Source organism: Chryseobacillus diguaensis, from assembly GCF_049220665.1.
In the GTDB taxonomy this organism is placed as follows: domain Bacteria; phylum Bacillota; class Bacilli; order Bacillales; family Bacillaceae; genus Metabacillus_B.
Genome location: NZ_JBMKNV010000001.1, coordinates 461,195 through 558,312, shown reverse-complemented (window position 1 = coordinate 558,312; position 97,118 = coordinate 461,195). Strand labels below are relative to the sequence as shown.

Here is a 97,118-nt window from a genome sequence, read left to right as displayed (position 1 = left end):
GGCAAAACAAATCATTACTGGAATAGAGAGAATTAGCACCCTACAAACAATGGGTGGGAAGGGTATTAAATAGAATTAATTTCAATACGGGGTTGCTGCGGCAGCTCTTTTTTTCTTGTTCCACTAACGGGCAGTTTAACGCAGCCTCAGGATTAAACTTATGTTCGTTTTGGAATTTAGTCTAATTTCAGTATATGAACGCTAACCGAAATGATTAACGTTCTATATATGATGGAAGGGAACACGCAGGTGGCGGATATCTGGTGATCACAGTATTCGATTCAAAAAAACGATCTCTAATTATGCGAAATCCCAAACGCTTCTAAAGTAAGACTGAACGATACGATTACGGAGGTCAGACGCAGTGTTTTAATATAGAGTTGGAGTTGGAGGAGAACAATGGAAGTTAACAATATCTCTTAAAGCAACCGAATATTGATTCCATCTTCCGCCGAAAAACCTATTGCCATAAACTCTTTGATGCCCGACAGTCGTCAAAAAAAACCAGAAATTGTCTCCGTTTCTAAGCCACAAATACGTGAAACGAAAGATACAATTTTCAAGACCCCAAGGATTCTGGGCATAGGTTGGATTTTGTCGTATATATTCCATAATTCGAGGTTCACTCCTTATTGAAATTAGACATATAACCAGTTTATGCTCAGGGTCAAAGCTTGGATTGGATGTATGCCTAGTAGCCCACCTAAATTCAAATATGAATAAGCTTATATGAAATTGTTTAAGGATTGGGCAACTATTTTTATTGAGAACGGTATCTCTAATCCAAAGGAAATTATGAACAGACTAAATAATCCATAGAGTTGTTCAGCTAACGGGTGCGATTGTTCAATAAGAGCAGTCACTTTTTCACTAACTGGCAGTTTAATTAAAGATGGATTCTACGCTCGGAAGTAATATTAATGAATTGTATATAGTTTTGAGAGCCATATTCTTTGCTCAAATGAATATAAATATAGAGGAATGTCAAAAAGGGAGGATTAATATGGCAACGATCACATTTTGCTATAAAACGGATGTACCTTTTAATGAGGAATACTATCGAAACAAACACTTGACTTGGTGTAATGAAGTCCTAAAGCCTTTGGGTATGCAGCGATACCAAGTGACGAAATTCCTTCAAGCAATGGACGGTTCAAAACCTCCTTACCAGCTTACAACGACTCTTTATTTTGAATCTAGAGCAGCACTACAATCCGTTCTTCAAAGTGAAGTCAGTCAAGAAGGATTAAAGGATTTAGTTAATTTTTATGAAGGAGTTCCTGAAATATTCCTTGGAGAAGTCGTCTATCAATGAGCATTTGATCGCTACGGCGGTCTTTTTTTTATTGGGATAAAGGGAGATTTAGTTAAAAATAGGGTCGCTACGGCAGCTTTTTTATTGAACTCCCTCGATAACTAAGAAAAACCTCTTAAATACTCATGTATTCGCAGGATCTCACTTCTTTATTGAGATGAAGGGGCTAACTTAATTCTATGAAATGTAAGAGTATAAGGTAAAGTGGGCATAGGGAAATAGAGGAGATCTAGTAGACTCCATTATATTCCATATAATGCACATATGCTCCACGTCGCCCTTGGAGGCTTACCCTCCCATGTCTCTACGGGTCAAATGCCCTTTCATTCCTTCGTCATGCCTGTCCAAAGGGTGGAGGCTGGTTATGCTAACGGAACGGTCCTAGCCCTTTTGTTCAATACACCCAGTACTCCGTACATATTTGAGATCCTGCGAATACATCAATATTCAATACATAGCGTTTGGTTAATTCTCTTATAAGGAAGATAGTTAAGCAGCGTTTAAGAGTCGTACCCTTTCTGGATTATAAGTTTCTTGATTCTTGGTCATTCCAACAAGAATACGGGCGAACTTACCAATCAGCTTCATTAACGATTTCATTTTACGCATACCTCTTTCTTGCACATTGTAGGCATGTCTAGCTTTGAACTCCTGATTGTTATTGATCAAATTCATGGTAGCCATATAGAGAAACCTTCTTAATCGTGACCGTCCTCTTTTAGAGATAACGAGATGGAGTCCCGCATGTCGAAGTAGGGAGTTCCCATGAGAAAACTGGCTGAGATCACCTGCCTCACCTAAGATTCCCGCGATTGAAATGGTATTCAACCCGTTTATGGAACGCAAGTTATCAATGTAGGGAACGAGGTTTAAGACCTCACGTACTGTCTCTTCAACTCTTTCGAGCTGAGAAGTCGTTAAATCATATTCCTCTAATAATTGCTGGAGATGAAAACGATGGGCATCTAACGCCAATTCAGTACCCACAGATTGCTGTGCGACTCGAAAGAGTAAAATGGCTTTCTTAAGTCCAGGTTGTCTTTTCATGTGTTGTTTCCAGCTCGATGCAATGTCTTGTGGTGTTTGACCTCGGACTTCTTGCGGAGTCGGGAATAACCGCAAGGTTGTAATAGCTCCTTTTCCCGTCACATTTTTAAAGACTTCTCGAAGTTCTGGAAACACCAAGTCCACCCATCGATTGATCTGACAAGCCGTTTCATAATCGTATCGCGATTGGCCATAAGTACTCGGAGCTTTTCAAACTCCTCAGAGGAAGGTTGGATGGAAGCGTAGTAGCCATTCTTAACCATGTCAGCGATCACTAAAGCGTCTTTAAAATCACTTTTAGACTGCGTATTATCACGATTTTCTTTGTTCCGTTTTACATGATAGGGGTTTACTGTTACAACCTCTAACTCTTGTTCAAAAAGCCAAGTCGAGAGGTTAATCCAATAATGGCCAGTTGGTTCCATACCGATGATTACATCCGTTAATTGGTATTCTTTTTGAAGTTTCTCCATCCATTGAAGGAAAGTGGTGAAACCACCCTCATTGTTTTTGAAGGTTAGCGGGTTGCCAAGTATCTTCCCACGAAAATTGACTGCTCGAGCCACATGGAGCTGCTGGGCAATATCAATACCTACAATAAGATGTTGGGGAGAAATTCGTTCAATGAGTTGATTTTGTCTGTCCTGCATTTTAAACTTCATAGTAGGGCTTCCTCCTAGATGGTTATGTTGGGATACATTCATCTTAAAGAGGGGCTCCTTTTTTATCAAAGCCTAAAATTTACTCTCTACAGGAATGCTAAAGAGGCAGTTTAGTGGAATAAGCCTATAAAGCATTTATATAGTTAATAATAGGATATTTATGGAATTTGTTTATAGCTGAACATCAGAGGGGTGTATATTGATGGTTGAAAAATTCAATTTAGATTACCTGTTTTATCGTGAACGAGGTGATTTTACCCCTATAGTGGTAATGATTTGTGGTGTAGCAGGTTCGGGAAAAACTACATTCGCCCAACAATTAGAAAAAGAAGGTTTTGTACGCCTTTCTATTGATGAAGAAATTTGGGCTACAAATGGTCGGTATGGGATAGATTTCCCAGTTGAAAAGTATGAGAAATTCAAGGAAGACGCGGAAATAAAATTGAGGAATCAATTGATAAAGTTAATTCAGGAGAAACATAATGTGGTAGTTGACTTCAGTTTTTGGCAACGTTCTAGAAGGAACCAATATAAACAGCTAATTGAAGAGTCTGGAGGAAAATGGAAACTTATTTATCTGAAAGTTCATCCTAATGATTTGCGTGAACGACTTAAGATACGAAGCCAACGTTTTGATGCAAATGCTGCCTTCGCTATAACAGATGACATTTTAACTTCCTTCCTTAATGGTTTTGAAGAACCAACAGGCGAAGGAGAAATTGTAATTAAACATTAATAAAATTTCTTTTTAATAAAGTTAAAAGGTACTTACTTTAAAAAGGGGAAAAGCCTATTTTCTTATTGAAGTAACGGGTGCTTAGTAAAATAACTAAAGTGCCATTTTTGTAGCCTTTTTACATCTTCCCATATTCAGCAATCGGACGCATTTGTTGAACAAGTATTAAAAGGGTGAAACATATTAGCCATGTATAATATGTTTCACCCTTTATTTATTGTGGCTTTTTACGATTTAGGTATTGATAATTTTAACTCTGTATAATAGTCTTGATCGGAAAAAGGCTCCTTTATTTTATCAAGCAGCATTGGGCTTGCAAACATAGGTATTCACCTCTATTCTCAACCTATACCATGTGCTAAATAATGATCTTGATCGCTAGTTTCATTTCTTTTCTTAAAACGCTCTGAGACTATATTCAATGTTAGTGCTCCAAGTTTTATTTCAATCATGAGTTTTTCTCTATAATAGTTTTTGATGTTAGCTTTTTTATCGGTTAAAGGAGCTAAACCATGAATAAGAATGAACAAGATATGTTCCAAGGTAATCAAACGAAGACCATAAAAGAAACAAAAACAATAAAGGTAATAAAACTTATTTAAAACAAAATGCAAATGCTCATCTCTCAACAAAGATGATCCAAAGTATGTGAAAAAAGGTTATTTCAGTAAAAAAGGTTCTGACTCATAGAGCCAAGAAGATTGGGATAATCATAGAAAATAAGATTTTGGAGAAGATGATTTACCTTTTTGATGAAGTAAGGAGGATAAAAATGAGCGACTTTCAAAATCCCTTATCAACTATGCCTGATCCTTTACGGGTGTTGAAGTGATGCATAGAGACATCAGAATCAAACAAACATGTTCTGCCTATTGAAGCCAAATACCATTACTATGTCTGCAAATATTGCAATTGTCATAGAGTCTTGGCTTATCAGTATAAAGATGAGATAAACGGTGATTGGAAAGAGTTTAAGGATGTTGATTACTGTTTAGATTGTCTCAATGGGAGAGAATCCTTAGCTGCGGAAAAAGAAATAAAAGAAAGATGGCATGAAGAATTAATGAGTCAATATTGGATAGATGATCCAGATTCAAAAGAAGCGGGATTTAAAAATTTCATTTACTTAGGTTAGTCTATTCTAACGGACAAATTTTTGTTTTATTGAAAACTGAGCAAATTGCCAAGGTTGCTTTGCAATTTATTTAAAACCATGATATGAGCACAAGAAACGGGTTAGGTAAACGCATATGTTTATAACAAAAAGAAATGAGGACTGTTTTTATGAGTTCAGAAGTACAGGTTATGCCTCAACAGAACGATATAACAAATACAAATGAACGATTTATAAGGCCTTTTTTCATTAGACCTGTAAGACCATTTTTTTGGCGACCTCCTATTTTTTGGAGACCCCCATTTTTTTGGCGACCCTATTTCGTTAACCCTTTTCTAGCAGGAGTACTGGGCGGAGCATTGGGCGGCTTATTGGTTAGTACGTTAGTCGGTCCATATAGATATGTTTACTGGTATCCATATCCTCCATATCCATATTATCCACCATACCCAATTTATTAATTTTTTTATAAAGCATCCTTTGGGTGTTTTTTTTGTTTGTTCGCCCAGCATACTCTTCCATCTTTCTTTGGATCCAATATGATACTCGATGCATATACTTTTATTGTTCCTTTCAACAGGGCAATAACTAAACATATCACTTTATCCATCATTTCAATGCATTAGCTAAAGCACTAAATGCAAGGAGAGATTAACTTTGGAAACTGAACAGAAACCCATTATTAGTATACCATTTCCATCACAGTGGGGTATCGACGCTGCAATAGCTGGCAGACCAATTGTTCGGGGTACACTCAACATTAACTCTATTCCAGATAACAGGGTAGATGGTACGGTAAATTTTCGTGGTACACCTATTCAAATTCAAGGATCTTGGAATGAAAGCACCAAACAAATCACATTTGATTCCCCTTATGCCACATTCTCTGGCAACCTAACCATATTTGATGATCCCCAGATTAAAATTCGACATTTTATTTTAAGTGGACGTTTTATTATGAAACCTCCCTCTCTACAAGCAGGTGAGTATGGAACCTGGATTGCTACAACTGATAAAAGTCTAACTGGATCTCCCATTATTAGTACTACCGTGCCTCCTGTTGGAGTCTTTTTAACATCGAATATACTTAGTCAGATGCAGAAGCAGGGATATCGGGGTTGAATAGAGGGTTCCCAACCTATTTTGTAATTTTAAAAATAGGCTTCCCAAGGTGGGTTTTACAGTTTTTCTTTCGTAATTCAGCTGGGATTGTGAAAAAGTAAAATTCACCTTTCTATTTTGTCCCCACAATGAGTCGAATCCATGAAATATAAAACAAGAAAACAAAAAAACGGCTAAGTTATCATTAGTAAGATTTAGCCCAGGATACACCGAATATCCAAAGAATCCATTGGAATGGTAATTATAATTTGAACATTTCTTCATACGAACAAGTCAAATAATTACCATTTTTTCATTCCTTATCTATTGGTCTTGCCATCAATGAAGTAATCATTCCAATGATGCAAATAGTTAAGCAAGAAAAAAGGAATGCTTTTAACTCTAACATATTAAACGCTGCTGTTACAATGAGCCCATCTATCATGAAAATAACAACCCCTGTATTTACGGAGAAAGCTTTCGATATAAATTGGGCTAGCAAATCGGTTCCTCCAGTACTTGCCTTATATCGAAGCATCAACCCCACTCCTATTCCACTTAATGCTCCTCCAAATAAAACACTGATGAAGGCTGAAAACAAAAATTGGGTTCTTAAGGGCGCTAACCAGTCTATCATTATCGAAGAAAAACTCAAACCTATAAAGCTATTATAAAAAAAGGTTCGTTCATAAATCCACGCATAAATACATAGAGGGATGCTTAAAAGAAACATGGCTAAACCTGCAGGAAAACCAATGTAATAATTCAGGATGAGAGCAATCCCTGTTATCCCTCCGTCTAACAAATGATGAGGAATTAAAAAACCGTTTATTCCTATACTCAGTAATAGACTACCTATAAGTATAGCCATTGTTTTTTGAAAAATATAAATCACCTTTTATTTCAAATATATGTACAAGCATGTGATCTCAGAAGTAAACAGACCGAGTTAAAATGTCAACTTTTTGAAAAAATTGGGCATTAAAATTTTATGTTCAATACCATTAAAAATTTCTGCACCAATACTTTCAAACGTCCAGAAATATTCAAAAAAAGAAAGTTGGGAATTTGCTTTTTACCTAGCCATTTAGTAATGAAAAAAATTAAAAAATGAATACAGTACTTCCTATTAAAAATACAAAAATCCCATAGTTTTACTTAAAAAGATAATACTAAAAATAAAAAATATACTAAGCATACTCGCTATATTGTTAGTACATGCTAAAGAAAAAAAGGGAGGAATTTCAGTTGGTGTGGATTTTTTATCTATATCTTATAAATACGTTCTTTATGCTAGTCATAGCAATTAGGGAAGTTCGTCGGCCTTCCAAAGCATTAAACTGGATAACAATCGCCCTTATTTTACCTATCATTGGTTATTGGCTATATCTCAGTACATCAAATCCCAAGCGTGTTCATCGGAAAAGATTGACCTCATCTGGTAATGAGTCTGACAAATTACCTGATACATACAGTGATTCAGCAATGCGTATTGCTGATGCTTTACGGCATTTCACTGTGCATGGATTTCGAGTCGGCCAAGTCCAAGTCCTCAACAATGGAATACCAAAGTATGATCAACTCATAGAATCCCTACAAAATGCCCAAAAGAGCATTGATCTGGAATATTACATCTATCGGAATGACCAAATTGGTAATCGCATCACAGAACTTCTGATCGAAAAAGCAGCAAATGGAGTTCAGGTTCGTTTTATTAAAGATGGTTTTGGAAGCAAACAATTTCCGCGTTACAAAATTCTTCAAATGATAAATGCAGGGATTGAATGCCGGACAATATTTCCTTTACGCTTTCCCTGGATTATATCCAATTGGAATTACCGTGATCATTGTAAGATTGTTATGATCGACGGAAAGGAAGCCTTTACTGGTGGCATCAACGTGGGTTATGAATATACAGGATTAAAACCAGACGTTGGATTCTGGCGGGACACTCATTTGCGAATCATAGGGGAAGCAGCAGTCGATTTGCAGACTATCTTCGATGTCCATTGGGATATTGCTTTGCCTGAACAGGTAGAATCGAAAATAAAATCTAAGATACCGAAAAAACCCACTAAATCACAAGAAGTCGGTCGAACCAGTAGCGCAGGTCTTTCCAGATGGTCAACCGAATTGGCATCTGAGGTGTCCGCCATAGACAAATCCCCGGAGAAAGGGAGATTGCAAAAAGCTTACATCCATACGTTGGAAGGAAATCCTGGAGTACCCACTCCAGTTATTCGTCAAGCTTACTTTATATGTATAACCCAAGCGAGCAAGTCGATTGATATAACGACACCCTACTTTGTACCAGAAGAAGATATTATCATGGCATTAAAGACAGCTGTAGCTCGTGGTGTGCGTGTTAGATTGCTGGTTCCTCGCCACATTGATCAAAAAATCGTGGGCTATGCAAGCCGTACCTATTACGGGGAACTTTTAGAAGCTGGAGTCCATATTTACCAGTACGACAAAGGGATGTTGCATGCGAAGCTGATGGTCATCGATGAGGAGGTTGCAGAAGTAGGAGCAGCAAACTATGATATGAGAAGTTTTCGTCTGAATTATGAGGTTTGTGAAATCTTGTACAGCGCTGATGTAGCAAGAGAACTCACACAGCAATTCGAGCTAGATCTTACTGATTCTGTTCCCTTAAAGATCGAAGACTTGCTGCAACGACCTCTGACTCAGCGCATTATGGACCAAAGTGCTCGCCTGCTTTCTCCATTATTATAAAAGAAACATCCCTTTTTCTTATCCTTACTTAAATGTAAGGAGTCTGTATATCCTTTAATACGTTATCGGAATTAAAACCAAAAACCTACCTCCTTGGAGATGGGTTTATATATGATTGATTAATCCTCTTGGATATTCTACAATTCCAAACCCGATCGTTATATGTAAAAGGAATACCAGTGGTGTACTACACTTTTTTTATACCTGCACGCCCTGAACTCAGATAAAAGTAACGGAGTTAGGGGCGTATGAGCTTTTATTTAAGAACTGTGAGTTTTTGTGCCAGATTATATAATTATTATTTCAAGTTTATTTGCAAGTTGATATGCTTTCTTCAATCACTCATCTTTGAACCCTTAGGCTGGTGAGAGTGGACTGTAAAGCCTGCGCTCAGTCCATTTTCATTCTCAGGACCGTCAGAGTCGACATAAACCGTTGGTGAAAACGTCTGTGGCGAAACGAGCGGTTCCCGTCAGATTATATAGCCACACTTGTTCTGGGTCCGGGTCCTGAACACCAAAGTCATTATCGTTAGTGAGTGCCAGGGTATGATCATTTGGCATCGCGATCCCTTCAAGCTTGGAGTTATTGTATCCGCGCTCTTTGGCATCTACAAATAGCGTTTTTTGTATAGGTTTTACAGTTACCGGGTCACCAACAGTTGGCGTAACAGTATAGGTTTTATTTGGAGCGTAGGGAGTCATGACGGTGTTTTCAAGCGTCACATCTGTTTTGTCTAAGCTTTCGCCGTCCAGGAGACCAAAAATATTGGTAGGATTGGCCGCTGTTGAAAAATCAACTTTGAAAATACTTTTATAGCTGTAGTCGCTGTCTCTTTCATCAAAAAGAACATGATCATCATCTAAGGCAGCAATATCGGAGATCAAGTGTTTACCGTCCAATACATATAAAAATTCCTTTGGATCTTTGTCCATGTGTTTCAGATCATAGCGAATGACACGGATGGCCGTTGATCCTTTTGGCGGGGCAGAACCGTCACCGTAAGGATTAATGATGGGTCCTTGTAGTGCGGTATACAGATATCTACCGCTAGGTGTAACAGTCGTTCCTTCCAGTCCCTTGTTTGGATTCCGCATAGCAAAAACAGCAGGAAGAGTGTCATGGACCGGAACAGCTGGAGAAGAGGCAAATAAATCTTTTTCCCCTTTTAGAACAAGCCGCTGAATATTTTACCCAAGAGCAACAGGAAAAGATGTTCAAACAGATTGGACTAGAGAAAAGAAAGCAGTATGTAAGTGAATGGTCTGAAATAACTGCAAAGATACGTGTGGAATATGAGAAGGGGACATCACCTGAAAATCTAGACGTAACACAATTGGCAAAACAATGGAATGAATTCGTCAATAAGTTGACTTTTGAGGATCCTGAAATAGCCAAAGCAGCTCAACGTTATTATAAAGAGAATCCTGAAATAGGAGAGAAATTGAGGATAGATAAACAGCTTTCTGAATACATCAAGAGGCTACTATGTCACACAGTTAAATTCATTTTTATTCTTACAGAAAAAGTCGTGAGCATTTGCATAGCCACGACTTTTTCTTTTTAAGAAATCGGGCGCATTTCAGGAGTAAGAATGCGCGCTCTCTCTCTTTGTGTATAGGGCAGGATTGTTGAATAACGCATTTTCAAAAATTAACGATAATTTGGATTTACTCAAAATCTGCTGTGTTGTTAGAATTAGAACTCTGTGTTTAAGGGGAAGTGTTGAATGTTAATGAGTGCCGTTATTAAATATTGCTACCCTTATAATTTCGTTTACCTCGTCTATGTTTAGTTCATACTCATTTATAGAAGAAATTAAGTATTTTTTAAGCAAGCAATAACTCCTTATCACACGGTTTATTTTACTTTGTTGAGCACTCCAATTCTTTTTATATCCATAATATGTATAATTTAAACTAGGAAGAATACCGCTGACTATTCGAAGGTACGCATTATTTCATTACAAAATAAAAACAGCTGGGCGTAATGTGTTTAAAGTTAGATAATAAAAGTGAAGGTGGACAGGTTTTATTTAAATAGCTTTAAATTTACTCTCCTGTTGCACCTGGAGAGTTTTTTATGTGAAAAGTTAAGAATACAGTTACATTCTTTCATTTTATAATTTAATATGACAAAAAATAGTATTGGAGTGACTAAATTGATTTTTTTTAATGAAAGAGAAGCATTAAAAATGAGGCTGGAACAGTTAGAGGATTCAGAAAAAAAGAAAAGTTGACTCAAACTCCGAACTTATGCATAGGGGAAAATTAAAACGGTGAACTTTTTCACTGTTAAATTAATCACCTATTTATTTAGTGTTATCTCTTTGTTGTAAAGATAATCGACCTTGTGCTTTGTAGTCATTAGTTGGGAAGCTAAAATAGCTGTATAAATAGTAGTAAGGATAATTGCTCCTATACCAATACCTGTAATATTTAATTTGTTTGAAAGGCATTTGTAATTGCCGGCAACAGAAGGGAAGAGAAGGAATGATATTACACGGTAATAACAAATAAGTGTCATTTTCGCTTAAAATAAAAAAGAGCCAGGATCTCTCCCGGCCGGTTATCACGACCAGGAAATAGAAAAACTAATGTAATAAAAAACTCCACAAAATAATACGAAATTCGATAGACTACCTAAAAAAACAGTCTGCAGCTGTTCCCCTTAGAACTATAGGAGAAGCACTAGAACGGGAAGGACAAGGAATTTCATATTTAGGATCATTTGTTCAAGGTTTACTTAAATATGATGCCAGGGTTAAAAAAATAGCAAGAAACAGTTATGTGTATGAAGATGCACTAAATAACGTTCATTTAACCGTAAAACCTAATTAAAGGGATATGGAATCCTGCAAATAAGCGAGTATTCGGGAGATAATCGAATTAAACTGAGGGAGTTGAAGAAGGAAAGTTTACCTATAATAAATTATCGGAACATGAGGGAATAAACTTATGGGATGTTTGGATCTTTTTTAAGTTTACATAATATATATTCTAGGCAGTTGAATCTCAACAAAAAAACTGTCTCATTTCAACAAGTAATCTTGTCAATTGAGACATAAAGGAAATTTTCAAAACAATTATTTATTTATAATATTTTCCACCAGATCCACCAACTAACTCCCACTTTAATTTCTTTCCCTTAAATTAAGTAAAATGCCCTCTGAATATTTTTATTTTACAATTGATGGTAACAGACTTTTGGCTGCCTGCTTTATCTGAGCTTACCTCAGTAAATTTGGTTCCTCTCTTCTGTCTGCTGATCCCAATTCTATAGTTTCCTTTGCTGTCAGCAGATCCTCTTGCAGCGATCGCTGCCTCTCATTAATTTTATACTGGATCCAGCCTCTGTAAGTCCTTTGATTGCTGTACTTTTTGAATTAATAGGATTCACTGTCAGCCTTGGTGGAGTCTTATCAAGCACCATTACGGTTGTTGGTGCACTGATATTCTCGTTGCTGTCTTGCGCAACGATGTCCAGTACACTTCCTGCCTTAAACGGTCGATTCACTTTTAATGTAAAGCGTCCTGATCCGTCAGCGTAGGCGCCAGTCGCTACCTTGTTGTGATAAAATGCTCCAACAAAAGAATAGGGTTCTGCAATGCCGGTAATTACCTTGTCATTATTGTCCACTTTATTGACTCTTGGACGGTCCGGCGGCATAGTGTCAACTGCGCCTCCATCAGAGAAGATTACATCTGAGCCAATAACATAAGTAGAAGATCCAGAATCATTTCCATTCATATTTAAAACGTGAATGTAATATGTTCCGGCTCCTACATCATAAATTTGATAGGTTACTACTGAATCACCGGCATCACCATCAATAGGATTCAGCATTTTATCATGGCGAATTTGTTATTCATTGATCTACTGCTATTATTATTGCGATTGCACTCCAATCTTAAAATTTAATATCGCTGTCTAAAATGCATGGCTTCTTTAACTCCTCTGCCTATCTGTTCTCTTATTAGGAGGCTTTCTTTTCAACAAATTATTATATAAATATAGTCTGATATGTCGTCTGATTGTAATATTTGTTCAACACTAGTTATTATTAATTAATATTTCCTTAATAGTAAAATGGTTAAATAGGATTTGTACAAAAATTTAGGAGGAGGAAACTAAATAATGAAAAAAACAGTATCCATTGGTCTATCTGTGGCAATTATGGCTTCATCAATTACGGCTGTAGCTGCGCAGGATAAACAACAATCTGCAAATCATCAAAACAATCAAATTAAAAGTGTAGAATTTAATTCCATGAAAGCTCCAAGCAATATTAAAAACATGGTCAGAACCTATACTGATGCTAAACTAAAAATTACTTATAAAGACGGCAGCGTAAAAGAGACCCCTCTTAATTACAATCAGCTCTTTTTATCTAAAGACAAAATTGTTGATAATAAAGGCGAAATGATTCCAGCTGGTACTCCTATTGATGCTAAAGGAAATCCGATTGTCGATAAAAGTGTTCCAGAACATCCTTCCTATTATGTATCTGATGCACCTGATTCCAACAGCCTCATTACAGTGGCAGGAAAAACTTATATTATTTCTCATTATGAGTATGATTCAAAGGATAATGCAGGAAATGAAGTTTCTGGTCTTCCAGCATCCATGACTCTTACACAAGTAGATCGAAATAATAAAACTGGCGAGCTAACTGTTAACAACTCGAAAAAAATTGATTTTTCAAATGTAAATGGACTGTGGACTCCATGTAATGGATCTACTACAGATTGGGGAACTCATCTTGGTTCAGAAGAATATGAACCAGATGCACGCGCTTTTGAAGACCCTTCCTCTAAGGCTAATAAAGCTGTCACGAACTTTGCTAATTTGTATTTTGGAGATAAGTCAAAAGCTAACCCTTACTTTTATGGCTGGACTCCTGAAATCTCAGTCGATTCAAATGGTAAACCATCCGTTGTTAAACACTATAGTACCGGAAGATTTTCACATGAAATCATGCAGGTTTTACCTGACAACAAAACAGCATTGTTTGGTGATGATGGCTCAAATACGATGATGTTTATGTATGTAGCAGATAAGAAGAAAGATTTTTCTGCTGGAACGCTTTATGCAGCCAAATTTAATCAAACCGGTTCTGAGAATGGCGGAGCAGGAAAATTAAAATGGATTAAACTCGGTCATTCAACCGACAAAGAAGTAAAATCCATTATCGATAAGGGTACAAAGTTTAGCGATATTTTTGATACAGCAACTAAGCCAACCGATGGCTATAAGGCAGTCAAAACTGCAGCAAGTAAAAATGTCGAGTACCTTAAAGTAAAACCCGGAATGGAAAAAGCGGCTGCTTTCCTAGAGTCTCGCAGGTACGGTTCCTTGTTAGGTGCGACCTCCGAATTTAATAAAATGGAAGGCATCACCGTCAATAAAAAAGATAAAAAAGCGTATGTTGCTATTTCCAATCAAAGCGGCAGCATGGAAAAAGAACAAGGCAGCGTTCAAGACGATATTCAACTGCCTGCTATTAAATCTGGTGTAACCTACCAGCTAGATTTGGCCAGCCAGCAAAAAGACAATGGCGGCAGCAAGGTTGATAGTGAATTCGTACCTTCTGCTATGAAAGGATTAGTTGTTGGAGAGGATTTAGCAAAGCCAGATGCCTACGGTAATACGGCTGCACAAGATAAAGTAGCAAATCCTGATAATCTAACCTTTTCAGACGATTTAAACACATTATTTATTGGAGAAGACAGCTCCCTTCACACAAATAACTTTGTATGGGCTTATAATGTTAAAACAAAGAAATTATCTAGAATTCTTTCCGTTCCGGTTGGAGCTGAAGCAACAGGATTAAGAGCAGTTGACAATCTTAAAAACTCCCGATATGTATTAAGCAACTATCAGCATCCCGGTGAAGATATTGATGGTAAACAAATTACAGCAGTCGACAAAGCGAAACTATCAGAAGCGATGAAACAGAGCCTCGGCATTCAAGAGACTGGCGGAGTCGGCTACATCTCCGGATTACCTTCTGGCGACATAAATTCTAATAAATAACGAACTCTGAAATCGAGGCCCTTATGGTTTTTAGTTTGCATAACGCAAACTAGAACCATAAGGGGCTTTTTTTCATAGGAAAGCTAATCTATAACTAACAGCGATAGTTAGCCGCCGATCTCATATAATGTAAAGCTTTTAATCAATAAGCAATTACATTCGGTTTTTTGGGAACCCTAAAGGTCATAAAATGCCATATGGGAAAAATTCAACTCTAATGATTTAACATACAGAAAACACCCGGCATCATCTAAGTGCTAAAGATGCCGGGTGTTTTTTCTGGTAAACAAAGCGATCGCTGGATGGATTCTTAGGAAATCCATTCCCAATGTTCTTCAATTTAATAATCTCATACAAAGCTTACTGTTTAATATTGAGATTGTTAGTTTCATATACCAGCAAGGACCCCTGATCATCATCCGGAACAGCGTAAAGCTGCAGCTCTTTACCTGCATTCTCCAAGAATACTGGATTGCGGGTAATGACATGTCCTTGAGGAGAAAACTCAGTGATTGGAGCTTCGTGGATCGTATCCATCGTTTTCATATCAATTAAGGCTAATCCACCCAACTCATAGGGCTTGGAATTACCGTTTACAGGATTAGGAAGTTCAGAGATCCCGCTCATAATCATTTTCCCTTGGCCAATGTAATGCCCGTCTTGGTAATCTATAAAGTGGCTATGATTTTCTTTCACAAGCCGCTGCTGCCCTTTTTCGTTCCACTTATAGAATTTGCGTGAGCCCCAGCTGTTACCGGTAATTTGCCCATTTTGACCGTCACGGACCAATCCGCCGATATGATCATGAACTCGGAACGCTTCTTCTGCTTTCATGGTCTTAGGATCAATTTTGTAGACAATAGACTGGCTATTTGGGCGGTATTCGGCGACTGGCACCCAAATATTTTTACCATCAAAATCAATGCCTCCCGGATGATAGATGTTTCCTTCACCCAATCGGATATCCTTTAGAAGCTTACCTTGTTTGTCAAAAACAAAAAGGTGACCAATTCCTTTTCCCGGAGTGCGGTCATATCCACCTTGAGGTTGGTCATATTTTACTGGCTTTTCAGTAAGTTCAACTGAAGACATGTAAAAGAGGTCCCCGACTCGAACCATACCTTGTGAATGATAGTTGTTAAATTGAAGGTCAATTTTTTCTTTTTGCTGCCATGTGGTATTTCGCGAAAGTTTCTGGAACTGAGTGGTTAGTTTCTGCCCTTCCGTGTCTGCCTTTGCCAAAGCTGCTGAATTAGTACTATTAGACATCGCAAAAGCATTTAACCCGGTACTATTAGACGCTGAAAAAGCCGTTAACCCGGTACTAATTAATAGAATTGCAGTTGCTGTGATAGTGGTTTTTCGCATGATGTCCCTCCTATTATGTATATTCCTCCGAAAATGCTCACTTTTTCCACTTTGTGAATTTGGCAGTTCGAAAGAAAGTTATGATGTCTCCTTCAATAAAATCTTACTTGTTCCGAAGCGAAGAAAAAAGACTTTTGGAGCAGGTTTTACAAAAACCATACATAGAGTTAACAACATTAACAGAGCAACATTTAAAAATTCACACATAGGTAGATAAGCCAAGAGGACGGCTAGTATAACCGTCCTCCCAGCTAAAACTATTCAACTTTTAACTTTGCATCTGCCCAATCGGCATGGTCATTCGAATTACCATCCCCATTGTCGGTAACAATCAGTGTAAGTTCTTTTTTACCTTTAACATCTACATTCACCAGCTTAGCAGGGGAGGATTTCGTCATTTTGCCGCTGTCAAAGACATTGGTCCCATCGAGAAGCACCTGGAACTGAATGGATCCAGTTCCATTGGTTTCTTGATCTAGCCCGACATAAGTCTGGAACGTTGAAAATCCTTTTCCAGCAAGGTCATATACAATTTCAGAATTGGCATGTGTTCCTATTCCTTTATCAAATGTTTTTATGCCTGATTCGGCTGCCAAAGTTAAGGCATTTCCGTCTACAGATTTATCTTTTTGAATGGCGGCCCACCCTGTTGTTCCGCTTTTCCAGTCAATATCACTCAAATAAACCTGGTCAGAAACGGTAAAATTGATTTCATAGGTCTTAGATAATAACCCATTGTTGATGCTTTTACAATAGCTGTTCCAGGCAGTTCTTTTGCCTGAGTGATTTCAATGTTTACATTTGAATTTTTTCCTGACACTGCTACCTGAGGAACCTTAAGGTCATCCGCTTTTAAAAATGGATAATTATAGTCAGTGACCTCAGAATTAAATTCGAATGTTCTTCTCTGCCCCCTTCGCGCGAGACTGGCAGTTCTTTTCCTCTATTAAAAAAAGACTGGGAGGGAGGTTAACCCCTGTGAACTCAGCGTGAAGTGCCAGGAGACGTTCTCCCGAGGTACGCTGAGACGCAGGTTGGGCATGCGTCTCAACAGGGTGGAAAACGCAACGTCTCCTTCCACACGGGCAAGCGGCGATCCCAAACACATATGGATGCCATGTCCAAAAGCGAGATGACGTTTGATTGTGCGGGTGATATCCAGCTCCTCTGGATCCATAAACTGGATCTCATCTCGATTGGCTGATTTCAGTACGGGAATGACCATATCTCCCCTTTTAATCTGTTGCCCGGCAAGCTCGATATCTTCAGTGGCAAAACGCGGTCCCGCGATTGTGGCGGGCCCATTGAAACGCAACAGTTCTTCCACGGCTGCAGGAACCAGATTGAGGTCGGCTTTTAGCTTTTCAAGTTGCTCGGGATGATCCAATAACATCATAGTGCCCGTAGCGATCAAATTCGAGGTTGTTTCATGGCCGGCAAAGATCAATAGCGAGATCATTGAAATTAATTCTGCTTCGTCGAGTCGATCTCCCTCCTCTTCAATGGCAATCAACTGGCTGATTAGGTCATCAGCAGGATGCTGGCGTTTGTCGGCCACAAGCTGCACAATGTATTCCCCGAAGGCGCGTAGCTGTTCCGCAACCCCTGGATCTTGTTTTCCTAGGCCCAGGCCGTGCGCGATGGCCGCGGACCAACCATGGATTTGTTCCTGGTCTGCTTGAGGCACCCCAAGCATATGAGAAATGACATTGATCGGTAAGGGATAGGCATAGTCCTTAACAAGATCCATCTCGCCTTTATCTTGTACCCGATCGAGTAATTTGTCAGCAATCTCCTGAACACGAGGACGTAAGCTTTCCATATATTTAGGCGTAAAGGCTTTGGATACCAATATTCGCAACCGTCGATGATCAGGTTCATCTACAGAAAGCATGGATTTTCCGGAAAAGAAGGTAGGGGGAGCAGATGGATCAGCAATGTTTTGCCTGATGTCACTGTTGCCATCGATGGAGCTCCCGTCTACAGTAAAGCGGGCATGATCTTTGAGCACCTGCATCGCCTCTTCCATACGCGTAACCATCCAGGCTGGACGATCCGTACTACCCATCGGATTCGAAATAGGAATAACGCATCCCAGTTCCCGCATCTGTGCGAATAACGGAAATGGATTTTCACCGCTTTTACCACTAAACAGACTCAATATCGCTTTCTCTGGTACGATTTTATCTGAATTATTCATAGCCATCTTCCTTTCTCATTGTGCCCTATATGGGAGTTATATGGTTCTTTAAATTCCAGAAATTATCTGCTGAGCGTTTCAAAAAAACATCATGATGATAGTCTTTAGGGTTTATTTAACATCCAATTTCCTCCTTAGGATACAACTCGTATTTTTTGTATTTATTTTAAATTGTTGATTTGCCTTCTAAATTGTTACTGGCTTCTTTAAAGTTATGTTTGGTTATTTTATTGAACAAACTACCGGAATTTTAGCTGTTATCTCTTATAAAAGACTGAGTGACATGTGCGACTCTTTTCACGAGGGAAGATCGTCAAAATAACATGCGTAAGCAAGGGCATAATGATACCTTTCACCGGCCGCCTGAATCATACGTCCGGTTAACAAGACAGGAAATCCTGTTTGCTACGGCTGAAAAAATTGTTCCTGCTAGAAATAAAATCATGGAAGCTTGAAAGAGTTCACGTGTGGTAAACCGTTGCATTAAATAGGCGGTAATAGGAATCAGGACGCCGTTTTCCAGCATCGGATGGTAGACAAAAGAAATGAATCGTGAAATTCGTTTGAAACCTTAATGAGGCTCCTATCAGGCTGTCGAAAAAATCGACACCCTTTTTTTGTGAAATGCTTTAAATCCATATTTTGTGGCTTGGATCATTTTAACTTACTTGGTGGTGACTCCTGGTATCGAAGAATGGATGGCATAAAACTGTACTTGGTGTTCTTCAGTTCCACCTATCCGGATATAGTATGTGCCAGGATTGAGTGTAGCTTTTAACCAGATCATAAGTCATTTAAACGTATAAAGTTTTAAAGAATCACAAAAAAACTTTTATGATAACAGATGGCCTTTTGTCTCTTTACCGAGTCTTAGAATGAGAACTCCAGCTATAGCTAAAGTAATCATTGCGATTGACATTGTATTAACTAATCCTAATTTCCCCCATATAGCAGCAAAGACAAGCGGTGAAAAGTCAGAAGTAATCCTTGTGATTGCTGTGGCCCATCCAAACCCACTAACACGAAGCAAGGTAGGATAGCATTCGGGAATATAAACATAAAGAATAGCAAGAGCAATTGACTCAAAAAACATATAGGTACCCAAGAGAATAAAACTGCTCGTAGGAGCGTGAAGAGTAAAAGCAAAAGCAAATAATGCGACTCCCATAAAAATAAAGCTAAGTGCAAGAGACCACTTTCGGCCCATTTTATCGACAAGAAAAATACATAGAACGACTCCAAGTAGTCCAATTAATGTTATATAAGATGTAAATAAAAAAGCGGCATATGTTTTATATCCATTAGCAATTAATATTTTGGGCAGCCATAAAATGACACCATAGTAGATAAATAATACGCTTGCATACGCGTACCAAACCATTAATGTTATACCTGGGTTAAACCTCCAAACTTTTAACAAGGAAGCAAACAACCCTTTAACAATCTTTTCGTTATTCTTAAATCCCGCTCCAGAGTCATTATGTTCAAATAACTGTCCCGCGTCCATCTCAATACCATGAACTTTCCTAAGGATTACATTGGCTTCTTTTACCTTTCCTTTGCAATACAAATAGAGTGGCGATTCAGGAATGGCCAGTCTAATAAAAAAAATTAATAGTACAGGTAACCCTGCAGCAAGAAAAATCAACCGGAAATTTTGAAAAGGACTGAGCCATGCAGACACAAAGCCTACTGTTGTGGCACCACCTACCCAAAAAACACCGAGAAAAGCAATTAATTTCCCTCGATATTTCGGGGGCATAAATTCAGACAACATAGCCATATCAACAGGAAGACAACCACCAAGTCCTACTCCCGCGATAAACCTGAAAAGAAATAATAGCGTTACATTCGGTGCCGCAGCGCATAGCAAAGAAAAAACAGAATAAAGAAAAATAGTACCAATAAACGCTTTTTTTCTACCTACTAGATCACCAAGACTACCAAATAAAATGCCTCCTACCGCCATACCTAAAAAGCCTACTGTAGCAAACCATCCCAACATAGATGGGGCAACATTCCACTCCTGGCCAATTAACGGAATCACATATGAAGCAAGCAAAACGTCAAAGGCATCAAAAAAGTAACCCAAAGCTCCTACGATATAAATCCAAATATGAGAACGTCGTAAAGCAATATCAGGTAATACCGATCTGCCACCTTGCAGTTTGTTAAAATGAGTGGCTTCTTCTACCATATTATTGCACCCCCTGAGTTCATTAAAATAATTATAATATTCAGTAAATTTTGGCCATGTTTCTCCTTTCATATCCGATGTACGCAAATATGGAAATTTTTTCTTTAAAGTTACTGTACAAAACACACTAATTAAAGTCAACGTCTTTAATTAGTCATTAACTAGGTGGCACAACCTAAAACTGCGCTTAATTTAAAAACAAATGTTATCACAAGATACATAATTTATCTGAATTATTACTAGGTATACCTATGCTAAGTAAAGACAATTAAAAGTCCTGTCTTTAATTTAGAAAGTACTGTAGTATTATTACTTAATTCTATTTCCTATTGCTCTTTTAACGATTTGGTTTATTCCAAGAATAGAGTAGCAGTTTACAGCAGATTTTGAAAAAAACCCGAAAAATTCTCAACAGCGTATTGATTTTAGTTTAATCTTAGACAGCCTGCTAAATGTACTATTCGCAGGGCAAAAGGAAAAAATCACAAATAAAAAGCAGCCGGCAGGCTGCTTTCAGCTTTATCTTTATTCTTTTGTTTAACCCTGCTTTGGATCTGATTAATGTAGCGGATTTGCCTCCTTGTCAATATAGAAATGGCAGTTCTGGTGTAGGTTTAAGGCTGTTACTAGATATTTCTCATCCACTTCCCCTTTTAAAAGAGCAGACATGGCACCTTCTTTTCAGCCTTATTAGCAATAACAATCACTGTTTTAGCTTCAATATTTGTTTAATGCCAATCGTAATGCCTTTTTCCAGCTGAACAGTGTATTTGTCCATGTTCAAAGAGGAATAGTTATTTGCCTATTTGTCAGTTTATTCTTGGCTTTTATTTTGTTTACATTCAACGACAGTCTTAATTACTCCTTATACTAAGTGGGACTGTTCCAATGTGTATTTAAAATGAAAAAAACGGACACATTACAACCGTAAAAGATACAAGACTACTGGTATCTGGTTAAGTTTATTGAACGGAAGGGATATTCATGAAATTTGGATGTCATGTTAGCATACGGAAAGGGTATTTGGGTGCAGCAAAACAAGCAGCAGCATTAAATGCTGCTGCTTATCAGTTTTTCCCTAAAAATCCCAGGAGTTTGACAATCAAAAATTACGATCCGACAGAAGCAAAACTTTGTAAGGAATACTGCTGCGAACATCAGTTGACATCTGTTGCCCATACACCTTATCCAACAAGTCTAACCCCTTCCAGTGAAAAAAGAGAGATAACCATCAGTTCACTGCTAAATGATTTAGAAATCGCAAATGCATGCGGGTCTGAAGGAGTAGTTGTTCATTTTGGAAAAAAAGTACATAGAAATGATCCACTGGCAGACTATCAATTAATGATAAGCATGTTAAATTCTGTTCTTAGCCAATGGAAAGGGGATTGTAAAATTCTATTGGAAAACAATGCGGGTAAACCTGGTTCTATAGGGACAACCTTTGAAGAACTTGTACAAGTGAGAAAATTATGTGATTATCCAGAAAAAATAGGGTTTTGTCTTGATACTTGCCATGCGTTTGCCAGTGGACTTTGGACAGGTGATAATTGGTTGGAAGTTTTAGAAAACGGGCAGAAATTGGGATATTTTGAACATTTGAAAGTGATCCACCTAAATAATTCGATGTATAAAATCCGGGAAGGAAAAGACCGGCATACGAACATCTTTAACAATGGTTATATTAGAGAAAATCAATTCGAGGAACTCGTGTTATCACCGGTTCTAATTGATATTCCCTTTATATTGGAAACACCTTCCAAGTCAGGAATAACTCATGAAGAGGAAATTCAACAACTGAATTTAAAATGGGGAAGCCATTAAATAAAGAATTTGGCTTCTGGAACATTTTTCTTATCCCCATAATTTAACTTTTTTGTTAAGAAGGTGTCTTAATGCCTCCGTTTGGAAAGTTTGATTTAGATGAACAAGATGAAAATGTAGCCTATGATGCAGAGGATTCGTGGCAAGATGTTGCAAGCTATGGGACTTCCGAGTCTCCTTCTGATTTCTACAACCCTCCAAAAGATTATAATGACATGTATGTAGAATCCGAAGAAACACCGGGTATGTTGAGGATTTCGAAAACTTTGTTGGTGTTGACATTAATGGGCGTAACATCACTGTCTATCTTACTAATGAGCATGAGAATTATGAGCATTTATTAGACGATTAGGGCATTATGATCGAATTTGGACCTGCCTGCAAGTGAGCATGATCCATATACAGAAATTGACTGATTCTAAAAAAGGCCTTAATCGAATTACCTAAAAGATTTTAACTTTGCACAAGTAAAAAATCAGTTCTATTTAGGAATAAGCTTTTTTCTTATAGCTTTTGTCATGATTTATCTCCTTGGTTACGCAAGAGGGTCAAACAGGCTAACGTGACTTGGACCTAACCTGGAATAAGAGGTTCCCGAAATAACCTTAAATCATTTTAAAGCCTAAAATGTTTAAAATGGAAACCCTTTAAGGATTCTATTAAACTGTTATGGCTGACCTTCCAATTATAGTTGGAAGGTTTTTTCATTTCCATCTGCGTTTTACACTAATCGTTCCCTTTTTTATTTTGTTTGGTTTCCGTCGCGTTAGTAATATTTAATAGTTTTGGCTTCTGGCTGCTTCTATTATCAGCATTGGCACGAAATTAAATTTTAATTAAAACAAAATCCAAAATGGCTGCTGGGTTTAAACTCCGGATAACATAATCAATATCCGAGAATTTATGTATCATTCTTTATTTTTATATTTGCAATCATTCTCCTGAGGCTATTTCAACATAAACCTTCATTTAAGCCCGATTGTAAGTATTTCCTTAACTGTTCCCGCATGTTTGATTATGTGTTTATGATCCTAAAAAAAACGTTACACAAAAAATATATTATATTTACATAGTAACTTTTAAATATATGCTAACATAATAAATAGTTTCGTGATTAAGAAGTGCAAATAGTCCTATAAAAAAGTAATCACTCTTAAAATTATTCCTGGTTGCTGCAGAGAGATTTTTTTCCTTTTAAGTCACGTAAACTATTAAACTTATTATTCGAAAGGAGAAAACAACTTAGATGAAACAGTTAAAAATTGTAAAGAAAGCTGCTTTAAGTACGGCATTATTATTTGGATTATTAGCTCCGCAAGCGGCAGTCTTTGGTGAAACTTCACCCCAACCAGAAAACCCTTCGAATCGAGGTATTCATGTTCAACTATTAGGTGTCAATGATTTTCATGGCCAGATTGACAATTATAGAACAGTAAATGGAAAACAAGTAGGCGGTGCTGAATATTTAGCTGCCTATATAAAAAAATATAAGAAACAAAATAAAAACACTTTAACTGTCTCTGCTGGAGATACTGTTGGAGCAAGTTCTCCAACATCAGCCCTTTTGCAGGATGAGCCTACCATTCGAATTTTTAATAAGATTGGGTTTGATGTAAGTACGATCGGAAACCATGAATTTGATGAGGGTGTCCCTGAAATGAAACGTCTCATTTATGGAGGCAATCATCCGGCAACTGGTAACTTTGAAGGTGCAGACTTCCCTTATGTATGCGCTAATGCAATTGATCAGAAAAATGGAAAACCGATTCTTCCTCCATTCTTTATTAAAAAAGTAAATGGAATGCCAATTGGTTTCATAGGAGTTGTGACGCAAGAGACAAAGAAAACAGTTATGCCAACGATGCTCAAAGGTGTTGAAATTACCGATGAAGTACAAGCTATTAACAAATATGCAAAACTATTAAAAGCGCATGGAGTAAAATCAATCGTTGTCTTGGCGCATAATCCTGCTTCTTCAAATCCGGATGGAACGAATCCTCAAGGGGATGCTGTAAATATTGCAAACAACGCAGATGATGAAGTGGATGTCATTTTTGCCGGTCATAATCATGCCTATGCTAATACCACAGTCGATAACAAATTGATTGTTCAAGGATATTCCTATGGAACAGCATTTACTGATGTTGATTTAGAAATAGATCCTAAAACGAAAGATATCGTAAAAAAATCAGGTCAGGTTATTACAACATTCCATGATGGGATCAAGCCAGACCAAGAAGTAAAAGCCATGGTAGATAAATATAAAGAGGAAGTAGCTCCAAAAATTAATAAACAAATTGGGGAAGCAAAAGAAGCAATTACTGGAACTCCGGATGCCAGTGGTGAATCCGCTCTTGGTAACTTCATTGCAGATGCACAGCGTGTTGCAATGGGATCAGACTTCGCATTTATGAATCCGGGCGGAATTCGAGCAGACTTAAATGCAGGTACAATTACTTGGGGAAATTTATTTAGCATCCAGCCATTTAATAATACACTAACTAAAATGACCCTTACAGGTGCCCAAATAAAAGCAGTATTAGAACAGCAATTTATAGATAATAACAAAAAGATTTTACAAGTTTCTGGTTTAAAAGTTACTTGGGATCAAAATGCTCCAGTTGGCCAAAAAATGATAAAATTGACTGACAGTGCTGGAAATGACATTGCGCCTGACAAAGAATATACTGTAACAGTTAATAGCTTCCTTGCTTCTGGCGGCGATGGATTCACAAAATTCACTGAGGGAAAAAATCAAATTGCTGGACCAGTGGATTTAGACGCATTAGTTAAATATATTCAAGACAAAAATGCACCAATTTCTGCTCCTCCAACTGATAGAATTGATGTTCAATAATTAATAGAAAGAAATAATAGCAGTAAAAGTCAACTTCAGCTAAAAGACTGAAGTTGACTTTTTTGATGGTGAAATTCAATATGAGCGAAAGATTTTCATTGAGTAAACTTATTATTCATCTCTACTTTTGTAATTGCCTTTGCCTGGCTCGTTTAAATGTATCCCGTTTAGCTGATTCTTTTAGCTTGTGAGCTTTCTCCTTTAAGATCTTCGTTGTTGTAATACAACTCTCCTAAATGAAAAGCATCCAGTTCTTGGGTTTTTACTTTTCTTAAGCTGCTTTTTTATTTTCAAACTTAGCTTACCAAATCCTTTTCGATAACCATCTTTTCTTTTTTCCATATAACAGGAAAATCATTCTCCATTTTTTAAAACTAACTGGGCTTTTTCATTAAAAAACTGTTTCGTGCCTAGCTGTATAAACAATATGACACATAACGCTGTACTTCCTGTTATACCAAGCAATACGACGAGCTGGTATTCAATTGCTACTAATGGGCTTGCACCTGCAAGAATCTGTCCTGTCATCATGCCGGGCAAAAAAACGATTCCCATACCCAGCATATTATTTAATGTGGGCAAAATTGCTGAATCAAATGCTGAATTTACTATTGACCTTGAGGCTTCTTCTGGTTTTGCACCAAGCATTAGTGCTCCTTCTACATATTGTTTTTGCTTTTTCATGCCTTCTAAAAGGTTTTTAACTCCTAAAGTAATCCCTGTCATGGAGTTGCCGATGATCATCCCTGCTATAGGAATGAAATACCTTGGTTCATACCAGGGCTGAAAATGAATAACGACCATATTAAAGAAAAAAAGGCTTAACAGTGATCCTGAAAGCATAGAAACGGCAATGCTGATTTTCAATTTTTTTGAAAGAAAGCCGCCAGCTTGCTTATAAATATTAAAAATCGCGAATGTTTCCATTAAAAGCACAATCAGCAAAGTAACAAACGGAATTGGGTGCTTAAAGATCAATGTCAGCAAATAGCCGACTAAGATCAGCTGGATGGACATTCTCGCAGTTGCTATCAGTATGGTTTTTTCTCGCTTGATTCCTCGCCATTTAACAATAAAAAGCAACATAAGTATAAATAAATAGGCTGATATCAGCCGCCACAGCTCAGGATCAACCATTTTCTCCTTCATATGCCACTCCTTTATTGATGTTCTCAATTCTAATAATCTCATCAGAATATTTTTCAGCGATTTCTGGTGAATGCGTCACCATTATAATGGTTTTACTATCCTTTTTCATAGCTTCAAAAAAACGTTTCATTACTTCATTTTCGGTCTCTTTATCTAAAGAGGAAGTTGGTTCATCCAAAAGCAATACCTCAGGATCCATCAAATAGACCCTGGCTAGTGCCAAGCGCTGTTTTTCTCCGCCTGATAGCTCGTCAGCATCCTGATCAAAGGATTTCCTTAGCAAAACAAGATCCATCGCTTCTCTCGCTTTTTTTTCTGATACCGGTTCTTTTTCAGAAAAGCTCCTCCCGATCATCAGATTTTCATACACTGTACCTTCAAATATCACTGGCTGCTGAGCAAGCATGACTACTTTTCTCCTGTGTTCTACGGCAGAGCATTCTTTTAGATCCTTCCCCTTGTAATAAACAAATCCCTTATCAGGTGAAAGCATAACATTGAACATTTTGAGAAGGGTTGACTTCCCTGCCCCGCTCTCGCCTATAAGACTTGTTATAAGGTGCTTCTTAATGGTTAACGATTTAATGTCCAGAATGTTTTTATACACAAGCGAGCTGATTTCAAACATATGCTACTCTCCCTGCTTCCCCTGTTTACTTTTAGCATATCAAAAAACCTTATTTTCATTAAAAGGAATAACAAATTTCTAAGATCTTTGCCTTAGCTGAATAAAAAATAAGGTCAAATCATATAGTCATCAATACGATAAACATTCGTGGATCACTCTAGCAAATAACAGATCATTAACCTATAACAGCAAAATCCTTTCTGAATATTATGATATATATTGCATTTATTTGAATGCATGCAAATTAGAACTCTTTTCGAATGATGTAAAGTCTGGTATTATTTCTATAACCAGATGGTAAGGAGGTGTACGGAATGAAGAATCGGGTTTTGTTCGTCTTTGTTATAGCATTCGCTGCCCTTTTCATTAATCAAAGCATGGCACTTCATTCTCATTACCACCCGGCATCGAAGATTTATCTGGATGACGAATCGGATAAACATTCCGGACATCATGAAGGTAAATCTCCAGATCTGAACACGGTATTTGGTGATCTGCCAGGCAGCACAGCTCAGCTTATTCTTTTATCGGCTGTTTTTCTAACCAGCACATTTGCGATATTTGGAATGGATACCCGATTTAAGAAGTTTTTGCTAAGCGTCTTTTATCAATCATCCTATTTTCGAAAACTCCCCTTTTCCTTTATAAATTTAAAATAAAGGGGGTTAACGGGATGTTCTGGTTATTCAGAGTTTTTATGATTGCATGCTTCTCTTTTACTGCAATTAGTTTGCTTTCTTACCAAGGCGTGGAAATTTACCATGCGCTGATCGATTTCTTCAACAATAAACAAAGTTAATGAAAATAAACAGCATACTTCGGTATGCTGTTTTTAATAGGTTTAAAGTTTACAAATTAGTTGTCACATTCTTTTCCGATTTACACCAAAATCATATAAACCTTGTTCAGCGTCTGACCGAAAATGAATGAGTTTATTTGTATCATCAATCAAAAATTCTGCAGTATCATTAAATTTCATTACTTTTGTTTTAAATTCACATTTCAGATTAGGGACCTTTTTTTAAAAAGCTGTTTTCGCAAAGATGCTGCTCGTATATGTTTAGAAAACGCATCAAGATAAGCTTCATGGCATCTTTTCTTAAAATGAGCAGATGTATATTTGCTTAAAATTGATTTATTTAGGTTTAGAAACAACAAAGTTTAAGAAAAGAGCCTTTTAAAATGAATAATGCCCGAACAAGCTCCTATAGAAGCAAAAGGCATCAGCAATGGCCTCTGATGCCTTTCTTTTAAACTTCCTCAGTGATTAAATAAGGTCCGTTTTCTGTAATGGCAATGGTGTGTTCAAACTGTGCAGAAAGCTTTCCATCGACTGTTCTTGCTGTCCAGCCGTTGGAATCCATTTTTGATTGCCATACTCCTGCATTAACCATTGGTTCAATCGTAATAACCATTCCTTCGCGAAGTCTCGGGCCTTTTCCAGGTTTTCCGTAATGAAGGATCGTCGGATCTTCATGGATCGTTTTTCCGATCCCATGACCTGTAAAATCTCTAACTACTGAGAAATTCTCGGCTTCAACATAAGATTGAATCGCATGCCCAATATCACCGGTCCGGTTGCCTGCGATTGCCTGGGCAATCCCTCTGTTCAGAGATTCTTTCGTTACATCCAGCAGTCTTTGGGTTTCTTCTGTGATGGTTCCGACAGGATGAGTCCATGCTGAGTCTGCAAGTCCTCCATTTAAGTTCACAACCATATCAATCGTAACAATATCGCCCTCTTTTAATGGCTTTTTGCTCGGAAATCCATGGCAAATTTCATCATTTACAGAAGCGCAGGTTGCGTAAGGATATCCTTGATAACCTTTTTGTTCTGCAGTTGCTCCGTATTTAGCCAAATATTTTTCAGTAAATTGATCAATCTCTAAAGTAGTGATTCCGGGTTTGATCAATTTTGCAATTTCTCTATGACAAGAAGCTAAAATTTTACCAGCTTCTTGCATCATTTCAATTTCTCTTTTGCTCTTTAACGTAATCATGCAGCATATCTCCCAACAATTTGCCAATATAGATCTAATCAATTTTAAAAATCCACTTTAAATTTTAACCTTATTTTTCTTCTGTTGCAAATTCAAGACTCCTTTTTAATTGGCTTCCTGAATGATGTCCTTAAATTCTGATACACTTCTAATCCTTTCTTTCGGCTGGTGATCGTATTCAGCTGTTTCAAAATTTGGAAGCCATTGAGCCGCATAGGCAGTAATCTCGGCCCTATTGCCAGCTTCTATATCAGAATCACTGTCTCCTATATAGATCGCATCCGTTTTTTTAAGATTCAATTTTTTGATAGCCATTTCAATTCCTTCAGGATCTGGTTTAGGATTTTTGACATCGTTCCCAGTAATCATAACGGAAAAAATATTTTCCATTCCAAGTTCTTTTAGAGAAAGGCCCAGACTCCGTTTTGATTTTCCTGTTACGACCCCAAGCTTTACGCCGTTATCCTTTAAAGTATGCAATACCTCAGTAATCTCCTCATTTCTTTTAACATAAAGGGAATGATTTTTTTCATATTCATGATAATAATCTTCTTTGGCTGATTCTTTATCTTCATGCTGAAGATGTAAGTCAATAATTTCCGTTTCAGGCGGTCCAAACATTTTCATAATTTCTTCTGAAGAGAAATTGGACTGATCATATGTTTTAAAAATCGATTTAAATGAGTGATAGATGTTTGGCAAAGTGTCTGCTAATGTACCGTCAAAATCAAATAGTATGGCTTTCATCCCTGATTTCATCCTTTCCAGCTAAAAAGCATGCTTTTGATTTTGATATACCCGAAAGCAGCCAAGTTGAAATCAAAAAAAGGCGCCCCTGGTGGTTATAAAACCATTAGGAACACCTCATTTTTTATTCTTCTGAATGAACAGTCCATGCTTCTTTAATCGTTCCTGCTTCCTGTTCATCGATTAGGAAGGAGCCGTTTGAGTAGCGGTCTGTTTTCTTTAAGTTCATAAGGGAAATTTGTTCGGTTTTGCCTTTATCCGTTTTGACACATAATGTGTCCCCTTCTTGAACAATAAAAGCATTTATAATGCGGTGCGGGTTTTTCTTTAATTCCCGAAGCATAATTAACCCGCGTTTTGCACGAGAACCCTTTTCAAATTCAGAAAGGATCGCCATTTTTTTTACGGCCCCTCTTTGAGTAACGATGGCAAGTTCAGGCTTTTCGTTCTCAGTAAAGGCAACACCGCTTACAACATAATCATCAGGCTTCAAGTTCATTCCCTTAACTCCAGCTGCCCTTGCTCCGACGACACTGACTTCTTCTTCAGAAAACCATAGTCCGTATCCAGTTTGAGTGGTTAAGAATAGATTTTCGTTTCCTGAAGTCAAGTGGACATCTACAAGACAATCGTCGCCTTTAAGGTTGATCCCAACCAGCGCTTTTGAATAACGCTGTGCTTTGTATTGAGATAGCTCCGTTTTTTTAACCATGCCATTCTTAGTGATAAAGAGAAGGAATTTATCGTTTGAGAATTCCTTTACAGGCAGTGCCTTAACAAGCTGTTCATCTCTGTCTATATTAACAAAGTTCGCAATGTGCTGACCGATATCCTTCCAGCGGATCTCCGGAAGCTCGTGAACTGGACAATACAGATAGTTTCCTTTGGAGGTAAACAATAGCAGAACATCTGTCGTATTCATGTCAAGCTGCATCAGAAGGCGATCGGTTTCCTTCATGCCAAAGTCCTGCCCATTGGAAGCGGCAAATGAACGCTGGCTAGTTCTCTTCACATATCCATCTTCAGTAACCGTCACAATCACATCTTCTGACGGAATCATCACTTCAAGGTTCACTTTGATTTCTTCAATTTCACCCTGGATAACAGATCTTCTGTTATCAGCATATGTTTTTTTGATCTTCTTCAAATCGGTTTTAATCACTTGAAAAAGCTTTTTTTCCTGATTTAAAATCATTTCAAGTTCATTTATTTTCCGTTCCAGCTCTTCGTTTTCACTTTGCAAAGCTGTAATATCTGTATTTGTTAAACGGTAAAGCTGCAATGTGACAATTGCTTCAGCCTGAGGCTCTGTAAAGGAAAAACGGCTGATTAGGTTTTCCTTTGCATCCCGTTTATCCTTTGACCCTCTGATGACTGCGATTACTTCATCCAAAATAGACAAGGCTTTGATTAAGCCCTCAACAATATGGTGGCGTTCGCGTGCTTTTTTTAGTTCGTAGCGGGAACGATTAGTGACTACTTCTTTTTGGTGGGTAATATATGCATCCAAAAAGTTTTGCAGAGTCATTAATATAGGCCTTCTATTGTAGATGGCCACCATATTAAAATTATAGGTTATTTGAAGATCCGTATTTTTCAGAAGGTAATTGAGTACACCAGATGCATTCGCATCTTTTTTCAATTCGATCACAATTCGAAGGCCCGTTCTGTCCGTTTCATCCCGAATTTCAGAAATACCTTCCACTTTACGGTCTAATCTGCAATCATCCATTTTTTTAACTAAATTGGCTTTATTCACTTCAAAAGGAATTTCATCAATAACGATTTGCTGCCTTCCGCCTTTGATCGTCTCTATCGACGTCTTAGAACGGATAATGATTTTCCCTTTGCCTGTCTCGTAAGCTTTTTTAATTCCTTCAAGACCTTGGATAATTCCTCCTGTAGGGAAATCAGGGCCTTTCATATGCTCCATAAGCTCTTCAAGCGAAGAGTCCGGTGAATCAATCCGGTGAATGACAGCATCGATTACTTCACCTAAATGGTGAGGGGGAATTTCAGTAGCGTATCCGGCAGAAATACCGGTAGATCCATTCACCAGCAGGTTTGGAAACATGGCTGGCAGAACAATTGGCTCACTGCTTGTATCATCAAAGTTTGGAACAAATTCAACTGTTTGCTTATCTATGTCTCTAAGAAGCTCTGAAGCAATAGCAGAAAGCCTTGCTTCTGTATAACGCATGGCAGCCGGCGGATCTCCATCAAGACTTCCGTTATTTCCTTGCATTTCAATCAGGACATTGCGAACTTTCCAGTCCTGACTCATACGTACCATTGCTTCATAAACTGATGAATCGCCATGAGGATGGTAATTCCCGATAACGTTACCAACTGTTTTTGCTGATTTCCGGAAATTTTTATCCTGTGTATTTCCCTCTGCATACATGGCATACAATATCCGTCTTTGTACCGGCTTTAATCCATCTCTTGCATCCGGCAATGCCCGGTCTTGAATAATATATTTGCTGTAACGTCCAAAACGGTCGCCGATTACTTCTTCAAGGGGAAGGTCACGAAATTTTTCTGTCATAGCCATGTGTTTATACCTCCTCTGCGACCGACAAGTTTTCATTTTCTAAAATATTGCTTTCCTCATCAAGGCCGAACGCCACATTTTTTTCAATCCATTTCCGTCGCGGCTCTACTTTATCACCCATAAGGGTTGTTACACGCCTCTCTGCCCTTGCTGCATCGTCTATCCGGACTCTGATCAATGTTCTTGTTTCAGGATCCATTGTCGTTTCCCACAGCTGATCAGCGTTCATTTCTCCAAGACCTTTGTAGCGCTGGATCATATAACCTCTGCCGACTTTCTTTAATACATCCTGCATCTCTTCATCAGACCAGGCATACTCAACAATTTCTTTCTTTCCGCTTCCCTTGCTTACTTTATAAAGCGGCGGCAGGGCAATAAATACTTTTCCACCGTCAATTAGAGGCTTCATGTAACGGTAGAAGAAGGTCAGTAATAGTACCTGTATGTGAGCTCCATCGGTATCGGCATCTGTCATGATGACGATTTTATCGTAGTTCACATCATTTAAATCAAATTCAGGGCCTACACCTGCACCAATGGCATGAATAATCGTGTTGATTTCTTCATTTTTAAAGATATCCTGAAGTTTTGCTTTTTCTGTATTAATAACTTTACCGCGAAGAGGCAAAACAGCCTGGAAGCGTCTGTCTCTTCCTTGTTTGGCAGAACCTCCGGCAGAATCACCTTCCACAAGATACAATTCATTTTTCTGAGGATTGCGTGATTGAGCTGGTGTCAACTTTCCGCTTAAAGACGTTTCAGAACGTTTGCGTTTTTTTCCGCTTCTTGCTTCTTCCCTTGCTTTACGGGCCGCTTCCCTTGCCTGATAAGCTTTAATTGATTTGCGGACAAGAAGGGTACTTGTTTCAGGATTCTCTTCAAGAAAATAAGCGAGATTTTCTGATACGACACCATCTACAGCAGAGCGTGCTTCGCTTGTTCCAAGCTTTCCCTTTGTCTGCCCTTCAAATTGAAGCAGATCTTCAGGAATTCTGACTGAAATAATGGCAGATAGTCCTTCGCGAATATCAGAGCCTTCAAGGTTTTTTTCTTTTTCTTTTAGCAATCCTGCTTTTCTCGCATACTCGTTAAAAACCCTTGTCATGGCCGTTTTGGCTCCAGACTCGTGTGTTCCGCCATCTTTTGTGCGAACATTGTTTACAAATGACAAGATATTTTCGGAATATCCGTCATTAAATTGAAAAGCAAAATCAACCTCAATGGTGTTTTGCGTACCCTCAATCGAAACTACTGGATGCAGCGAGTCTTTTTCTTCGTTCAAATATTCAACAAAAGCTTCAATTCCATTTTCGTAATGAAAAACTTCCTGTACCTGGTTTCTTAGATCAGCCAGTTCTATTTTTAAGCCTTTTAATAAAAAAGCAGATTCTCTTAAACGTTCACTTAACGTTTCAAAATTATACACCGTCGTGCTGAATATGGAAGGATCCGGTTTAAAATGAATAATAGTACCGGATTTCGTTGTTTTACCGAGTTTTTCCAGAGTTGTTACAGGTTTTCCGCCATTTTCAAAACGCTGCTCATAAGTCATGCCGTCTCTCATAATCGTTACAGTAAGCCATTCTGAAAGAGCATTAACGACGGAAGCACCAACTCCGTGAAGGCCTCCGCTCGTTTTGTATCCGCCCTGGCCGAATTTTCCTCCTGCATGCAGAACGGTCAGGATGACTTCAGGAGTAGGCTTACCAAGACGGTGCATTCCGACTGGCATTCCTCTCCCTTTATCTGTTACAGATATGCTGTTATCTTTATGAATTTTTACGATAATATGATTCCCAAACCCTGCAAGTGCTTCATCCACCGAGTTATCTACAATCTCGTATACCAGGTGGTGAAGGCCTCGAACATCAGTACTGCCGATATACATACCAGGCCGTTTTCTGACCGCTTCAAGACCTTCCAATACTTGAATGGAATCATCATTATATTCAAACTGCTGTTTTACCAAAAGACTTAAACTCCTTTCAACCGTCCGGATTCCTCTTTGCAATAGGAACGTATGTTTCATGTAATTTTATCTTACTTTGCTTATTTATTACAACCCCACGAATTAAAATAGTTTCTACCTTCCATTTTTCCTTTTTTTTAGAAAATATTTCATGATAGGATTATGTCCAAGCACTATTTTATCTTTTTCCGCTGATTTCGCAAACCTAATTGTGGCAGAAATTCCGATGATTTGTACAAAAAGTGCCCTATTTTATAAAATTTACTCGAAAATCAGGATAGAAGCTTCTCTTTATTACTTGTTTTTTATTTTAGTAATGTTTATTTAGAACATAGTTTAATTAGAAATTCTTATTCCTTGCCACCTGGTTTTAAAGTCCATCATAACACGATTCTTATGAAAAAATGTTCATGATTAATATTGTTTATTTAGAACATAGTTTAATTAAATAATTTCAGATTCTTTACAGTCTACAATACTTTGCACTTTTCTGATTTTGAAATGGTTTATGTTGTACTCTTTCTGCCCTTTTTTCACAAAGGCCCTTTTCTTAAACTTTGTTTCTTCTCACTCCAAATTTCAGCTGCACGGCCCTTGATTTGGCAAAAACTTTAAGAAAAGACGCCAGGAAGCAAGTCAAAATGCGTGATAAAAGCATTTACGTACAGCAACAATCTCTGCGAAAACAGCCTTCACAAAAAAATACCGCCCTTGCATTTAGGACGGTAATTCCTCAGTATTATTTTAATACGGCATGAGCCACTTTTATACACAAATCCATTATTACCGGATAGCCTTTTTCTTTTAACAGCTGATAAGCTTCTTCATTGGCAAGCCCTTGCTGCGCCCAAAAAACATCTGCATCTGCTTCAAGAAATTCTTCTGCCACCTCAAGAAGATATTCCGATCGGCGAAACACGTTCACAATATCAATATGCCCTTTTACATCCTTAAGGGAAGGAACAGCTTTAACGCCAAGGGCTTCTTTGATGACTGGATTGACAGGTATGATTTCATACCCTGCATCCTGCATTGATTTGCTCACCATATAGGAGGTTCTTGAAGGATCATCTGATAAACCAACAACTGCAATACGTTTGCTGTTTTTTAGAATGTCCCTTATTTCTTCTCTTTCGGGATTTTTCATCATGTCTATCACTCCTTTTCTTTATTTTAGTCTGATCCTTATGCAATCACAACTTTTCCATCTTTTTTCAAGGCTGTTTTCGCAGAGATTGTTGTTTTTCGTACATGCTTTTATCACGCATTTACCTAGCAGCGGGACATCTTTTCTTAAAATTTATGCCATCTCAATGGTTTCGAGGGCTAAATATAGAATCATGAGCAACAAAGCTAAGAAAAGAGCCTTTTTCAAAGAGGCAGTACATAAAGTAATATGATTGCTGTTTCTTCTTTTTGTCTGTTTTAGCTGGATTAAAATGATGAATCAGTCAAAGCATCCATAAGATTATGTAGTTGTATATCTTTTTGCATGATAGAATATAAATATTGAAAAGTTGTAAAGGAGAACCATTCATGACAATTGTCATTATTCTTGTTATTGCTTATTTGATAGGTTCCATTCCTTCAGGGCTTATTGTTGGAAAGCTTGGGTATGGAAAGGATATACGTGAGCATGGCAGCGGAAATCTGGGAGGAACAAATGCTTTCAGGACACTTGGTGTAAAAGCAGGTCTCATAGTGACAGCCTCTGATATTCTAAAAGGAACACTTGCCGCTTCGGTTCCTTTTTGGTTTCATAGCGACCTTCATCCTTTAATCGCAGGAATTTTTGCAGTTATTGGACACATGTTTCCTCTGTTTGCAGGTTTTAAAGGCGGCAAGGCCGTAGCAACATCAGGAGGAATCCTGCTGTTTTATGCCCCATTGATGTTTATATCATTGCTTGCTGTGTTTTTCATTTTGCTTTTACTAACAAAATATGTTTCTCTCTCGTCTATGCTGACTGGAGTTTATACATTTGTATACAGCTTATTCACGCATGATATTATACTGATTATCGTTGCAGCCTTGCTAATGATCTTTGTCTTATACAGGCATAGAGCCAATATCAAGCGGATCGCCAACAAAACAGAGCCTAAAGTGAAACTTTTTCAGAAAAAAAGAGTTTAATACTATTTGACGCTTCGGGGAAACCCTAAGCGTTTTATTATTTTTGCCCTAATGAAATTTCCCAGTTTCATTACGGGAAATAGGCTTTTTTTCTCCATTTGCTGTCACACCATCAATGGACATTTCCCTTTCAGCCGATCATAAATTCAATATGAACAAATACTAGACCTAAAAAACAATCAAATCGGCAGATGCTTTCTAAACCACTGAAGCATGTACTTCTCAACAATATCCAAGTGCTCCATAAAAGAATGGCTGGCACCGCTGATAATGACCATTCGGGAATCGGCATTTAACAGCTCCATTCCTTTTCTCGTCAATTCAGATAACATCTTTTCCTCCCAGTCCTCACCGTGCAAAATAAGGACAGGACAGTCTATTTTAGAAAGCAGCTTCTTTTGGTCTGCTTTCTCAAAATCAAGCAGCATTCGTCCATCAATGAGAATCTGCTTTCTTAGACCCTCTGTTTGAACTGTTATATACCCTTTCTCTTCCAATTCCTTTAATTGCTCTTTAGAAAAATGCTCTTCCCATTGATAATAAACAGGTCCTGTTGCTGCTCCTGTAAAAATCATTGCTTTAATGTTTCCAGCAGCTGCGCAGGCTTCCAGGCAAATTCTGCTGCCCAGACTGTGACCATAGAGCCCAACGCGGTCATATCCTTTTTGTCTGGCAAATGCAAGAGCTGATATCAGATCATCTGTTTCTTTTTTTACTGTTATGAAATCATCGTCACTCTCTCCGCACCCGCTAAAATCAAAAGCAAGGGTAGCATACCCATCTTTAGAGAGCACTTCAGCAAATCGGTCAAACCTCCCTCTGGAAGATTTATCAGAAAGAAATCCGTGACAGAAAAGAATGATTGTTTTTCCGTCAGTATCCCGATAATTTCCTGCAAGTTTCATTCCCCTGGAATTCGTAAAATAGACTTTTTCCATTGATGTCTCTCCTTATTTGAATGAATTTCTTCTGCTGGAATAGGATAAAAATGATGAATAAACCAAAAAGATTCATTTTTTATGAATCTTTTCTTTCTTTTTTGACAATTTTCAGTATGATAGGTATAAGTACTTATATGAAGGCTGTTTTCGCATAGATTGTTGCTATTCGTACTATCTTAGAACAAGCATAGAGACTTACTTCGTGGCATCTTTTCTTAAAATTCGCAGCTTTATATTGGTCCGCGATTATCTAATACAGATGAAAAAGCAAAAATGTTTAAGAAAAGAGCCTATATGAACGAAGGTGGTGCGATAATGAAGCGCTTACATATTCTTCTCCTCCCAGTGATCTTTCTCCTCCTCCTTTTTCTCCAAGGCTCTTTTACCAATAAGACCATTTTAGCAGCAGAAAATCTCACCGAAAGACAGAGTTATCCTATATTGAAAGAATGGAAAGAACCTGATGAGAAAGTTACGTCAGCTACCTTCACAGCGGCTGGAGATGTCTTGATCCATAGTCCGCTTTACATGGACGCGGAAACATCACCAAATCATTACAATTTTGATCCAATGATCCAAGATGTGAAAGGTGCGCTATCCCAGTCTGATCTTACACTCGTCAATCAGGAAACGATGATTGGAGGCGTGCAGCTTGGCCTTTCCACTTACCCCGCCTTTAATAGTCCTTTTGAGGTTGCAGATTCATTGAAGAATGCAGGAATAGACATAGTGAGTATGGCAAATAATCATGCACTGGATAAAGGTGAAAAAGGGATTTTAAATGCTGTCTCGCACTATCATAAGCTTTGTCTTCCTTATTTAGGAGCTTATGCAAGCCAAAAAGATGCGGATACCATTAGAGTTATCGAAAAAGACGGGATTCGATTTGGATTTTTAGCCTATACATATGGAACAAACGGCTATAAAGTTCCTAAAAATAAGCCTTATCTTGTCAGTTTAATTAACAAACCGAAAATGGCAAAAGACCTGGCTAAATTAAAAAAAATCGCTGATGTATCTGTGGTCATGATTCATTGGGGAACAGAGTATGAACGGCTTCCAAACAAAGATCAGCGAGAATTAGCAAGATTTCTCTCTGATCATGGAGCGGATCTTATCATGGGGTCTCATCCTCATGTATTGCAGCCAATGGAATGGCTGAAACAAAAAGATGGAAAAAAATCGCTTGTTGTCTATTCTCTCGGTAATTTCCTATCAGGACAAAGCGGAGAATACAAAGTAATTGGCGGTATTATCAGTATAGAAGTAAAAAAAATAAGCCGTGGCAATTATACAGCAATAAAACTGATGAAACCGGTATTTCTTCCTACCATTACAGTTAATAAGGAGCATCATCACTATCAGGTGGAAAAGCTTTCTGTGGTAAACAGGAAAAAAGCAGAGGAAATTAAAAAGTATGTTCTTCAGTGGATTCCATAATTCTTGATGAAAGATTGTTTATTTGCAAGAAAACAAGCCTCTAGTATGTTCGAAACAGACACACTCATATTAAAAAAGGCTGTTTTCGCAAAGATTGCTGCTATACGTACGCGTATGGACTAAAGAACACGCATAAAGATTAGCTTCGTGGCATCTTTTCTTAAATTCGGGATCCTTTAGGGGGTCCTTTTTTTGTATTTTCTCTGAAAATGAAAACATCTTTTATTCGCTCCTTTTTATTTAAATACTTCAAGCCGTTGTGTGCTGGCTCTTGTGATCGTATTGCCTTTCGATTATAAAACGTCTTGATGATCTTATTAAAGCTGTTTCTGCCAAACTGCCATAAAAGCCGCCTTCAACTGAAAGCGGCTTATTCTTTATAAATCTTATTTCACTAGAGAATGCTTAAAGGCATAAATAACAGCCTGTGTTCTGTCCTGAACATCCAATTTACTAAGAATGTTGCTGACATGGACCTTCGCTGTTTTCAGAGCAATAAAGAGCTCATCTGCAATTTCCTGATTGGTTTTTCCCTGGGACATTAACAAAAGGATTTCAAGTTCTCTGTTTGTCAGTTCGGAATGAGGAAGTTTCCTTTCCTTTTGACGCATTTTAGACATCATCTTGCCTGTTACCTCTGGTTCAAGCACGGTTTGTCCTTTATGTGCAGCTCTGACAGCTTCAGCGATTTCACTCGCTCTTGACGTTTTCAGCATATAGCCGGAAGCACCTGCCTCAAGTGCCGGATAAACCTTTTCATCATCCAGAAAGCTAGTCACAATGAGGATTTTGGCTTCAGGCCATTCCTCCATTATTTGTCTCGTTGCTTCGATGCCATCCATTTCTTTCATGACCAAATCCATTAAAATAATATCCGGCCTGAGCTGAAGTGCAAGCCTCACTGCCTCTATCCCATTACTTGCTTCTCCTGTTACTTCGATATCCGGCTGAGCTGCAAGGTATGAGGAGACACCAATTCTGACCATTTCATGATCATCTGCGAAAAGTACTTTTATCACCTTTTTTCCTCCTCTTGTTTCAAAATCGGCACCTTTACTTCCAGCCTTGTACCATTGCCGGGAAGACTGATCACTTTTAGGGTACCTCCTAGTTCAATGGCTCTCTCTCTCATATTCTGCAGGCCATAGGAGCCTGTTTTTTCCGTTTCCATATTAAACCCTATTCCATCATCAGAAACCCTCAATATGACAAGCTGGTCCCTTTCAATTAACAGAACATGAAGAGATTGTGCCTTTGCATGGCGCAGAGTATTCGATACGGACTCCTGGAGAATCCTGAATAAATGGTCTTCAATGCCCTTGTCGAGCTCAAGGCTTTCAACTTTCCAGGTTACGTCCATTTGAACTTTTTGCGAAAGCTCGATCAGAAGCTCTTCCATACCTTCTTTCAATGACTTCCCTTTTAGTGCAGCGGGACGCAAGTGAAGAAGGAGAGCGCGCATCTCAAGCTGAGACTGGTGGATCATGCTTTCCACCATTTTTAGCTGTTTTGCCTGAAGCTCTTCTTTGGGGCCGCTTCCTTCATTGATGGCCGACATCATCATGGATGCAGCGAACAATTGCTGGCTGACAGAATCATGAAGTTCACGGGCAAGCCTTTGTCTTTCCTGCGACACAATTTCCTGCATTCTCTTTTCCTGATCTACTGCTTTTTCATTTGCAAGCTTTTGAGAGAGCTTTGTTTGTTCGGATAAATGATTTTTGACTTTATTCAGCTGCTGGGAAATGACTTGAAATTCTGGAATCGCATGTGATTCTTCCAGTACGGTTAATTTTCCGTTTTCTAGCTGGTGAAGAGAAGCTGTAACAGCATCAAGCTGCTTTTTTAGATGAATCCCCGTTGACAGTCCATAAATAATGCCTATTAAAATACTTAACAGCACACAGAACAAGTAAAAGGGCATATCCATTATCGTTAGATTCCAGATGCTAGCAGCGTTCTTTGTCGGGATAACAATTATATAGGAGACGATTAAACCAGCCAGAACAGAAACAGAGATAAAGCAGCTCATGAAGATCTGCCGTACTAAAATGCTCATACCCGCTTCACCTCAAGATCTCCAGCAAGGACGGATGTCACAATCTTGACCTTTACGGCAGCCTTTTCATAATCAGCCGTTTGATATTGAAGATTTTGATTAAAGGTTCCGGGTTCTGAATGGTCAAAAACCTCAAGAGAACCGTTAAGAACAGAATGATTAAGATTTACCTCTACCTCATACGGGATAAGAATTTGGATATTTCCTACCCACTTCCGAATCACAATGACTGCTTCTCCCTTTGGCAAAACTGTGTTGCCGAGGTCAATCAGTGTATCGCCAAACCCTGCCTGAATGTTAATATCCCTCCATTCATAAACATGGTCAGGAGTTTTATCCCTTCCAAAAAGGCGATTTTTAAAAAAGGCCGTTTTTTTAATAACCTTTTCATAATCAGCCTGAATGACCTTTGGAGAAATAACCCGAGGTTCTTTTTTGGATTTGCTGTAGCGGTAAAGGAAATAAATGATGGAGGTAAAAAGGAGAAATTTTAAAGCAAAGGTTTGTAAAAGTGTGATAGCAAAAAAGAAGACTCCAAACCAGAACAGAAGCTTCCCAGCAGTCGAATAAAATTTTTTTCTGCCAGCATAGATGCATGCTCCTGTTATACCGAGAAAAATGACTCTTCCATGGTTATCAAACAAAAATTCAAATAATAGAAGAATGGCGCCTACTAACAGCAGCATATTGATTACGTTTGTATTGGTTTTTCTCCGCAAAATCAGCGCCTCCATCCAGTAAAAGTCAAAATCATTAATGATTAAGGCTCTTTTCTAAAACTTTGTTGCTCTTTAACTTAAAATTCGTGCGCAAAACACTTGATAAAGCAAGAACTATAAGAAAAGATGTCCAGCAAGTAGTCTAAATACGCGGTATAGCTTTTACGAAAAGCCACAATCTTTTGAGAAAACAGCCATGATTAAAAAAGGCGCAGCATCCCTGCGCCCTTTTAGAATACCATGTTTGTTCAGGGATTTACATTTGATTCCTGATTTTTTAGTTCTTTTTCCAAAGAGCTGATTTTTTCATCAATGGTATGTGCGTAATACTCTTTGCTCACTCTTTGTTCGAGCCTTTCCAAATAGCTTTCCATTTCGCTGAAGCGGTTAAAGGAAGAAGTCATAAAATGTTCACCTTCATGTACTTTATTCATTCGATGATTCCCTCTTGCAGCATTCTCTCTTCCCATTAGTTCCATTCTTCTTAAGTGCATATCTTTCAGCTTGTGTTTCATCTCTTCATATTTCTGTTCGAGCTCTTTAAGGTTGTCTGCTGCTTCCTTGGAGCTCTTTTCAAGTCTTTGAGCCCGCTCTGCATAAATGGTATGCTCTTTTACAGCGAATTCAGACAGCTCAGTTTCTCCCGCCTGTGCCGCAATGTCAGCCTGATGCTTTCTTTTGGCTGCAAGCTGCATGGCATGATTGTATTCATCTGTAAATTCATTTTGTAGCATTGCCTGTCTTTCCACAAGCTTTTTGACTTTATCTGCTTCCTTTTCACATTCTCTTAAATAGTGATTCAGCATAGCGATCGGATTATCCTTCTCTTTGTGATCAAGCAATTCATGCAGGTCAGATTCGATATTTTGTTTCATCCGCTGAAATAAATTTCCCATTATACTCTCTCCTTTAGCTTCTTTTCATTTCTTCCCATTGTTTTTCAAAATTCATGAAAGGATCATTTTTACTGGCTGTCGTCTTTGCTTTTTCAGAGCTCCATTTTTTAAAGATAACGTACATCACATAAATGGCTGCGATCGCAACGAGTGCCGGGATGTTTGTTGCTGAAAGGGATAAACCGATGAAGCCTGCAATGGCCCACAGCACTTTTCTTCCAGCAGAATGGGCTTTGATAAAGCCTCTTACTGCAAAATACAAAATGCCGAGGCTTATAGCCATTCCGATTAAGTGGCCAAGGTTTGCCACCACTATGAGAGCCGCGATCGCTCCTAAAACAAGAAGTACTATTTTTTTCATTTACTAACTCCTCCTTTCTATGTCTTTATCTTATCTTGTGAAAGAGGAAGTCATAATGAGCCGCAGCCATATTTTGCAATACGCCTTGAGTCTTAGCTTTAATAAGTCCTTTTTTAAAGGCTCTTTTCTTAAACTTTGTTGCTTTTCACAATAAATATCTTTTACAAGCTCCTTGATTTGGTAGGAATTTTAATAAAAGATGTTCCGAAGCTAGCCTAAATGCGTAAATAAAACTAATTCGAAAAGCAACAGTCTTCGCGAAAGCTGCCTTTTTTCATTCATTGAAGAAAGAATGGTATACTCTACTTGGTTAATTAATTGTTTATATTTATCATTGATTATTTGGAACATAGTGCAATTAAAATATAATGTTGCTGATTCGGCACATGGTTTAAGCAGAAAATTTATAAAAGGAAAAGAATTGTTAAAAAAGCTCTAGCATGGCATCTTTTATGAAGGAAAATAATAATGTTTAAGAAGAAAGGAGTGATCGCTGAAATGAAATTAAAAGTCAGCAATAAAGCAGCAAGCTGGTACAAAGAAGAACTTGATTTAAATGACGGTGACTCCCTTCGGTTTTTTGTCCGCTATGGCGGAAACAGCACCATTCAAAGCGGATTTTCTCTTGGCGTGATTAATGACACCCCAAAGGAAGCAGCTGCTATGGCTGAAGCAAATGGACTGACTTTTTTTGTAGAAGAATCAGACGTGTGGTATTTTGATCAATATGATTTACAAGTGAACGTAAAAGAAGATGGGGATGAACCCGAATTTCATTATGAAAAAACCGCAGAATAATAAATTCTGCGGTTTTTGTTATAGATTAAAACGCTTTATATGATCTGACAGACCGTATAGCTTTAAAATTTCAAGCTGTTTTTCTCCCATTAAATCAAAATGCGGATAGCTGCTTCTTCTGTCAATCCACTCAGGCTTTAGCCCATGCTTTTTGCCCCACTGGATGAGTTCGGAAAGATCAGAGCAGCCAGCTTTCGTAACGGCATGGCTGTCTGGAAAGCGGTCATCAAGCCAAAAGTGGGTTAACAATGCTACTTCTCCCTTTTCGGCTTTTTTTTTCCAGCTGTTCAGCTCTTCCCTTGAAATTCCGAAAGCCATGTTAACTCCTCTTTTTCGCTTCTTCGTATGCTTTATCCCATTCAGGATAATACTTTCTTATTTGAATTGGCTTGAACGTATCTTTTTTCACACAAACATGGCTTGAAAGTGCTGTTATGGATACTTCCTCGTTTGGTGTATAAATCTCATATCCATAAGTGACTTTCACGCCTGTATATTCTTCTACCCATGTATGTATAACAGCTGTATCATCATATTTCAGAGGTTTTTTATATTGGATCTGAAGATCAACCACGGGAGACAATATTCCTTCTTCCTCCATAGCTGCGTATGAAAAGCCAAGATCTTTAATCAGCTGGGTCCTTCCTACTTCTAGCCAAATGACATAATTGGCATGGTACACGACTCCCATTTGGTCTGTTTCAGCATACCTGACTTCAATTTCTTTTTTGGAAATGAGCATCATTCTCTCTCCTTGCAAACTTTTCTGTTCTCATATCATACCACACACAGGCTATTTACCTGCAGTTTACGCTTATTAGAAAAGCCGGCCAAAAAAATAGACCGGCTTTTTTTCTTATTTCAGTTCGCTGTTATCGCTATATCCGTTTTCACGGGCGTTCGCTTCATCCTTAATTTCAGCTCTCATCCCAGCTAAGGAATCTTCGCGCTTTGCATTTTTTTCTTTTATTTTTTCACGTTCTTCAGGTGAAGAAAATTCCATTGTTTCATGGGACTTTTCAATATTCATAATGGTGTTTTGCACCATATCCTGCAGCTTTTCTACATTGTCGCTTCGATCATCCGGGTTCGGTTTGTTGTCCATTGTTCATTCCTCCTCAGTGAATTTAAATGCTACTCGCCTTTTGTCTGAATAACCTGTGCATGCTTTCCAGATTTATCCTGCATCGTTTTTCCTTTGTTACCGCCAAACCCTCTTGATTTCGTACCAATATGGTTTGGAGTAAAGTGGCTCTGCTTATCATTTGAATTGGTCAAAGAAATAGCCCCCTTTCGCTTTATCTTTTCCGCAAAAGGGGGCCTTCATCATGATTTTTTATATATTCCATTATTTTTCTAAATACCTCTGTTCTAACTTATCTTCGATTTGATTCAGAAAATGTTCATCTTTCAACAGTTCTTTTTTGTTTTCATTAACAAGCTCTTCAAAGGTTAACTTTCGGATTTTTCTCATAAGGCTCAGCCTCCACTATTTTTCCTTCAGTGTGGCCATAAAGCTGCTTATATATTCAGTAAATTCAAGCTTTTAAAGCATATCCTTAAAAATTTGGGGTAAGCGTCTTACTTGTAAGCTGACCTTTTACGATTTTCTGAATAACCCCATTTTGATCAAGAAAATATGTAGTAGGAAAGGCAAAAACATGATAGTTCCCGCTCGTCGTACCTTCATAATCCAAAGCAACCGGAAAAGTAAGGTTTCTTTTTTTAATAAAGTTCCGGACGGCTTCAACGCTGCTTTCATTCGCTGTTACATTAACCGTTAAGATTTTGATATCCGGATTTTTTTCCTGAAATGACTTTAATAATGGCATTTCTTCCTGACAAGGACCGCACCAGGTAGCCCAAAAATTAATCAGAACTTTTTTACCTTTAAAATCCTCTGGCCCTGCCTTTTTCCCTGTAAGAGAAGGCAATTCAAATTCAGGGGCTTTGTTTCCGACAGCAATACCCGTCTCAGGTTCCTTCGGTAAAACGAGCTGATATAAAGCAATTCCTGCAAGTAAAGCAAGCAGCAAAATGGCGAACCATTTCTTCAAGTACTTTCCCCCTCTCTGTTTTATCATGCTTATGTGAATGCTTAGAAATTAGGACAAAAAATACTTTTTACAATATATTCTATCTTATTTAATCATGAGATGTCCTTAAACTTCAATAGCTTGTTATAAGTAGGCTCTTTTCTTTAACTTTGTTGTTTTTTCATCCATTTAAGTGAATTGAGCAAGAATACAGTTGCAAATAAGAAAAGATGCCACGAAGCGAATCACTATGCGTGGTCTAAGACACGAATAGCAACTAAAAAGGAACAGCCACGATCGGCTGTTCCTCACTTATTTATGCTTTTAATTTATCTCGAAGGACCATTTGAAGGATCCCGCCATGACGGTAATAGTCAATTTCAACTTCACTGTCAAAACGGACAAGCACTTCAAATTCTGTTACTTTTCCTTCTTCATTTGTTGCGCGGACTTTTACGATATCACGAGGTCTTACGGATTCATCAATCAGAACCTCAATCGTTTCTTTCCCATCAAGTCCGAGCACATCAGCATTTTCACCTTTTTTGAATTGAAGAGGCAGAACACCCATCAATACAAGGTTGCTTCTGTGGATTCTTTCAAAGCTCTCAGCAATAACCGTTTTAATGCCAAGAAGATTTGTTCCTTTAGCTGCCCAGTCACGAGAGCTGCCCATTCCATAATCTTTGCCTGCAAATACGACAAGGCCAGTTCCGTCCTCTTTGTACTGCATGCAAGCATCATAGATTGAAGTTACTTCGTTTTTAGGCCAGTAAGTTGTATAGCCGCCTTCTGTACCTGGAGCAATTTGATTGCGGATGCGGATATTCGCGAACGTTCCGCGCATCATGACTTCATGGTTTCCGCGTCTTGAACCGTAAGAGTTGAAGTCTCTAGGAGACACTCCTTTTTCCTGCAGATAGCGTCCGGCAGGTGTATCCTTGCCGATTGAACCAGCTGGTGAAATATGGTCAGTTGTAACCGAATCACCGAACTTAGCAACTACACGCAAGCCTTTAAGAGGTTCAACCGTACCAGCTTCAGGTGATAAGCCTTCAAAGAACGGCGGGTTTTGAATATAAGTTGAATCAAGATCCCATTTGTACAATGCTTCATCTGTTGTTTCAATTTCATTCCAGCGGGCATTGTCTTCAAACACACGATTGTATTCTTTGCGGAACAATTCAGGTGTTACCGTTTCTGCAACAACCTGTTTAATTTCTTCCTGGCTAGGCCAGATATCGTTAAAGAAAACATCGTTGCCGTCTTTATCTTTACCGATCGGATCTTTTTGAAGATCCACATCTACCGTACCTGCAAGTGCATATGCGACAACGAGCGGCGGTGAAGCAAGATAGTTTCCTTTAACGAGCGGGTGGATACGGCCTTCAAAGTTACGGTTACCGGACAGAACAGACGTTACAAGAAGATCGTTTTCCGCTACAGCTTTTTCGATTTCTTCAGCAAGCGGGCCTGAGTTTCCGATGCAAGTCGTACAGCCATAACCAACAAGATTAAATCCAAGAACCTCAAGGTATGGAAGAAGGCCGGAATTTTGCAGATAGCCAGTTACAACCTTAGATCCCGGAGCAAGTGACGTTTTCACATATTCTGGTACATTCATGCCTTTTTCGACGGCATTTCTTGCTAAGAGGCCAGCACCAACTAGAACATATGGATTAGAAGTATTTGTACAGCTTGTAATAGCCGCGATTGCAATTGCACCAGTTTTCATCTTCACTTCATTTCCAGATGCAAGCTTCACTGAAATTTCTTTATCCGTTTCTGCTTGACCCAGTCCAAAGCCCTGATTTCCGACAGGTGCTGTTAAATGGTTATGGAAAGTTTCTTTCATTGCAGTCAAAGGAATCAAATCCTGAGGGCGTTTAGGGCCTGAAAGATTCGGTTCAATGACAGAAAGATCAATTTCAACCACATCTGTAAATGTCGGATCTTCTTTATCAGCTGTGTAGAAAAGATTATTTTCTTTAGAATACGTTTCCACTACATCGATCAGGCTTTCTTCACGTCCAGTGAGACGCAGATAATGAAGCGTTTCATCATCAACTGGGAAGAATCCGCAAGTTGCTCCGTACTCAGGAGCCATATTCGCAATTGTTGCACGGTCTGCAAGCGGAAGCTCAGCTACCCCAGGACCGAAGAATTCAACAAATTTGCCGACTACGCCTCTTTGGCGAAGAACTTGAGTAACTTTAAGAGCAAGGTCAGTCGCAGTTGTACCGCCAGGCATTTTGCCTGTAAGCTTAACTCCGATTACCTCAGGTACAGGGAAATAAGAAGGCTGTCCAAGCATACCTGCTTCTGCTTCGATACCGCCGACACCCCATCCAAGTACTCCAATACCGTTGATCATCGTTGTATGAGAATCAGTACCAACAAGTGTATCAGGGAAAGCTATTGTTTCACCGTCTTCATCTTGAGTATGGACAACGTTTGCAAGATACTCCAGGTTCACCTGATGAACAATTCCAGTTGCAGGCGGTACAGCACGGTAGTTGTCAAACGCTTTTTGAGCCCAGCTTAAGAATTGGTAACGCTCTGTGTTACGCTGGAATTCAAGCTCCATATTAAATTTAAGTGAATCATCTGTTCCTGCTTTATCAACCTGCACGGAGTGGTCAATAACAAGATCAACTGTTTTTTCAGGATTGATTTTATCAGCATCACCGCCAAGATCCGCCATTGCTTTACGCAATGAAGCAAGGTCTACGATTGCTGGAACACCAGTGAAATCCTGAAGGATAACACGTGATGGCTTGAATGGCACGTCAATTTCCTGAATGCCCTCAGTACCCCATTTTGCAAGGTTTTCAACATGTTCTTTTGTAATAACGCGCCCGTCAACCTGGCGCAATACAGATTCAAGCAGAACTTTAATGGAATAAGGAAGTTTTGTTACATCTCCCAAACCTGCATCTTCTAATGCTTTTAGTGAGTAGTAGTTGTACGTTTTTCCATTAAGCTCAAAACTTTTGCGAGCCTGAAAAACATCCTGCTTCGATAATTGTTGTTGTTCAGCCATGATTTTCTCCCCCTTAAAGCTTTATCGACAAATGTCGAAACCGGTCTATCCCACCGGAACATAATTTACAATTTAATCTTAATATAACCGTATACATAAGTAAATAACAATGATGTTATTGAACTAGATAAGTTTAGCTTATTGATTTCAATATTTACCTCCACAATTGCTGCATCCACATTCTTCTTGTCATTTATAGTGTTTTTTCGCCAATACTAATTCCAAGGGGTGAGAAAAATGGCTAAAAGAAAAGCGAATCATTTGATACCTGGGATGAATGCAGCCTCCTCTCAAGGCATGGGGGCTGGATATAATGAAGAATTTCAAAATGAACCTTTAACAGCTGAGCAAAAACAGAACAACAAAAAACGCAAAAAGAATCAGTAATAAAACTTTTTTCGTCTAGATTGTTGGTGTCCTTGCAAATTTTCCTGCAGGTTTAAGATCGGCTTAGCAGCATTTTTTCTTACAGTTTGATCCAGTTTCATGAACTTTGATTTGATTGTAAGATAGCGAAAAAGCCACAAAGTTTAAGAAAAGAGCCTAAAATTAAAAACGACGGAATCCCGTCGTTTTAATACTCTTTATCCACTTCAGAAACAATTTGATTCAGCTCTTCTTCAAATTGATCCAATCGCATATTCTGATTTCCAGTTGCATTTTCCCTTGCATTTTGAATTTGGGCGAATGCTTCATTCACCTCTTCTTTTACTTGTTTTACTTGGGCACCATAGTCCGCTTCTTCTTGAGAAGCAGAACGAAATGCATCTGCAGCTGCACTTGTACCTTGCTGAGCTGCCTGAAAGCTTTGCTGTTTATTTTTATGGTAAGGCAAATGATTCACTCCCTTATGGAATCTTGATTTCAAAAGTTAGTGTTGCTTACCAGATGATAAAATATTCCTTGGAGGTTTCCAGATGACAAATAAAAATACAAGCAAGGATATGAAAAAAAACGCTCCTAAAGGCCATCTTTCCGGCCAGCCTGAGCCATTAAGCGGATCTAAAAAAGTTAAAAACCGCAATCATACCCGCCAAAAGCATAATTCGGGTCATGATTTTTAATCAGCGTTTTATTTAAATTTGCAAAAATGATCACTGTTATCCTCCCAACTCTGTCACCTTAAAAAAGCGTACGAATATATTTAAGGTAGCACCGTTTTGGGAGGTTTTTATCATCAATAAGACCGAGAGTTCCCGTTCATCCTCATCACAGTCTGAGTTAGAAAATTGGATGAAACAGTTTTTGGAAGACCCTTTTACAAGCTTCTGGGATGATTATGCATTCAGGGTCGATTTATTTGAAACAAGCTTAGAGTATATTATTGAAGCCGAGCTGACAAATGCCCCCTGTGAAAGAATAAGGGTTAGAATTGAGAATGAGATGGTAATTGTTACACTTTTGGCAGCAGAGGATTCTAGCGAGGGTCCAACTGAGCGGTCTGTTACACTGCCCTTTTTAGTAAATAAAAAGGAAGTTTATGCTTCTTATGAGAATGGCATATTGGAGATTAAAATAAATAAAGACAGCAAATGCTTCACTGGAAATACTGAAATTCCAATTGTTTGCGGTTAATAATGGTGAGAGAAATTTCGAACTCTCGCTTTTTTTCAGTTATGCAGGCTCTTTTTTTACTTTGTTGCTTTTTCATGAAATATATGAATCCCGAACAAGAATACAACTGATTAAGAAAAGATGCCGCGGAGATGATCTTCATGCGTGTACCAAGCCAATACGAATAGCAACAATCCTTCGAAAACAGCCTTTATGTAAATCAACCTCACCCTTGATGGTAAAAATGCGAGTAAGATCGATAAGGCATATTTTGATTTTTAAAACACTGCCCCTTTTCAGCAGCCTTCCCCTGCAGTTGTCTTGGATTGGCTCTCCACCATAATTTCAATTTTCTTTATATCTTCCTGGCCGCATATTTGACAAACTGATCCTTCTTCTAAAAACAGCATACAATTTGGACAATAACACTTTACCATTTTTCAAGCCTCCTAATAAGGGTTTTATTAAATGTATTCAGCCTGTGTCCATTTGTTTCTTCTAACTTAAGCGGAATTTATTTTAGCGCGTGCGGCAACATGGATGAACCCTGTTTTGCACATTCTAAAAAAATTTCCTCTGCAATTCAAGAAGGAATTCTTGTATAATAAATGAAAAACTGGGTTTAGCTGGGGTGGTATTTTTGCTAAATGGGTTATTTATGTGGTTTATCCTGTTCTGGATTTTAGCGATGGCCGGACTGCTTGCCATTGGCGGATTTTTTATGTTCAGAAAATTTTTAAAAAGGCTTCCAAAAGAAGACGGAAAGTCTGAACTGGACTGGCAGGATCACTTTATCGAAAAAACACGTCACTTATGGAATCAGCGGGAAAAAGAATTACTTGAATCTCTTGTAGAGCCAGTGCCGGAATTATTCAGAGATATAGCGAGATCTAAAATTGCCGGTAAAATCGGCGAACTTGCTTTGGAGGAAAATGCTGCGGCCATTTCGGAAGACCATGTCATAAGAGGATACATTTTGGCAACTCCTAAAAGAGATCATAAATTTCTTAAAAAAAGGCTAAAAGAAAAAAACATTGATGAAATGGCATATAAAGCCTTGTTTTAAAGAAAGATCCCTGAAATTGAAAAAGCGGCCAGTTGAATGAAACTGGTCCGCTTTTTTCATTTTCATGTTGCATGTATTTTAGGAGGATGCAGCTCACTGTATAATTTTTTATAAGAAATATACATGGCAATTCTCCAAGGCAGAAGCATGCTGAAAGCCAATAAGAAAAACATACCGCTCAGCTGTCCTACATCAATCGTACTGCTTAAATAGGATTTTAACGCAATTCTTAAGAACAACAATCCAAATAATACATAAACAAATGCTTTTGAACGCTTTAAGTAAATCTCATTGCCGCGAATTTCAAATTTAGACGTCTTGATCAGTAATATTGAGAATAACCCGCCTATAATAACCGCTTCGAGCAATTCTATAGAAGAAACCCTGAACTCCGGGAACAAAAACATTAATGCTCCAGTACTCATAAAAAATGGCGGGAGGATAATTTTCCTGGCACTTGCAGGCTTCTTCGACGCTCTCATCCGCACAAACATGACCATGATACCCATTACTACAGCAATCACTGAAGAAACAATAACCATGTCCATTTTTCACCATTCCTTTATTTGCGTATACTCCTATTATAATACATGTCGCCCTAATAAAAAACCACTTCAGAAATCCTTCTGAAATGGCTTCCATGCTTATCCCATAACTCTTTGAATGGCTTCAACAACTCTGCTTTTATCAAATGGTTTCACAATAAAATCCTTTGCGCCTGCTTCAATCGCTTCTACAACCATTTTCTGCTGCCCCATTGCAGAGCACATAATAATTTTTGCCTGCGGAAATTCACTTTTAATTTCTTTCAAAGCTTCCACACCATTTTTCTCAGGCATGGTAATGTCCATTGTCACTAATTCCGGCTGCAGTTCTCTGTATAAAGCTACTGCTTCTGCTCCATTTTCTGCTTCCCCGGCCACTTCATGTTCTGCTTCCCGTAAAATATTCGCTAATGTAATACGCATAAATTTTGCATCATCAACAACCAGCACTCTAGCCATGCTTAACTCCTCTCCGGTACCCAGAAAACACTTCAATTCTTATGTTTGTATTATATCAAATATCTAAATAAAAAATAGTCTTTTAGACTCAAAATTTTCCAATAAAATAGGTCTAAAAACCTGTAAATCCTGTAACGTCAGTAAAAAAGATAATAATTCTAGTCATCCAGTTAAAAAACAGCAGCACACCCATCGCAACCATCAGGGTGCCTCCAGCCTTCATAAAGCGCACATTATATCTTTTAATCCAGTTTATATGGGCAAGGAAAAAGGATAGCAAAAAGAAAGGAACGGCAAAGCCGAGAATATAAGAAACCATATAGAGAAGTCCTGAATCCGGATGATTTCCTGCAAGCAAAATAACGGCTGATAGAATCGGGCCTGTACAAGGTGTCCAGCCAGCAGCAAAACCGAGGCCAATTAAAAATGAACCAATATACCCCGGGGGTCTGTTTTTAAAATGCAGCCGATGCTCCTGAATTAAAATTTTCGGCTGGAAAACGCCTAGAATAACAAATCCAAGAAATATGATAACAATAGCCCCAATTTGGCGGATCAGATCCTGGTAGTTCAGAAAAAATTTGCCTATTAAGGATGTTCCAAATCCAATCGCAATAAAAATAAGAGAAAAACCAAGCAAAAAGAAAAAAGTATGCAAAAAACTCCTTTTTTGAAACATGCCGTTCTCGCTTTTCAGCTCGCTGACAGAAATTCCTGTTATGTAGGATAAAAATGCTGGATATACCGGCAGACAGCATGGTGAAATAAAGGAAAGAAATCCAGCTCCAAATGCCAAAAAGATATTTAACCCACCCGTCACATTACCCCACTCGCTCTCACCTTTTTCTTTATTTTAGCAAATTACTGAAAGAAATTATATGTTTCTATGTATGTCATTTATATGTCAATTCGCTAACATGTCAGGCTAATATATTTATCCTCTTTCGCCTGTCCTATATAATGAAATTACATATGCAACAAAACTTTAAACTTTTTTCCAAATTCAAACATCAGGTATATTTTCTGGGAGAGGACCAGTTTGAGTGTTAAAACAGGAACTGATTGAAAAAATCGAAAAAAAAAGAGCGGAATTAATAGAAGTTGTTTCAAAAAAAGGCATGTCAGCATCCATTGCGATTGAGCACAGCCAAGAACTGGATCGGCTGCTGAACGAATACAATTATTGGTTTCTCTGCAAATAGACCATGATCCTTATCAACAGTAATCCATATAAAAAAAGACACGCATGGCGTGTCTTTTTTTATGAGGAATCGTCTATTTTAACTGCTGATTGTTCATAGCCTTCATCATCTGATTGATTTTCTTTTGGGATGGTTTCATACCCATTTGCATCATCATCATTTTAAGCATTTGTTCATTGATTGGCGGGTTTTTCTTTAAGTAAGTCATCATATAACGGCGAGCAATAAAAAATCCAAGCGCAACGCCCGCAAGCAGCGCCAGTACAATTGCTAGAATGCCTACCCATAACGGCATGGTACTTCCTCCTTCAAGTTGTCTATTTTACAGTGTACTAAACCAATCGATATTATACAATATTTGCTCCTTAATTTCTGCCTTTTTAGACAAATTTTCTTTCCTTGACAGGATTTAGCCATCCATATTTGCCTGCTTGAAAGTCCATTGCTAAAAAACAAGGATCAAAATTTCGTAATATCTCATAAAAATTGGTCTCTGCCTCCACGCTTCCAATTGAGTTTATTTCAATATAATGATTTTTAACAATCAGAGTCGCACTGCCTTTATTCCCTTTTAATTCAAGCTTATGTATTTGTCCGATCCGCTGGTAATCCTTTCTATAATAAAGATGGGTTTCCAGCAGCTGATTAATCTTTTGGACTGGAATATCCCTTGTTACATAGGATACTTGCTTTTTTATAATAGCATAGGAGGGATCCTGATAGCTTGTCCATTGAAATTCCTTGAATAGAGAAAACATTTTCAATTCTCTTCCAAAATAGTGGCTTGCAAATTCCTCTTCTATCAAATAGACATAAAAATGCCTCATTTCGAACCCCCGCCCCTTCAGACTATATTTATAATTGCCATTATAAAACATCCATCAGGAAATTAATGTCTGAAGGCGGAGCAAGGAGCCACTAATTCTGTCGATTGCTGTCACATAACACATACGTTAAAAAGAGGAACCTTGAAAGGTTCCTCTTTCATTCCTTTACTTGTTGATTAATGCCTTAAGCCTTGCAGCAACATTCTCTTTTGTGAAACCATATTCTTTCATGATTCTTTCCTGAGGAGCTGAAGCACCAAATCCATCGATGCCAAGGATTTCTCCCTCTTCGCCTGTGTAGCGTTCCCATCCAAACGGTGAGGCTACTTCAATGGCTAGGCGTTTTTTAATATCCTTGGGAAGAACAGACTTCTTATATTCTTCAGACTGTTTTTCAAACCGGTCCCAGGATGGCATACTGACAACAGCAACATCAATGCCATCATTGCTTAATTCTTTTTGTGCTTCAATGGCTAGTCCGACTTCAGAGCCTGACGCCAATAGAAGAGCATCTGCTGTTTCTTTTTGGGCTGGTGAAATGGTATACGCACCCTTTTCTACACCTTCATAAGCGAGCTCTGAGCTTAATTCAAATGTAGGCAAGTTCTGCCGAGAAAGCACCAGTGCTGTGGGAGTGGAAGTGGAACGCATCGCCATTATCCAAGCAGCTGCTGTTTCGTTTCCATCTCCAGGCCGGATTACAGATAAATTTGGCATCGCCCTTAAAGATGGGAGCTGTTCGATCGGCTCATGAGTCGGTCCATCTTCTCCAACTGCTATACTGTCATGGGTGAAGACATAAGTGACAGGGAGGCCCATTAGGGCCGCAAGTCTGATGGATGGTCTTAAGTAATCGGAGAAGACGAAGAAGGTTCCTCCGAATACTTTTAAACCGCCATGCAGCGCCATACCGTTTAATGCAGCACCCATCGCAAATTCTCTAACGCCAAACCAGATATTTCTTCCGCTGTAGTCACGTGCAGAAAAGTCTGCTTCGTTTTTAATGGTTGTTTTATTGGAGCCGGCAAGATCTGCTGCTCCTCCAAAGAAATAAGGAACTTTTTGAGCTATAGCATTTAAAACCTCTCCAGAAGAAGCTCTTGATGCCAATGATTTTCCAGCTTCATAAACTGGCAATTCACTATCCCAACTCTCAGGAAGATCTCCTTTGATGGCAAGCTTGAGCTGTTTTCCCAATTCCGGGAAATTCTTTTCATATTCAGCTAAAAGCTCATTCCACTGCTTTTCTTTTTTATCGCCTTTATCTGCTACTGTTTCTTTAAAATGAGTGTAAACTTCATCAGGAACGTAGAAATCTTCTTCAAATGTCCATTTATAAGCTTCCTTCGTCAGCTTTGTTTCATCTTTGCCGAGAGGAGCACCATGCACTCCGTGATTTCCTGCTTTATTAGGAGAGCCAAATCCAATAATGGTTTTTACTTCTATTAAGGTCGGCTGATCTTCATTCTTCTTAGCTTCCTCAATCGCTTTAGCAATTGAACTTAAGTCATTTCCATCTTCTACACGAATAACCTGCCACTTGAGCGCTTTATATCTGTCCTCTACGCTTTCTGAGAACGATTGATCAAGGTCTCCATCCAGTGAAATATCATTCGAATCATAAAGGACGATTAATTTCCCAAGCTTCAGATGGCCGGCAAGTGATGAAGCTTCATTTGAAACACCTTCCATCAAATCCCCGTCACCGCAAATAGCAAAGGTATAATGATCCACTACATTAAAGTTTTCTTGATTGTATGTACTAGCAAGATGACGTTCTGCCATGGCCATTCCTACTGCCATTGCAATACCCTGTCCCAGAGGTCCTGTCGTCGCATCTACACCAGGAGTATGTCTGTATTCAGGGTGACCGGGAGTCTTAGAACCCCATTGCCTGAAGGACTTGATATCCTCCATGCTTACACCATATCCGCTTAAATGAAGCAGGCTGTACAGCAGCATGGATCCATGTCCCGCTGAAAGCACAAATCGGTCACGGTTAAACCAATCAGGATTATAAGGGTTATGATTCATATATTGCGTCCATAATTGATAAGCCATTGGGGCTGCCCCCATTGGCAATCCAGGATGTCCTGAATTCGCTTTTTCAATTGCATCAATTGATAACGTACGTATAGTAGCAATGCTCAGGTCTTCAATTTTTCGAGTCATATTATCCATCCTTTCTTGATCTGCATACCCTTCTATCATATCCATAGTGGATTGATTGTACAACTTCTTCACATAGAAAGGTTTCTATTGATTTAGTAGAAGCAAAAAAGCAGCGAAGTTTAAAAAAGATCCCTATACATAGAAAAAAGGAGTACTTTTTCAAGTATTCCTTTTTAATGTAAATTTTTCTTTTCTCTTTTTAATTTCTCCGGAGTCACATCTTTCCCGTTTGGATCTATTACAGTCACATTTTTCAAAGTGTTTTTCATGGATCCTCTGAAAGCTTTTAAATATTCCAGGCGAAGAGTTTGCTGTTCCGTCTTTTCTGACTCTGTTAAACCTTCTGATTTTGACTTTTTAGCTAAAAAATTAATTCGATCAACCTTTTCTTGTGAAAGCATTGAAATACTCCTTTATCCCTTTATATAGCCATGGTACAAAAAACTTAAATAAAAGGCAAACTAACAGCCTTTTTACCAAGCGGATAGAATGTTGCTTTCAAGCTATAACTCTTGACTCGCTTTCATATATTCCTGGTATCTTCTGTGAACAGTGGCTTTGGAAACAGGGTAACCGAAGCCCCTGAGCGTTGCAGCAATTTCTGCAAAAGTCAGCTGATTGCTTCTTAAACGCACAATCTCTTCAACAGGGATATCCGTTTTTACTTTTCTGCCGCCCATATGTCTGTTATCCAAATTATGTTCAGGACGATATCCTTTCTCAACCGCTCTTTTCATTCCTCTTTTGATTTTTAAATTATGTATTTTTCTCTGATACTCTTCTACTATACTGACTATATCAAGTACCATCGTATCAGCTTCAGATAATTGGATCCGCCCGTTATGAGAAATAGTAAAAATTGCCGTCTCTGATTTTAAGAGAACGTGAAGAATGGCCATACGGGCATTTCCGCGGCCAATTCTTGTTTCATCCTGCACTAAAACAGCATCAATCTCTTCATTTTTTACTAAATCAAGAAGCTCGAGCATACCCTCTCGTTCAATTTCATAACCGCTTGCCTGCTCAGTAATAACAGAGACAACCTTCATCTCGTATTCTTCAGCCAGCTTCAGCAATTCCTCTCTTTGTCTCTCAAGTGAGGTTTCCTGCTGCTCCTTAACCGTACTCACCCTGCAATAAATGATTGCATTCAAGACCTTTGCACCTACTTATCTATAGCTAAATTTTTCACTTCTGTAAAAGAATCTTTTTTTACCGGAATGACAACTGATTCACCTGGATGAATAACAGGAGAGTTTAAATGATTATTATCCTGAACCCATTGAACAAAGTCAATTTTCGATAATCCGTGCTTATCTTCAAGTTTGTCTGCAAGGTTCCAAAGGTTGTCTCCTTCTTCTACTTTTATTGTTGCATAATCCTTTAAATTGGATTGCTGCCCTGAATAGGCTACCGCAAATACCATCGTAATCATTAACGCCATAAAAGTAAAAATATAAGGAAGAGAATCTTTCAGCATTATCATTTCCCCCAATTTAGAATGTTTGTTCGCTTTCGATAAATTAAGTATAATGCGAACAGATGTTTTGTGTCAATTCCTTTTTTCGAACTTATGTTTGTATTAGCAGGAAAATCATGCTATAATCAGCATAAATTACTTGATACGAGAGGTGCTAAGGATGACGACGAAACTATCTAGAAGACAGCAGGACATTCTGGAATTTATCAAAATGGAAGTAAAGAAAAAGGGCTATCCGCCATCTGTCAGAGAAATCGGCGAGGCAGTAGGACTTGCTTCCAGTTCCACCGTTCACGGCCATCTTTCCCGCCTTGAAAGCAAAGGATTAATCAGAAGAGACCCTACAAAGCCAAGAGCAATTGAGATACTAGAAGAAGAAACAAGCTATCAGATTCCGAGAAGCACTGTGATCGATGTTCCTGTTATTGGTAAAGTTACAGCAGGTCTTCCTATAACAGCCATTGAAAATGTGGAAGAATATTTCCCTATACCTGACCGATTCGTATCACCGGATGATCATGTTTTCATGCTAGAAATCATGGGAGACAGTATGATAGAAGCAGGTATTCTTGACGGAGATCTGGTGCTCGTACGCCAGCAGCAAACAGCCAACAACGGAGATATTGTCGTGGCTATGACTGAAGAAGATGAAGCGACTGTCAAAAGGTTCTTCAAGGAAAAAGATTACATTCGACTGCAGCCTGAAAATTCAACAATGGAACCGATTATTCTTAGAAACGTGTCTATTCTAGGGAAAGTAATAGGGGTCTATCGCACTGTTCATTAAAACTTGTCTTTTATGAGACAAGTTTTTTTGCGAATTTGCAGCCAAATAGATATGAAAAAAAAGATAACAGGAAAATATTAGCTGGGGGAAAGACCATGAATCCGCTCAATCAATTAAAAAAAGATGTGGCACTATTTAAAGCGGTCACACAATTTATCTTCCCTTTTTCCTTGAACACAGAAAAGCCTGAACAGGTATCCCGCTTAGAAAATTAATTGAAAAATAGCGGATTTGAGTTTTTTTCCCTAAAGAATGCCCAGCAGGAAAACTCTTTTTACGGTAAAAACTCATCAGTCATACATAGTAATATGGAACAGTATTTTATGCCTTACATTGAAAAGATCCTCTTTCCTGATTCTTTTGAAAGCGAGGCACTTTCCCGCTTTTCAAAATCAGTTAATATTCCAGTCAGGCTAAATGCCAGAAACGGAAGAATGTCTTATGAAGCTGTTATCCATTCGATTGACTTTATTGTATGTCCATTTATACTCATTACGTTATTAGTGATCATACCTTTACCTCATCACAAACGAGTTAGGGCGAGAGAGTTCTCTGTACTCTGAAATGTATGGACAGCATTTTTACAATCTGATTCTTCACTTTTTCTATAAAATCGTTCTTCTAAAATTATCTTTTATTTACTCCAGGCTTTACTTTGAAAAAAAGCGGCAAAAGAATGAAGAGCTGATCAGAAGCATTACTGAATTTACCGGGCAGTTTTATTTTTAAGAAATCAGCAGCCGCACTGAAGGCAGAGAGCTAAGCAGATTATTCAGCCGCGTATTTCAAATTGCCCCTCTTTATGATGAGGTTACAAAGACGCTTGACAGCCTTTTTCAAAATGAAGAAAAACTTTCACGAAAAAGAAATAACTATCTCCTTCTTATTCTCACCGTTTATACCGTCATTTCTGGAATTTTAGGCATGAACCTCGTGATCGAGGACTGGAAAGGAAAAAAAGATTGGAGCAAGCTTGCCCATTATTCATTTTTTGAGTACATTTCTTTTACAGTTGCTGTAACAGGCATTGCCATTAGCATAGGACTTGCAGTGCTCGCAATTGTGAACTTACTGATTGAATATAAAAACAGAGCAAAGAACCTTGGCTGACATAGCCAAGGTTCTTTGCTGTTCTGCATGAATAAAAAACCCTGACACGCTTAATGTCAGGGTAATCATTTTTAGTACATTGTCATGTACTGTTCTCTCTCCCATGGGTGAACCTGAGTACGGAACATATCCCATTCAATTTCTTTCGCTTCTACAAAATGCTCAAATAAATGATCGCCAAGCGCATTCACAATAACATGATCTGATTTAAGGCTATCAAGCGCTGCTGCTAGTGTTGCAGGAAGATCTACGATGCCGTTTTCAAGTCTTTCTTCCTTTGTCATCACATAAATGTTGCGGTCGATTGGTCTTGGCGGAGTTAATTTATTTTTAATTCCATCAAGACCAGCTGCAAGCAATACAGACATCGCAAGGTAAGGGTTCGCTGCCGGGTCAACACTGCGTACTTCTACGCGTGTGCTTAAGCCCCGGGAAGCCGGAATACGAATCAGCGGGCTGCGGTTGCGTGCAGACCATGCAACATAACATGGTGCTTCATAGCCTGGTACAAGACGCTTGTATGAATTAACAGTAGGATTCGTTACAGCTGTAAAGTTTGGAGCATGCTTGATAATACCAGCAATGAAGTGTCTTGCATCTTCACTTAATTGCAGTTCTGCTCCTTTATCAAAGAAAGCATTTTCTCCATTTTTGAACAAGGACAAGTTACAGTGCATACCAGATCCATTAACACCGAATAATGGTTTTGGCATAAACGTAGCGTGAAGTCCATGTTTGCGTGCAATGGTTTTTACAACAAGCTTAAATGTTTGAATGTCATCACAAGCTCTTACTGCACCTGCATATTTAAAGTCTATTTCGTGCTGTCCTGGAGCAACCTCATGGTGAGATGCTTCAATTTCAAATCCCATTTCTTCAAGCTCAAGCACAATATCACGGCGGCAGTTTTCACCAAGATCGGTTGGCGCAAGGTCGAAATATCCGCCTTTGTCATTCAGCTCAAGAGTCGGATCGCCATTTGCGTCAAGTTTGAAAAGGAAAAATTCCGGTTCAGGCCCAAGATTGAAATCTGTGAAACCAAGCTCTTCCATTTCTGAAAGAACACGTTTTAAGTTTGTTCGAGGGTCACCATTAAATGGCGTGCCATCAGGATTGTAAATATCACAGATGAAACGGGCAACTTTTCCCTTTTCAGAAGTCCATGGGAAAATAACAAACGTTTCAAGATCCGGATATAAATACATATCTGATTCTTCAATCCTTACAAAACCTTCAATAGAAGAACCGTCAAACATCATTTTGTTATCAAGTGCTTTTCCTAATTGGCTTACAGGAATTTCAACATTTTTGATGGTACCAAGAATATCCGTGAATTGCAGGCGGATGTATTTCACATTGTTCTCATCAACTAATTTTACGATATCTTCCTTAGTATACTTAGGCATGAATCATTTTCCTCCCAATTCAATTAGAATCTGTATATGGTATTAATATTGCTCATTTTTTAATGAAAAAAACGGGACATATCTCCCTGATTTAATGTGGCCCGCTGAAATCGGCCTGCTTGAGTCAGTTCAGTTCTTAGCAGTTTTCTAAGCTCATCATCTGTCAGGTCCGGTTTATCAGCCTGGGCGGCTGTTTGTGCAACATTTGGGACAAGATCTTTTTTAGAAAAGATTTGCTTAACTCCCGCCATATTCACACCTTGGTCTATCAGACTTTTAATCTCTAGAAGCTGATCAACGTCATTGAATGAAAATAGACGGCGATTCCCTTCTGTCCGAGCGGGAAAAATTAAGCTGTGCTCTTCGTAGTAGCGAATTTGTCTTGCTGACAACTCAGTAAGCTGCATGACGATCCCCATTGGAAATAAAGGCATTGAGCGTCTTATTCTGTCACTCATTCCCTTTCCTCCTTTTCATCCTGTACTTATTATATTCCATGTTAGGTTATGTGTCAATATCATGTTAGGAAACATGACATAAGTATGATTCTTTAATTATTTTCGTTTTTATCGCTTACTTGGATTAATCCTTTATTCATTAAATCATCAATCGCAGAGCATATCGCAATTTTTACATGAGAATAAGTTAATCCTCCTTGAACAAAAGCAATATAAGGCGGGCGGAGCGGGCCGTCTGCTGACAATTCAATGCTTGCGCCTTGAATAAATGTACCGGCTGCCATAATAACGTCATCCTCATATCCTGGCATATAGCTTGGGTAAGGTGTCACATGGGAATTAATTGGTGAAGCATATTGGATCGCCTGGCAGAAAGCCACCATCATTTCTTTATTATTGAATTCAACGGACTGTATGAGATCTGTCCTTTTGCTATCCCATGCTGGACTTGTGTTTAATCCTATTTTCTCCAGTATCCCTGCAGTGAAGACAGCTCCTTTTAGAGCCTGTCCGGCAACATGCGGTGCAAGAAAAAATCCCTGATACATTTCCTGTAAGCTGTATAGCGATGCCCCTGCTTCAGCACCGATACCAGGAGAAGTCATTCTGTAGGAGCAAGCCTCCACCAAATCCTTTTTGCCGGTAATGTAACCGCCAGTTTTGGCAAGGCCGCCGCCAGGGTTTTTGATTAACGAGCCTGCCATCAAGTCTGCTCCTGCATGACATGGTTCTCTCTCTTCAACAAACTCCCCATAGCAATTATCAACAAAAACGATAATATTTTCTTTAAGTGATTTGACAAAGCGGATCATTTCTTCAATTTCTTCTATTGTAAAGGAAGGTCTTGCTGCATATCCTTTTGACCTTTGGATGCCGATTACTTTTGTCTTGCTTGAAACAGCTTCTCTTACACGTGCAAAATCAACACTTCCATCAGCTTTAAGGTCAACTGTCTGATAGCCGATCTGATATTCTTTCAGAGAACCCGTGCCTTTTCCTCTTATCCCTACAATCTCCTCAAGCGTATCATAAGGTTTCCCTGTAATGTAAATCAGTTCGTCGCCTGGGCGCAGAACGCCAAAAAGGGCGATTGAGATCGCATGAGTTCCAGAAATAATTTGAGGCCTGACAAGGGCTGCCTCCCCGCCAAAAACATCTGCGTACACTTTTTCAAGTGTATCCCGTCCGGTATCATCATATCCGTAGCCTGTCGATGGAATGAAATGGGAATCACTTACTTTATGCGCCCGGTAGCTTTCTAAAACTCTGAACTGATTGCTTTCAATTCTATGATCAATCTTTTGATGAATATGAGCAGCCTGATTTTCAGTTTCAGCCGCTAGCTTTTCTAAAATCGTGCCGTTTTTTAAATGGTTATACATCTTCTGTACCTCTCTTGTTGTCTTTTCGGTATGTTTCAAGTACCGGATGAAAAGGCCATGCATAGCCCTTTATCACATACTTTTCCCTTACTTCGTCAAATAGGAACGAATCTATAATGGCTTCCGTTTTCAGCTGTGAAAGCATTTTCCCTTCTTCAGGCGGAATCTCAGCCATAAAAGGCTTCATCAGTTCTTTTAAGCTTTGCTCAATTTGTTTTTTCAGCTCCTCAATATCATTCTCTGAAAAAGCACTGATCTGCAGATATTTCTCTTTGGTGGAAGGTGAAAAATCTATCAGCTGCTGGTCCTTTTTATTGTATACCGTCAAAATTGGAATCTGCTCTGCTTCAAGTTCATCAAGCAGCTTGTAAACCGTCTTTTCATGATTCAGGTAATCTTCGTTTGAACTGTCAACAACATGCAGAATAAAATCCGCTTCTTTAACCTCTTCAAGCGTTGATCTGAAAGCGGCTACAAGTGTCGTCGGCAAATCTTGAATAAAACCGACTGTATCAGTAATCAGGGCTGTGTAACCCGAGGGAAGCTGCATTCTTCTTGTCATTGGATCAAGGGTCGCAAACAGAAGATTCTCTTCATAGCTTGAGGATTCTGTCAGCCTGTTAAATAATGTAGACTTGCCTGCATTCGTATATCCCACAAGCGCTGCTTGAAATACATGATTCTTTTTTCTTCTGTCTCTATACCTTTCTCTATGTTTAACAATTAAGTTCAGCTGCATTTTAATATCATGAATTTTTGTTCGGATATGACGGCGATCCGTTTCGAGCTGGGTTTCCCCCGGTCCTCTTGTCCCGATTCCGCCCCCCTGCCTTGATAAATTGATTCCTTGGCCGGAAAGGCGCGGCAGCAGATAATTCAATTGAGCAAGCTCCACTTGAAGCTTTCCTTCTCTCGTCCTTGCTCTTTGTGCAAAAATATCCAGAATAAGCTGGGTACGGTCAATGATTTTTATATTAAGGGCATTGGAAAGATTACGATTTTGGCTCGGAGAGAGTTCATCATTGAAAATGACGACGTCCGCTTCCGTTTCTTCCAGAACGTTTGAGAGCTCCTCAAGCTTCCCTTTCCCTATGTATGTAGCCGGATGCCTTCGATCCCTTTTCTGGGACAATTGGACGAGTGCTTTTCCGCTCGCTGTTTTTGTCAATGAAGCAAGTTCTTCCATAGAATAAGCAAAGTGCTCATCATCCATCCCAGGAAGCTGGCAGCCTACAAGAACGGCGTGCTCAATTTTATCACTGTCATTTTGAATTTCTTTCAAATTTCATTCCTGCCTTTTGCATTTAGATTAGTAGTCCTATCATAACAAAAAATACTTGCAATGAACAAAAATCTTTGCAAGCAAGGTTTAGGGATCACCGAACGCGAATGACCTACTCCTCGCTTCCTGCGAAACGCAAAAAACCTGACTTATAACGAAATTTATAAAATAATGGTTGATTTTATCTATTCGAGCAGATAAAATCAGATCGGCTGTACTGCTAACTGATTTGTACACCATCGGAGGGTTTAAGGAATGACTTGGGAAGTTCTCAGCATCATAGGCACAATCGCTTTTGCCATCAGCGGCGCCATCGTCGCTATGGAAGAAGATTATGATATTTTAGGAATTTATATTTTGGGAATTGTTACTGCCTTCGGTGGGGGTGCAGTCCGCAATCTGCTGATCGGTGTTCCGGTATCAGCTTTATGGGGTCAAAATGTTTTGTTTCAAGTAGCGCTATTGTCGATCACCTGTGTCTTTCTTTTTCCTCAAATTCTCCTGAAGCATTGGAATACATGGGGAAATTTCACTGATGCCATCGGTCTTTCAGCCTTTGCTATTCAAGGGGCATTATATGCCGTCCATATGAACCACCCTCTAAGCGCTGTTGTTGTCGCGGCAGTTCTTACCGGCAGCGGAGGAGGAATAATCAGAGATATGCTGGCAGGGCGTAAGCCTCTCGTCCTCAAATATGAAATTTATAACGTATGGGCGATTGCAGGCGGGTTTATTATTGGACTAAGGATTGCCAAAACACCTCTCGAACTTTATATTCTTTTTATATTGCTTGTTATCTTCCGCATTCTATCATATAAATATAAATGGAAGCTTCCAACAAAATCTCTTAATCATATGAATGACCGGAGCCTTTAAAAAAGTCTTTCAAAACAAAAACAAAAAGCACCTGAAAACGGTGCTTTTTCTATAATGGTTGTTTTCGCAGCAGCTGCTGCTATTCGTATTTGCTTATAACACGGATATATAGGCTTCGTGGTTTTTTCTTAAAATTCGAATATTCATTTGTTCAGAGTTTATTGGGATGAGAATGGAGGGAAACTTTAAGAAAGGCGGTTTTCTCAAAGATTGTTGCTTTTCGTACAAGCTCTTATCACGCATTCAGCCAAGCTTCGGGGCATCTTTTCTTAAAGAATATTGCCTTGCCGATGGTTTGTTAAACGTAATATAGGGTCATGAGCAACAAAGTTTAAGAAAAGAGTCTAGTCTTTTAACCCTGAAGCGGCAAACCAAAAGCAAGTAAACTTCCCCAGTCTACACTGAATTCGCCTATGAAGTTTGAAATTTCCAGCTGCAGTGTATATTTAGATGAATCACTGATTAAGATGAGCGGTACCTTCCAATATTTCTTGTGATAACGAATTTATTATTATCAGAAAACATTCAGTTTGTTTCCATAATATGATTATGATTAAAAGCCTCTCCGGTATAATGGGAGCGGCTTCATCCTTTTTATACTTACATATAAATTAACTGTTATTCCTTCAATACTAAATCCTGCACTTTTAAGGTAATAAGCTCTTCTCTTGAATAGTTATCTGCGTTTAAAAGACGCATAGCCTGGGAACGAATTCCCTTTTCAATAATGTTGCGGATATATCGCCCATTAGAGAATTTTGCAGGATGGGTGGTGCTTTTAATCATCATCAAGTGTTCAATGATTTTCCATTCAGCTTCTTTGCTCAAGAGATACTCTCTTTCATCCGTCATTCTTTTTGCGATTTCCATTAACTGTTCCACTGTATAATCCGGAAAATCGATCACGAGCGGAAATCTGGAATGAAGCCCTGGATTTATGGACAAAAATTGTTCCATTTCTTTTGAATAGCCTGCAAGGATTAAAATAAAGTCATGCTGCTTGTCTTCCATATGTTTGACAAGCGTATCAATGGCTTCTTTGCCAAAATCTTTTTCTCCCCCTCTTGCAAGGGAATACGCCTCATCTATAAATAAAATGCCTCCAAGCGAACGTTTGATTAACTCTCTTGTTTTTTGCGCTGTATGGCCTATATACTCCCCTACAAGGTCAGCCCGCTCCGCTTCAATTAAATGCCCTTTTGATAAGACATTCATTTGAAGAAAAAGCTTCCCGATCAGCCGGGCTACTGTCGTTTTTCCCGTACCGGGATTGCCTTTGAACATCATATGCAGGGCTTGTTTTCCAACTTTCAGTCCCTGTTCTTCTCTTTTTTTATTAATATATATCCATGCATATATTTCCTTTAAATTTCGTTTCATTTCCTCCATGCCCACGAGAACGTTCATTTCATCTTCAATTTCTTTTAATATGACATGCTTCACCTCTGCTTGAGGAAGGGGAGTGTTTACTTCAGCAGCATAGCTGCGCTCTTTCTTTGCCATTTTTTGCCCATTCAAAATAATATTAATTTGGCCATTATTTTTATATGTGACTGCCTGATCCAAAGAGGTTCACCTCACATTTCTCCTACTACTATACGTATTCATACTGTAAATCGTGACAAATGCCCATTATTTTATTTTTATCTTCAGCTTCGGTAAATGACTAATTATGGAGAAACCTGCGCTTTCCCGAGAAATAATGATCTTTGCTCACATTATTTTTCAGTATCTTTACAATGTATTCTTGAAGATCTCTTGTACAACCATCCTATTAAAGATAAAAAAAGGCTCTTTTCTTTCCTATAGTTTCTTGCTAGGACTCTGAAGAACGAAACGGAAAATGATAAGAAAGGATGTCGTTGAGCTTACTCCTTGGTGTGATTAATTCTCGCAGATAACTGCAAAAAAGCCTAATTAAAAAACCCGCAGGCAAGATTGTCTGCGGGTTGGAAGATCACTTCTTATTCAAGTTCAAGCTGAATGTTCTTTTGAGGTGCAAATGTTGAGATGGCATGTTTATAAATTAACTGTTGCTTACCTTCAGTTTCAAGAAGCACTGTAAAATTGTCAAATCCTTTTACCAAGCCTCTTAGTTGGAAGCCGTTTAATAAGAAAACTGTTACGAATGTACCGTCTTTGCGCAATTGGTTCAAAAACTGGTCCTGAATATTAATTGTTTGTTTCATGTTTCGTCCTCCTCTTTTCTCTATGTAATATAAATTCGATTAAAGTTTCAGCTTTCCTGCTGCATATGTAAAAATTTCGTGCGCCTTTTGGTTAATATCAATCGGCGGCGTCATATCGAACCACTCGACATTCATCTTATTTCGAAACCAGGTCAGCTGACGTTTTGCATATCTTCTTGAATTTTGTTTAAGCTGTAAAACGGCTTCAGAAAAGGGAATTTCCCCTTCAAGATAGCGATAAATTTCCTTATAGCCTATTGCTTGAATAGACTGCGCATTTCGCAGTCCTGATTGATAGAGGCTTTCTACTTCTTTGAGAAGGCCTGACTCTATCATGATATCTACCCTCTGATTGATTCGCTCATAAAGAAGGTCTCTTGAAACAGTGAGACCAATAAGTGCTGCATCGTACTGAAAGATGGCGTTTTGCTTTTCCAAAAATTCGGTCATTGTATTGCCTGTGCAATGTTGAATTTCCAGAGCCCGTATAACCCTTCTAACATTATTAGGGTGGATTCTCTCTGCGGAAACAGGATCAATATTTTTCAGCTGATTGTGCAGGAACTCTTCGCCGTGCTCCTGCCATTCTTTTTCCTTTTCATCTCGGAAGGCTTCATCCGAGGCTGTTTCTGTAAATTCATAATCATACAGGACAGATTGAATATAGAGGCCTGTGCCCCCTACAATCATTGGGAGCTTTCCCCTAGAAGAAATTTCCGTTATCAGGGACCTGGCTCTTTGCTGAAACTCTGCAGCAGAAAAACTCTCCTCAGGATTTTTAATATCCAGCAGATGATGAGGCACATTTTCCATTTCTTCGAAGCTTATTTTTGCTGTGCCTATGTCCATCCCTCTGTATATTTGCATGCTGTCACCGCTGATAATTTCTGCATTCATCTTTTGGGCAAGCTTTATGCTAAGCGCCGTTTTGCCTACAGCTGTCGGTCCAATTAGAACAACGAGTTTTTCTTTCGGTGTTTTCAAGTAAATCACTCTTTCAATCATGCTTTCTTTTTCTGGAATTAAACTGCAAGCAAGAATCTCCATATCCTTGTTCATTATAGCATGAAGAGAGGCCAATACACCCATTCATTATAACCCAGGTATAAAGGTTTTAAACGGTTATTCATCTACCCCAACAGGATTTGATGTATTGCCTCCAAAAGCATGTTTATGGACAGGCATCGAAGGAGTTCCGTAAACCACTCCTCCATACCCTCCCTCAGGGGGATCTGTGTAATTGTTATAGGTTACACCATATATTTCGTGATAATGGCTTCCATCTTCCCTTGGAATCGCCGGTCCGGTTTCTCCGTAAAATCTATGATAATGTCCGTTATTAAAGGAGGTAATCCCTGAATAATAATGAATATGAGCATCATAAGAATCACCGTTTACAGGTTTTGTAAAACGATTAATGATATGAAAATGATCTTCTGCATTAAGCGTTTCAAAAGCGTAAAGATGGGAATGGGATGGTTTATATGATGGGGCAAAAATACTTCTCATTTAGAAAGCACCTCGTTTTTCTACCATCCTACGCTGCACCTGTGTGTATCATTCTTACATAACCCGCTTAAACATTTTCTCCATTTCATAAATCGAGTAGTGAACAATAATTGGTCTGCCGTGAGGGCAAGTAAAAGGATCAGCAGAATGTCTCAATTCCTCTAACAAGGCAAAAATTTCATCATTTCTGAGATGACGGTTTGCTTTTATTGATCCTTTGCAGCTCATTAATATGGCCGCATCTTCTCTGATCTGTTTAATATCCGCTTTCTTCTCATCAAGAACCTGCTGAATCATTTCTTCAATAATTTCAGCTTCCTCACCCTTAGGGAACCACTGAGGATGGGAACGGACGATATAACTATTGCCTCCAAACGGCTCCAGGAAGATCCCCACTGCCGACAATTCATCCATATACTCCTCAAGCTTTACCGCTTCATCAGCAGAATAGTGAAGCGTAAGGGGAACGAGCATTTCTTGAACCTCAGACTGCACCTGCCCTACTTTTTCTCTAAAATATTCATATTTAATGCGTTCCTGTGCAGCATGCTGATCAATGATATAAAGGCCATTCTCATTTTGAGCAAAGATGTACGTTCCATGCATCTGGCCTATAGGATATAAAGGCGGAACTCTTCCCTCTTTTTTTGCTTCTTCATCAGGGAAAGACGAAGGGAAAGGTTCAGTTGCATTGGATTCGTAACTGTCTTCTTTTATATAAGTTACCGGAAGTTCATCAGAATGGTCCTTTTCCCCGGTCTGCAAAAATGTTGTCTCAGGCTCTTCAAATACAAAAGAAGGAGGCATTAATGGTTGCGTTTTTACAGGCATCGGTTTTTCTTTTTGTGTATGTTCAAGGGTAAACTGCTGCTGTTCATCTGCTCTTTTTTCAGGAATTCTTCGTTCAGGTCCGACAGGGATGAGAGTTCTTGTCCGAAAAGCTTCTTTGATTCCTTCTGCTATTACTTCATAAAGCTCCTGATCCTTGCTTAGACGCACTTCCATTTTCGCTGGATGAACGTTTACATCAACGAGCAGAGGATCCATCGTTATTTCAAGAAATACGATTGGGTACCGGCCGATCGGCAAGAGAGTGTGATAGCCTTCCTGTATAGCTTTGACTAGCGGATAATTTTTAATATATCTTCCATTAATGATGGTAGATATATAGTTTCTTGAAGCACGTGTAATTTCCGGAAGAGAAATATAGCCCTTTACTTCAAAGTCAAGCGAACGAAGGGAAACAGGAATCATTTTTTTGGCTATGGCAAGGCCATATATAGCGGCAATGACCTGTCTCACATCACCATTCCCATTCGTATGAAGGAGAAGCTTTTCATTATGAACCAGCCTGAAAGATATGGAAGGATGAGCCATAGAAAGCCGGTTTACAGCATCTGTAATGTTGCCAAGCTCTGTATGAACGGATTTCATGTATTTTAATCTCGCAGGTGTATTGTAGAAAAGGTTAGAAACAACCATATCCGTTCCTTTTCTGCTTGCAGCCGGTTCATGAGCTTCTGTTTTTCCTCCTTTTAGCAGCAGGCGGGTACCTGCATCTTCTCCGGTTCCCGTCTTCATTTCGACTTCTGAAACGGATGCGATACTCGGAAGAGCCTCTCCTCTGAATCCAAGTGTTCTAATCCTGAAAAGGTCGTTTTCATCTTTGATCTTACTTGTAGCATGACGATGAAAAGCATTCAGGCAGTCTTCTGGCTCCATTCCATCTCCGTTATCAAGGACCCGGATCATTCCGAGGCCTGCTTCTTCTAAATAAATCTCAATTACAGTGCTGTTCGCATCGATGGCATTTTCAACAAGTTCTTTCACAACAGAAGCAGGCCTTTCCACTACCTCTCCCGCTGCAATTTTATTGCTTAGATGATCATCAAGCCTGACTATTTTGGGCATCGATTTAGCCCCCTTACCTTACTTTAATTTTTTTTGAAGCTCATAAAGCTGATTCATTGCTTCAAGAGGAGTCATTTCCAGAACCGAAAGCTTTCTTAAACGGTCGACAATTTGCTTTTCCTTCGGATTCAGCTCCTTGTCTCTTTTGGAAGCTTTTTCTTCAAAAAACGACAGCTGCTCATCATTTACTTCAGATATCTGTTTATCCCCTTTTGTATCTGCTTGTCCTTTAGGCTGATTTTCGAAGCCGTGCAGAATTTTCTGAGCCCGCTGAATCAGTGCCTCAGGGAGTTCTGCCAATTCAGCTACATGAATTCCATAGCTTTTGTCCGCAGCTCCATCAGCAATTTTATGCAAAAATACCACTTTCCCATTTTTCTCAACTGCTCTTACATGGACATTTTTTAAGCTGCTCAGTTCTTCCGCAAGGACGGTCAGTTCATGATAATGAGTGGAAAACAATGTTTTTGCCCCAATGTTTTCATGAATATATTCAATAATAGCCTGTGCCAGCGCTATACCATCATAGGTTGATGTTCCTCTTCCGATTTCATCGAAGAGAATAAGGCTTTTTTGTGTTGCATTCACAATAGCATTTTTTGCTTCTAGCATTTCTACCATAAAGGTACTCTGCCCTGATATCAAATCATCAGCGGCTCCTATTCGGGTGAAGATCTGATCGAATATAGGCAGCCTTGCTTCTTCAGCCGGCACAAAACAGCCGATTTGAGCCAGAATGCTTGTCAACGCTACCTGTCTCATATAGGTGCTTTTTCCTGACATGTTCGGCCCTGTTATTAACAGCATTCCATTTTTATCATCCATCACGCAATCATTTGGCACATATTCCTGACTGTTCATGACCTTTTCCACAACAGGATGCCTGCCATCTTTAATGATAAGAGAAGAATCGGTAAATTCAGGTTTTGTGTAGCGGCGTTTTTCACTGACTGCAGCAAAGCACTGCAGCACATCAAGCTCGCTCACACATTTCGCAAGAGACTGAAGCCTCGGAATAAATCCTTTTACTCTTTCTCTTAATTCCGTGAACAATTGATACTCAAGCTCTACCATTTTTTCCTCTGCTTCAAGTATTAACGTTTCCTTTTCCTTCAGTTCTGGTGTAATATACCGTTCGGCATTCGCAAGAGTCTGCTTTCTTTCATATCGTCCGTCTTCAAGGTTGGCCAGATTCGCTCTAGTTACTTCAATATAATAGCCGAATATCCGGTTGTATCCGATTTTCAGCGACCTGATGCCGGTTATTTCCCGCTCCTTTGCCTCTAGCTCTGCAATCCACGTTTTCCCGTTTCTGCTGGCATTGCGGTATTGATCGAGCCTTTCATTGTACCCATCTTTCATCATGTTGCCGTCTTTAATAGAAAGCGGAGGATTTTCAATTAAGGCTGCATCCAAAAGCGTCAGCAAATCACTGCAAGGATCAATGGAAGTGACCATTTGACTGCTATATTCATAGTTAAGTGACGCTACGAGATTTAATATTCCAGGTATTTTTTCGAGAGACTTTTTAAGCTGAATCAGATCTCTTGCATTCACATTTCCAAATGCGACCCTTCCTGAAAGTCTTTCTAAATCGTAAACTTCTTTTAAAAGCTCTCTCAGTTCTTCTCTTTCAAAATAATGGTCAATAAACGTCTGAACCAACCTTGAGCGCTTTTCAATTTCCTGCTTCGAAATGAGCGGCCGGTCTATCCACTGCTTGATAAGACGACCGCCCATTGCTGTTTTGGTCTCATCCAAAAGCCATAGAAGGGACCCCTTTTTTCCTTTGGAACGAATCGTTTCGGTTAATTCCAAATTCCGTTTAGAGAAATAATCCATTTTTAAGAAGCGGTTCAATTCATACAAAGTCACTTTCTGCAAATGATCCAAGCTTCTTTTTTGGGTACGGGAAACGTATTGATAAAGACGGGAAAATGCCTTTTTAAGATCCGTTTCTTCCAGATGGCCTGAAAGTTTCTCAACCATTTCATCCTGTTCATCGTTATCCTCAATTGATACAGCAACAGGGCAGCGCTCTTTTATTTTGCTCAAATCACTTTCAGAAAAATCGCTCGCTACAACTAGCTCTCTCGCACCGAGGGTATAGATTTCATTGATTGCTTCTTCAATCGATCCAATCCAAGCAACTCCATTTTCACCTGTAGTAAGATCTGTCATGGCAAACCCAAAAGAAGCAGGAAAAACAGTAAGTGAAACAAGAAAATTGTTTTCTTTTTCTTGAACTCCTTTACCTTCCATCACTGTTCCTGGTGTGATCAGCTGGACAACTTCCCGTCTAACAACACCTTTAGCCTGTTTAGGGTCTTCTGTCTGTTCACAGATGGCCACCTTATGGCCTTTTTCAATTAAACGTTCTATGTATCCAGCTGATGAATGATAAGGCACCCCGCACATCGGAATGCGTTCCTTTCCTCCGCCATCTCTGCTGGTGAGGGTAATTTCAAGCTCCTGAGATGCTTCTGTCGCATCTTCAAAAAACATTTCGTAAAAATCGCCTAATCTAAAAAATAAAAAGGCATCCTGGTAATCTGCCTTGATTGTTAAATATTGCTGAATCATCGGGGTATAAGCTGTCATTTGGATCCTCCAATGCAAAACGTATACAAAACACATTTTATTATAACATAGCTAATCCTTGTCAGCGTGTATTTTGCAGATGTCCTGCATTTGAGAATTCTGCTAAAAGCCTGATGCAGAAGAGCAGCAGACTAAAGCCAAAATAAAAAACTAGGAAGATCCCTCTCCCTAGCTTTCTTTACTCATCCGCTTCTCCTACAAGAAATTCGGGATTTAAGTCCTCGAATTCTTCTTCAAGATCCTCTTCCCAATCATCTTCCTCTTCGAAGTGGCCGTCAGGATGTACAGCTACGGAAATTTTGGTTTCTCCGATCACTTCTGAGTAAATTTCCCGTTCTGCCTGAACGACAATTTTATTGCCGTTTGGTGAAATGGTTACTTCGAGACAATTTGGCTGCTGAAGCACTTTCGCTAATACTTCATGATCATCATCGAGATAATTATTGTCTTTGTATCTCAATTTGATTGTATCAACGTATCTTACTTTCTCTGTAACTACTTCTGTTTTCGTATTTTCTGCATAGGAATACCACACGTTAATATCGTAAGTACCTTCTACCTCAACAGTCTTGCCAACTTTTTGAGCATCATATTTATGGTTGATAATCCAACCGCCCAAAATGCTCGCCGGCCTTTGCGCAGGAGCGATTGTATGTGTGCATTGAGTGAACTTGCGCCCTTTCGCTACGACTGCTTTTGTAATAATCTCTCTGTATTCAGACATATGAACAAACCCTCCTCAAATCAATGGTCATTTCATTTTATGCTGGGCTCATTTAAATAGTTCCATTACCTAAAAGGAAAACAAGAATAATACCTCTAATTTCATCCTCATAGTCCATTGTATGCGGGGAAAGCAGAATATGTGCCCAAAAATTAGAAAAGCTTAACATGTACTGACTATGTATGAAAACTTTATCTTTTCTCTGCTTTATCATATGTTCAGAGAGAAAATTGTTGACTGAATGATGGGGGTAAATCAGGAATGATCTAAAGATTGGAAAAACAGCCAAAATAAAAAACGCGCCCGATGCGCGTTTTTTACTGTTAATGCAAATCATTCTGGCCTCAGGAAGTCAAAATAAATCATGGATTCCAAGTGATAAACCTGGGCTCTTTCACTTATAACTTAAGAGCAGCCGCCAGGACTGTTTTTTACTTTTGAACCAGTCTCACCTGTTAATAGATTTCCTCCAGTTGAGCTGATGACCTGGTTTGTCACATGATTTGAAATAGTGTGGGAAACAAGCTGGAGCAGATCATTTACCTCAAGCTGGGAATCTTTGAATTCCTGTATAATCGGAATACCGTCAAGTTCTTCCTGCAGCAAATCAATTTTATCCTCTACTTGTTTTAAAGCTTCAGATTTTCCATAATGCTGAAAATTGACCGCCTGCTTTTGGAGAGCTTTTATTTCAGCAATAATGTCACTGATTTTACGGTTTTCGTTTATCTGCGCTTCCGCACGCTTAAAGAAATCAACTTCTTCCGTATCCGCGATCATTTGCGCAAGCTCACGTGCTTTTGTTACAATTTCGTCCTTTGAATACAGAGACATCTTATCTCACCTCTATCGCTTCTTCTGCCATTTCCCCGTCCAAACTCCATGTTTTTGCTTTCAGGATTTTTACTTTGACTATTTTTCCGATTGCAGATTTAGGAGCCTTGAAATTAACCAGTTTGCTTTTTTCCGTATATCCGGCTAAAATTTCAGGGTTTCTTTTGCTTTCACCCTCTACAAGTACTTCGACAACCTGGCCTTCATATTCCTTCATTTTTTTGGCAGAAAATTCATTAACAAGGCTGTTTAAGCGCTGAAGACGCTCTTTCTTCACTTCTTCCGGAACATTGTCCTGCATTTTGGCAGCAGGAGTACCTTCACGAGGTGAATAAATAAACGTATAAGCACTGTCAAAACCAACTTCTCTGTATAGGGTAAGGGTTTCTTCAAATTGCTCTTCTGTTTCATTAGGGAAGCCGACGATAATATCCGTTGTTAAAGAAGCATTCGGCATGGCTTCTTTAATTTTTCTGACAAGCTCAAGATAACGTTCTCTGTCATATTTGCGAGCCATCATTTTAAGTACTTCCGAGCTGCCTGACTGAACAGGCAAATGGATATGATCCAAGAGATTTCCGCCTTTTGCGAGAACTTCAATCAGCCTGTCATCAAAGTCGCGAGGATGACTTGTAGTAAAACGGATTCTAGGAATATCGATCTTCCTGAGCTCATCCATTAAATCACCAAGCCCGTACTTCATGTCTTCAAAATCTTTTCCGTACGCATTTACGTTTTGGCCAAGCAGTGTAATTTCTTTATATCCATGGGCTGCAAGCTGGCGCACTTCCTGAATGATTTCCTCTGGACGGCGGGATCTTTCTTTTCCGCGTGTATATGGAACGATACAGTAAGTACAGAATTTATCGCAGCCATACATGATGTTAACCCAGCCTTTGATGCTTCCTTTTCGCGCTCTCGGAAGGTTTTCAATGACATCTCCTTCTTTAGACCAAACTTCCACGACCATTTCTTTAGACATGTAAGCCTCATTCAGAATGTTAGGCAGCCGGTGGATGTTATGTGTTCCAAAGATCATATCAATATGAGCATGCTTTTGCATGATTTTGTTCACAACTGATTCTTCCTGGGACATACAGCCGCAAACACCAATTAAAAGGTCAGGCTTTTCCATTTTAAGAGGCTTTAAATGGCCAATTTCCCCAAAAACTTTATTTTCGGCATTTTCGCGGATGGCACATGTGTTCAAAAGAATGACATTGGCATCTTCCACTGTGTCTGTTGGCTCATAGCCAAGCGCAAGAAAAATCCCTGCCATTACTTCTGTATCGTGTTCATTCATTTGGCATCCATAAGTTCGAATTAAAAATTTCTTTCCTTCTCCCATGCTTCTGAATTCCTCAGGAATAGAAAAGTCATTTTGATAAGTAATGTTTTCTTTGCCGCGTTTTTTCGCATCTTTTAATGAAGGCGGCATATAGACGGCTTGAAAATACTTGCTGTAATCCTTTTCGGATTTTTTGTCCGAAGAATCAATTTGCATATTTTCCATGCGCTGTTTCTCGTTCATGTTAAAAACTCCTTTCATGTATCCAAACGGTTCCATTTTCATTGAACAATGCTGACAGATTTCAATTTTATAGAATGAAAGCCTTTAAAGTCAGGTTTGTTTTCCTGTTTAAGGTTGCCAATATTATAGTATAGCCTTCTTATAGCCGGATCTCAACCATATTCACAGCTTCTGGCTTCATTATACAAATATTTTTAAGCAAAAAAAAGAGAGGAACAAGTCCTCCCTGCAGGTTACAGAATCGATAATTCTTTGGCTGCCTTTTCGAAAATCGTCAAGGCTTCCTGCAATTCTTCTTTCGAATGCTGCGCTGTAACAATTGTCCGTACCCTTGCCATTCCCTTTGCAACGGTCGGGAAAGCAATTCCTTGCGCAAATACACCGTATTCCAGCAGCCTATCTGAGAATTTGTGAGATAAAGCTTCATCTCCAACGATTACAGGAGTAATCGGTGTTTCACTTGTGCCGGTTTGAAATCCAAGCTCCTCTAGACCTTTTTTGAAGAATCTCGTATTTTCCCATAGCTTTTCAATTAATTCCGGTTCCTCGATCAATACATTAATCGCCTCAATACAAGCTTCCGTCACTGCAGGCGGATGAGAGGTGCTGAATAAAAATGGACGTCCTTTATGAATAAGATAATCAATAAGCGTTCTTGTACTTGCTACATAGCCGCCTAAAACCCCGATTGCCTTGCTAAGTGTTCCGACCTGAATATGAACACGCCCATCAAGGCCAAAATGATTGACAGTTCCTCTGCCGTTTTCACCAAGTACGCCTGAAGCATGTGCATCATCTACCATGACAAGGGCATCGTATTTTTCAGCAAGCTCCACAATTTCAGGCAGCGGTGCAATATTTCCATCCATTGAGAACACACCGTCTGTTACAATGAGCCTTACTCTGTAATCAGCCGATTCTTTTAGCGCTCTTTCAAGGTCTTTTGTATCGGCATGCTTATACACCTTTCTGGCAGCCTTCGTGAGCCTGATCCCGTCAATAATGGACGCATGATTCAACGCATCAGAAATCACAACATCTTTGTCTGTCAGAATAGCTGATAAAACGCCCTGGTTTGTTGTAAATCCTGATTGGAACACAAGAGCAGCTTCCGTATGCTTGAATTCAGCCAGTTTTTTCTCGAGTTCTTCATGCATGGTTAACGTTCCTGCAATGGTACGCACAGAGCCCGTTCCAGCACCATATTTTTCTACCGCACTAAGAGCCGCCTGGCGAAGACGGGGATGACTGGTGAGTCCAAGATAGTTATTAGAAGAAAGCTGGATCACTTCTTTTCCGTTAATCACAACTTTTGATCCTTGTTCAGATTCAAGAGGAACCAGTTTTCTAAATGTTCCCTGCTCTTTCATTTCATCTAATTCTCTTTGCAAATATTCAAAGCCTTTCATTCGGAACCCTCCAGTATTTTTAAGGATGCAATACAACTTTTCCGCATTTTCCCTGGATCATTAAGTCAAAGCCTTTATCGAATTCTTCCAGCGAAAAATGATGCGTAATCATCGGTTTCACATCTACCTGCCCTGATTTAAGCAGTCTTGAAACCTGTTCCCACGTTTCATACATTTTGCGTCCCGTAATCCCCTGGACCGTCACGCCTTTAAAAACAATGTCGTTTGTAACATCTATCACTACAGGACGGACAGGAAGACTTAAGATCGACACGCGTCCGCCGTTTGTAACCATTTTAAAGCCCTGATCCATGGCAGCAGGGTGACCGGACATTTCACACACTACGTCAACACCGTTTCCATCCGTCAGACGGTCAATGGCTTGAAGAGGATCATCATTCTTTGAATTAATAATAACAGTTGCACCCATTTGTTTGGCAAGGTCCAAACGGTAATCATTTAAGTCAAGCGCGATGACTTCTGATGCACCGGCTGCTTTTGCCACTCCGACTGCCATGATTCCAATGGGTCCGCATCCAATAACAGCTACTGTTTTTCCAGCTGCATCTCCTGAGAGGACAGTATGAACAGCATTGCCCATTGGTTCTTGGACTGATGCCACATCAAAAGGCATATCCGCAGGATTTTTCCAAAGGTTTCCTGCCGGGAGGGCTACATATTCTGCGAAGCAGCCATTTGTATCAACGCCAATGATTTTCGTGTTTTTGCATATATGGTACTTTCCAGTCAGACATTGAGGACATTCTCCGCATACAATATGAGTTTCAGCCGAAACAGCATCGCCAACCTTAACATTTGTCACATTGGACCCTATTTCCACTACTTCCCCTGAGAATTCATGCCCGAACACATAAGGTGGATTTACACGGCTTTGTGACCATTCATCCCACGAATAAATGTGGACATCTGTTCCGCAGATAGAAGTAGCTTTTACTTTTATTAATACTTCATTTTCATTGATTTCAGGAATATTGACCATTTGCAGCTCAGCACCAAAACCTCTGTGGTGCTTTACAACCGCTTTCATTTTTCCATTCACAAAAAACACTCCTTTTTGAACAAAAGCTACTAATCTATTACAGAATATCATTCGTTCAAAAAGAAGTAAATAAGCGCTTCCATTGGAGGCGGACACTTGATCTTCTGCGGCAAAAAGACAAAAGTTTTTTTCATTGAATGCCCGCTTGCTGGGAAAAGAGTTAAACTAAAAAAGGACTTCCATTGATTCAACGGAAGTTCTAAAAAATAGCTATAGAAAAATTTTAGGCTTGTTTGATCACGGGCTGATGAAATACCTTTTGGCATATATCGTATACACCAGTATAATAATTGACCAAGCAAGATTGCCTGTGAAAATTTTTTCATTATGAGCTAACGAAAGAAAAAGACTGATCACCCCAAAAAGAGCAGAATGACCAATCATTAACCAAAATCCCCATGTCTTTAAATTTTTATATCCATAAGCCATAATCAAAGAAGCCAGTCCTACTAAGATCCTCATAATCCGTTCAGGAAAATGAGGCAAGCCGAATCTTGCAGCTATGCCGATTGGATTGGCATCTGCATCAAAAAAAATGGCAGTTAAAATCAAGACACATGCACCGAATAAATAAAAATAACTTATTAAGGTAACACCTAAAGGCCTTTTCACCATCCAGCCCCGCTTCTCATTCTAATAGGTTCTCTAATTTAGATATTTTCCAAATAGATTGTATTTTGTCATAAGAAAAGCGGCACCAACTGCCGCCGCAAAAAATAGGATTGATTTACATGAATTCTGCAGTAAGAGACTGAAACATTCCTTCGCTCATCATGAGATCTGCGTTAGATAGAGGCTCTTTACTGTAGCCATGAACGAGATCCTGATAGGATTCCTTATGTTTATTTTGATAGATTAGCCCGGTTAATAGACCGTCATACTCCATTACAGCCTGCATAGCCTGCATCCTGTCAGATGGATTATATCCCTCAAGGGATGAGAGCTTTGTCAGATTTCCCTTAAACCATTCATACGTATTAATTTTATTATAGGTGACACAAGGGCTGAACACATTAATAAATGAGAAACCATTGTGATTGAGCCCTTGTTCGATTAAGGATGTTAATTCCTTTAAATCGGTTGAGAAGCTTTGAGCGACAAAGGTTGCTCCTGCTGATATGGCCATTTCCAAAATAGATAAGGATGATTCAATTGAGCCCTTTGGGGTGCTTTTTGTAACAAACCCGGAATCGCTTCGCGGGGAGGTCTGCCCCTTTGTTAAACCGTAAACCTGGTTATCCATTACGATATACGTAATATCAATATTCCTTCTGATGGCATGAATGGTATGTCCCATTCCAATAGCAAAACCGTCGCCATCACCTCCTGAAGCTATTACTGTCAGATCTCTGTTGGCCATTTTGACGCCCTGTGCAATTGGAAGCGACCGTCCATGAATTCCATGAAACCCGTAGGAGTTGATATAGCCGGATATTCTTCCTGAACAGCCTATGCCTGAAATAACAGCAAGCTGATGCGGCTCAAGTCCTGTATTAGCAGCCGCCCGCTGGATCGCCGCCTGAACGGAAAAATCCCCGCAGCCAGGGCACCAGTTCGGTTTGACAGTATTTCGAAATTCTTTTAATGTAGCCATTTACAGCAGCTCCTTGCTTTTAGCATATACTTCGCCAGGCAAAAAAGGATTGCCTTCATATTTTAATAAGCTGTGAATTTTTTCTGCGAATCCCGCATTCATTTTGATCAGGTTAGCCAGCTGCCCTGTTGCATTATTTTCGACAACGATAACTTTTTTGGCTTTAGTCAATAGCGGCAAAAGCTCATCAGCCGGGAATGGATGCAAGAGCCGAATATGAGCATGGCTTGTCTTTAAACCGTCACTTTCCAGTCTGGCAATGGCTTCTTCAATGGCACCGCGTGTTGAATTAAATCCGACGAAGAGGACATCTGTTTTTTTATGATTATCCTGAACGTAAACCGGTTGTTTAAATTGAATGGATTTCAGCTTTCTCAGCCGTTTATTCATTTGGACGATTCTGTTTCCTGCGCCCTCTGAAGGCTTTCCGGTTTCATCATGCTCAACGCCAGTAACGTGATGCAAGCCGCCCTTCATACCAGGAAGAACCCTTGTCGATATGCCGTCCACCGTATCTTCATACCTTCTGAACTGGCTCTTCTCATCCCGGCCAGCGATTTCTGCTTCAGAGATAAGGCTGCCGCGGCGAATTTCTATTTTATTGTATTCCAGCGGTTCAACGGACTGCTTCCCAAGTGATAGCTGCAAATCAGATAAAAGAATGACTGGACATTGGTATTCCTCTGCAAGATTAAAGGCTTCAATGGTATCGTAGAAAGCTTCCTGCACAGTACTTGGGGCTATAACGATCTTTGGAATTTCTCCATGCGTCCCGTAAATCATGGCCATTAAATCAGATTGCTCCTGTTTTGTCGGAAGCCCTGTACTTGGTCCGCCTCTTTGTGTATCCACAATGACAAGAGGGGTTTCTGTAATTCCAGAAAGTCCGATTGCTTCCATCATGAGTGATAATCCAGGGCCTGCTGAGGCTGTAAAAGAACGGGTGCCTGCATAATTCGCACCGATCGCCATTGTGCAAGCAGCTATTTCATCTTCGGTTTGGACAACTGTACCGCCGAAACCGGGAAGCTTTTTAATCAAATATTCCATAATTTCTGAAGCAGGAGTAATCGGGTAAGCTGCCATAAACCGCGCACCGCCGGCAAGAGCTCCTAAAGCGATGGCGTCATTTCCAATCATAAACATGCGTCTTTTTCCATCTGCTTTATCCAGGTAAAGATCTGTTCTTTCATAGCCGCATTCATTCTTCAAATAATCGGCGCCTTTTCTGATGGCTTCCATATTGTTCTCAACCACTTTTTGGCCCTTTCTTCCGTAGGTTTCCATCACCACTTCATGAAATGCTTCGGGATCAATGTCCAATATCGTGCTTGATGCTCCGATTGCAACCATGTTTTTCATTAATGATGTTCCGATTTCTGCTGCCATTTCAGTAAAGGGAATGGAATAGAGCGTTACATGCTCGTCATTTGGAATGGCCGGATTGAATTTAGCATCAGCCAGAATAATTCCGCCTCTTTGCAGCTCATCAAAATTAACATCGATTGTTTCTTGATCAAACGCCACCAAAATATTCAGGTCATCTGAAACAGACCGGACCTCATGCGTACTTACCCTTATTTTATTGTTTGTATGGCCCCCTTTAATTCTGGAAGAAAAGTGCCGGTAACCGTATAAAAAATAGCCTAGCCGATTTAAGGCAGCTGCAAATACCTCTCCTGTTGATTCGATCCCTTCCCCTTGCTGGCCGCCTACTTTCCAAGAAAGCTGCTTCATCTTCTAATGCCTCCTACATCTCTTTTTAATCACGCTAAATCATACTGATTTTTCAGTTTTTTCAAACCGGCAATCTCTCTGCAAAGTTATGATAAAGAAATCTCTCAACCAATTTTTCGGGATATCTCTTAACAAGCTCATTTATTATGAAACTGTACCCTGTGTAGTTTTCCAATCCCTGAATAACATGATCAACTCCATCAAAATCTGAACCAAAGCCTAAATGCATGCTTCCTCCAAGAGAACAGATATAATCTATATGATTGAGCAAGTCTTTTATTTCAGGCTGTTTTCCTTGCCGTGTGAATTCAGGTACAAACGTGACACCAACTGCCCCGTTTTTTTGAAAAATAGCTTTCAGCTGTTCATCTCTTAAATTTCTTGGGTGCGGACATAGCTTATATACATTGGAATGAGAGGCGATAGGATGAGATGCTTTTTCTATCGCATCCCAAAAGCTTTTCTCATTCAAATGGGATAAATCTGTCCAAACCCCTAATGAATTGAAGGTTTGTATTAATTCAAAACCAAGCTCTGACAAGCCTGCATTTCTTGTTTCACGAGCTCCGTCTGCAAAATAATTGGCATAGTTCCACGTGATGCCGAAGCTTCTTATTCCCATTTGATAAAGGATTGAAGACAAGTACACCTGATTGCCGAGAGGAGCACAGCCTTCCAGAGTTAACAGCGCTCCAATTTGCCCTGGCAAAAGAGCAGAAGCTTCCTCTTTGCCTGTTATTTGTTTGATTTCAGGATATCCTTTCAGAATTTTTGTATGAAACAAGTGGATCTGAGTGAGCACTGCATTAAATTTTTCACCTTGCGGCAAATGATCCGGAACATATATAGCAAAACATTGGACTCTCGCATTTTGTGATTGCAAGTTTTTGATGGATGCATGCAAATTAGGATCATCATAAACATTAATAGAAGGATTTTTCCATAATTTATAGAGCAAATCGCAATGGGCATCAAATATGTGCACAGTAAACCTCCCTTGATGGGCTTTTTGCGGCATTAAAAAACAACCTGTACGCCGAATGCAGCAGACAGGTTGCTTCATATTATCGAGGCTCTATAATCAGCTTGATCGCTGTACGCTCTTCACCGTCAATTTTGATATCCGTAAAAGCAGGAATGCAGATTAGATCCACGCCACTAGGTGCTACAAATCCTCTTGCAATCGCTACTGCTTTTACCGCTTGGTTAAGCGCGCCTGCCCCAATCGCTTGAATTTCAGCGGCACCTCGCTCACGCAAAACTCCTGCGAGCGCACCGGCAACGGAATTTGGATTAGATTTAGCTGAAACTTTTAATATTTCCATTTGTGGTTCCCCCTTATTCTTTACCATGAATCGTCTAGAGTCCGTTGGAACAATCGTTAGTAGATATTGTTTAAAAAGCCCATCCCCTATATTCTTTTTAAACGCTATTGGCTAATCATTCCATTGATACTATATTCACTAGTGAAGAGGGGTATTCCTGCCTGAAATGTGTTTTTTTCAAAAAATTCAAACAGAAACAACTATTCAAAAAACATATGGTCATCATTGATTTGAATTCTTTTAATACTTTTTCCGGTTCCTGTTTTCGCATCAAGTTCTATGATGACACCGTTCAGCTGAGCTCTGCCTTCTGCCATTTCAAATCTGACTGGAAGACTTGTTAGAAATCTTTTAATGACTGCCTCTTTATTAACACCGAGAATTCCATCGTATGGCCCTGTCATGCCCACATCTGAAATATAGGCTGTTCCTTTTGGAAGAATCCTTTCATCTGCCGTTTGTACATGAGTATGCGTTCCTACTACAGCTGAAACTCTTCCATCAAGATACAAGCCGATCGCTTGCTTTTCACTTGTTGCCTCACCGTGGAAATCAACAAAAATGTAGGGAGTGCGCTTTTTCGCTTCCTCTATCAGCTCATCCCCTTTCCGAAACGGGCAGTCGATTGGAGGAAGAAAGGTTCTGCCCTGCAAATTAATAACAGCTACTTCTTTGCCTCCGCTCTTAAAATAATATATTCCTTTGCCGGGCGTGCCTTCCGGGAAATTAGCAGGACGGATCAAATTAGGAGTATCATCAATAAACTCGAAGATTTCTTTTTTATCCCAAGTATGGTTGCCCATTGTTACAACATGCGTGCCTGCTTCTATAAATTCTCTAAAAAGCTTTTCCGTGAGCCCTTTTCCATGTGCCGCATTTTCTCCGTTAACAATAATGACATTGGGATGGTACTTTGTTTTTAATTTTGGTAAATATTGCTTGATCATATCTCTTCCTGCTGATCCGACAACATCCCCTATAAACAAAATTTTCATGTAAGCAGCCCTTTCTGCTGTATATTTGTTATCGCTCTTTTTTACTATTCTTTGGTTAGGTAAAGGAATTAAAGAGCTGCATCAGTATATTAAAAAGTATCTCTCTTACTTGTAAAGCATAGTACATAATCACTGTTTTTTAGGCACTTATCTTTAGATTGTAGTATACACACTTCAAAGTAATTCTCTATTTTCCTTATGGAAACGGTACTAATAGTTTTGCACAACTGGAGACAAAAATAAAGCAGCGTGAAATCACGCTGCTTTATTATTTATTTTGCTAAAACCTGAGCCCGCTAGTTACTTAGCATATTCTACTGCTCTGGTTTCGCGAATAACGGTCACTTTAATGTGTCCAGGGTAATCCAGTTCTTCTTCAATGCGTTTACGAATATCACGGGCTAAGCGATGTGCTTCCAGATCATCGATAGAATCAGGCTTAACCATAATCCGGACTTCTCGGCCTGCCTGAATAGCAAATGATTTTTCTACACCCTCATAGGATTCTGAAATCTCTTCCAGTTTTTCCAGACGGCGAATGTAGTTTTCAAGTGTTTCACTGCGGGCACCAGGCCGTGCTGCTGATAAAGCATCAGCTGCAGCAACCAATACAGAGATAATGGATGTAGGTTCCTGATCACCATGGTGAGATGCAATACTATTGATTACAACAGGGTGTTCCTTGTATTTAGTAGCAAGTTCAACCCCAATCTCTACATGGCTGCCTTCTACTTCATGGTCAATTGCTTTCCCAATATCGTGGAGCAAGCCTGCGCGTTTAGCCAATGTAGTGTCTTCTCCCAATTCCGCAGCCATCAGGCCGGAAAGGAAGGCAACCTCCATGGAATGCTTCAGAACGTTTTGGCCATAACTTGTCCGGAATTTCAATCGTCCAAGTATCTTAATTAAATCAGGATGGAGCCCATGAACGCCTACTTCAAAAGTAGTTTGTTCACCAACCTCACGAATGAATTCATCGACTTCCCTGCGGGATTTTTCAACCATTTCTTCAATACGGGCTGGGTGAATTCGTCCATCTTGCACTAGCTTATCAAGGGCGATTCTTGCAGTTTCACGGCGAATCGGATCAAATCCTGATAAAATGACTGCTTCAGGGGTATCATCAATGATCAGATCAATTCCCGTGAGCGTTTCCAGAGTACGGATGTTTCTTCCTTCCCTTCCGATGATTCTGCCTTTCATCTCATCGTTTGGAAGATTAACAACTGAAACCGTTGTTTCCGCTACATGGTCAGCTGCACAGCGCTGGATGGCCAGAGACAAGATTTCCTTTGCCTTCTTATCGGCTTCCTCTTTCGCACGATTTTCGCTTTCTTTTACTTGAATAGCGATATCATGGGAGAGTTCGTTTTCTACCCTGTCGAGGATGAATTGTTTCGCTTCATCTCTCGTCAAGCCTGAAATGCGTTCGATTTCGGATTGTTGCTTCCGAACCATCTCGTCCACTTTGCTTTCCATCTCTTCAATATGTTGTTGTCTTTCAGACAGGGAATCTTCACGTTTTTCAAGCATTAATTCACGCTTCTCAAGCGTTTCATCTTTGCGGTCAAGATTCTCTTCTTTTTGTAATAAGCGGTTTTCCTGTTTTTGAAGCTCGTTTCGGCGTTCACGAAGATCTTGTTCAGTCTCAGTACGAAGCTTATGGATCTCATCTTTAGCTTCCAATAGAGCTTCTTTCTTTGCTGCCTCTGCTTCACGCTTCGCATCTTCAAGAATTTGCTCTGCGGCATTTCGCGCCCCGGCAATTTTCGCTTCGGCAATCGATTTACGAACAAAATAGCCAACAACTACACCGACGATTAGGCCAAGCAAAATGGAGATGATTAGAGTGGCATCCATCATTTCACCTCCTCTTGCTATGAACTTTTTTCTTGCTAGATTAACATGTCGGCATGTACATTGTTCAAATAGGTCTCAATATACTGCACAAGGTTTTAAGGAATGATTTTAGTTATTAGCTAAAGGCAAATAAGAGATTGCTTTAGCCAAAATCATTTTAAAAAAGCTGTAAAATAATACTAATATTAAAGCAGGATATACAATCTCATTGTAAAGGTGTGAAAATCTATTGTCAAGCCCGCCATCTAGGCGTTTCCGAAGGGTATGGCGTTTGACTTTCAAATCTTTGTAAACGGCTTTAAAAAAGCTAGTTCCTCATCATCTCATATAGAATGCCAAAGTTCTTATCTTTACTTCTTTTTCATCAGCAAACCAATCAGGAAGGAGGGAATGAAAAGAAAAGATGATCACCTATAGAATCATACTGCGATACCTGTCCTGCAAATCAATCAGCTTAGTAATCCGCTTCCTTGCAAGTACAAATTTCGGAACTTCTCCACAAAAAAGAGGCGTTTGTTTACGCCTCTTTTTGTGATTTTGATAGAATATCTCGGCTTATTCGTCAAGAAGTTCAAATTGATCAGCATCTTCTTCTTCAGCGCCAGCATTTACCGGGTTATCTAGACCGTAATGCTCTCTTATCTGAAGCTGAATTTCTTTGCGGCGTTCTGCATTCTCTTTTAGAAATTGCTTGGCATTTTCCCGTCCTTGTCCAAGTCTTTCCTCCTTGTAAGAGTACCAAGAACCGCTTTTCTGAACAATATCTAAGTCTGTTCCAAGATCAATAATTTCGCCTTCTCTGGAAATGCCTTCTCCGTACATAATGTCAACTTCAGCTGTTCTGAATGGTGGAGCTACCTTATTCTTAACAACTTTCAGCTTAGTTTTATTGCCGACAACATCATTTCCCTGCTTCAGCTGCTCTGCGCGGCGGACTTCAAGACGCACGGAAGAATAGAATTTCAGAGCCCGTCCTCCTGGAGTCGTTTCCGGATTTCCGAACATAACTCCAACTTTTTCACGAATTTGGTTAATAAAGATGGCAATCGTCTTGGATTTGTTAATAGCACCGGACAGCTTTCTCAATGCCTGAGACATAAGGCGGGCCTGCAAACCGACATGGGAGTCACCCATTTCACCCTCAATCTCCGCTTTAGGAACAAGAGCTGCAACAGAGTCAATAACCACAATATCAACAGCACCGCTTCGGACAAGCGCTTCAGCAATTTCAAGTGCCTGCTCGCCTGTATCAGGCTGAGATAAAAGCAGTTCATCAATATTGACACCAAGCTTTTGCGCATATTCCGGATCAAGAGCATGCTCAGCATCGATGAATGCTGCTTGTCCTCCATTAGCCTGAACTTCTGCAATGGCATGAAGTGCAACTGTTGTTTTACCTGAACTTTCAGGCCCATATATTTCTACAACCCTGCCGCGCGGATAGCCGCCTATTCCAAGAGCAACATCCAATGCGAGTGAACCGCTCGGTACGGTTGAAATCTTTCTATCTGTTTGTTCCCCTAATTTCATAATGGAACCTTTACCAAATTGCTTTTCTATTTGTTTAAGCGCCATGTCAAGGGCAGCTTGACGATCGTTCATTAAAGTTCCTCCTTTTGTTTAACAACCTATCCTTACTATACCTTGTTTTATAGCGTTTGCCAAGAAAAAAATCGAACATTCATTCGATTGTTTTTTGTCTTTTCGTTTGATGAAAATGAACTACCATTATAGGAATCTCAAATTTTATCCATTAAAAAGTCTTTAAAAAAATATTTCGCTAAATGGAATGGTGATTACCTTAACCTAAACATCAAAAAGCTGACAAGTCAGCTTTTTGATTTCAATAATTGCAGTAAATAATAGCATCCGTATTTAACGGTCCGTTTCCTGATACCATCTCTGTTCCCTGCAAGATTTAATAGATAGGTTTTGGTTTCTTTTCCGTTTATAGCAATTCCAATGTATACTGTTCCGACAGGTTTATCTTCCATTGCGACAGGTCCAGCCTCCCCTGTAAACCCGATTCCGATATCACTTCCTGTGATCATCCGGATATTTTCTGCCAGTTCACGTGCACATTGATCACTGACAGCTCCTTCGTTTTCAAGCGTTTCTGGTCTAACCTTTACCAATTTTTCTTTGATTTCAGTTGAATAGCACACGATTCCGCCAAGCAGAACGGAACTCGTCCCCTTGCAGGCAGTCATCTGTTCGGAAAATAATCCGCCCGTCAAACTTTCAGCAGCTGAAATAGTGAGCTTTTGATCCAGTAATACCTTTACTAGTTCCTGCATGATCGATGTATCCTCATATCCGTACAGGTAAGCACCGGCTCTTTCTTTCACCTTTTCTTCTAATCCGTTTAAAAGCTGAATAGCCGTCGTTTCCTCTGCATGTTTTGCAGTAAGCCTTAGAGTAACCTCACCGTCTCCGGCATATGGAGCAATGGTCGGGTTTGTCTGGCCTTCTATTAAGTCTTCAATATCTGTTTCAAGCTGAGATTCGCCGATTCCAAAAAAGCGCAATACTCTTGAAATAATTTTATCCTGTTCACCAAGGGCATCCATAATATAAGGCTTTCCGTGATTTAAGAACATCGGCTGAAGTTCTGACGGAGGGCCAGGAAACATCATATAGATCCGTTCATTCTTTTTCAAAACCATGCCAGGGGCCATTCCATATTCGTTCTTCAGCACTTGAGCTCCTTTTAGCACGAGCGCCTGCTTTTTGTTGTTTTCAGACATCGTTCTTTTTGAGCGTTTATAGTACTCTTCGATATAGGTCATTGCATCCTGATCTGTTACTAATTCAGTACCAAGCACCTTGGCAAGGGTTTCTTTCGTCAAATCATCCTTTGTTGGTCCAAGACCGCCTGTGAAAATAATAATATTAGCACGCTCTTCAGCAATGCGGATGGTTTCTTCAAGTCTTTTATGGTTGTCTCCAACTACTGTATGATGATAGACATTTACTCCAAGTTCAGCTAGCTGCTGGGATAAAAACTGAGCATTTGTATTGGCAATTTGTCCAAGAAGCAGCTCAGATCCGACAGCTATAATCTCTGTTTTCGTTTGCATTTTTTTACCCCCTATTTTGAATTAAGAAAGGCTTTTTTATTTTTAGCGAAATAATCCCATCCGGATACAATCGTGAAAATGACAGCAATCCATAAGAAGATTTGAGCAAATGGAATGGAAAGATATTCAAATGGAAGATTATGAAGTAATAAAGCAGCAACGGCAATAATCTGTGTCCAAGTTTTAATTTTCCCCAGCATATTTGCGGCAATAACCTCTCCTTCACCTGCAACGATCAGGCGCAGACCGGTAACAGCAAATTCCCTGCTGATGATAATAATGACCATCCAAGCTGGAGCTAGCCCAAACTCTACAAGTATAATTAGCGCTGCTGAAACTAGCAATTTATCCGCAAGCGGATCCAAAAATTTTCCAAGGTTTGTCACAAGGTTATACTTCCGGGCATAATAGCCGTCAACCCAGTCGGTTACAGAAGCAATGATAAATAAAATAGCTCCTGCAAGGTGAGAAACTGGCAGGACGGTTCCGGCCGCCTTAATTGTTCCCCAATGAAAATCAGCGAGCATGATCACCATAAATACTGGAATAAGCAAAATGCGCGAGATTGTAATCTTATTTGGTAAATTCATGTCTTTTCCTCCATGTGTAAGGCAAAATATTCGGTTATTTCCTCACAAGGCTTCATTTGCTCTTTTCTGGTTCTAAAAGAAAAGTCATCTTATCGATGACTTTTCTTTTTAGATCGTGAAAATTAAAGGGGATTCTATTCTTAACATTCCCATAAAAAAGGATAGATATGGATGCTTAAGAAAATAACCCTGTTACTTTAATACAATTTTAAGTTTCTGGAATGTTTGTTTTGCCGGATCTATGCCATATGTAAAGGCTTCGCCGTTTAATTTAATATCAGTGTACTTGGCATTCCCGATTGTGACAGTAGCCCCTTTGTTCCCTGTCAGGTCCTGCACTTTTGCAGACCCTTTTTTCAATGTTCCCTGAAATACCTGTTTGCCTTTTTCATCCTGAATGCTAATCCAGGAATTCTTACTGGCAGTAAGACTAATAGCAAGTTTGTCAGTACCTGACAGCTCATAGGTAGCAGTGCGCTTCAGTTTATTTTTAACCGTAACGGTTTGCTTTGGCTGTTTACTTTCAGGATTAACGGCTGCTGATTTCTTCTTCGTATCACTAGCTTGCGCTGGCTTAGTTTCCTTTTTAACAGAGGAATCCACTTTGTAATCAGAACTGATATTTTGCTCTGAAGTGCTTGTCTTCTTAGCAGGATGGCTGTCTGAGCTGTTTTGCTTCCATACCCAAATGATAACAGCCACTGCAATGATGATGGCAATAATAAGAATCTTTGGTAGAATATCAATTACTTTTGATGCGGAATCTGGAAGCTCCTTCCTTGTTTGAACTCTTGACAGCTGTTCAGGAAGAGCATCTTGGTTGGCTGCAGGAACTTCATTTTTGTACTCCTCAAAGATCATTTCCGGATCAAGGCCAACCGCCTCGGCGTATTGCTTGATAAACGCCCTTACATAAAACTTTCCTGGTATACTGCTGTAATTGCCTTCTTCAATTCCAACAAGGTACCTTTTTTGAATTTTTGTCGTGGTCTGCAAATCATCGAGAGTCAGGTTCTTCTCTTCTCTTGCACTTCTAAGCCGATTCCCTAGTTCACTCAAGCAAAACACCTTCCAATGCTAAAAATCGAATCCAGAAAAATCCGATCGGTTAAAAATCTGCGGTTCTTCGGCATCCTCATAGGTTATCTCCTCATCTGGACTGTTACGCAATTCAATAATATAGTCAAAATCCTCCAGGGTATACTCTGTGTTTTGAACGAACATATCAGGATGCTCCACAACTTTTGTCGCTGACAGCCTCATGATTTCACGAACTAGCTGCAAATGCCTCTCAGTACCTCTGCGGGTAGATACAATACCGTCGATAATAAAAAGATTGTCTACACTGTATTCATCAGCAATAAGCTGGCTTCGCAGCGTCTGTTTCAGAAGTGTGGAAGAAACAAAAAGCCATCTTTTGTTAGCATTAACACTTGCCGCTACAATAGATTCTGTCTTTCCAACTCTAGGCATTCCGCGAATACCGATTAGTTTGTGCCCTTCCATCTTATATAATTCAGCCATAAAATCAACGAGCAATCCTAATTCATCGCGAACAAAGCGAAACGTTTTTTTATCATCCGCATCACGCTGAATGTATCGTCCATGGCGAACCGCCAAACGGTCCCTGAGCTTTGGTTTCCTGAGTTTCGTAACAATAATTGTATCCATGGTATGTAAGATCGACTCAAGCCGTCTGATTTGATCGTTGTGCTCACATTTTAATAATAATCCGCGTCTGGAGTCTTCTACCCCATTAATTGTCACAATATTTATTGAAAGCATTCCCAATAGGGAAGATATGTCACCTAATAGCCCTGGCCGGTTTTTCTGGATTTCATATTCAAAGTACCATTCTTCCTTTGCCAAAGAGGGTCCCTCCTTCACTTAAAGCAAGTGTACCTATAAAACTATAATAAAACATTTTAATAGAAGTTAAAAGAATTATTCCCTAAACCGTTAAAAGAAGGAAAACCCCTTGGATGCCCTGCTCGAAATCCTTGCTATAAAAATAGGCTTTTTCCAGAGTGATTGTTGCTTTTTATAGTCACACTCATGAAGATTAGCCTATTGACTACTTTTCTTAAAATTTTGCAGATGTATCCTTTTTCTGAATTAAATTTTAAAAACAACCAAATTTAAGAAAAGAGCCTAAAAAAAAGAGAGGAAATCCTCTCTTTTAATGACTGCCGTTATTTTTTACAAGCTTAACCATCATATTAGCAATAGCATGCTGTTCTTCAGGTGATGCTACGCTCCATAGATCAGAAAGGATTCTTTCCTGTTCATTTTTTGCATCCACTTTGTCAGCTAAATAACCGCCGATTTCGTAAGCAATATTTGAAACAGCGCTAGTATCCATGCCTTTTTCTTCTGCAGAGTTTAGACGGTCGCCAAGGAAACTTTTCCAATCATCCCAATTGTTTAATACAGACATTAAAAACTCCTCCTTTTACATAGGTACACAGTTATTGTTTCAGTATGGAGCAGTTTTTATGCACACATTTTTTTAATCATTTTTATGAGTATACCTGCCAGCTAAACGAAAATCCATGAAACTAATTTTAATACGTTTTTTAAACCCATACGAATAATAACAAGCTTAGCGAAAACCGCCTTTTATCCTGATGAACTTTTCAGCAATGCCACCCGCCATTAACAGAGAGAATTTGTCCTGTTATGTAAGATGCTTTTTTTGATGCAAGAAAGGCTATACTTTCTGCTATTTCCGCAGGCTCAGCCAGTCTTCCCAGAGGAATTTCCTCGATAAGCGCTTCTTTTTCTTCAGCTGAAAAAGAAGCGAGCATGTTTGTGCTGACTGCTCCCGGCGCAATCGCATTTACTCGAATGCCGCTTGGAGCCGTTTCCTTTGCGAGGGCCTTCACGAAAGAATTCTGTCCGCCTTTTACCATTGAATAGAGCACTTCGCAGGAAGCCCCTGTAATTCCCCATATAGAAGAGATCACAATAATGGAGCCAGCCTTTTTTCGAATCATCGATGGAAGCAGATGCTTCGTGATAATATACGGGCTCGTTACATTTAAATAAACCATCTTTTGAATTTCTGATTCCTTTATATCGGTCATTAATCCATAAAAGCCAGTCCCGCTGTTCAGCACCAATAATTCTATCTCATCTGAGATCTTTGAAATCAGTCCAGCGGTGCCTTCTTCTGAAGAAAGGTCTGCTTGTATCCCTTTTGCGTCAACGCCTAATTCCCTGCATTCCTTGATTAATGCTTGAAGTTTTTCTTCCCCAGTGTAGCAATGAAGGTAAAGGCTGTACCCTTCCATCGCCAATTTCCTTGCAGCAGCGCTTCCTATTCCTCCGCTTGCCCCGGTAATCAATGCATATTTTCCCATCTTTTTCTCCCTCATCAGATAGCTCTTTTCTTAAACTTTGGTGCTTTTTCATCTAAATAATATCCATCTGGACAATTATATAGCTGAAAATTTTAAGAAAAGATGCCCCTAAGCTAATTTTCATGCGTTTTCACCCTCATACGAATAGCAGCAATCTTTGCGAAAACAGAATTAAATAAAGCTGGTCTTTTTGAGACCAGCCCGTTTTTACTCTATTTTGGGACCACTTTGCACACAGTTAAATACTTTTCATCAATCATTTCCTTCATAACAGCATCGATTCTTTCCTTGCTCAATTCCTCCAGAGCCGGAACGACATCAAACAAGTTCATATCATTAAAAGCATAGCGTGTAAACTGATTAGCAATGTATTCAGGTGAATTAACCGCTCTTAAAAAGGCACCGATTCTTTTTTTCTTCGCAATTTCGAGTAAATCCTCACCAACACCTTCATTCTTTGCCTGCAGGAGAATATCGGTGATTTTTTCAGCAAGCTGATCAGGGTTTTCAGTGTCTCCACCTATCATGGCAAATCCGAAGCTCGCTTCTTCTGTATAATCATAACTGAACGTATCGTCGATTAAACCCTTTTCATAAAGCTCATGGTAGTGCTTTGAACTTTTTCCGAAAAGGATATCCAGCACCAAATTGACTGCCAGCTCGTTATCAAGGAGCTCCTTCCCTGATCTGCCCGTTTTAGAAGCCTTGATGCCCACAAGACATTTGGAGGATTGAACATTCATCGGAATGGTTTCCTGTTTTTTTTCTGCCTCTTTCGGCTCTTCAACGATGTTCCGTTTGATCTCTGTTTGTTCTTTAAATTCTTTTTTAGCCTGATTGTCTCTGATTTGCTTCAGAATAGCTTCTGCATCAACCGGACCGACAATGAATAATGCCATATTGGATGGGTGATAAAATGTGTGGTAGCACTCATAAAGCAAATCTTTCGTGATTTTTGAAATCGATTCAATGGTCCCTGCGATGTCTATTTTAACAGGATGCTTTTGGTACATATTTTGAATTAATCCAAAATAAAGCCTCCAGTCAGGATTATCATCATACATGTTAATTTCCTGACCGATGATGCCCTTCTCCTTTTCAACTGTTTTCTCTGTGAAATAAGGATCCTGGACAAAATCGACAAGTGTTTCCAGGTTTTTTTCAACATCGGAAGTGCTTGAAAACAAGTAAGCCGTTCTTGTAAAAGATGTGAAAGCATTGGCAGATGCGCCCTGCTTTGAAAACTGCTGAAATACATCACCATCTTCTTTTTCAAAAAGCTTGTGTTCAAGGAAATGGGCAATGCCATCTGGCACCCGCTTCATCTCTTGTTCTCCGATCGGCACAAATTCATTATCTATGGAACCGTAGTTTGTCGTAAAAGTAGCATATGTTTTATTAAATCCTTTTTTAGGAAGAACATATACTCTTAAACCTGTTGGCATTTTTTCAAAATACAGCTCTTCCTGCAACTGATCAAAGTAAATAGGTTTTGTCATTGTTGACCCCCCGTTCCTTTAAGGAAATAGATCGTATCGAGTTCAATCTGCTCTCCGACAGCGAGGATTTCCTCTTTCGTCACGTTTTCTATTCCATCAAGCAGTTCTTCAAAAGAACGTTCAATGCCGCCTACAGTGTTCTGGTAAAGAATTTCAGCTGTACCGTAAGAAGTATCGATTGTTTCAAGAAACTGATTTTTTATTACAGCTTTTGTTTGGGAAAGTTCATGCTCTGTGAAATCTCCCTTTTTCATTGCTTCCATTTGTTCTTTTATAATGGTGACAGCCTGTTCAAAATTCTTTACTTCAACTCCCGACATAACCATTAAAAGCCCTTTATGGCTCTCGATCCTTGAAGCCGCATAATAAGCGAGACTCGCTTTTTCACGCACATTGATAAAAAGCTTTGAATGTGAAAAACCTCCATAAATTCCGTTAAATACTTGCAGGGCATAGTATCCTTTATCTTTATAGGTGCAATTGGTTCTATAGCCTATATTCAATTTCCCTTGCTTGACATCCTGTTCTTCCGTAACCTCATTAACCTCTTTACTTTCCTTTGTTTCTTTCTCTCTTTCAGGAATTGTGTGAGAATTAGCAGAGAAAGCAAAATATTGGTTTACATATTTTTCAACTTGTTTTTCCTCTACATCTCCAATGATATAAAAATCCATCTTATCTTCTTTTAAAGCTTTTTGGTAATAGGAAAATAAGTTTTCAGGATTGATCTTTTCAATTTCTTCAATCTCTCCGTTTACGTGAAGAGCGTATTTTTCTCCCTTGCACATTTCCTGTACAAGACGAAGATTGGAATACCTCATTTTGTCATCATAAACTGCCTGAATACGCTGCTTCAGTGTCCGTTTTTCCTGATCAACGAATTCCTTTTTAAACGCGTTTCCATCAATGACAGGTTTTAAAATGATCTCAGAAAGCATTTTTACAGCTTCTTCAAGAAGGGGAGTTCCTTCAGACAAAAATTTTTCATTTGCTACTTCCATTCTGAAAGTCATAATGTGGTTTTCGCCCTTTTTTGTTAAATCAGCCGATAGTGTTGCTCCATAAAGCTCATCAAGATGTTTCCGAAACTGTGAAGTGGCTGGATGACTCTCTGTACCTCTCTGCAGCACGTATGGGAGCAATGCCCGGAAGGTGACATTTTCCTTTTCAAGGGGTGCAAGCATTTTAAAAATCAATGTATTGGTTTTGTATTTATCTGTTTTAACGGTATGTACGGTCAAACCGCCAACTTCCGTTTTTTGTTCATTAATGAAAGACATAGATACCCTCCTCTTTTTTTCGGAACCCGACTATTTTAATTGTGCCCTAAATGGCTTTTTTGTTAGGCACTTTTTTTAAACTTTGTTGCTTTTTCATCGAAATAAATACATTCCTAACAAAATGGCAACACCGAATTTTAAGAAAAGATGCCATGAAAATTATCTCCATGCGAATTCAGACTAGCATCGGGGCATCTTTTCTTAAGGTTTTTGCCATCCCAATGGTTTCGAAGCCTTTGTCAACATTCATGATAGTAATTATATCAAGTGGCAGAACAATTAGGAAATCAGAAGCAATTTTGGAGAAATTGGAAATAATTATAAAGCTTTACTCAATATACGGTGCCAATTTCTTTTTACGAATCGTTAGTATAAAAAAAGGAAAACTCATTAATAACCTTGAGTTTTCCTTTATTATCATAATTTTTTCATAAATGGCCACCAGTTGGCTTTGTCAAATGTTCTCGCCATTACCGGAATAAAAAACGGGAGCATCAGGAAGCAGTATATAAATAGCCCAGTTAAAATAAGCGTTGCAATTTGCAGAAGAGACAATACGCCAGAAGGCAGCATAGCGCCGAAAGTTCCTGCTAAAATAATAACTGCCGAAAGGATAACTGTACCCATGTTATTCATTGCACGGATCATTGCAGATTTAACATCCATGTCTCTGTACTCGTTAAATCGGTCCATTAAAAAGATCGAATAGTCGACCCCAAGGGCCATCAATATAACAAATCCGAAGAATGGAACAGC

97 protein-coding genes and 3 pseudogenes (1 of these 100 cut by a window edge) are annotated in these 97,118 nt (G+C 39.2%); 25 read left to right on the top strand and 75 right to left on the bottom strand.

Annotated elements, in window-relative coordinates:
• Positions 1-369: 369 nt before the first annotated feature.
• Entirely contained in the window at positions 370-612 is a 243-nt protein-coding gene (locus ACOT8F_RS02745) for a transporter (RefSeq protein WP_421650000.1), read from the bottom strand.
• Between the two features lie 391 nt (positions 613-1,003).
• Here ACOT8F_RS02745 and ACOT8F_RS02740 point away from each other — a divergent pair, with 391 nt between their 5' ends.
• Complete coding sequence (locus ACOT8F_RS02740; RefSeq protein ID WP_421649999.1) at positions 1,004-1,315, top strand: EthD family reductase; 312 nt, start codon at positions 1,004-1,006, stop codon at positions 1,313-1,315.
• A 489-nt stretch (positions 1,316-1,804) separates the two neighbouring features.
• On the opposite strand, the pseudogene ACOT8F_RS02735 reads toward ACOT8F_RS02740, so the two are convergent.
• Positions 1,805-3,024: pseudogene (locus ACOT8F_RS02735) on the bottom strand (IS110 family RNA-guided transposase).
• A 202-nt stretch (positions 3,025-3,226) separates the two neighbouring features.
• On the opposite strand from ACOT8F_RS02735, the gene ACOT8F_RS02730 reads away from it, so the two are divergent.
• Complete coding sequence (locus ACOT8F_RS02730) at positions 3,227-3,760, top strand: P-loop nucleotide/nucleoside kinase family protein (protein WP_421649998.1); 534 nt, start codon at positions 3,227-3,229, stop codon at positions 3,758-3,760.
• 341 nt (positions 3,761-4,101) lie between these two features.
• Here the strand turns inward: ACOT8F_RS02730 and ACOT8F_RS02725 are convergent, their stop codons facing one another.
• Positions 4,102-4,389, bottom strand: coding sequence for a hypothetical protein (locus tag ACOT8F_RS02725; protein ID WP_421649997.1), 288 nt, complete (start codon positions 4,387-4,389; stop codon positions 4,102-4,104).
• Between the two features lie 296 nt (positions 4,390-4,685).
• Here ACOT8F_RS02725 and ACOT8F_RS02720 point away from each other — a divergent pair, with 296 nt between their 5' ends.
• From ACOT8F_RS02720 to ACOT8F_RS02715, 3 genes are all read left to right on the top strand, one after another.
• The gene (locus tag ACOT8F_RS02720) at positions 4,686-4,895 is read left to right on the top strand and encodes a hypothetical protein (protein WP_421649996.1); all 210 of its coding nucleotides are present in this window, start codon (positions 4,686-4,688) and stop codon (positions 4,893-4,895) included.
• Between the two features lie 134 nt (positions 4,896-5,029).
• The gene (locus ACOT8F_RS20935; protein WP_489672221.1) at positions 5,030-5,335 is read left to right on the top strand and encodes a hypothetical protein; all 306 of its coding nucleotides are present in this window, start codon (positions 5,030-5,032) and stop codon (positions 5,333-5,335) included.
• A 196-nt stretch (positions 5,336-5,531) separates the two neighbouring features.
• On the top strand, positions 5,532-5,996 hold the full coding sequence (locus ACOT8F_RS02715; protein ID WP_421649995.1) for a hypothetical protein: 465 nt from the start codon (positions 5,532-5,534) through the stop codon (positions 5,994-5,996).
• 292 nt (positions 5,997-6,288) lie between these two features.
• On the opposite strand, the gene ACOT8F_RS02710 is transcribed toward ACOT8F_RS02715, so the two are convergent.
• Positions 6,289-6,846 (bottom strand): YitT family protein, encoded by a 558-nt coding sequence (locus ACOT8F_RS02710; RefSeq protein ID WP_421650045.1) that lies wholly within the window; start codon positions 6,844-6,846, stop codon positions 6,289-6,291.
• 377 nt (positions 6,847-7,223) lie between these two features.
• Between ACOT8F_RS02710 and ACOT8F_RS02705 the strand changes: the two genes are divergently transcribed.
• Positions 7,224-8,711, top strand: coding sequence for a phospholipase D-like domain-containing protein (locus ACOT8F_RS02705; protein WP_421649994.1), 1,488 nt, complete (start codon positions 7,224-7,226; stop codon positions 8,709-8,711).
• 416 nt (positions 8,712-9,127) lie between these two features.
• On the opposite strand, the gene ACOT8F_RS02700 is transcribed toward ACOT8F_RS02705, so the two are convergent.
• Positions 9,128-9,898: an esterase-like activity of phytase family protein gene (locus ACOT8F_RS02700; protein ID WP_421650044.1), complete on the bottom strand. Its 771-nt coding sequence runs from the start codon at positions 9,896-9,898 to the stop codon at positions 9,128-9,130.
• Here ACOT8F_RS02700 and ACOT8F_RS02695 point away from each other — a divergent pair.
• Complete coding sequence (locus ACOT8F_RS02695) at positions 9,847-10,278, top strand: TipAS antibiotic-recognition domain-containing protein (protein WP_421650043.1); 432 nt, start codon at positions 9,847-9,849, stop codon at positions 10,276-10,278. The genes ACOT8F_RS02700 and ACOT8F_RS02695 overlap by 52 nt on opposite strands.
• A 564-nt stretch (positions 10,279-10,842) precedes the next feature.
• Complete coding sequence (locus tag ACOT8F_RS20930; protein WP_489672220.1) at positions 10,843-10,950, top strand: hypothetical protein; 108 nt, start codon at positions 10,843-10,845, stop codon at positions 10,948-10,950.
• A gap of 1,055 nt (positions 10,951-12,005) precedes the next feature.
• Here the strand turns inward: ACOT8F_RS20930 and ACOT8F_RS02690 are convergent.
• Positions 12,006-12,557 carry an Ig-like domain-containing protein gene (locus ACOT8F_RS02690; protein WP_421649993.1) on the bottom strand — a complete coding sequence of 184 codons (552 nt, stop codon included), beginning with the start codon at positions 12,555-12,557 and terminating at the stop codon, positions 12,006-12,008.
• A 291-nt stretch (positions 12,558-12,848) separates the two neighbouring features.
• Between ACOT8F_RS02690 and ACOT8F_RS02685 the strand changes: the two genes are divergently transcribed.
• A complete protein-coding gene (locus tag ACOT8F_RS02685) occupies positions 12,849-14,747 on the top strand; it encodes a PhoX family protein (RefSeq protein ID WP_421649992.1) in 1,899 nt (632 codons plus the stop codon).
• A gap of 360 nt (positions 14,748-15,107) precedes the next feature.
• Here the strand turns inward: ACOT8F_RS02685 and ACOT8F_RS02680 are convergent, their stop codons facing one another.
• The 5 genes and pseudogenes from ACOT8F_RS02680 to ACOT8F_RS02660 all read right to left on the bottom strand — a co-directional run bounded on the left by ACOT8F_RS02680 (position 15,108) and on the right by ACOT8F_RS02660 (position 20,512).
• Complete coding sequence (locus ACOT8F_RS02680; protein WP_421649991.1) at positions 15,108-16,115, bottom strand: DUF6454 family protein; 1,008 nt, start codon at positions 16,113-16,115, stop codon at positions 15,108-15,110.
• Positions 16,116-16,372: 257 nt separating this feature from the next.
• Positions 16,373-16,795, bottom strand: coding sequence for an NPCBM/NEW2 domain-containing protein (locus ACOT8F_RS02675; protein WP_421649990.1), 423 nt, complete (start codon positions 16,793-16,795; stop codon positions 16,373-16,375).
• A gap of 266 nt (positions 16,796-17,061) precedes the next feature.
• Positions 17,062-18,315 (bottom strand): cytochrome P450 family protein, encoded by a 1,254-nt coding sequence (locus tag ACOT8F_RS02670; protein ID WP_421649989.1) that lies wholly within the window; start codon positions 18,313-18,315, stop codon positions 17,062-17,064.
• A gap of 293 nt (positions 18,316-18,608) precedes the next feature.
• Positions 18,609-18,841 (bottom strand): annotated as a pseudogene (locus ACOT8F_RS02665) (MFS transporter); the annotation flags it as partial.
• 306 nt (positions 18,842-19,147) lie between these two features.
• Positions 19,148-20,512: an MFS transporter gene (locus ACOT8F_RS02660; protein WP_421649988.1), complete on the bottom strand. Its 1,365-nt coding sequence runs from the start codon at positions 20,510-20,512 to the stop codon at positions 19,148-19,150.
• A 984-nt stretch (positions 20,513-21,496) separates the two neighbouring features.
• On the opposite strand from ACOT8F_RS02660, the gene ACOT8F_RS02655 reads away from it, so the two are divergent.
• From ACOT8F_RS02655 to ACOT8F_RS02645, 3 genes and pseudogenes are all read left to right on the top strand, one after another.
• Positions 21,497-22,336: a deoxyribonuclease IV gene (locus ACOT8F_RS02655; protein ID WP_421649987.1), complete on the top strand. Its 840-nt coding sequence runs from the start codon at positions 21,497-21,499 to the stop codon at positions 22,334-22,336.
• Positions 22,337-22,395: 59 nt separating this feature from the next.
• Positions 22,396-22,688: pseudogene (locus tag ACOT8F_RS02650) on the top strand (yteA family sporulation protein); the annotation flags it as partial.
• Between the two features lie 894 nt (positions 22,689-23,582).
• Positions 23,583-25,193 (top strand): bifunctional metallophosphatase/5'-nucleotidase, encoded by a 1,611-nt coding sequence (locus ACOT8F_RS02645; RefSeq protein WP_421649986.1) that lies wholly within the window; start codon positions 23,583-23,585, stop codon positions 25,191-25,193.
• Between the two features lie 354 nt (positions 25,194-25,547).
• Here the strand turns inward: ACOT8F_RS02645 and ACOT8F_RS02640 are convergent, their stop codons facing one another.
• Both ACOT8F_RS02640 and ACOT8F_RS02635 read right to left on the bottom strand, forming a co-directional pair.
• Positions 25,548-26,342 carry an ABC transporter permease gene (locus tag ACOT8F_RS02640; protein WP_421649985.1) on the bottom strand — a complete coding sequence of 265 codons (795 nt, stop codon included), beginning with the start codon at positions 26,340-26,342 and terminating at the stop codon, positions 25,548-25,550.
• Positions 26,323-26,970 (bottom strand): ABC transporter ATP-binding protein, encoded by a 648-nt coding sequence (locus tag ACOT8F_RS02635; protein ID WP_421649984.1) that lies wholly within the window; start codon positions 26,968-26,970, stop codon positions 26,323-26,325. The genes ACOT8F_RS02640 and ACOT8F_RS02635 overlap by 20 nt, the downstream gene beginning before the upstream one ends.
• A 314-nt stretch (positions 26,971-27,284) precedes the next feature.
• Between ACOT8F_RS02635 and ACOT8F_RS02630 the strand changes: the two genes are divergently transcribed.
• Positions 27,285-27,629 carry a hypothetical protein gene (locus ACOT8F_RS02630; protein WP_421649983.1) on the top strand — a complete coding sequence of 115 codons (345 nt, stop codon included), beginning with the start codon at positions 27,285-27,287 and terminating at the stop codon, positions 27,627-27,629.
• A 203-nt stretch (positions 27,630-27,832) separates the two neighbouring features.
• Here ACOT8F_RS02630 and ACOT8F_RS02625 read toward each other — a convergent pair whose 3' ends face one another.
• The 6 genes from ACOT8F_RS02625 to ACOT8F_RS02600 all read right to left on the bottom strand — a co-directional run bounded on the left by ACOT8F_RS02625 (position 27,833) and on the right by ACOT8F_RS02600 (position 35,387).
• The gene (locus tag ACOT8F_RS02625) at positions 27,833-27,976 is read right to left on the bottom strand and encodes a DUF1499 domain-containing protein (protein ID WP_421650042.1); all 144 of its coding nucleotides are present in this window, start codon (positions 27,974-27,976) and stop codon (positions 27,833-27,835) included.
• A 244-nt stretch (positions 27,977-28,220) separates the two neighbouring features.
• Positions 28,221-28,970: a type I methionyl aminopeptidase gene (gene map, locus ACOT8F_RS02620; protein WP_421649982.1), complete on the bottom strand. Its 750-nt coding sequence runs from the start codon at positions 28,968-28,970 to the stop codon at positions 28,221-28,223.
• Between the two features lie 105 nt (positions 28,971-29,075).
• On the bottom strand, positions 29,076-29,717 hold the full coding sequence (locus tag ACOT8F_RS02615; protein ID WP_421649981.1) for an HAD family hydrolase: 642 nt from the start codon (positions 29,715-29,717) through the stop codon (positions 29,076-29,078).
• Between the two features lie 124 nt (positions 29,718-29,841).
• A complete protein-coding gene (gene parC, locus ACOT8F_RS02610; RefSeq protein ID WP_421649980.1) occupies positions 29,842-32,271 on the bottom strand; it encodes a DNA topoisomerase IV subunit A in 2,430 nt (809 codons plus the stop codon).
• A 4-nt stretch (positions 32,272-32,275) separates the two neighbouring features.
• A complete protein-coding gene (gene parE, locus ACOT8F_RS02605; RefSeq protein ID WP_421649979.1) occupies positions 32,276-34,240 on the bottom strand; it encodes a DNA topoisomerase IV subunit B in 1,965 nt (654 codons plus the stop codon).
• A gap of 739 nt (positions 34,241-34,979) precedes the next feature.
• Positions 34,980-35,387, bottom strand: a complete 408-nt coding sequence (locus ACOT8F_RS02600; RefSeq protein ID WP_421650041.1) for a CoA-binding protein — start codon at positions 35,385-35,387, stop codon at positions 34,980-34,982.
• 389 nt (positions 35,388-35,776) lie between these two features.
• On the opposite strand from ACOT8F_RS02600, the gene plsY reads away from it, so the two are divergent.
• Positions 35,777-36,373, top strand: a complete 597-nt coding sequence (gene plsY / locus ACOT8F_RS02595) for a glycerol-3-phosphate 1-O-acyltransferase PlsY (RefSeq protein ID WP_421649978.1) — start codon at positions 35,777-35,779, stop codon at positions 36,371-36,373.
• A 179-nt stretch (positions 36,374-36,552) separates the two neighbouring features.
• Here the strand turns inward: plsY and ACOT8F_RS02590 are convergent, their stop codons facing one another.
• Complete coding sequence (locus tag ACOT8F_RS02590; protein WP_421649977.1) at positions 36,553-37,311, bottom strand: alpha/beta hydrolase family protein; 759 nt, start codon at positions 37,309-37,311, stop codon at positions 36,553-36,555.
• A 318-nt stretch (positions 37,312-37,629) separates the two neighbouring features.
• Here ACOT8F_RS02590 and ACOT8F_RS02585 point away from each other — a divergent pair, with 318 nt between their 5' ends.
• On the top strand, positions 37,630-38,754 hold the full coding sequence (locus ACOT8F_RS02585; RefSeq protein ID WP_421649976.1) for a CapA family protein: 1,125 nt from the start codon (positions 37,630-37,632) through the stop codon (positions 38,752-38,754).
• Positions 38,755-39,140: 386 nt separating this feature from the next.
• Here the strand turns inward: ACOT8F_RS02585 and ACOT8F_RS02580 are convergent, their stop codons facing one another.
• From ACOT8F_RS02580 to ACOT8F_RS02560, 5 genes are all read right to left on the bottom strand, one after another.
• Positions 39,141-39,773 carry a response regulator transcription factor gene (locus tag ACOT8F_RS02580; RefSeq protein WP_421649975.1) on the bottom strand — a complete coding sequence of 211 codons (633 nt, stop codon included), beginning with the start codon at positions 39,771-39,773 and terminating at the stop codon, positions 39,141-39,143.
• Positions 39,770-40,813, bottom strand: coding sequence for a sensor histidine kinase (locus ACOT8F_RS02575; RefSeq protein WP_421649974.1), 1,044 nt, complete (start codon positions 40,811-40,813; stop codon positions 39,770-39,772). The genes ACOT8F_RS02580 and ACOT8F_RS02575 overlap by 4 nt, the downstream gene beginning before the upstream one ends.
• On the bottom strand, positions 40,810-41,532 hold the full coding sequence (liaF, locus tag ACOT8F_RS02570; RefSeq protein ID WP_421649973.1) for a cell wall-active antibiotics response protein LiaF: 723 nt from the start codon (positions 41,530-41,532) through the stop codon (positions 40,810-40,812). The genes ACOT8F_RS02575 and liaF overlap by 4 nt, the downstream gene beginning before the upstream one ends.
• Before the next feature lie 248 nt (positions 41,533-41,780).
• Entirely contained in the window at positions 41,781-42,428 is a 648-nt protein-coding gene (locus tag ACOT8F_RS02565; RefSeq protein ID WP_421649972.1) for a PspA/IM30 family protein, read from the bottom strand.
• 13 nt (positions 42,429-42,441) lie between these two features.
• Entirely contained in the window at positions 42,442-42,789 is a 348-nt protein-coding gene (locus ACOT8F_RS02560; protein ID WP_421649971.1) for a lmo0954 family membrane protein, read from the bottom strand.
• Between the two features lie 498 nt (positions 42,790-43,287).
• On the opposite strand from ACOT8F_RS02560, the gene ACOT8F_RS02555 reads away from it, so the two are divergent.
• Positions 43,288-43,587 (top strand): HesB/YadR/YfhF family protein, encoded by a 300-nt coding sequence (locus ACOT8F_RS02555; protein WP_421650040.1) that lies wholly within the window; start codon positions 43,288-43,290, stop codon positions 43,585-43,587.
• An 18-nt stretch (positions 43,588-43,605) separates the two neighbouring features.
• On the opposite strand, the gene ACOT8F_RS02550 is transcribed toward ACOT8F_RS02555, so the two are convergent.
• From ACOT8F_RS02550 to acnA, 7 genes are all read right to left on the bottom strand, one after another.
• Positions 43,606-43,905, bottom strand: coding sequence for a hypothetical protein (locus ACOT8F_RS02550; RefSeq protein WP_421649970.1), 300 nt, complete (start codon positions 43,903-43,905; stop codon positions 43,606-43,608).
• 1 nt (position 43,906) lies between these two features.
• Entirely contained in the window at positions 43,907-44,329 is a 423-nt protein-coding gene (locus ACOT8F_RS02545; protein WP_421650039.1) for a YbgC/FadM family acyl-CoA thioesterase, read from the bottom strand.
• A 114-nt stretch (positions 44,330-44,443) separates the two neighbouring features.
• Positions 44,444-44,692 carry a small acid-soluble spore protein Tlp gene (tlp, locus tag ACOT8F_RS02540; protein ID WP_421649969.1) on the bottom strand — a complete coding sequence of 83 codons (249 nt, stop codon included), beginning with the start codon at positions 44,690-44,692 and terminating at the stop codon, positions 44,444-44,446.
• A 29-nt stretch (positions 44,693-44,721) separates the two neighbouring features.
• Positions 44,722-44,865, bottom strand: a complete 144-nt coding sequence (locus ACOT8F_RS02535; RefSeq protein ID WP_421649968.1) for an acid-soluble spore protein N — start codon at positions 44,863-44,865, stop codon at positions 44,722-44,724.
• A gap of 70 nt (positions 44,866-44,935) precedes the next feature.
• Positions 44,936-45,061 (bottom strand): FbpB family small basic protein, encoded by a 126-nt coding sequence (locus ACOT8F_RS02530; protein ID WP_421649967.1) that lies wholly within the window; start codon positions 45,059-45,061, stop codon positions 44,936-44,938.
• An 85-nt stretch (positions 45,062-45,146) separates the two neighbouring features.
• Positions 45,147-45,644: a TlpA family protein disulfide reductase gene (locus ACOT8F_RS02525; protein ID WP_421649966.1), complete on the bottom strand. Its 498-nt coding sequence runs from the start codon at positions 45,642-45,644 to the stop codon at positions 45,147-45,149.
• A gap of 295 nt (positions 45,645-45,939) precedes the next feature.
• Positions 45,940-48,666, bottom strand: coding sequence for an aconitate hydratase AcnA (gene acnA / locus ACOT8F_RS02520; protein ID WP_421649965.1), 2,727 nt, complete (start codon positions 48,664-48,666; stop codon positions 45,940-45,942).
• Positions 48,667-48,903: 237 nt separating this feature from the next.
• Here acnA and sspO point away from each other — a divergent pair, with 237 nt between their 5' ends.
• Positions 48,904-49,053 (top strand): small acid-soluble spore protein SspO, encoded by a 150-nt coding sequence (gene sspO, locus ACOT8F_RS02515; RefSeq protein WP_421649964.1) that lies wholly within the window; start codon positions 48,904-48,906, stop codon positions 49,051-49,053.
• A 187-nt stretch (positions 49,054-49,240) separates the two neighbouring features.
• On the opposite strand, the gene ACOT8F_RS02510 is transcribed toward sspO, so the two are convergent.
• The gene (locus ACOT8F_RS02510; RefSeq protein WP_421650038.1) at positions 49,241-49,510 is read right to left on the bottom strand and encodes a hypothetical protein; all 270 of its coding nucleotides are present in this window, start codon (positions 49,508-49,510) and stop codon (positions 49,241-49,243) included.
• 73 nt (positions 49,511-49,583) lie between these two features.
• Here ACOT8F_RS02510 and ACOT8F_RS02505 point away from each other — a divergent pair, with 73 nt between their 5' ends.
• Together ACOT8F_RS02505 and ACOT8F_RS02500 are read left to right on the top strand one after the other, a co-directional pair.
• Positions 49,584-49,730, top strand: coding sequence for a small acid-soluble spore protein P (locus tag ACOT8F_RS02505; RefSeq protein WP_421649963.1), 147 nt, complete (start codon positions 49,584-49,586; stop codon positions 49,728-49,730).
• A 181-nt stretch (positions 49,731-49,911) separates the two neighbouring features.
• On the top strand, positions 49,912-50,241 hold the full coding sequence (locus tag ACOT8F_RS02500) for an Hsp20/alpha crystallin family protein (RefSeq protein ID WP_421649962.1): 330 nt from the start codon (positions 49,912-49,914) through the stop codon (positions 50,239-50,241).
• A gap of 275 nt (positions 50,242-50,516) precedes the next feature.
• On the opposite strand, the gene ACOT8F_RS02495 is transcribed toward ACOT8F_RS02500, so the two are convergent.
• Positions 50,517-50,657 carry a hypothetical protein gene (locus ACOT8F_RS02495; protein ID WP_421649961.1) on the bottom strand — a complete coding sequence of 47 codons (141 nt, stop codon included), beginning with the start codon at positions 50,655-50,657 and terminating at the stop codon, positions 50,517-50,519.
• A gap of 203 nt (positions 50,658-50,860) precedes the next feature.
• On the opposite strand from ACOT8F_RS02495, the gene ACOT8F_RS02490 reads away from it, so the two are divergent.
• A complete protein-coding gene (locus tag ACOT8F_RS02490) occupies positions 50,861-51,286 on the top strand; it encodes a DUF2621 domain-containing protein (RefSeq protein ID WP_421649960.1) in 426 nt (141 codons plus the stop codon).
• 62 nt (positions 51,287-51,348) lie between these two features.
• Here the strand turns inward: ACOT8F_RS02490 and ACOT8F_RS02485 are convergent, their stop codons facing one another.
• The 3 genes from ACOT8F_RS02485 to ACOT8F_RS02475 all read right to left on the bottom strand — a co-directional run bounded on the left by ACOT8F_RS02485 (position 51,349) and on the right by ACOT8F_RS02475 (position 53,110).
• The gene (locus ACOT8F_RS02485) at positions 51,349-51,834 is read right to left on the bottom strand and encodes a CcdC family protein (protein WP_421649959.1); all 486 of its coding nucleotides are present in this window, start codon (positions 51,832-51,834) and stop codon (positions 51,349-51,351) included.
• A 96-nt stretch (positions 51,835-51,930) separates the two neighbouring features.
• Positions 51,931-52,290 (bottom strand): response regulator, encoded by a 360-nt coding sequence (locus ACOT8F_RS02480; protein WP_421649958.1) that lies wholly within the window; start codon positions 52,288-52,290, stop codon positions 51,931-51,933.
• 112 nt (positions 52,291-52,402) lie between these two features.
• The gene (locus ACOT8F_RS02475) at positions 52,403-53,110 is read right to left on the bottom strand and encodes a cytochrome c biogenesis CcdA family protein (protein WP_421649957.1); all 708 of its coding nucleotides are present in this window, start codon (positions 53,108-53,110) and stop codon (positions 52,403-52,405) included.
• A gap of 223 nt (positions 53,111-53,333) precedes the next feature.
• Between ACOT8F_RS02475 and ACOT8F_RS02470 the strand changes: the two genes are divergently transcribed.
• The gene (locus ACOT8F_RS02470) at positions 53,334-53,492 is read left to right on the top strand and encodes an aspartyl-phosphate phosphatase Spo0E family protein (RefSeq protein WP_421649956.1); all 159 of its coding nucleotides are present in this window, start codon (positions 53,334-53,336) and stop codon (positions 53,490-53,492) included.
• Between the two features lie 73 nt (positions 53,493-53,565).
• On the opposite strand, the gene ACOT8F_RS02465 is transcribed toward ACOT8F_RS02470, so the two are convergent.
• The 6 genes from ACOT8F_RS02465 to yneA form a co-directional block, all read right to left on the bottom strand.
• Positions 53,566-53,787: a YneF family protein gene (locus tag ACOT8F_RS02465; RefSeq protein WP_231788253.1), complete on the bottom strand. Its 222-nt coding sequence runs from the start codon at positions 53,785-53,787 to the stop codon at positions 53,566-53,568.
• An 85-nt stretch (positions 53,788-53,872) separates the two neighbouring features.
• Positions 53,873-54,319, bottom strand: a complete 447-nt coding sequence (gene sirA / locus ACOT8F_RS02460) for a sporulation inhibitor of replication protein SirA (RefSeq protein ID WP_421649955.1) — start codon at positions 54,317-54,319, stop codon at positions 53,873-53,875.
• Between the two features lie 165 nt (positions 54,320-54,484).
• On the bottom strand, positions 54,485-56,491 hold the full coding sequence (tkt, locus tag ACOT8F_RS02455) for a transketolase (protein WP_421649954.1): 2,007 nt from the start codon (positions 56,489-56,491) through the stop codon (positions 54,485-54,487).
• 173 nt (positions 56,492-56,664) lie between these two features.
• Complete coding sequence (locus tag ACOT8F_RS02450) at positions 56,665-56,892, bottom strand: DUF896 domain-containing protein (protein ID WP_421649953.1); 228 nt, start codon at positions 56,890-56,892, stop codon at positions 56,665-56,667.
• 102 nt (positions 56,893-56,994) lie between these two features.
• A complete protein-coding gene (locus ACOT8F_RS02445) occupies positions 56,995-57,645 on the bottom strand; it encodes a YneB family resolvase-like protein (RefSeq protein WP_421649952.1) in 651 nt (216 codons plus the stop codon).
• 11 nt (positions 57,646-57,656) lie between these two features.
• On the bottom strand, positions 57,657-57,971 hold the full coding sequence (gene yneA, locus ACOT8F_RS02440) for a cell division suppressor protein YneA (protein WP_421649951.1): 315 nt from the start codon (positions 57,969-57,971) through the stop codon (positions 57,657-57,659).
• Positions 57,972-58,131: 160 nt separating this feature from the next.
• Between yneA and lexA the strand changes: the two genes are divergently transcribed.
• The 3 genes from lexA to ACOT8F_RS02425 all read left to right on the top strand — a co-directional run bounded on the left by lexA (position 58,132) and on the right by ACOT8F_RS02425 (position 59,868).
• Complete coding sequence (gene lexA, locus ACOT8F_RS02435; protein ID WP_421649950.1) at positions 58,132-58,758, top strand: transcriptional repressor LexA; 627 nt, start codon at positions 58,132-58,134, stop codon at positions 58,756-58,758.
• A 323-nt stretch (positions 58,759-59,081) separates the two neighbouring features.
• A complete protein-coding gene (locus tag ACOT8F_RS02430; protein WP_421649949.1) occupies positions 59,082-59,321 on the top strand; it encodes a hypothetical protein in 240 nt (79 codons plus the stop codon).
• Between the two features lie 361 nt (positions 59,322-59,682).
• Positions 59,683-59,868, top strand: a complete 186-nt coding sequence (locus ACOT8F_RS02425; RefSeq protein WP_421649948.1) for a hypothetical protein — start codon at positions 59,683-59,685, stop codon at positions 59,866-59,868.
• Between the two features lie 71 nt (positions 59,869-59,939).
• On the opposite strand, the gene glnA is transcribed toward ACOT8F_RS02425, so the two are convergent.
• The 4 genes from glnA to hflX all read right to left on the bottom strand — a co-directional run bounded on the left by glnA (position 59,940) and on the right by hflX (position 64,387).
• Positions 59,940-61,274 carry a type I glutamate--ammonia ligase gene (gene glnA / locus ACOT8F_RS02420; protein ID WP_421649947.1) on the bottom strand — a complete coding sequence of 445 codons (1,335 nt, stop codon included), beginning with the start codon at positions 61,272-61,274 and terminating at the stop codon, positions 59,940-59,942.
• Positions 61,275-61,333: 59 nt separating this feature from the next.
• The gene (locus ACOT8F_RS02415; RefSeq protein ID WP_421649946.1) at positions 61,334-61,732 is read right to left on the bottom strand and encodes a MerR family transcriptional regulator; all 399 of its coding nucleotides are present in this window, start codon (positions 61,730-61,732) and stop codon (positions 61,334-61,336) included.
• A gap of 92 nt (positions 61,733-61,824) precedes the next feature.
• A complete protein-coding gene (locus tag ACOT8F_RS02410; RefSeq protein ID WP_421649945.1) occupies positions 61,825-63,114 on the bottom strand; it encodes a methionine gamma-lyase family protein in 1,290 nt (429 codons plus the stop codon).
• Positions 63,107-64,387 (bottom strand): GTPase HflX, encoded by a 1,281-nt coding sequence (gene hflX / locus ACOT8F_RS02405; RefSeq protein WP_421650037.1) that lies wholly within the window; start codon positions 64,385-64,387, stop codon positions 63,107-63,109. The genes ACOT8F_RS02410 and hflX overlap by 8 nt, the downstream gene beginning before the upstream one ends.
• A 264-nt stretch (positions 64,388-64,651) precedes the next feature.
• Here hflX and ACOT8F_RS02400 point away from each other — a divergent pair, with 264 nt between their 5' ends.
• Positions 64,652-65,272: a trimeric intracellular cation channel family protein gene (locus ACOT8F_RS02400; RefSeq protein ID WP_421649944.1), complete on the top strand. Its 621-nt coding sequence runs from the start codon at positions 64,652-64,654 to the stop codon at positions 65,270-65,272.
• Between the two features lie 618 nt (positions 65,273-65,890).
• Here ACOT8F_RS02400 and spoVK read toward each other — a convergent pair.
• The 28 genes from spoVK to ACOT8F_RS02260 all read right to left on the bottom strand — a co-directional run.
• On the bottom strand, positions 65,891-66,838 hold the full coding sequence (gene spoVK / locus ACOT8F_RS02395; protein WP_421649943.1) for a stage V sporulation protein K: 948 nt from the start codon (positions 66,836-66,838) through the stop codon (positions 65,891-65,893).
• 398 nt (positions 66,839-67,236) lie between these two features.
• A complete protein-coding gene (gene hfq, locus ACOT8F_RS02390; RefSeq protein ID WP_421649942.1) occupies positions 67,237-67,461 on the bottom strand; it encodes an RNA chaperone Hfq in 225 nt (74 codons plus the stop codon).
• Positions 67,462-67,500: 39 nt separating this feature from the next.
• The gene (gene miaA, locus ACOT8F_RS02385; RefSeq protein WP_421650036.1) at positions 67,501-68,466 is read right to left on the bottom strand and encodes a tRNA (adenosine(37)-N6)-dimethylallyltransferase MiaA; all 966 of its coding nucleotides are present in this window, start codon (positions 68,464-68,466) and stop codon (positions 67,501-67,503) included.
• Positions 68,467-68,583: 117 nt separating this feature from the next.
• On the bottom strand, positions 68,584-68,970 hold the full coding sequence (locus tag ACOT8F_RS02380; protein WP_421649941.1) for a YmaF family protein: 387 nt from the start codon (positions 68,968-68,970) through the stop codon (positions 68,584-68,586).
• Positions 68,971-69,024: 54 nt separating this feature from the next.
• Positions 69,025-70,881 carry a DNA mismatch repair endonuclease MutL gene (mutL, locus tag ACOT8F_RS02375; protein ID WP_421649940.1) on the bottom strand — a complete coding sequence of 619 codons (1,857 nt, stop codon included), beginning with the start codon at positions 70,879-70,881 and terminating at the stop codon, positions 69,025-69,027.
• An 18-nt stretch (positions 70,882-70,899) separates the two neighbouring features.
• Complete coding sequence (gene mutS, locus ACOT8F_RS02370; RefSeq protein ID WP_421649939.1) at positions 70,900-73,482, bottom strand: DNA mismatch repair protein MutS; 2,583 nt, start codon at positions 73,480-73,482, stop codon at positions 70,900-70,902.
• A 178-nt stretch (positions 73,483-73,660) separates the two neighbouring features.
• The gene (gene cotE / locus ACOT8F_RS02365) at positions 73,661-74,206 is read right to left on the bottom strand and encodes an outer spore coat protein CotE (protein ID WP_421649938.1); all 546 of its coding nucleotides are present in this window, start codon (positions 74,204-74,206) and stop codon (positions 73,661-73,663) included.
• Positions 74,207-74,611: 405 nt separating this feature from the next.
• Entirely contained in the window at positions 74,612-75,040 is a 429-nt protein-coding gene (gene ricA / locus ACOT8F_RS02360) for a regulatory iron-sulfur-containing complex subunit RicA (RefSeq protein ID WP_421649937.1), read from the bottom strand.
• A 1-nt stretch (position 75,041) separates the two neighbouring features.
• A complete protein-coding gene (gene miaB, locus ACOT8F_RS02355; RefSeq protein ID WP_421649936.1) occupies positions 75,042-76,571 on the bottom strand; it encodes a tRNA (N6-isopentenyl adenosine(37)-C2)-methylthiotransferase MiaB in 1,530 nt (509 codons plus the stop codon).
• A 233-nt stretch (positions 76,572-76,804) separates the two neighbouring features.
• The gene (locus ACOT8F_RS02350) at positions 76,805-77,980 is read right to left on the bottom strand and encodes a glycine C-acetyltransferase (RefSeq protein WP_421649935.1); all 1,176 of its coding nucleotides are present in this window, start codon (positions 77,978-77,980) and stop codon (positions 76,805-76,807) included.
• Between the two features lie 19 nt (positions 77,981-77,999).
• A complete protein-coding gene (tdh, locus tag ACOT8F_RS02345) occupies positions 78,000-79,040 on the bottom strand; it encodes an L-threonine 3-dehydrogenase (protein WP_421649934.1) in 1,041 nt (346 codons plus the stop codon).
• Positions 79,041-79,277: 237 nt separating this feature from the next.
• Positions 79,278-79,655 (bottom strand): hypothetical protein, encoded by a 378-nt coding sequence (locus ACOT8F_RS02340; RefSeq protein WP_421649933.1) that lies wholly within the window; start codon positions 79,653-79,655, stop codon positions 79,278-79,280.
• A gap of 112 nt (positions 79,656-79,767) precedes the next feature.
• Positions 79,768-80,634: a 2-oxoacid:ferredoxin oxidoreductase subunit beta gene (locus ACOT8F_RS02335; RefSeq protein ID WP_421649932.1), complete on the bottom strand. Its 867-nt coding sequence runs from the start codon at positions 80,632-80,634 to the stop codon at positions 79,768-79,770.
• A complete protein-coding gene (locus ACOT8F_RS02330; protein WP_421649931.1) occupies positions 80,635-82,371 on the bottom strand; it encodes a 2-oxoacid:acceptor oxidoreductase subunit alpha in 1,737 nt (578 codons plus the stop codon). It abuts the gene before it with no gap.
• A 61-nt stretch (positions 82,372-82,432) separates the two neighbouring features.
• A complete protein-coding gene (locus ACOT8F_RS02325; RefSeq protein ID WP_421649930.1) occupies positions 82,433-83,356 on the bottom strand; it encodes a dipeptidase in 924 nt (307 codons plus the stop codon).
• A gap of 79 nt (positions 83,357-83,435) precedes the next feature.
• Complete coding sequence (gene spoVS / locus ACOT8F_RS02320; RefSeq protein ID WP_075685568.1) at positions 83,436-83,696, bottom strand: stage V sporulation protein SpoVS; 261 nt, start codon at positions 83,694-83,696, stop codon at positions 83,436-83,438.
• A gap of 200 nt (positions 83,697-83,896) precedes the next feature.
• Complete coding sequence (locus tag ACOT8F_RS02315; RefSeq protein WP_421649929.1) at positions 83,897-84,691, bottom strand: TIGR00282 family metallophosphoesterase; 795 nt, start codon at positions 84,689-84,691, stop codon at positions 83,897-83,899.
• A gap of 300 nt (positions 84,692-84,991) precedes the next feature.
• Positions 84,992-86,554, bottom strand: a complete 1,563-nt coding sequence (gene rny / locus ACOT8F_RS02310) for a ribonuclease Y (protein WP_421649928.1) — start codon at positions 86,552-86,554, stop codon at positions 84,992-84,994.
• 552 nt (positions 86,555-87,106) lie between these two features.
• Positions 87,107-88,153, bottom strand: a complete 1,047-nt coding sequence (gene recA / locus ACOT8F_RS02305) for a recombinase RecA (protein ID WP_421649927.1) — start codon at positions 88,151-88,153, stop codon at positions 87,107-87,109.
• 227 nt (positions 88,154-88,380) lie between these two features.
• A complete protein-coding gene (locus ACOT8F_RS02300; protein WP_421649926.1) occupies positions 88,381-89,631 on the bottom strand; it encodes a competence/damage-inducible protein A in 1,251 nt (416 codons plus the stop codon).
• A gap of 11 nt (positions 89,632-89,642) precedes the next feature.
• The gene (gene pgsA, locus ACOT8F_RS02295) at positions 89,643-90,221 is read right to left on the bottom strand and encodes a CDP-diacylglycerol--glycerol-3-phosphate 3-phosphatidyltransferase (protein ID WP_421649925.1); all 579 of its coding nucleotides are present in this window, start codon (positions 90,219-90,221) and stop codon (positions 89,643-89,645) included.
• Positions 90,222-90,413: 192 nt separating this feature from the next.
• Positions 90,414-91,280, bottom strand: a complete 867-nt coding sequence (locus tag ACOT8F_RS02290; protein WP_421649924.1) for a helix-turn-helix domain-containing protein — start codon at positions 91,278-91,280, stop codon at positions 90,414-90,416.
• Between the two features lie 18 nt (positions 91,281-91,298).
• Positions 91,299-92,090 (bottom strand): DUF3388 domain-containing protein, encoded by a 792-nt coding sequence (locus ACOT8F_RS02285; protein ID WP_421649923.1) that lies wholly within the window; start codon positions 92,088-92,090, stop codon positions 91,299-91,301.
• Positions 92,091-92,400: 310 nt separating this feature from the next.
• Positions 92,401-92,658, bottom strand: a complete 258-nt coding sequence (locus ACOT8F_RS02280; protein ID WP_421649922.1) for a DUF3243 domain-containing protein — start codon at positions 92,656-92,658, stop codon at positions 92,401-92,403.
• Between the two features lie 199 nt (positions 92,659-92,857).
• Positions 92,858-93,583 carry an elongation factor P 5-aminopentanone reductase gene (gene ymfI, locus ACOT8F_RS02275; RefSeq protein ID WP_421649921.1) on the bottom strand — a complete coding sequence of 242 codons (726 nt, stop codon included), beginning with the start codon at positions 93,581-93,583 and terminating at the stop codon, positions 92,858-92,860.
• A 212-nt stretch (positions 93,584-93,795) separates the two neighbouring features.
• The gene (gene yfmH / locus ACOT8F_RS02270; protein ID WP_421649920.1) at positions 93,796-95,082 is read right to left on the bottom strand and encodes an EF-P 5-aminopentanol modification-associated protein YfmH; all 1,287 of its coding nucleotides are present in this window, start codon (positions 95,080-95,082) and stop codon (positions 93,796-93,798) included.
• Positions 95,079-96,362 carry an EF-P 5-aminopentanol modification-associated protein YfmF gene (yfmF, locus tag ACOT8F_RS02265; RefSeq protein WP_421649919.1) on the bottom strand — a complete coding sequence of 428 codons (1,284 nt, stop codon included), beginning with the start codon at positions 96,360-96,362 and terminating at the stop codon, positions 95,079-95,081. Before yfmF ends, yfmH begins: the two co-directional genes overlap by 4 nt.
• A gap of 417 nt (positions 96,363-96,779) precedes the next feature.
• Positions 96,780-97,118, bottom strand: the 3' portion of a protein-coding gene (locus tag ACOT8F_RS02260; RefSeq protein ID WP_421649918.1) for an efflux RND transporter permease subunit. 2,760 nt of this gene lie beyond the right edge of the window; 339 of the gene's 3,099 nt are visible here — the last part of the coding sequence; the start codon falls outside the window, past its right edge; it ends in the stop codon at positions 96,780-96,782.

Coding starts and splice junctions, on each gene's coding strand:
- ACOT8F_RS02745 (WP_421650000.1), bottom strand. CDS start 612: ATGGAATATATACGACAAAATCCAACCTATGCCCAGAATCCTTGGGGT.
- ACOT8F_RS02740 (WP_421649999.1), top strand. CDS start 1,004: ATGGCAACGATCACATTTTGCTATAAAACGGATGTACCTTTTAATGAG.
- ACOT8F_RS02730 (WP_421649998.1), top strand. CDS start 3,227: ATGGTTGAAAAATTCAATTTAGATTACCTGTTTTATCGTGAACGAGGT.
- ACOT8F_RS20935 (WP_489672221.1), top strand. CDS start 5,030: ATGAGGACTGTTTTTATGAGTTCAGAAGTACAGGTTATGCCTCAACAG.
- ACOT8F_RS02710 (WP_421650045.1), bottom strand. CDS start 6,846: ATGGCTATACTTATAGGTAGTCTATTACTGAGTATAGGAATAAACGGT.
- ACOT8F_RS20930 (WP_489672220.1), top strand. CDS start 10,843: ATGACAAAAAATAGTATTGGAGTGACTAAATTGATTTTTTTTAATGAA.
- ACOT8F_RS02690 (WP_421649993.1), bottom strand. CDS start 12,557: ATGCTGAATCCTATTGATGGTGATGCCGGTGATTCAGTAGTAACCTAT.
- ACOT8F_RS02685 (WP_421649992.1), top strand. CDS start 12,849: ATGAAAAAAACAGTATCCATTGGTCTATCTGTGGCAATTATGGCTTCA.
- ACOT8F_RS02680 (WP_421649991.1), bottom strand. CDS start 16,115: ATGCGAAAAACCACTATCACAGCAACTGCAATTCTATTAATTAGTACC.
- ACOT8F_RS02670 (WP_421649989.1), bottom strand. CDS start 18,315: ATGAATAATTCAGATAAAATCGTACCAGAGAAAGCGATATTGAGTCTG.
- ACOT8F_RS02660 (WP_421649988.1), bottom strand. CDS start 20,512: ATGGTAGAAGAAGCCACTCATTTTAACAAACTGCAAGGTGGCAGATCG.
- ACOT8F_RS02655 (WP_421649987.1), top strand. CDS start 21,497: ATGAAATTTGGATGTCATGTTAGCATACGGAAAGGGTATTTGGGTGCA.
- ACOT8F_RS02645 (WP_421649986.1), top strand. CDS start 23,583: ATGAAACAGTTAAAAATTGTAAAGAAAGCTGCTTTAAGTACGGCATTA.
- ACOT8F_RS02640 (WP_421649985.1), bottom strand. CDS start 26,342: ATGAAGGAGAAAATGGTTGATCCTGAGCTGTGGCGGCTGATATCAGCC.
- ACOT8F_RS02635 (WP_421649984.1), bottom strand. CDS start 26,970: ATGTTTGAAATCAGCTCGCTTGTGTATAAAAACATTCTGGACATTAAA.
- ACOT8F_RS02630 (WP_421649983.1), top strand. CDS start 27,285: ATGAAGAATCGGGTTTTGTTCGTCTTTGTTATAGCATTCGCTGCCCTT.
- map (WP_421649982.1), bottom strand. CDS start 28,970: ATGATTACGTTAAAGAGCAAAAGAGAAATTGAAATGATGCAAGAAGCT.
- ACOT8F_RS02615 (WP_421649981.1), bottom strand. CDS start 29,717: ATGAAAGCCATACTATTTGATTTTGACGGTACATTAGCAGACACTTTG.
- parC (WP_421649980.1), bottom strand. CDS start 32,271: ATGGCTATGACAGAAAAATTTCGTGACCTTCCCCTTGAAGAAGTAATC.
- ACOT8F_RS02600 (WP_421650041.1), bottom strand. CDS start 35,387: ATGAAAAATCCCGAAAGAGAAGAAATAAGGGACATTCTAAAAAACAGC.
- plsY (WP_421649978.1), top strand. CDS start 35,777: ATGACAATTGTCATTATTCTTGTTATTGCTTATTTGATAGGTTCCATT.
- ACOT8F_RS02590 (WP_421649977.1), bottom strand. CDS start 37,311: ATGGAAAAAGTCTATTTTACGAATTCCAGGGGAATGAAACTTGCAGGA.
- ACOT8F_RS02585 (WP_421649976.1), top strand. CDS start 37,630: ATGAAGCGCTTACATATTCTTCTCCTCCCAGTGATCTTTCTCCTCCTC.
- ACOT8F_RS02575 (WP_421649974.1), bottom strand. CDS start 40,813: ATGAGCATTTTAGTACGGCAGATCTTCATGAGCTGCTTTATCTCTGTT.
- ACOT8F_RS02565 (WP_421649972.1), bottom strand. CDS start 42,428: ATGGGAAATTTATTTCAGCGGATGAAACAAAATATCGAATCTGACCTG.
- ACOT8F_RS02560 (WP_421649971.1), bottom strand. CDS start 42,789: ATGAAAAAAATAGTACTTCTTGTTTTAGGAGCGATCGCGGCTCTCATA.
- ACOT8F_RS02555 (WP_421650040.1), top strand. CDS start 43,288: ATGAAATTAAAAGTCAGCAATAAAGCAGCAAGCTGGTACAAAGAAGAA.
- ACOT8F_RS02550 (WP_421649970.1), bottom strand. CDS start 43,905: ATGGCTTTCGGAATTTCAAGGGAAGAGCTGAACAGCTGGAAAAAAAAA.
- ACOT8F_RS02545 (WP_421650039.1), bottom strand. CDS start 44,329: ATGCTCATTTCCAAAAAAGAAATTGAAGTCAGGTATGCTGAAACAGAC.
- tlp (WP_421649969.1), bottom strand. CDS start 44,692: ATGGACAACAAACCGAACCCGGATGATCGAAGCGACAATGTAGAAAAG.
- ACOT8F_RS02530 (WP_421649967.1), bottom strand. CDS start 45,061: ATGAGAAAAATCCGAAAGTTAACCTTTGAAGAGCTTGTTAATGAAAAC.
- acnA (WP_421649965.1), bottom strand. CDS start 48,666: ATGGCTGAACAACAACAATTATCGAAGCAGGATGTTTTTCAGGCTCGC.
- sspO (WP_421649964.1), top strand. CDS start 48,904: ATGGCTAAAAGAAAAGCGAATCATTTGATACCTGGGATGAATGCAGCC.
- ACOT8F_RS02505 (WP_421649963.1), top strand. CDS start 49,584: ATGACAAATAAAAATACAAGCAAGGATATGAAAAAAAACGCTCCTAAA.
- ACOT8F_RS02495 (WP_421649961.1), bottom strand. CDS start 50,657: ATGGTAAAGTGTTATTGTCCAAATTGTATGCTGTTTTTAGAAGAAGGA.
- ACOT8F_RS02485 (WP_421649959.1), bottom strand. CDS start 51,834: ATGGACATGGTTATTGTTTCTTCAGTGATTGCTGTAGTAATGGGTATC.
- ACOT8F_RS02480 (WP_421649958.1), bottom strand. CDS start 52,290: ATGGCTAGAGTGCTGGTTGTTGATGATGCAAAATTTATGCGTATTACA.
- ACOT8F_RS02465 (WP_231788253.1), bottom strand. CDS start 53,787: ATGCCGTTATGGGTAGGCATTCTAGCAATTGTACTGGCGCTGCTTGCG.
- sirA (WP_421649955.1), bottom strand. CDS start 54,319: ATGAGGCATTTTTATGTCTATTTGATAGAAGAGGAATTTGCAAGCCAC.
- tkt (WP_421649954.1), bottom strand. CDS start 56,491: ATGACTCGAAAAATTGAAGACCTGAGCATTGCTACTATACGTACGTTA.
- ACOT8F_RS02450 (WP_421649953.1), bottom strand. CDS start 56,892: ATGCTTTCACAAGAAAAGGTTGATCGAATTAATTTTTTAGCTAAAAAG.
- yneA (WP_421649951.1), bottom strand. CDS start 57,971: ATGCTGAAAGATTCTCTTCCTTATATTTTTACTTTTATGGCGTTAATG.
- lexA (WP_421649950.1), top strand. CDS start 58,132: ATGACGACGAAACTATCTAGAAGACAGCAGGACATTCTGGAATTTATC.
- ACOT8F_RS02430 (WP_421649949.1), top strand. CDS start 59,082: ATGCCTTACATTGAAAAGATCCTCTTTCCTGATTCTTTTGAAAGCGAG.
- ACOT8F_RS02425 (WP_421649948.1), top strand. CDS start 59,683: ATGAACCTCGTGATCGAGGACTGGAAAGGAAAAAAAGATTGGAGCAAG.
- glnA (WP_421649947.1), bottom strand. CDS start 61,274: ATGCCTAAGTATACTAAGGAAGATATCGTAAAATTAGTTGATGAGAAC.
- ACOT8F_RS02415 (WP_421649946.1), bottom strand. CDS start 61,732: ATGAGTGACAGAATAAGACGCTCAATGCCTTTATTTCCAATGGGGATC.
- ACOT8F_RS02410 (WP_421649945.1), bottom strand. CDS start 63,114: ATGTATAACCATTTAAAAAACGGCACGATTTTAGAAAAGCTAGCGGCT.
- ACOT8F_RS02400 (WP_421649944.1), top strand. CDS start 64,652: ATGACTTGGGAAGTTCTCAGCATCATAGGCACAATCGCTTTTGCCATC.
- hfq (WP_421649942.1), bottom strand. CDS start 67,461: ATGAAACAAACAATTAATATTCAGGACCAGTTTTTGAACCAATTGCGC.
- miaA (WP_421650036.1), bottom strand. CDS start 68,466: ATGATTGAAAGAGTGATTTACTTGAAAACACCGAAAGAAAAACTCGTT.
- ACOT8F_RS02380 (WP_421649941.1), bottom strand. CDS start 68,970: ATGAGAAGTATTTTTGCCCCATCATATAAACCATCCCATTCCCATCTT.
- mutL (WP_421649940.1), bottom strand. CDS start 70,881: ATGCCCAAAATAGTCAGGCTTGATGATCATCTAAGCAATAAAATTGCA.
- mutS (WP_421649939.1), bottom strand. CDS start 73,482: ATGACAGCTTATACCCCGATGATTCAGCAATATTTAACAATCAAGGCA.
- cotE (WP_421649938.1), bottom strand. CDS start 74,206: ATGTCTGAATACAGAGAGATTATTACAAAAGCAGTCGTAGCGAAAGGG.
- ricA (WP_421649937.1), bottom strand. CDS start 75,040: ATGTCTCTGTATTCAAAGGACGAAATTGTAACAAAAGCACGTGAGCTT.
- miaB (WP_421649936.1), bottom strand. CDS start 76,571: ATGAACGAGAAACAGCGCATGGAAAATATGCAAATTGATTCTTCGGAC.
- ACOT8F_RS02350 (WP_421649935.1), bottom strand. CDS start 77,980: ATGAAAGGCTTTGAATATTTGCAAAGAGAATTAGATGAAATGAAAGAG.
- ACOT8F_RS02340 (WP_421649933.1), bottom strand. CDS start 79,655: ATGGTGAAAAGGCCTTTAGGTGTTACCTTAATAAGTTATTTTTATTTA.
- ACOT8F_RS02335 (WP_421649932.1), bottom strand. CDS start 80,634: ATGGCTACATTAAAAGAATTTCGAAATACTGTCAAACCGAACTGGTGC.
- ACOT8F_RS02330 (WP_421649931.1), bottom strand. CDS start 82,371: ATGAAGCAGCTTTCTTGGAAAGTAGGCGGCCAGCAAGGGGAAGGGATC.
- spoVS (WP_075685568.1), bottom strand. CDS start 83,696: ATGGAAATATTAAAAGTTTCAGCTAAATCTAATCCAAATTCCGTTGCC.
- ACOT8F_RS02315 (WP_421649929.1), bottom strand. CDS start 84,691: ATGAAAATTTTGTTTATAGGGGATGTTGTCGGATCAGCAGGAAGAGAT.
- rny (WP_421649928.1), bottom strand. CDS start 86,554: ATGATGGATGCCACTCTAATCATCTCCATTTTGCTTGGCCTAATCGTC.
- recA (WP_421649927.1), bottom strand. CDS start 88,153: ATGAACGATCGTCAAGCTGCCCTTGACATGGCGCTTAAACAAATAGAA.
- ACOT8F_RS02300 (WP_421649926.1), bottom strand. CDS start 89,631: ATGCAAACGAAAACAGAGATTATAGCTGTCGGATCTGAGCTGCTTCTT.
- pgsA (WP_421649925.1), bottom strand. CDS start 90,221: ATGAATTTACCAAATAAGATTACAATCTCGCGCATTTTGCTTATTCCA.
- ACOT8F_RS02280 (WP_421649922.1), bottom strand. CDS start 92,658: ATGTCTGTATTAAACAATTGGGATGATTGGAAAAGTTTCCTTGGCGAC.
- ymfI (WP_421649921.1), bottom strand. CDS start 93,583: ATGGGAAAATATGCATTGATTACCGGGGCAAGCGGAGGAATAGGAAGC.
- yfmH (WP_421649920.1), bottom strand. CDS start 95,082: ATGACAAAACCTATTTACTTTGATCAGTTGCAGGAAGAGCTGTATTTT.
- yfmF (WP_421649919.1), bottom strand. CDS start 96,362: ATGTCTTTCATTAATGAACAAAAAACGGAAGTTGGCGGTTTGACCGTA.